This is a genomic window from Dactylosporangium maewongense (genome assembly GCF_039531485.1).
In the GTDB taxonomy this organism is placed as follows: Bacteria; Actinomycetota; Actinomycetes; order Mycobacteriales; family Micromonosporaceae; genus Dactylosporangium; species Dactylosporangium maewongense.
Window position 1 is genome coordinate 54,762 of sequence record NZ_BAAAQD010000009.1, and the last position, 115,343, is coordinate 170,104.

Below are 115,343 nucleotides of genomic sequence, written 5' to 3' on the forward strand. Positions count from 1 at the left end.
GGCAGGCCGATCTCGACGAGCGCGTCGAGCCGTGGGTCGTCCTTGCGCAGGTCGGTCAGGATGACGCCGTCGACGTGCCGGCCCGCCCACCACTTGCGGTACACCTCGATGGTGTCCTCGATCCGGTCGACGAGGTGCAGCACCAGCGCGATGTCGTTGCGGTTGAGCTCGGCCTCGACGCCGCTGAGCATCTGCGTGAACCAGGAGTCGACGATCATCACCCGCGGCGGCCGGACGAGGACCAGCCCGACCGCGTTGGCGCGGGCGGTGCCCAGCGAGCGGGCGGCGATGTTGGGCGCCCAGCCGAGGTCCCGGGCGGCGGCGAGCACCCGCGCCCGGGTCTGCTCCGAGACGCCGGGCCGGTTGTTGAGCGCGTAGGACACGGCCGCCTCGGACACCCCGGCGTGGACGGCGACCTGGCGGATCGTGACCCGCGCCTGCCCGGCCGCCTCGCCGCCGGTGTCCTTCGCTGCTGCGGCCACCTGTGCTCCCGCCTGCTCGCCCTGCACTGTCCGTGAGGGTACATCCCCGCAGGGCGGTCACACCGGCGGCGGCACCGCAAGCCGTCATGCCGGCGGCAGCCCCAGGTGGGAACGCAGCGTGGTGCCCTCGTACGCGGTGCGGTACACGCCGCGCTCCTGCAGCTGCGGCACGAGCCGGTCGACGATGTCCTCGACGGTGCCCGGCAGGAGCTGCGGCAGCAGGTTGAACCCGTCGACGACCCGGTCCCGCACGTAGCGGGCCCACTCGTCGGCGACCTGCCCGGGCGTGCCGACGAACGTGTTGTGCCGCGGCGTCACCTCGATCACCAGGTCCCGGATCGACAGCCCGCGCTCCGCCGCGAGGGCCCGCCACCCGGTGACCCGTTGCAACTTGCCGGTGCGCAGCTCGATCGGGATCGTGCCGCGCGACGGGTCCAGCTCGCCGTCGGCCGGGTCGATGTCCGGCAGCGGACCGTCGGGGTCGTAGCCGGAGAGGTCCTTGCCCCAGTACTGCTCCAGGAACGCGATCGCGCGCGGCCCGGTGGTCTGTTCCCGGGTGATCCAGTGGGCCCGCTCCCGCGCCTCGCCGGCGGTGTCGCCGAGCACGACCGACGCGCCGGGCAGGATCCGCAGGGAGTCCGCGGACCGGCCGTGCCGGGCGAGCCGCGCCCGCAGGTCCGCGGCGTAGGCGGCGGCCTTGTCGTAGTCGGTGTTGGCGGAGAAGACCACGTCGGCGTGGCGGGCGGCGAGCTCGCGGCCGCCGTCGGAGTCGCCGGCCTGGAAGAGCACCGGCCGCCCCTGCGGGCTCGGCGGGACCGCGCCGGTCGCGTCGAGCGTGACGAGGTCGGTGTCACGGACGACGTGCTCGTTGCGCCACAACGCCTTCGCGGTCTCGACGAACTCGGTCGCCCGCTCGTAGCGGCGCTCGTGCGGCAGCCAGCCGCCGCGCCGGAAGTTCGCGCCGGTCCACGCGTTGTCGGTGGTGACGATGTTCCAGCCGGCCCGGCCGCCGGACACGGCGTCGAGCGAGGCCAGGCGCCGGGCCAGGTCCGCCGGGTAGTTGTAGGTGGTGTTCTGCGTGGCGACGAGCCCGATGTGGGTCGTCTCCGCGGCCAGCGCGGCCAGCTGGGTGATCGCGTCGGGCCGTCCGGCGACGTCGAGGTCGTACACGGTGCCGCGGTTCTCCCGCACCCGCAGGCCCTCGCCGAGGAAGAACGCGTCGAACAGGCCGCGCTCCAGGGTCCGAACGACGTCGACGAACGTGTCGATGTGGGTGTGCTCGGCGAAGTCCGGCTCGGTCCACAGCAGGTTGGGGCCGACGCCGGTGAAGAACACGCCGAGATGCAACTGGGTCATGCGACGCTCCTCGCGACGGCGTAGCGGTTCGTGGGGCGGGGGAGGCCGAGCGTCTCCCGCAGGGTCGCGCCGTGCGCGCCTGCGGCGATGGCGGGTGGTGTACCGCCGTGGAAGTGCACCCCGTCGACCACACCTTCCAACGCGGCGGCGTCGAAGCCGGCGGGCACGTCGGCGAAGACCAGCGGCACCCCGGTCGCGCGGGCCGCGGCGGCGCGCTCGGCGATGCCGGCCACGCCGGAGCCCCGCACCAGCGCGACGTCGAGCTCCGCCGCGATCAAGGCGGAGCCGATGACGACGACCTGCCCCTGCGGCGGGCGGGGAGTGATGAGCGGGCCGACGACGGAGAACCCGGGGCCCTCGAAGTCGACGTGGTGGACCTTGCGGGAGTCGAGGAACCGGCCGGTCTGCACGTCCCGGATGACCGCGTCGTCCTCCCACGAGTCCCACAGCCGGCGGGCGACCTCGACCACGTCGGCGACCTCGCCGGCGTCGACCTGACAGCGGCCGACGGTGGCGAGGTCCCCGGCGGCCGTGGTGGCGCCGACGACCCAGCCGGCCCGCCCCAGCGACGCGTGGTCGAGGCCGGCGAGCTGGGTGGCGAGGTGGAACGGCTCGGTGGTGGTGACGTGCAGCGTCGGCGCGAGCCCGATCCGGGTGGTGCGCCGCGCCAGGTAGGCGGCCAGGACCCCGGCCTCGACCCCGGCCCGCAGCGGCGCGTCGGGGAACGTCACGAACGCGTAGCCGGCCCGCTCGGCGTCGAGCACGGCCCGCTCCAGGGCCGCGAGCGAAGGCGCCTGGATCTCGGTGGCGTAGAGCATCAGGCCGGCCCTCCCACGAGCGACGGGACCCGCACCGCCCGGAACGTGGTGCGGCGGCGCAGCCGGAAGCCGATCGACTCGTACAGGCGGATCGCGTCGGTGTTCGTCGCCGCGGCATGCAGGAACGGCTGCTCGCCGCGGGCGCGGATGCCGTGCGCGACGGCCCGCACGAGCCTGGTCGCGAGGCCCTGCCCGCGGTGCGCCGGGTCGGTGCAGACGGCGGAGATCTCGGTCCAGCCGGGCGGGTGCAGGCGCTCCCCGGCGAGCGCGACCAGCTTCCCGTCGCGGTGGATGCCGAGGTACGTGCCGAGCTCGATCGTGCGCTGCCGGAACGGCCCCGGCTGGGTCCGTTCGACGAGGTCGAGGATCTCGGGCACGTCGGCGGCGGTCAGGACGGCGGACTCGGGGTCGGGCCGCGCCTCGAGGGCGACGTCGATCAGCTGCACGCCGCCGGCCTCGAGGACGACCTCCCAGTGCGCCGGCGGGGGCGGCGCCGTGCCGGTGATCGTGACGACCTCGCCGGCGCCGGCGAGCGCGGCCACGTCGTCCCAGACGTCCGGGCCGGAGCCGGGCGCGACGGTGATGAAGGGGGTGACGTCGGTCTGGTAGCGGATGGCGTCGCCGCTGCGCTCGGCGAAGCGGGCGTGCGGGCCGGTGAGCGCGGCCCAGGCTGGGTTGTCCAGAATATGCATGATTGTCCCTGGTGGAGAGCGGTCAGCTGGCCAGTGCCGGCAGCGCGGCGAGCAGGGTCCGGGTGTAGGCATGGTCGGGCCGGGTGAAGACGTCCTCGACCGGGCCGTGCTCGACGACGCGGCCGTCGTGCATGACGAGCACGCGGTCGGCCAGGTGGTGGATGACGCCGAGGTCGTGGGAGATGAACAGCAGCGCCGTGCCGTCGGCGGCGCGCAGGTCCGCGAGCAGGTCGAGGACCTGCGCCTGGACCGACACGTCGAGCGCCGACACGGGCTCGTCGCAGACGAGGACGTCGGGGCGGGGGCCGACGGCGCGGGCGATCGCGACCCGCTGCCGCTGCCCGCCGGACAGGGCCCTCGGGTGGCGGCCCAGGTGCGCGGCGCTCAGGCCGACCCGCTCCAGGAGCTCCACGACCCGGTCCCGGCGGGCCGCGCCACGCAGCCCGAGGGGCTCCGCGATGAGTTTCTCCACGGTGTACCGCGGGTCGAACGAGCTGAGCGGGTCCTGCGACACGACCTGCAGCCGGCGGCGGTCGGGCCGGCGCCGCCGCTCGGGCACCCCCGTCCAGGGCCGGTCGCCCAGGTGCACGGTGCCGCCGTCGGGCTCCAGGAGCCCGAGCGCGATCCGCGCCACGGTGGTCTTGCCGGAGCCGGACTCGCCGACGACGCCGAGGATCTCGCCGCGGGCGAGCGTGAAGCTGACGTCGTCGACGGCGCGCCGGGCGCCGTAGTGCTTGTGCAGCCCCTCGGCGCGCAGCACGACCCGGTCCGGCTCGACCGCCGCCGGCGGCAGCGGCTCGCGGGCGGCCGAGGACAGCCGGTGCCCGCGCGAGGCGGCGGTCGGCACTGCGGCGAGGAGCATGCGGGTGTAGTCGTGCTCGGGTGCGGTCAGGATCCGCCCGGTCGGGCCCTGCTCGACGATGACGCCGTCGTGCATGACGAGGACCCGGTCGGCGATGCCGGCGACGACGGCGAGGTCGTGGCTGACGAGCAGCAGCGTCGAGCCGGCCGCGCGGCGCTCCGCGAGCAGCCGCAGCAGCTGCGCCTGCACGGTGACGTCCAGCGCCGTGGTCGGCTCGTCGGCGATGAGCAGCGGCGGGTCGGCGGCGATCGCCGAGGCGATCAGCGCGCGCTGGCGCAGCCCGCCGGACAGCTGGTGCGGGTACTGCTTCGCGCGGACCGCGGGCTCCGGCACGTGCACCGCGTCGAGCAGCGCGGTGATCCGCGCGTCACGGGTGGCGGCGGTGCCGACGCCGTGGGTGCGCAGCACCTCGCCGATCTCCTGGCCGACGGTGTTGAGCGGGTCGAGCGAGACGAGCGCGTCCTGCAGCACGAGCCCGGCGACCCGGCCGCGCAGCCGGCGCCAGTCCCGGTCGGTGAACCGGGTCGTGTCGCTCCCTCCGACGTCCAATGTGGACGCCCGCACCTCGGCGCCGGGCCCGGCGAGCCCGACGAGGCTGCGCGCGGTGACACTCTTGCCGGAGCCGCTCTCACCGACGATCGCGACACACTCGCCACGCTCGACGGTGAAGCTGACGCCGCGCACGGCGGGCACGGGCCCCGTGCCGTGCCCGGGAAACGTGACCCGCAGATCGGCGACGGTGACCAGCGGCGCCATGTCAGCGCCTCCCTTCGAAGCGGCGCTGGAGCCGGCGGCCCACGGCGGTGAGCGAGATGACGGTGATCGTGAGGGTCGCGCCGGGCAGGATCGCCGCCCACCACGCGACGCGCAGGTAGTTGCGGCTCTCGGCGAGCATCGCGCCCCACTCCGGGGACGGTGGTTGCGGGCCCATGCCGAGGAACGACAGCGCGGACGCGTTGACGATCGCGGTGCCCAGCCCGATGGTGGCGATGACCGGCAGCGGCCCGAGGGCGTTGGGCAGCACGTGCCGCCACACGAGACGGGCCCGGGACAGGCCGAACGTGACGGCCTGCTCCACGTAGCCCGACCGCCGGACCAGCAGCGTCTGGGCGCGGACGATACGGCCGTACCGTGGCGCGAACGCCAGGGCGATGGCCATGACCAGGCTCGGGGTGCCCGGCTCGGTGAACGCGATGAACAGCAGCGCGAGCAGCACCTCCGGAAACGCGGACAGCACGTCCAGCGCGCGGCTGAGCACCTCGTCGACGGCGCGCGGCGCCAGCCCGGCGAGCAGCCCGGCGATCCCGCCGGCGAGCACCGACAGCAGCGTCGACACGAGGCCGATGCTCAGCGAGTAGCGGGCGCCGTGCACGACCCGGGTGAAGACGTCGCGCCCGAGCTGGTCGGTGCCGAACCAGTGCGCCCCGCCCGGCGGCTCCAGCGCGTGGAACGGGTCCGCCGCCAGTGGGTCGGCGCCGGTGATGAGCCTCGGCGCGACGGCCGCGACGGCGACGAGCAGCAGCACGACGCCGGCGGCCACCGCGCCGGGCGCCCACCGCAGGGACCGGCCGCGCGGCCTCTCGACGGCGGGGACGGCGGGCAGGGCGATCGACATGACGGTCAGCCTTTCCGCAGGCGCGGGTCGATGAGCAGGTACGCCAGATCAGCGAGGGTGCTGAGCACCACGTAGATGGCGGCGGCGAGCATGACGACGGCGAGGACCACGGGGATGTCCTTGTTGCCGACGGCCTCGGTGGCGACCTCGCCGAGGCCGGGCCGGCCGAAGACCCGCTCGACGACGACGGCGGCGCTGAGCAGGAAGCCGATCAGCGTCCCGGCGAGCGTCACCGCGGGCAGCAGCGCGTGCCGCAGGGCGTGCCGCCACAGCAGGGCGAGCCGGGTCAGGCCGCGGGCGCGGGCGGTCACCGCGAAGGGCTCCTCCAGCGCGCGTTCGAGGCCTTCGCGGATGACCTGGCTGAGCAGCCCGCCGATCGGCAGCGCGAGCGACACGGCCGGCAGGACGAGCGCGGACGCGTCCCGGTCGCCGGAGACGGGGAACCAGCCGAGCTGGAAGGAGAACACGCTCAGCAGCAGGATGCCGATGAGGAAGCCGGGCGCGGACACGATGGACAGCTCGAGGCCGGAGACGAGGCCGCGCAGCCACCGGGCCCGGCCGGTCGTGACGATCGCGAGGCCGACCGCGATGACGGCGCTGAACGCGGTGGCGAGCAGCGTGAGCTTCACCGTGGGCCAGACCTGGCTGCCGATGACGTCGGCGACCGGCCGTTGCAGCACGTACGAGCGGCCGAGGTCGCCGTGCAGGAGCCGCCACAGGTAGCCGAGGTACTGCACCACCGCCGGCCGGTCGAGGCCGAGGTCGCGGGCGATCTGGGCGCGGATCTGCGGCGTGTCTGGGCCGTCGCCGACGAGGGTGTCGACGGTGTCGCCCGGGGCGAGGCGCAGCGCGAGGTAGGCCGCGGAGGCGGCGGCCCAGAGGACCACCGCCCCGCTGCCGAGCCGCCGCAGGACCGGCTTCAGCATCGGCGGCATCGCTACCTGCCGATCCACACGTTGTAGGCGCTGCCGGGCACGCCGGCCGTCGGCTCGAAGCCCACGCCACCGACCTTCCGCTGCGCGGCGACCTGGTCCGCCGGCGCGTACAGGGGCAGCAGCACGGCCTTGTCGTTGAGGGTCTTCTGGACGGTGGAGTAGGCCGCCTTGCGCCTGGCCGTGTCGCTGGTCGCCGCCGCCTCGCTGATCAGCTTCTCCAGCTCCGGGTCGACGTAGCCGTGCCGGTTGATCGGGGCGCCCTTCGGCACGATCAGGCCGATCGCGGCGCCGGCGTCGGTGTCGGCGCGGGAGTTGTCGAAGACCTCGAACTCGCCCTTGGCGATCGCGTCGGCGGCGGTGCCCTGGTCGACGACCTTGACCTGCAGGTCGATGCCCGCGCTCTGCTTCACCGCGGCCTGCACGGCCTGGGCGAGGATGTCGCGCTTGTCCCGCACGAACGGCGCCGACAGCACGATCCGCGCGGTGAGCCGCTTGCCGTCCCTGGTGCGGAAGCCGTCGCCGTCCCTGGTGCCCCAGCCGGCCTCGTCGAGCAGGCTGTTGGCCTTCGCGGGGTTGTTGCCGTACGTCTTCTCCACCGAGGGCTCGTAGAACGGGCTGGACGGGCTCAGCAGGCTCCAGGCCCGGGTCGCGGTGCCGCGGTAGACGCCCTGCAGGACGGCGTCGACGTCGACCGCGTCGCGGAACGCCTGCCGGACCCGGATGTCGTCGAACGGCGCGTGGGTCAGGTTGAAGTAGAGGTTGTACGCCGTGCCGCTGTTGAGCTGCTTGGCGAAGCGCAGGTTCGGGTCGCTCTTGACCAGTTCCTGCTCCGTGGCGGGCACGCCCTCGATCACGTCGACCTGGCCGGAGGTCAGGGCGCCGACGCGGACGCTGGACTCCTTGAGGAACCGGTAGGTGACCTCGTCGAGGTAGGCGGGCCCCTGATGGCCGGCGTTGGAGGGCGCCCACGCGTAGGCCGGGTTCTTCGTGTAGTGGACCTCCTGGCCCTTGGTGTAACGATCGAGGATGAACGGCCCGGTGCCGACGACGGACGGGCCGCCGGCCTTCAGGTCGGGGCTCTTCAGCGACTTCGGCGACACCTGCGCGCCCTGCGGGGAGGCGAAGAAGTCGAGGATGAGCACGTCGGGCTGCTTGAGGTGGACGGCGAGCGTCCTGCCGTCGACGACCTCGGCGTCCTTGAAGTACTTCAGCTGGGTCGCGGCGACGCTCGGGGCGTAGCCGGGCGCGAGGAGCTGGTCGAGGTTCGCCTTGACCGCGGCCGCGTCGAACTTCTCGCCGTCGTGGAAGGTGACGCCGTCGCGCAGCTTGAACGTGTAGGTGAGCCCGTCGGCGGACGCCTCCCACGAGGTCGCCAGCCACGGCAGGTAGCCGCCCTTGTCGTCGTGGGTGAGCAGCGCCTCGAAGCTGTTCCACACCAGCAGTCGGGCCTTGGCCTGGGCGTACTGGTGCGGGTTGAAGGTGACGGGCTCGGTCTCGATCGCCCAGGTGAGTTTGCCGCCCTGGACGGGCGCGCCGGTGGCCTCGGCGGCGGGGTCCCCGGCGGCGCCGTTGCAGCCACCGAGCAGTAGGGCCGCGACGGCAAGGGACGCAAGGAATCTACGCATGGGACATCCTCAATGGGGGGTTCGCGACGGGTTCGAGGTGCGCGACGAAGCGACGGGCCGGCACCGCGGGTGGGTCAGCGGCCTCTCGTCGGGTCAGTGCAGCAGTGGCTGTGCGTGACTGTCAACGGTCGATGGGCGGTCCTGTCGGCCATGTCACGTACCCCTGGATTAATTCCTAGTATCCACGTAGGATTGGTTGGCTATGCTGCTCCGGATCAACGGAGGACCACCATGTCGAAACTGCCCCGCTCAAGCCGTCTGGCCAGCCCGGTCGACACGACGGCCCACGGCGTGTACCGCATTCCCCAGGACCCGGACGACCCCCGTCCGCTGTACCGGTTCGCCGGTCGCGTGGACCCCGAAGCCCCGCCGGGCCGCTACCACCTCTACGCGGGCTGGTTCTGCCCGTGGTCGCAGCGCGTGACGATCGCGCACGCGCTCGCCGGCCTGCGGGACGTCGTCAGCGTGTCCTATGTGGACAACGCCCGCGACGGCCGCGGCTGGGCCTTCCGGGAGCGCTACGGCCCCGATCCGGTCAACGGGTTCACGCTGCTGCGGCAGGCGTACGACGCGACCGAGCCGGACTTCGACGGGCACGTCTCCGTCCCGACGCTGTGGGACCGCACGGACGGCGTGGTGCTCAGCAACGACTGCAAGGGGATCGGCATCGACCTCGCGACCCGGTTCCGGCATCTGGCGACGCCGGTGATCGACACCTACCCGGCGGCGCACCGCGAGGAGATCGAGCAGCTCGACGAGTGGCTCAACCCGGCCGTGAACCGCGGGGCCCGGGACAGCACCGAGCTGCTGGACGCCTTCGGCACCCTCGACGAGCGGCTCGCCACCCGGCGCTACCTGCTCGGCCCTGAGATCACCGAGGCCGACATCCGGCTGTACGTGACGCTCGCGCGCCACGGCGCCGGGCTCGCCGACTTCCCGCACCTGTGGGCCTACGCCCGCGACCTCTACACGGTGCCCGCCTTCCGTGACACCACCGACTTCACCACGTACGCCGAACCCGTCGTCCTGGACTGGGACGAGCCGGTGCACCGCGCGGAAGGGATCCCCGCGTGACCTCGCAGCTCCATCTGGCAGTCGCGCTGGACGGTGCCGGCTGGCACCCCGCCGCCTGGCGCGACCCGTCCACGCACCCGGATTCGTTGTTCGCGCCGGAGTACTGGCTGGACCTGGTCCGCATCGCCGAGCGCGGGAAGCTCGACTTCGTCACCATCGAGGACTCCCTCGGCCTGCAGTCCGGCCGGCACGACGGCCTCGACGGGCGGGCCGACCACGTCAAGGGCCGCCTCGACGCGCTGCTCATCGCGGCCAGGCTCGCGCCGGTCACCACCCACATCGGGCTGGTGCCGACCGTGACCACGACCCACACCGAGCCGTTCCACGTCTCCACCCAGCTCGCCACCCTCGACCACCTGAGCACCGGCCGGGCCGGCTGGCGGGTGCAGGTGTCCGGGCGGGCCGGCGAGGCCGCGCACTTCGGCCGCCGGAAGTTCCCCGAGATCGACCCGGCCGCGTACGCCGAGCCGGCCGGGCAGGCGTTCATCGCGGAGCTGTTCGCCGAGGCCGCCGACCACATCGAGGTGGTCCGCCGGCTGTGGGACAGCTGGGAGGACGACGCCGAGATCCGCGACGTCGCCACCGGCCGGTTCGTCGACCGGGACAAGCTGCACCACATCGACTTCAGCGGCCGGCACTTCAGCGTCAAGGGCCCCTCGATCACGCCGCGGCCGCCGCAGGGCCAGCCGGTCGTCACCGCCCTCACCCACACGCCGCTCGGCTACGGGCTCGGCGCCGACATCCTCTACGTGACCCCGAAATCCGTCGAGGACGCCGCCGCGCTGGCCGCCGCCGCCCGCCCGGCGCGGGTCTTCGCCGACGTCGTCGTGTTCCTCGACCCGGACCGCAAGGACCGCCTCGACGAGCTCGACGGCGGCCCGTACACCAGCGACGCCCACATCCACGTCGGTGACGCCGCCGGGCTGGCCGCGCTGCTGCTGTCGTGGCGGGACGCCGGCATCGACGGCTTCCGGCTGCGCCCCGGGGTGCTGCCCGCCGACCTGACGGCCATCGTCGACGAGGTGTTGCCGCTGCTGCGGGCCGAGGGCGCGTTCCGCACCGGCTACACGAGCACCACCCTGCGCGGGCACCTCGGCCTGCCCGCCGCGCGGAACCGGTACGCCCGCACGGAGGTCACCGCATGAAACAGGTCATTCTCGCGGCGCACTTCCCGGGCGTGAACAACACGACCGTGTGGAGCGACCCGGCCGCCGGCAGCCAGATCGCGTTCGAGTCGTTCCGCCGCTTCGCACAGACCGCGGAGCGCGGCAGGTTCGACTTCTTCTTCCTCGCCGAGGGCCTGCGACTGCGCGAGCAGCGCGGCCGCATCCACGACCTCGACGTCGTCGGCCGACCCGACGCGCTCACCGTCCTCGCCGGGCTCGCCGCCGTCACCACCCACCTCGGGCTGACCGGCACCGTCAACGCCACCTTCAACGAGCCCTACGAACTGGCCCGCAAGCTCGCGTCCCTGGACCACCTGTCCGGCGGCCGGGCCGGGTGGAACGTCGTCACCTCCTCCGACGCGTTCACCGGCGAGAACTTCCGCCGCGGCGGCTACCTCGACCGCGCCGACCGCTACACCCGCGCCGCCGAGGTCCTGCACACCGCGCGAGAGCTGTGGGACACCTGGCCCGCCGGCGAGGTCGTCGCCGACCGCGTGTCGGGTGCCTTCACCCGTACCGGCGACCCGGGCACATTCGTCCACAGTGGACAGCACGTCGACATCCGCGGCCACTTCACGGTGCCGCGCACGCCGCAGGGGCGGCCGCTCATCATCCAGGCCGGCGACTCGGACCCCGGTCGCGAGTTCGCCGCCCGCGACGCCGACGCCATCTTCTCCCGGCACAGCACCCTCGAGGCCGGCAAGGCGTTCTACGCCGACGTGAAGGGCCGCATGGCGAAGTTCGGCCGGCGCCCCGACGAGCTGAAGATCCTGCCGGCCAGCACGTTCGTGCTGGGTGCCACCGAGTCGGAGGCCGCGGAGAAGGCGCACCACATCCGGCGGCAGCAGGTCAGCCCGCAGACCGCGATCCTGCTGCTGGAACAGCTGTGGAACAAGGACCTCAGCGACCACGACCCCGACGGCCCGCTGCCCGTCTTCGACCCGGTCCCGGACGACGACTCCATCATCAAGGGCCGCGCCCGCCTCTTCGACGACCCCCTCGCCACCGCCCGGCAGTGGCGTTCCCTGGCGGAGGAGAAGGGGCTCGGCATCCGTGACCTCATCATCGAGGTGACCGGCCGGCAGACCTTCATCGGCACCCCGTCCACGGTCGCGGCCACCATCGACGAGTTCGTGCAGAGCGACGCGGCCGACGGGTTCATCCTCGTGCCGCACATCGTGCCGGGCGGCCTGGACGAGTTCGTCGACGGCGTCGTGCCGCTGCTGCAGGAGCGCGGCGTGTTCCGCACCGACTACACCACCACGACGCTGCGCGGGCACCTCGGACTGCGGCATGAGTGACCCCGTGACCGGCCCCGTGACCGACCCGGTGTTCCACTGGTTCCTGCCGACGGGCGGCGACGACCACGCCGTCGGCGCCGGCACCCACGGCGGCATCATCGGCGCGCAGGACACCGCCCCGCTGCCGCGCTCCGCGACGTTCCGCGCCCCGACCCTGGACTATCTGACCCAGATCGCCCGCGCCGCCGACCAGCTCGGCTACGCCGGCGTGCTCACCCCGACCGGGGCGCACTGCGAGGACGCGTGGCTCACCACGGCCGCGCTGATCGCGCAGACCCGGCGGCTCAAGTTCCTCGTCGCGTTCCGCCCCGGGCTCATCACCCCGGTCCTCGCCGCGCAGATGGCCGCCACGTTCCAGCGGCTGTCCGAGGGGCGGCTGCTGCTCAACGTCGTCATCGGCGGCAGCGCCGCCGAGCAGCGCGGCTACGGCGACCCGCTCGACCACGACGCCCGCTACGAGCGCGCCGGCGAGTTCCTCGACGTGGTCCGCGCCGCCTGGTCCGGGTCCCGCTTCGACCATCACGGCGTGCACTACGACATCGACGGCGGGCTGCTGCGCGAGCCGCCGCCGGTCACGCCGACGGTGTATCTCGGCGGGTCGTCGTCGGCCGCGGTCAAACTCGCCGCCCGGCACGCCGACGTGTACCTCACCTGGGGCGAACCCGTCGCGCTCGTGGCGGAGAAGATCGCCGCGGTCCGCGCCGCGGCCGAACGGCCGGTGCGCTTCGGGATCCGGCTGCACGTCATCACCCGGGCCACCGCCGGCGAGGCCTGGTCCGCGGCGGAGCGGCTCATCGCCGGCCTGTCCGACGAGACGATCCGCGAGCGGCAGGAGAGCCTGCGCGGCCTCGACTCCGTCGGCCAGCGCCGGATGCTCGACCTGCACGGCGGCGACCGCGACCGGCTCGTCGTCGCCCCCAACCTGTGGGCCGGGATCGGCCTGGTCCGCGGCGGCGCCGGCACCGCCCTCGTCGGCAGCCACGCGGAGGTCGCCGCCCGCATCGCCGAATACCGGGCGGCCGGGATCGACGAGTTCATCCTCTCCGGCTACCCGCATCTGGAAGAGGCGTACACGTTCGCCGAAGGAGTGCTGCGGTGAAGTTCCTCGCCATCACGCTCATCGTCACCGACGGCAGGAAGCCGGCCCGCGAGCGGCTGCGCGAGGTCGTCGACAACGCGGTCCTCGCCGAGCAGCTCGGCTTCGACGGCTTCGGCGTCGGCGAACGCCACGAGCGGCCCTTCATCTCATCCTCGCCGCCGGTCGTGCTCAGCCACATCGCCGCCCGCACCAGCGTCATCCGGCTCTTCACCGCCGTGACGACGCTGAGCCTCCTCGACCCGGTCCGCGCGTTCGAGGACTACTCCACCCTGGACAACCTCTCCGGCGGCCGCCTGGAGCTCATCGTCGGCAAGGGCAACGGCGCCGCGCAGGCCCGCCTGTTCCACGTCACGGCGGACGACCAGTGGGACCGCAACCGCGAAGGGTACGAGCTCTTCACCCGGCTGTGGCGGGAGGACAAGGTCACCTGGTCCGGCCGCTTCCGGCCACCGCTGTCGGAGGCCGAGGCCTGGCCGCGGCCCCTGCAGCAGCCGATCCGCATCTGGCACGGCAGCGCCACCAGCAAGGCGTCCGTCGAGCTGGCCGCCCTGCACGGCGACCCGCTCTTCTCCGCCAACGTCACCAACCCCGTCGAGCCCTACGCCGACCTGGTCGCCCACTACCGTTCACGGCTGGCATTCCACGGGCACGACCCGTCGAAGGCGCTCGTCGGCGCCGGGTCCGCCGGGTTGTACGTGGCCGAACGGTCCCAGGACGCCGTCGACACCTACCGGCCGATCTTCAATGCCCGCCTGGAGACCTTCCGGCGCGTCGGCGTCGAGCCGGTGTTCCACACCATCGAGGACGCGATCGAACGCAGCTCGCTCCTCGTCGGCAGCCCGCAGCAGATCATCGACAAGGTCCACCGGTACCACGTCCACCTCGGCCACGAGGTCATGCACGTCCAGGCCGACGCCGACGGGCTCACCGACAAGCAACACCGCGGCTCCCTGGAGCTCTTCCAGGCCGAGGTCGCTCCTGTACTGCGACGCGAGATCCCGAGTCGCCCGTTCCCCACCCCGGCGGTGCCGTCATGACCGTGCCCCTGTCCATCCTCGACCTGTCCCCGATCAGCTCCGGCAGCGACGCGGGCGCCGCGCTGCGCAACACCATCGACCTCGCCCGGCGCGCCGAGTCCTTCGGCTACCACCGGTTCTGGGTCGCCGAGCACCACTTCGCGCCCGGCGTCGCCAGCGCCGCGCCAGCAGTGCTCATCGGCCTCATCGCCGCCGCCACCGACCGGATCCGGGTCGGCTCGGGCGCCGTGCAGGTCGGCCACCAGACCGCGCTGTCCGTGGTGGAGCAGTTCGGCCTCCTCGACGCCGTGCACCCCGGCCGGCTCGACCTCGGCCTGGGCCGCTCCGGTCAGCGCGGCTCCTTCGCACCCACGCCGGTCGCCGCCCAGCCCGCACGTGTCGTGGACGGGCTGCTCATCCCGCCGGCGTTCGACTTCTCCCGGCTGGTCACCCAGCCGCGGTTCGCGCTCTTCGCGCAGCTGCTGCAGCAGCCGGGTGCGCAGTCGCCGGACTTCGCCGAGGTGGTCGACGACATCCGGGCCCTCATCGCCGGCACGTACACCCGCGACGGCCTCGACGTGCACGCCACCCCCGGCGAGGGTGCGAAGGTCGAGCTGTGGATCCTCGGCTCCAGCGGCGGCCAGAGCGCCACGGTGGCGGGGGAGCGGGGGCTGCCGTTCGCCGCCAACTACCACGTCGCCCCGGCGGCCGTCCTCGAGGCGGTGGCGGCCTACCGCGCCGCCTTCCGTCCCGGGGTCCTCGACCGGCCCTACGTCGTGGTCTCCGCGGACGTGGTCGTCGCCCCCTCTGCGGCGGTGGCGAAGCAGCTGGCGTCGCCGTACCGGCACTGGGTCCGTAGCATCCGCACCGGCGCCGGCGCGATCCCGTTCCCGACCCCGGCGGAGGCGGCCGCGACCCCCTGGACCGACGAGGACCAGGCGCTGGTCCAGGACCGCCTGGACACGCAGTTCGTGGGGGACCCTGCCTCGGTCGCGGCCCAGCTGCGCACGTTGCGGCGGGCCACCGGCGCCGACGAGCTCCTCGTCACCACGATCACCCACGACCACGCGGACCGGGTCCGCTCCTTCGAGCTCCTCGCCCGCGAGTGGCACGGCGAGGGCTCCGAGGGCTGACCCGCCGCGTGGCGTCCCGCCGTCCGGCGCCCGGTCGGCGTGCCGCCCGCAGGGCCGCCATGCGGGCGGACTTCGTGAGGGCGTCGCCGGGCGCGTCGCCCGCGGGGCTGTCACGCGGGCGGACTTCGTGAGGGCATCGACCCGCAGGGCCGTCATGCGGGCGGACCTCATGGGGTCCCGTCAGCGTGCCGCCCGCAGGGCCAGCCACGCGGCGAGGGCGAACCCCATGAGGGCCGCGGCGGCGCGCAGGACCCTCGGGTCGAGGCGGCGGGTGACGGCCGGGCCGATCGCCCCGCCGATCGTCGTGCCGGCCGCCAGGGGCACCACCGTCCACCAGGCGACGTCGGCAGCGAGCACGAACACCACGGCGGGCAGCACGCCGGCGCAGGCGGTCAGCGCGTTCTTCACCGCGTTGGCGCGGACCAGGTCGGCGTCGACCAGGTGCAGCACGGCGGCGAGCGTGAGGATGCCCGCGCCGGCGCCGAAGTATCCGCTGTAGACGCCGACCGCGAAGACCGCCACCGGCCACGTCCTGTCGCCGGGCCGTGCCGGCCGCCCGCCGTGGGGCGACGACCCGGCGACGGGGCGGACGAGGATCAGCACGGCGGCGAACGCGACCAGCACCGGCACGATCCACGCGAACACGTCCGCCGGCGTCACCAGCAGCAGCACCGCCCCGGCGGTGCCACCGGCCGCCGCGAGCGCGGCCCACCCGGGCAGCCCGCGCCGGTGCGCCCGCAGCTCCTGCCGTGACGCCGCCGACGCCGCGACCGCCCCGCTGATCAGCGCCACCGTGTTAGCGACGTTGGCCTGCACCGGCGCCAGCCCGGCGGCGAGCAGCGCGGGGAACGCGACCAGCGACGCGATCCCGCCCGCGGTGCCGATCACCCCGCCGATCACCCCGGCGAGGAGGAGGAACACCGTTGACATCCACCGATCTTATACCTAGCCTCTCTAGGTATGGATGTGCGGGGGCACCTCGACCTTTTGCTGCTGACCGTGCTGGCCGACGCCGGCCCAGTGCACGGCTATGCGCTGATCGCCACCCTCCGGGAGCGGTCGGGCGGCGCGTTCGACCTGCCGGAGGGCACCGTCTACCCGGCTCTGCACCGCTTGGAACGTGACGGTCTCGTCGTCAGCCACTGGGAGCACGCCGTCCCCCGCCGCCGCCGCGTCTACTCCCTCACCCCCGACGGCCACCGCGCCCGGGTGACGAAGCAGGCCGAGTGGCACACCTTCCTCACCGGCGTCGAGTCCGTCCTCGCTGGCACCGCAGCACCGTAGGCCGGCGGCGTGGGCTTCGACGTCGGCGTCGGGCTGTTCCTCTGCGCCGAGACCGTCCGGCCGCTGGAGGAGCGGCGGCGGTTCCTGGACGCCGTCAACGCCACGCTGGAGCGGCACGGGCTGCCCCCGCACCGGGAGCCGCGGTCCGTCGCCGAGATCGATCCGCCGCTGCCGCCGGGGACGGACCCGTGCCTGCTCGGCGCATCGATGGGCGCGTACTCGTCGCACGCCCGGCGGTCCGACCGGCTCGACTGGCTCGCCCGGCACGTCGCGGTCCGCGGCACCGCGCCGGCCGCCGGCCCGCCGTACGGGCCGGAGCTGTACCAGGCGTATGACCGCCTGCCGGACCGCGCGGCGACGTTCGACCACCTGCTCGCCGCGTGCGGCGATGGGGTCGTCGTGCTCCCGCGGCCGCTGGACCGGGTCCTTGCCGGCGATCACTGCTGGCTGATCTCGGCGGACCGGCTGCGCGCCGAGGCCGTGGCGCTCGGGTACGTCCTGCGCACCGCCGACCCGGCCGTCAGCGACTCGCCCGTCGTGGACTGGATCACCGGGACGGCCGTGCCGGACCGCTCGTTCGAACACCTCCGCGCCCGGATCCCCGACGATGCCGACGTCTGGCAGGGCTGGGCCGAGGAGTCCGACCTGTGCCACCGCCTGCTGCAGAGCGCGGACGACGTGCTGCGGACGGGCGCGCTGGGCATCACCAGCTGACGCCGCCCCGGCTCCTGGCCCGAGCCGGGGCGGGCAGCACTGTCAGTCGAGCATGGCGCCGCAGGTGACGTTGACGGCGGTGCCGGTCATCGTGCGGGCCAGGTCCGAGGCGGCGAACACCGCGACGTCGCCGACGTCCGCCAGGGTCGCGGCGCGGCCGAGGAGGGTCTGGCCGGTGATGGACTTCTCGATGGCCTCGAGGGCCGGGGCGTCGGCGGGGATCGAGTCGGGCAGGCCGCCGGTGCGCAGCGTCAGGACCCGGACGCCGTGCGGGCCGAGCTCCGTGGCGAGCTGGCGGCGCATGTGCTCGACGGCCTGGAAGCCCGCCTGCAGGCCGCCGAGGTGGAAGTCGCGCGGGGGGTCGCCGGCGCCGCCGAAGAACAGCAGGACGCCGCCGCGGCCGTCGCGGACCATGTGACGGGCGGTGGCGCGGGACGTGATGAACTTCGAGCGGACCGACTGCACGACCGGGGCCAGGTAGTCCTCGACGGTCATGTCGATCATCGGGGTGCCCTGGACGTCGGCGTCGGCGATGACGTTCACGGAGATGTCGATCCGGCCCGCCGCGGCCACGACCGCCGCCGCGTGGGCGTCGACGGCGTGCTCGTCGAGCGCGTCGACGGCGGCGGTGTCCGCCGCCCCGCCCGAGGCGCGGACGTCGGCGGCGACCGCGTCCAGGGTGGCGAGGGTGCGGCCGGTGAGGAACACCCGGGCGCCCGCCCGGCCGAACGCCCGCGCGATGGCGCCGCCGACCGAGCCTCCGCCGCCGTAGATGATCGCGTTCCTGCCTGCGAGGAGCATGCTGGTTCCTTCCCGTGGGTGTACCTGTCACCGGTACAACCCCGCGGGCCGGCCAAACTCATCGGCCGGCGCCGCTCATCGGCCGGCGAGTGTGGCCGGCAGCTCGAAGGCGGGGAACAGCGTCGGGTCGAGGAACGACACCACGTCGGTCAGTTGTCCGCCGCGCACCGTGACCACGTCGATGCTCGCCGCGACGAAGGCGTCGTCGCGCAGCAGGTACGTCCCGAAGGCCGGCCGCCCGTTGGCCCGGGCCGGCAGGAACCGCCACCGGTGGTGCGCCGGACCGGCGAGGAGGAACGTGCGGATGGCCGCGGCGCCGCGGTACACCTCGGGCAACGGCGGCATCGAATACTTCGCGTCGCCGGCGAGCATGCTCACGATCGCGTCCACGTCGCCGCGCTCCCAGGCCGTGCGGTACGCCCCGGCGACCGCCGCCACGTCCCCGGCGGCCACCGGCTCAGGCGCGGGCAGGGCCGCCCGCGCCCGCTGGACGGCGCTGTTGACGGCGGCGACCGTGGTGCCGAGCAGGCCGGCGGTCTCCGCGGCGGAGAAGCCGAGCACGTCGCGCAGCAGGACCGCGGCCCGCGGGCGCGGCGGCAGGTGCTGCAGGGCGGCCACGAACGCCAGCTCCACCGAGATCCCGGTCAGCGCGTCCGGCAGCGGCTGCAACCACAGCGGCTCACCCTCGGCGCCGGCGGGCAGCTCGCGGCGGCCGCGCCGCTGCAGCGCGGTGAGGCAGCGGTTGGTGGCGATGCGGAACAGCCAGGGCCGCACCCCGTCGTGGTCGGCGAGCCGCTCGAACGCCTTCCACGCCCGCAGGTACGTCTCCTGCACCGCGTCCTCGGCGTCGTGCAGCGAGCCCAGCATGCGGTAGCAGTGCGCGAGCACCTCACCACGCAGCGGGCCGGTCAGCGCCTCGAACGTCACCCGCCCATCGCTCACCGTGGCTGGAGACGCTGCCGCACCGTGGCGGGGGACGGGTTCACCTGCGCGTAGCCGTTGATGACGACGGTCGGCACGGTCTCGTTGCCGTCGGCGACCGCCCGCACCGCAGCGGCGCCGTCCGGGTCCCGCCAGATGTTGACCCACGCCGCGTGCCGCGCCCGGCCCAGCAGGCTCAGCCGCAGGCGCAGGCAGTACTGGCAGCCGGGCCGCCAGTAGACGACCGGCCTCCCCGACGCCTGCGCCTCGGCCGCGGGCGTGTGCCGCGGGAACGCGAGCGGCGAGAACGCGAGGCCGATCGCGGCGAAGAGCAGCCCGAAGACCACCGCGCCGGTCGGGGAGCCGCTCCGGAGCTGGTTGGCGACGACCACGGCGCCGATGGCCACGAACGCGAGGGGCACCAGCCATACACGGGTCACGGCACACACCCTAACCCGTCACGACACGATGGCCCCGTGCTCGTCGACGACCTTGTCGCGCCAGTAGCGGTCCCACTCGTCGTCGACGTACTTGGGGACCTTGCCTGCGGGGTAGTCGACGTATCCGGCCGGTGGGCCGGTGCCGTCGCGGACGCAGGTGCGGCCGGTGGCGTTGCCGACGGCCTTCACCGGGTGCTCGCCGGAGCCGCAGACGCGCTCCTTGAACGAGCACCCGCCTCCGGCGAGCAGGACCGCGGCCAGCAGGGGGACGAGTGCGCGCTGGGGCATGCTCTCAGTGTGGCCCCACCGGGGCGTCGCCGCGCAGCGTGATGCGGTGCATGACGCGGTGGGCGGTGCCGTAGTCGCGGTTGGCGTAGTGGGCGGTGCTGCGGTTGTCCCACATGGCGACGTCGCCGGGCCGCCAGCGGTGCCGCACGATGTGCTCCGGCTTCGTCAGGTGCGCGTAGAGCAGGTCGAGGATGCCGCGGCTCTCCGCCTCCGAGACGCCGACGATGTGCGACGTGAACCCGGGATTGACGAACAGGCCCTTCCGGCCGGTCTCCGGGTGGACCCGCACCACCGGGTGCTCGACCGGGTCGAGGCGGGTGACGACCTCGCCGTCCCACACGCTGCCCTTGCCGCCGCGGCGCTGCGCCAGGTAGTACCCGAACTCCCGGTTGCCGTCGTGCACGGCGGTCAGCTGGTCGGCGAGGGCTCGTACAGGAGCGGACAACGACGCATAGGCCAGCTGGCTGTCCGCCCAGTTGGTGTCGCCACCCGACGGCGGCAGCACGACCGCCCGCAGGATAGAGCCGAGCGGCGGGCGGGGCATGAACGTGACGTCGGTGTGCCACACGTCGGCGAAGCCGTTGTCGGCGCTGTCGAGCGCGTACACCTCGGGGTGGGCCTCGTCGACGCCACCCACGACGGGGTGCGACGCGGTCAGCTCGCCGAGCCGCCGGCCGAGCCGAACCTGGCCGTCGTCGTCGAGTTGCTGCCCTTCGAAGAACAGCACCTTGTGCTCGACGAGCGCGGCCCGCACCTCGGCGAGCTCGTCGTCGGTGGCCCGGTCCAGGTCGATGTCGTGCACGTCGGCGCCGAAGTGCGGGCCGAGGTGGTCGAGCTTCACAGGGTGCTCCTCTCGATTGCCTTGCCCTGGGCCGCTTCGCGTTCATGGGCCGTTTCGCGTTCATGGGCCGCTTCGCGTACGGCGTGGCCGATGGTGGTCCGTAGCGCCGCGTACTCCGGCAGGCCTCGCAGCTCGTCCGGCTCGACGCCGGTGCGGGGCAGGTCGATGTCCAGGTCCAGGGCGACCCGGCCGGGGCGGCTCGTCAGCACCACCACGCGGCTGCCGAGGAACACCGCCTCGTCGACGCTGTGGGTCACGAAGACGCAGGTCCGTCCGGTCTCCGCGGTGACCCGCCGCAGGTCCTCCTGCAGCCGCTCCCTGGTCAGCGCGTCGAGCGCCGCGAAGGGCTCGTCCAGAAGGAGCAGCGGATTCGGTACGGCCAGGGCCCGTGCGATCGCGACGCGCTGCTGCTGCCCACCTGAGATCTGCCAGACCCGCCGCCCGGCGACGTCGTGCAACCCGACCCGCTCCAGCAGCTCCAGCACCCGCTGCTGGCGGTGTTTTTGGGGTACGCCGGCATACCGCAACGCGAGCTCGACGTTACCGCCGACGGTCTTCCACGGCAGCAGGCGCGGCTGCTGGAACACCAGGCCGGCGCCGCGCCCCGGCTCCGGGACCTCGCCGTCGGCGCGCACCGTGCCGGCGGTCGGCTGCTCGAAGCCCGCGATCAGCCGCAGCAGCGTGCTCTTGCCGCAGCCGGACGCGCCGACCAGCACCAGGAAGGCGCCGGTCGGCACGTGCAGGTCGATCGGGCCGACGGCCGTGACCGCGCTGTAGCGGTGCTCGACGTTCGCGATGGTGATCGCGTCAGGCGAGGACACCTGGGAGACCCTTGGTGTAGATGGCCTTCTCCACCGTGGCGAGGTCCGGCACGGCGTCGATCTTCTTCTGGCCCTTGAGGAACTCGGCCGCGGCGAGCAGGTTCTTCGCCAGGTCACCGACCTTCTCGGGGGTGCCGAGCCAGGTGCCGCTGGCGATGTCGGCGGGCTTGAGGAACACGCCCTGGCTCAGCTGGTGCTTGGCGTCCTCGGCGCTGATGTTGAGCTCCTTGCCGACGGCCGTGGCCGCCGCGGCCGGGTCGTTGGCGATGATGTCGAGCGCCTTCGCCTCGGCCTTGCGCCACGCGTCGACGGCGTCGGGGTGCGCGGTCGCGAACGCGGTCGACACAACGCCGAGGTCTAGGGTCGGCTTGCCGCCGGCGGCCAGCTCGCGGCTGGTGATGAGGACCTTGCCGGTCTTCTTCAGCTCGTCGAGGGACGGCAGCCAGGTGTACGCGGCGTCGAGGTCACCACGGGTCCACGCGGCCTGGATGTCCTGCGGCTCCAGGTCGACGATGGTCAGCTCGGACTCCTTGATGCCGGCCTTGTCCAGCGCGGCGAGCAGGCTGTAGTGCGCGGTCGACGCGAACGGCGTGCCGACCTTCTTGCCCTTGAGATCCGCGATCGCGTTGACGTTGGATCCGTTGCGGGCGACGAGTGCCTCGTTGTCGCCGGCCACGTCGAGGACGAACGCGACCTGGTACGGGATGTTCAGCGGCGCCGACAGCCCACGGGCGACGGGGCTGGACCCGATGGCGGCGATGTCGACGCTCTTGGCGACGAACGCGGTGTTGATGCTCGCCCCGGAGTCGAACTTCGTCCAGGTGATCTTGTAGTCGGGCAGCGCCTTCTCCAGCAGCCCCTGGTTCTTGACGATGAGGTCGCCGCTGGGGAACGCCTGGTACGCGATCCGGATGGTCTTCTGCTCAGCGCTGGTGTTGCCGCCGGCGGCACCGTCGCCGCAGGCGGCCAGGGACAGCGCGACGGCAGCGGTGGCGATCAGGCTTCGGATTCTCAAGGGGTTGGTCCTATCGTTTGTTCGGCTTGTTCGGCTTGTTGTTCGGCTTGCTTTCAGGCGCGTCCGCGCCAGGGGATGAGGCGGTTCTCGGCCTGACGCAGCACCGCGTCGATAGCCAGTCCGGACAGTCCGATGGCGAAGAGGCCGAGCACGACGACGTCGGTCTGGGAGTACCGCTGCGCGTCGCGGACCATGCCGCCGATGCCGGGCACGCCGTTGATGGTCTCGGCGGCCACGACGGATGAGTACGCGATGCCGACCGCGAGCCGGATCCCCGTGAAGATCTCGGGCAGCGCGCTGGGCAGCACCACGTCACGGGTCACCTGCCAGCGCTTCGCCCCCAGCGCCCGGGTCGCCTCGACCAGCGCGGCCGGCGCACCATGCACGGCCGCGGCGGTCGCCACCGCGACGGGCGGCATGGCGGCGATCGACAGCAGCCACAGCTTGGGCGTCTCGTCGATCCCGAACCAGATGATGAAGAGGCTGAAGTACGCCAGCGGCGGCAGCGCCCGCACGAACGTCACGACCGGCTCGGCGACGACCCGGACCCAGCCGACGGTCCCCATCACCACACCGGCGACAAGCCCCCCGGCCACCCCGATCACCGACCCGATGAGGATGCGTCGCAGGCTCACCCCGAGGTGCTCGATGAGCAGGTGCCCGCTGTACCCCCGGCTCCCGTCATGCGTGCCCGACGTCTGCACCAGCCGGTCCCACACCGCACCGGGCGAGGGAATGAACGTCGGGTTGTCCATGACCACCGCAGTCACCTGCCACAACACCCCGAGCACAACCACGGCGAGCACCCGCAACCCCACCCGCCGCCCATACCCGCCTGCCACGGCACTCCCCACTCAACCCTCGCTCCAGCAAAGTATGCAATTCCTATCGTATAAGTAGAGAAGAATCAAGCACCCTCCTTCCGCCCAACAGCAATCACAACCCCCACCACCGCTCAGGAAGCCCACGACGCCGCCAGCCCTCCCCACACCAGCCGCGACAGTGATCGCAACGCCCCCACCACCGCTCAGGAAGCCCACGACGCCGCCAGCCCTCCCCACACCAGCCGCGACAGTGATCGCAACGCCCCCGCCGCCGCTCAGGAAGCCCACGACGCCGCCAGCCCTCCCCACACCAGCCGCGACAGTGATCGCAACGCCCCCGCCGCCGGTCGGGAGGCCCACGCCGACGCCTGGCGGCCCTCCCCACGCCAGCCCACCCGCCACCGGACCCACCGCGGCACCCTCACGCCCGCCACCCAGCCCACCGCTGACGGAGCGCCCCACCTCGACCGACCACGCCCTCGGACTTTCTGCCCCCACACCCTCACACCCCACGACCACCAGCCGCCTCAGCCCGCAACGACCCCCGCCCCAACCGACTTCGCCCCGACCAGCCCTGCTCCAATCGGCTCCGCGCAATCGGCTCCGCGCAACCCCTGCCCAACCGGCCCCGCCTCGACCGACCACGCCCCAATCGACTCCGCACAACCGACGGCGCCCAGCCGACCTCGCCTCAATCGGCTCCGTGAAGCCGGCCTTGCGTAACCGGCCTTGCGTAACCGGCCTTGCGTAACCGGCCTTGCGTAACCGGCCTTGCGTAACCGATCCCGCGCCCGGCCGACTCCGCACCCAGCCTGCGCAGCCCCTCGTCCCCGGCGATCACGGTCGGCCCAGCCGGCGCCGAGCCGACGACGGCGACGCGCTTGGAGCGGACGACGTGCCCAGCGAAACCACAACGACGGCGCCCGGCTCAATCGCGCGGTGATCGACGAGCGCCAGTCCATCGCCGACGAACGAACACCAACGCAGGCCGGCAATCCATGCGGAGGTGGACGGCCCACCTGGTCGGCCCGACGGACTGCTGCCGCCAGCCCCCGATGTGGCGGAGGCCCTTCCGGTGGTGGCCGGCACCAATGCCGCCGGTCCGAGCCGAAGATGTGACGTCGGCAGCCCGCGGCGCCGAGCGGAAACCGGCAAGCGGAAGTGTCGTGGTCGTAGCTCCTTTGTCGATGGTGGCTGCCGGTCGCAGCTGTCTGGGCGCGATCGCGCCGCGGTGGTGATGGTGGTGGCGGGCGTGACGACGGTGGGGCGCCGACATGGTTCGCCGCTGCGCAAGACCATCGCGGCGGTGGCTCGCCCGGCCGGAGGCGCCAGACCGCCGAGGGCAACCCGACGAGACCACGCCGAGCGAACGACGCCGCCCGATGAGGTGGCGGTGAGTCAGCGGACTCCGGCGGATGAGGTGATGGTGAACCAGCAGCGATGCCCGGACCAGCAACAGCGACGGCCGACCCGAGCAACCGTGGACTGCCGGTTGCGGCAGGCGCAGGTGAACGCTGGCGGTCGTCGACGACCAGTCGGGCCGAGGTCGAACCCGCGGCTGTCACTGGTGGACATGTTTCGGCCGCCGGGCTGGGCGGATGTGGACGGATGCTGGCACCGGGTCGAGCCGGTGGCGGTCCGATGGTCGGTGCCACCGTGGGTGGCGATGACGGCGGCGATGACAGCGGCGATGGTGCGGTAGTTGGTCTGAGAGCCTGCGCGCCAGCCTTGGTCCGTGGCCGCGACGCCGAACGCGCGCCCGCGGCCGTAGCGGCTGGCGGTTGGCCTGTTGCGGTGACTGGTGCAGGTGCCTGCGGATCAGTGGTGGCTGGTGCAGGTGCCTGCGAACTGGTGGTCGTTGGTGGTCGGGGTGGTGAGTCGACCACTGAGGCCCGGCTGGGTGGTGACAGGCGCGTTCCAGCCGGTGGGTTGGGTGATGAGCCAACTGCTGACGTCCGATGGGGTGGTGATGGGCGCGTTGTCGCCGGTGGTCTGGGTGCCTGTGGGCCGGCGGTCGCGACCGGTCCGGGCCTTGGTGTGCCGGCGGCCGGCCCGGGTGGAGGTGGTGTGGTGGTTGGTCTTGGTGGTGGTGTGTCAGCGGCTGGTCTGGGTGGCAGTGGGGCGGTAGTTGGTCTGGGTGGCAGTGGGGCGGTAGTTGGTCTGGGTGGTGTGCTTGCGGCTGGTCTGGGCCGGGGTGGATATGCAGCGAGGCCGCCCGGAGCTCGTCCTCCTGCTCCCGTACCTTCTCCGCCTCGGGCGGCGGGTGGTCCAGATGGGCGTGGCTGTGGTGGGGCGGGATGGTCGAGCTCGCGCAGGATCTGGGCGTTGCGGAGGCGGGTCAGCTTGGTCGCGTGGCGGGCGGCGAGGCCGTGCGTGCGGGCTTCCGCGAACTCCGCCCTGGCTCGCTGCTTCGCATCGCGGCGGCGTTGCCACTCGGCGGCGGACGCGGCGCGGCGGGCTTCCCCGCTGACAGGGTCCAGCGTCGCCAGTGGGCTGGAATCTGGTGCTGACAAAGAAAAGTACGGTCGTGGCATGCGCCGCCTCCCCCGATAGGCGCTGCCCCAGCATTCTCCCAACCCCCACACCCCACCGTCCAGTCCGATGACGCACAGCGAGCGTCATCGCACCGTGAGTCAGGCTGTGATTTCGAGGGTGGCTTTTGTGGGACGCTTGGAGCGGGAGCCGGTCAGTTCGACGGTGGTCTTGCCCTCGGTGAGGGCTGCCGTCGGCATGGTCCATTCGACGGTGCCTGTGGAGGTGGCGGTCTTGACGGTCTTCTGGGTGCCGTTGACCTTGATGGTGACCTGTTCGCCCTTGTCGAAGCCGGTGCCGGTGACCTTGACCGAGGCGGTGCCGACCTTGACGGAGCCGGGGGTGAGCTTGGCGGTCGGGCCGGGGGCGGCGGCAGTGGTGGAGGGGGCAGCGGAAGCGGCGGCCTTCGTCGGGGTGGTCGAGGCGGGCGCGCTCGCCTGCGGATTACCGGTCCACTGCTCGATCTTGTCGCGGCCGGCGCTGAGCAGGCCGCGGCCCCACGGGGTCAGGGCGAGGACGATGATGAGCGGCACGGCCATGAGACGGAGGCGCCAGAAGAAGCGGGAGACAGAGAAGCCTGAGCCGCTCCGGCGGGGACGGGCGGGCGGCGGTGCCGGCGGTGGGTCCGCGGGACGCTCCGGCGGGTCTTCGCGGGCGTACTGCGGCATCAGGTCCTCGTCGCCGTAGATCGCGACGTTGCCCTGCATGGTGACGCCCGGGCCGATGATGACCGAGGGGCGCTGTGGGCGTTGTTGCTGCGGTACGACCGGAGCCTGCTGGACCACCGGAGCCTGCAGGGCGGCCGGAGCCTGCGGGGGTGCGCCGTGCGTGGGCGGGTAGGTCGGCGCGGGGGATGCGTACGCCCCGGGGCCGGAGGTCTGATACGTCGCAGGCGGTGCGGATGCAGGGAAGCTCGCCGAGGGGGGATAGCCGGCCGGTTGCCCAGCACCCGGATGGGCCCCGGACGTACCGGAGGCCGGGTAGCCCGCAGGCGGCGTAGAAGTCTGGTAACCCGCAGGCGGTGAGGAAGCCGGGTAACCAGAAGACGGTGAAGAAGCTGGGAAACCAGAAGACGGTGAGGAAGCCGGGTAGCCGGCAGGCGACGCGGAAGTCTGGTAACCCGTGGGCGGCCCGGAAGCTGGGTAACCAGACGACGGGGTGGAACCCGCGTAGCCGGCAGGCGGGGCGGAAGCCGCGTAGCCAGACGACGGTGAGGAAGCCGCGTAGTCAGAAGGCGGGGCAGAAGCCGGGTAGCCAGGCGACGGTGACGAGGCTGGGTAGGCAGAAGCCGGGTAGCCAGAAGATGGGGCAGAAGCCGCGTAACCAGCAGGCGGGGCGGAAGTCTGGTAACCCGTGGGCGGCCCGGAAGCTGGGTAACCAGAAGACGGGGTGGAAGCCGGGTAGCCCGCGGCGGGTGTGGAAGTCGTGTACCCGGGCGGCGAAGAGAGGGGATAGCCCGGCGGCGGGTCGGTGGGTGGTGGGGCGGAAGGGTATGCCGCAGGGGCGCCCTGAGTGACGATGTTGCCGAGGAGGAGGGCGCCGAAGGCGACCGGCAGCTCAGGCTGCTCCGGCACGATGGGGGCCATGCCGAAGCGGGCGTGCAGGCGGCTCGCCACCAGGGGCAGCCGGCTGGAGCCGCCGACCAGGAGGATCGCGTCCAGCTGGGAGGCGGGGACGCCGGAGCGTTGCAGGACGCGGCGGGTCTCGTCGACGGCGCGGTCGACCAAGGGGCCCGCGACCCGGTCCAGCTCCTCCCGCGTCAGGTGGGTGGCCTGGTCGACGCCCGGCACGTGCACCGGCGCGGAGGCGGCTCTGGAGAGCATCTCCTTCGCTGCGCGTACCTCCGACCAGAACGCCATCCTGTCGCGGAAGTCGGCACCTGTACGCGGCTGCTGCAGGCGGCGCCACAGGTCGGGGTCGTGGGCGGCGATCTGCTGGCCGAGGTGGCCGACCAGGGCGGCGTCGATGTCGGTGCCGCCCAGGTCGTCGAGGCCGCCGGTGGCCAGGACGCGCAGGGCGTCGGGCGAACCCGCAGGAGCCGCGGCGGCCACGGTGACGTCCAGCGTGCCGCCGCCGAAGTCGAACACGGCGACCACGCGGCCGGGAGCGACACGGGCGCCGAGGACCCGCATGCAGTACGTGGCCGCGGCCACCGGCTCGTCCAGCAGCGTCACCCGGCCCAGCCCGGCGATGTCGGCCGCCGAGGACAGCACGGCGCGGCGGCGCGGGCCCCAGTCGGCGGGGCAGGTGAGCACCGTGGTGCCGCCGGCCAGGACGCCGGTCTGCGCGGCCTCGCCCGCGACGCGGCGCAGGATCGCGGCGAGCAGCTCGACGACGGGCACCTCGCGGTCGCCCAGCAGGATGAGGCCCTCGTCGATGTGACCCTTGGGGTTCGGCTCGTAGCGCGCCGCGTCGGTGGCCATGTGCCGCTCGGCGTCGCGCCCCACGAACACGGTGCCGGAGGCGTCGGCGAACACGGCCGACGGCAGCAGCGGGTTGCCGTCGAAGAGCAGCGGGCGCGGCGTGCCGTCGCCCCGGTCGACGACCGCGACCGTGTTGGAGGTGCCGAGGTCGACGGCGAAGCGGACCTGACCCTGCACGAAGCACCCCCACACGCGGACCGGACGCCGAATGGTACGCCACCACGGAAGGTACGCAGCCCGCAACTGAGACGAACGGAGGTTAGGGTTGGCGGATGCCGGTGCTGTACGTCGTTGCCTGCGGCGGGCGCCCCGCTGCCGACCTGCCCGACTTCGTCGCCTCCGCCCAGCGCGACGGGTGGACCGTCTGCGTGGTCGCGACCCCCGACGGACTCAAGTTCATCGACGCCGCCGCCCTGCGGGAGCAGACCGGATATCCGGTGCGCTCGCAGTACAAGAACCCCGACGAGCCTGACGTCCTGCCGCCCGCCGACGCGTTCGTGGTCGCCCCGGCCACCTTCAACACGGTCAACAAGCTCGCCGCCGGGATCAGCGACACCCTCGCCCTCGGCCTGCTCAACGAGGGCATCGGCCTGGGCCGCCCCGTCATCGCCGTCCCCACCCCCAACGCGGGCCTGTCCCGCCACCCCGCGTTCCTGGCGAGCGTGCGCACCCTGCGCGACTGGGGCGTCACGGTCCTGTTCGACCCGGCCGCCGTCCCACCCCTGGACAGCGACCCGACCACCCCGGTGCCCCCGTTCCCGTGGCCCGCCGCCACCGCCGCGCTCCACGCCCTGCCCCGATGAGACGCCTCGCCGTCATCGGCGTCCCCGGCACGGACCCGTGGGCCATCGCGGACATGATCGCGGCGCGCCTCGGCGTCGCTGCCGTCAGCATCGGCGATGCCATGCAGGCGGAGTTCCGTGCCGGCACCGCCCTCGCGGCCGAGGCTGGCCGGTTCATGAACGCCGGTGAGATCGTGCCGGACGAGCTGTATCTGTCGATCCTGCTGCCGCACCTGCACCGCGACGGCTTCGTCCTGGCCAACTTCCCGAGGGACCCCGCCCATGCCGCCGGGCTCGCCGAGCGGGGCGTCGCCCTCGACCGCGTCGTCGATCTGGTGCTGCCGGACGCGGAGGTCGTCCGCAGGCTCGACGGCCAGCGGATCTGCCGCGGCTGTGGCCGGGTGTGGCAGGTCGACGATGCCCTGCCGGACCGTTGCGACCGCTGCGCCGGAGAGCTGTTCCGGCCCGGTGCCGACGTCCCCGGACTCGCCGTGATGAGAGTGCGGAACTACCGGTCCATGGTCGCGCCGGCGCTGGAGCACTACCGGGCGCTGGGGATCCTGCACCCGGTCGACGCGACCCTGCCGCCGGAGCGGATCGTCGAGGCGGCGCTGTGCTGACCCGGGACGGGTGTCGACTGTGGACGGAGGTCGGCGGGGACGGGCCGCCGCTCGTGTTCTGTCACGGCGGGCCGGGGCTGTGGGACATGGCCGGCGACCTTGCCACGATGTTCGCCGGGCACCACCGGACCGTCCGCTGGGACCAGCGTGGCTGCGGGCGGTCGGAGCGGCGCGGGCCGTACACCCTGGACCAGAGCCTCCAGGATCTGGACGACGTCATCGGAGAGCACGCGGGCGGCGGGGCCACGCTGCTCGGGCACTCGTGGGGTGCGCACCTCGCCCTCGAATACGCGCTGGGGCATCCGGATCGTGTGCGGCGGCTGGTGTACGTCGCCGGCACGGGCATCGGCGACGAGGACACGTGGAAGCCGGCGTTCCGGCGCAACCTCGGCGGCGTGCTGAGCGGCTGGGACCGGGCGTCGGTGGTGCGGCTGTGGACCGCCGAGTTCCCCGACCGGGAGCGGGCCGCCGAGCACGCCGAGGCGATGGCGACGCCGTGGTTCGACATCAACCGGGAGTGCAGCGCCACCATCAACGCCGAGATCGCGCGGCGGCTGCGGGAGACGGACCTGGCCGCGCGGTGCCGGGAGCTGCGCGTGCCGGTGCTGGTCGTCGACGGCAGCGCGGACCTGCGGCCGCGGTCGGCGGTCGACTCCCTGGTGGCGGCGCTGCCCGACGTGCGCAGGGTGGTGCTGGACGGGGCGAGCCACCTGCCGTGGGTGGAGGACCCTGACGGATTCTCGGGGGCGGTTCTCGGGGACCCGCGGAGGTAAACCCCGGATGCCCGTGCGGCGGCTGCGGCGAAAGGGTGGGAGGGACAGATTTCCACCTATCGTTGGAGGTGACCGCAAATGCGCGCACTCGGTGCCGCACTCGTCGCGGCGGCGCTCGTCGTCGGGACGGCCGTGCCCGCCCAGGCACACGGCACGCACGGGGAGCGGTGCACGCCCGTGGCCGCCGGGACCCCGCTGAGGGAGGCCATCGCGGGGCTGCCGGACGCGGAGGCGTCCGGGGCGATCCTGCTGCTGCACGACGCCGGCGGCTGCCGGCAGGGCACCGCCGGGATCGCCGACGTCCGCACCGGACGGACGGTGCCGGTGGACGGCAGGTTCCGGATCGGCAGCATGACGAAGACGTTCACGGCGGTCGTCACGCTGCAGCTGGTCGCCGAGGGGCGGCTCGACCTGGACGAGACCGTGCAGCACTACCTGCCGGACCTCCTGCCCGCCGGCACGGCACCCGTGACGGTGCGGCAGGTCCTCACGTACACCAGCGGCATCAACCACGTCGAGGTCCCCAACAAGCAGTCGGCGTGGTTCCTGGAGCACCGCTACGACCGGTGGGCCAAGGGCAGCCAGATCGACACGGCGAAGCCCTTGGCGTTCACGCCCGGCACGAAGCAGCGGTACGGCAACGTCGACTACATCGTGGCCGGGCTGCTGATCGAGAAGGTGACCGGCCGCACCTGGGAGTCGCAGATCCAGCGCCGGATCGTCGAGCCGCTCGGCCTGCGCGGCACCACCGCGCCCGGCCGGGACGTCGAGATCCGCGGCCCGCACGCCCACGGCTACGAGGCGACCGACGCCGGCTGGGTCGACGTGACCCGCGCCGACACGTCGCTGCAGTGGTCCGCCGCGTCGATCGTCTCGACCGCGCCGGACCTGGACAGGTTCATGGTGGCCCTGTTCAGCGGCCGGCTCGTGCCGGAGCCCCAGCTGTCGGAGATGTTCACCGTGCCCGCGGGGATCAAGCTGTACGACGGCAACGACGACCCGTCCGACGACAAGGACGCGGTGTACAGCGCCGGCCTGACGAAGCTGCCCGTCGGCCCGCTGACGCTGTGGGGCAAGAGCGGCGACCGCCCCGGCTACAACAATGGGATGGCCGCGACCCGGGACCTGTCCTCGCGCCTGGTCTTCTCCGTCAATACCCTGCACATGGGCGGCAGCGACCAGCCGGTCCGCTCCCAGCGCATCATCGCCGCCGCGCTCCTGGGACTCTGACCGCTTGCTCTTGGTCTCCGCGAAGACAAGCTGCGCGGAGACTAAGGGGAGCCATCTGGGGCCGCGGCTCGGGCCGGCGATCACCGGCGACTTCCCGGACGTCGTCGCGGCCCTCATCGCGCAGGCGCGGGTAGGGGCGTAGAGGATGGCGTTGCGGCCGGACGAGAGCCCGGGGTTCCTGCTGTGGCACGTCACGCTGCGCTGGCAGCGGGGCATCGCGGCGGCGCTCGGGCCGCTCGAGCTGACGCACGTGCAGTTCGTGCTGCTGGCCAGCGCCTGGTGGCTCAACCGGGCCGCCGAGGCGCCCAACCAGCCGGCGCTCGCCAGGCACGCCGGCACCGACGTGAAGGGCTCAGGGCTTCGTGCCGGTGGTGAGGACCGAGTGCTTGCCCACGTGGAATGCACCCTCCGTGTCGATGCGGGCCTGCACGTAAGCGGCCGCGGCGGCGCGTTCGGACGGGGTCAGCGGGGTGTCGGCGAGGCTCTCCAGATAGGCCAGGACCGGCTCGACCCTGGTTATGCGCAGGTCACAGTGGTACCGCTCGACGCGCACCCCGGTACACCAGCGCTCGATCAGGGCCGGAGCTGACTCCGCGCTGAAGTCGCCGAGCCGGCCCGCCAGCTGCAGGTCGGGCCGGCCGATCGCGGGGCCGATGGCGTCGAGCTCGGCCAGATGGGCGCGGCCGTTCGTCGTCGTGATCAGGCGACCGCCCGGGCGTAGGACTCGGACCAGCTCGCGGACGCCGGCGGGCGGCTCGTCGAGGTGGTACAGCATGTGGTTGGCCAGCACCGTGTCGAAGGCCCCATCGGCGAACGGCAGCCGGGTCACGTCGCCGCGCAGGACGCGGGCGGACGGGACCGCCGTCAGCCGCGCGCACATCGCGGCGGAGAAGTCGGCCAGGGTCAGGGTGCGCACCGCCTCGGTGCGGGCATACGACCACAGCGCGCCGGTGCCGGCCCCGGCCTCCAGCACGTCGCCAGCGAGGCCGAGGCGCTCGGCCAGCCAGTCGAACCAGCTCTGCGGGTTGGTGCCGTGGTTCTGGTGCAGCGCGATCCGGGCGGCCAGGCGCCCGTCGTTTTCCGCGTACTGAATGACGGCGTGCGCGGCGGCGGCGGTCATGCGCCTCAACCTACCGTGTCGCGCAGCCCCCGGTAGGCCGCGAGCGCGCCGGGCAGCGTCACCGCGCCGCCGGCCCCGTTTACCGGAGACCTCGCCTTCTATCGATCACCGACACGCAGCCAACCAGCTCGACGACGTACCAAACACGGCTTAGAGCAGCGTCTCCTGGTGCGGGAACGTGAGCCGGGCGGTGGTGATCCCCTCGATCACCTGGTCGTCGTTCAGCTCGCGTTCCTGCACCTGGGCGTAGTTGCGGCCGCGGTGGTGGGTGTTGCGCATCCGGACCACGTTGGGGAAGCGGCCGACGGCGCGCATGTCGCCGAGGCCGGACAGGAAGACGAGCTGGATGCCGTTCGCCGCGGCGACCCGGCGCTGCAGGTCCAGGAACGCGACGTAGTTCGCCGTGCCGAGCGGGTTGTCCATCGGCAGCACGCCCAGGCCGGGCACGTCGCCGCCGCGGTTGGCGGCGCGCAGGCGGGCGAGCATGCAGAACAGCAGCAGGCTGATCGTGACCTTCTCCCCGCCGGACCACTTGCTCATCAGCTCGACCGGCTGGCGGTCCTCACCGAGCTCGGTCGACGGCTTCAGCACGCGGGCGGTGAAGTTGCCGCGGCCGACGACGGCGGTGGTCGCCTCCCACACCAGCGTCAGCCCGTCGGGGATGTTCTCCTGGCGGGCGACGAGCCGCTCCACGAGGCGCTCGACCCGGCTGCGCAGCGTCGCGTCGGTGGTGTCCACAGTGGATCGCGGGCCGACGTCGAGGAAGCGGCGGTTGCGCAGGTGGTCGGCGAGGCCGGGCGGCAGCTGCGCGTGGTGCTGGGCGCGCTGCAGCGTCTTGAGCCCCTCGCGGACCTCGGCGCACAGCGCGGTCACCACGAGGTGCTTGTCCTTGTCGACGGCCTCGAGCTCGCCGGCGAGCGCGTGCCGGTAGGTGCGCAGCTCCCCCGCCAGCTCCGGCGGCAGGTCGGCGGTGCGCTCGCCGCGGAACCGGTCCCGCACCTCGGCGGTGACGGCGGCGAAGCGCTCCTCACCGGCCCAGCGGTCGACGCGGTGCACCTCGGCGGCGAGCTGGTTGCGGACGGCGGTGACCGCCTTCTCGGCCGCCTGCAGCGCCCGCCGCGCGGCGCGTCCCGCCTCCCGCGCCGCGTCGACGTCGCCGTCGAACGGTGGCGCGGCGACGGGGTCGTGCTCGCCGAGGTCGGCCTCCAGGTCCCCGGCGAGGCCCTGGAAGTCGGCGGCACGGCGGTGCTGCGCCTCGGCCGCCCGCACGGCCGCCGCCTGCCGTTCGCGGGCCACCCGCACGGTCTCACCGGCGGCGTCGAGGTGCTCCTGCAGGTTCTGCGGCGTCGGTACGGCCGGCGACAGCTCCTCCGGCGCCGGGCGGCTCGCGCCGCGGTCGGCGAGGTCCCGGCGGGCGGCGTCGCGCTCGGCCTCGGCCCGGGTCGCGGCCGCCCGCGCCGCGAAGTGCTCCTGCTCCGCGAGCTCGGTGTCGCGGGCGACGAGCGCCGGGTCGGCGGCCTCGGGCGTGGCGGCGAGCCGGGCGGCGGTCTCGTGCTCCTCGGCGCTGAACTGCCGCGCCTGCCGGTCGAGCGCGTCGAGCCGCCGGCCGATCTCGCTGATCGTGGCCTCGAGGGCGTCGCCGGACGAGCGGCGCGTGTACGCCTCGTCGGCCGCCTGGTACGCGCTCATCGCCGCCGCGAGGCTCACCGGCTTTCCGATGCCTGCCGCCGCGCCGGCGCCTTCGCGGGCCGGCCCGGCGCCGGGCGCCGGTTCGGCGACCCGGCGGAGCTCGTCCATCCTGGCGCGGTGGCCCCTGGCGGTGCTCCGGTGCTGTTCGGCGTCCGAGGTGCAGCGGGCGGCGACGGTGGCGTGCCCGCGCTCCTGCTCCTCCGCCTGCTCCAGCTGCCCCTCCAGGTCGGTCCGGGCGGCGGGCAGCCCGCGCAGCTCGGCGCGCTGCCGGTCGGCCTCGGGCGCCCGGCGGGCCAGGTCCTGCAGCACGCCGAGGCGGGTGGCCAGGATCCGGCGCCGCTCGGCGAGCAGCTGCTGGGCCTGGCGCAGCCGGCCGGCGCGGGCGTCCAGCTCCCCGCGGGCGCCGTCCAGCTCGACCGCCCGGCTCCGGGCGCCGCGCAGCAGCTCGCCGATCCGCTGGTGCTCGGCGTCGAGGTGCTCGCGATGCCCCGGCGGGCACCGGTCGGCGAGCTGGCGCAGCTGGTCCTTGAGCCGCAGGTCGTGGTCGCGGGCGTCGAGCAGCTCCTGGACCCGCTCGCCCCGGTCCCGGCGGCTCTCGGCCCGGCGGTCCGCCTCCCGTGCCGCCGCGGTCCGGTCGTACATGGCGGGCGCCGGCTCCAGGACGAACCCCGGCCCCGGCTCCCCTGACTCCCCTATGGCGGCGTCGAGGTGCGCGGTGGTGGAGACCTGGACGGCGCTGGTGGGGAAGAGCCGGGCGGCGTGCAGGGCCGCGCGGGCGCGGCCGAGGTCGGCCTCGTCGTGCAGGAGGAGGCCGCCGACGAGGTGCGGGACCCGGTCGACGAGCGCGGCCCAGCGGTCCTGCGGGACCCGGTCGGCGAGGTGGTGCCAGCCGGTGCTGGCGGGGATGCGCTCGGCGGCCAGGACGTCGGCGGCGCGGGCCAGGTCGAGGGCGGCGGGCAGCAGCCCGCGCGGCGAGGCGAGCGCCTGCACGGCCCGGTCGTCCTCGGCGTCGGCGACGGCGAGCTGGATGCGCTGCCGGTCGGCGCCGACGATCGCCTCCGACAGCTGGTCGACGAGGAGCCGCTGCTCGCCGACGGGGTCGACGGTGTCGCGTTCGGTGAGCGCGGTGAGCCGCGGGTCCGTGGCCAGGGCGTCGATCTCGGCGAGCAGCGGCGTGCGGACGCTGTCGAGCGTGGCCAGCTGCCGGGTCAGCTCGGTGACGGCGGCGTGCACCGAGGCGCGTTCCCGCTCGTGTGTGGCCCGGTCCGCGTCGAGCCGCTCCGCCTCCGCCGGCAGCTCCTCCGCCAGCCGCCGCGCCGCCTCCTCGTCGGTGGCGCGGGCCGCGGCCAGCGCCGCCCCCAGCCGCTCGACGGTGCCCACCGCTTCCGCGTCCTCCGCGGCGGCACCGACGTGACCGGCAACGCCGAGGTGGCCGGCGGCGGCCGGGTCTGCGGCGGGGTCGGCGGTGATCGGGGCGTCGGCGGTCGGGTCGGTGGTCGTGGTGAGGTGGCCGGCGGTGGCGGCGGCGCGCACGTCGTGGTCGAAGGTGGCGAGGTACTGCTCGATCGCGCGTTGCCGGCCGGTGAGTCCGCCCAGGTCGGCGCGGAGGCCGTCGGCGAGGGCGCGGGACTTCGCCTGCTGCTCGGCGGCGTCGGCGGCCTGGGTGGTGAGCGTCGCGACGGTGTCGTCGAGCTCGGCGCACGCGTCGCGCAGGGCCGACAGGTACCCGGCGGCGGCCTCCGACCTGGCCTGCCGCAGCGGGGCGGCGCCCGCCTCCGCCTCCCGCTGCCGGCCCCGGGCGGCGGCGAGGCGGGAGGTGAGCTGGTCGCGGTCGACGAGGAGCGGGACGAGCTGCCAGGCGCGGTGCACGCGGCGCCGGGCGAGGACGGTGGCGGCGGCGTCCTCGACGGCGGTGCGGGCGTCGGCGTGCCTGCGGGAAGCGGCCTGCCACTGCTCCTCCCGCAGCAGCACGTCGAGGGTCGCCGCCCTGGTCTCCGCGTCGGTGGCGGCGAGCGCGGCGGCGCCGGCCACTGCCTCGTGCTCGCCGGCGGCGGCAGCGGCGAGGGCGGCGGCGCCGGTGAACGACGCGGCGAGGCGCACCGCCGCCTGCCGGTTGGCGGCGGCCTCGGTGGTGGCGGTGGTGACGGCGGCGCGGGACCGGTCGAGGACGTCGAGGAGGTCGACGGCCTCGTCGCAGAAGGCGACCTCGGCGCGCAGGCGCGGCTGGCGGGCGAGCCGTTCGCGGGTGCCGCGCAGGATCGTGGCGACCTTCGTCGCCGAGGTGGGCTCGGTGACGAGGCTCAGCAGGTACTGCACGAAGTCGTCGGACGTCCTGAACTTGAAGTGGTGCTCGATGCCGCCCTCGGAGGCGTTGATCCGCAGGATGGCGGTGAACAGGCCCGGGTCGAGGCCGCGGTCGTGCAGCGCCTGCGCCCACCGGTCCTGCTTGGTGGTGACGACGGCCTCGGCGGCGGCCGGCAGCGCCTCCACGGCCCGCACGAACTCCTTGAAGTCGGCGGTCGCGAACGGCAGGGACTCGATCTCGACCTCGGGCGTGAAGGCGTACCAGGTCTGCTTCAGCCGGTCGTGCCCGGCGTTGGGGTCGGCGGGCTGGACGCGGTCGGTCCACTCGTAGACGGCGCCGGTGACGAGCCGCCGACCGGTCGGGTCGGTCCACTCGACGACGACGTGGCCGGTGTCGGCGCCGAGGATGCAGTCCTCCAGGTGCCGGCCGGTCGTGGCGGTGGCGAGGAAGTCCCGCCGGTCGGGCCGGATCAGGGCGCAGATGAGGGCGATCAGCGTCGACTTGCCGCCGCCGTTGCGCATCCACAGGATGGTGTCCAGCGGCGTGCCGTCCTTGCCGGTCAGGTCGAGCCACACGTCGCGGAAGCGCGCCGCCGGTGAGCCCACCCGGTCGAGGTACACCCGCCGCATCTGCCACAGTCTCGCCGGCGCCGCCATCACACACCCTCCACAGTGGACCCGCCGGTAGCGCTGACCGCGTCCGAAGCGGCCGGGCCCGGCGCGGTCGCGGTGCGGCGCACCGAGCGGAGCGCCTCCAGGGCCTCGCCGCCGGCCACGTCCGCGACGAGCAGCCGGAAGCGGTCGGTCAGCTGAAACGAGCCGGCGCCCATCTGCGGCACCTGCCGCGCGGCGCCCCGCTCGACGAGCCAGCCCAGGACCTCGAGGACCGCGAACTGCGTGCACCCCCGCGCCGGCCCCGGCAGCCGGTCCTTCGGCTTGAACGCGGCGGTCCGCCGGTACACCTCGGCCGCCCTGCGGGCCTGCCCGTCGACGGTGTCGGGGTCGCCGGTCAGGGCGAGGACCCGGTCGGCGGCGTCGCGGACGAACCGGTCCAGCGCCGCGACCTCCACGATCTTCACGTCGGTGGTGTCGAGGTCGACGTCGTGCGGGAACGCGTACGCGGCGATGCCCAGCACGACGAGTCCGGCGATGAGCTTGTCGTCGGCGCTCATGCTGCCGCCGCGCAGGTCGGCCATGCGCAGCGCGAACACGCTGCCCGGCTGGGTGCTCAGGACCAGGCCGGTGCGGGCGGGCGCGCCGAGCACGACGAGGCCGAGGCCCCCGGCGACGGTGTCGACCGCGTCACGGAAGGCGGTGTTGGTGCGGTACCGCTCCAGCAGCTGACCGTAGGTGTTGCCGTCGGTGGGCCGGGCGCCGGTGCGCAGGCCGAACGCGACGAGCTCGGCCGCCGACCACACGTCCTCGATCGGGACCGTCACGAGTCCAGGCCTCCTTCGTAGCGCACCAGCAGGTCGTCGCCCCAGGCGAGGGGATGGTCGAGGCGGTCGCCGGAGCGCTCCGCGGACAGCGCCTCGGTGAGGGCCGTGAGGTCGGACTTGGCGTCGGGGTCCCCGACGTCGGGCGCGTAGGACCACAGCGCCGTCAGCAGCACCAGCTCCCGCAGGTCGTCGCCGCCGTCGGTGGCCTCGGTGGCCTCGGTGGCCTCGGTGGCCCAGTCCAGCAGCGCCGACAGCGGGACCGGCTCGTCCGCGGCGCGGCGCAGGATGCGGGTGGCCTCGGCGACGACCGCGGGCGGGTAGGCCTGCAGGTCGACGCCCTCGACGTCGCCGGGCGTCTCGGTCTCCTGGTCGGCGGGTTCGGCCGCGCGGGGCGGGGCGAGCAGCATGTCGACGAGCCCGTCGAGGTGCAGCAGCCGCGGCACGCGCAGGCCGAGCACCCGGTCCCCGAACGTCTCGGCCACGACCCGGGCCTGCTCCGCCGGCGCGTCGAGCACGGGGTGGAACAGCTCCGGCTCGATGTTGAGCAGCCGCAGGTGGACCCGGCGGGCGAAGACCTGGCTCAGCTGGGCCTGCAGGAACACGCCCCGCGCGCCGGCGACCCGCTCCGCGAGGTCCAGGTGCACCCGGCGGATGCGGCGCAGGGTCTCCACGAGGTCGCCGGACGCCTGCCGCACGGCGCTGTCGGTCTCGGTGTCGATGCCCGCCGCGACGTGGTTGAGGACCTCGGCGTCGGCGGCGATGCGGGCCTCGACGTGCTCGCGGGCCCGCGCGAGGCGGTGCGGCACGTCGGTGATCCAGTCGAACGCGCGCACGTCGCGGCGGGTCGCGTCGAGCACGTCGGCGAGGGACGCGGACATGGCCACCGACACGCGCTCGGCCTGCGTGGCGGTGCGGGCGGCGGCCTCGAAGCGCCGGTCCCGCAGCTGGCGCTGCAGCACGACGGAGAACGCGGCCTCGGCGTCGTCGACGTCCAGGTCGAGGCCGTTGAGGTACAGCATGACCGCCTGGTGGGAGGCGAGCACGACCGCGCCGTCGGGGCCGTCCTGCAGCTGCAGGAGCTTGAACGCGTACTCCTCGCGGCGCGGCGGGAACGCGTGCGCGTCGACGAACGAGTAGACGAACGCGCCCTGGTTGTCGGCGTCGTTGAGCAGGCCTTTCACGACCCAGCGGGCGGCGTCCTGGTGGTCGTCGGCCGCGCCGCCGGGGTGCATGACGGCGGCGAGCTCGGCGGTCGACTCGATCAGCTCGGCGAGGGTGATCTGCCTGGCGAACCCCATCGACGCGACCGCGATGTCGACGGCGGCGAGGGCGAGCTGGCGCAGGTCGTAGGCCTGGTGGACGCTGGCGTGGGCGGCGTTGCGGACGAGCCGGGCGACCGGGTCGGTGAGGATCAGCGCCCGCCAGCGGGCCCGCATCGACGCGTCGGCGGCCGGTGAACGGACCTCGGGCTGGTCGGAGCTGGTGACCGGGCCGCTGTCGAAGAGGTCCGGCTGCCACTCCTGCACCACGCGGTCCCGCTCCTCCCCTGTGCGCTGTCGCCGCTCTTTTGCTGCGGTCCGCAACACTATCGGCGGATTCGAGCGGCGGCCAATTCACCGGCCCCGCACGTCGGGGGGATACCCTGCTCGGTGTGCTCGTCGTGCTGTTCGTCGCCGTGGCGTACGCGGTACTGATCGCCCTCCACGCGTGGATGATCCGGCACCACCGTCTCGAGGGCGCGTACGAGCCGCGGGCGGCCAGGTGGCTCGCCGCCCGCTTCGGCCCGCTCCCCCCGCCCCGCCCGGCCGGCCCCGTCCTGGCCCGCCGCGAGGCGAAGGCGTTCGACCGGCTGCTGACCGGCGACCTGGACCCGGCCGCGTACCGCGACCTGATGGCGTTGCTGGCGGCCCAGGACGCCGTCGAGCGGCCGCTGCGGGTGCCCCGCTAGCCCGGCGGTCCGATGCTGATCGCGGTGCCCGGCTCGGCGCCGGGCACGTCGAGCGTGGCGGTGACGGTGCCGTCCGGGGTCACCACGAGCACCTTGCCGTCCCGCACGGCCAGCAGCACGTCGGCGGTCACCCACACCGCAGGCCCCGGGAAGGGCACGCTCTGCCCGGTGGTGGTGTCGAAGCGCCGCCAGCCCGCCGACGCCTCGGGCACCGGGGGGCCGGCCACGACGTACCGGCCACCCGGAGACCACGAGAACGGGCCGGACGGCATCGCCGGCACCTGCGCGAAGCTTCTGGCCTCGCCGGACGTGGCGTCGAAGTACTGGAGGTGGTCGACACGTTCCTCCGCCTCACCGCCGGAGCGGTCGGCGATGGGCAGCGTGACGCCGCCGCCGTCGCGCGTCCAGGTGAAGGTGCACTCGCTGCAGTCGTACCGGTCGTGGTCGATCCAGTGTCGGCGCACCTCACCGGTCCCGGCGTCGATGACGGCGAACCCGACCTGGAACGGCTCCTTCTGGCTGATCCCGCCGACGAGGCGGTCACCGATCGCGTTCCAGCTGTAGTCGCCGACGAAGCCGGCGGTGTCGACGGTGACCGGGTTCGTGCCGCGGACGTCGCTGATCCGTACCTTCTCGGGGGCGACGACGGTGAGGACCCGCTTGCCGGCCGGCGCCGGCCACACCACGCCGGACGTGGCGACGAGCTCGCCGGTCGCCCGGTCGAGCACCCGGTCGCCGATCTTGGTCACGACCCAGCCACCGGGGAGTCCCGACCCCCACGCGAGTGTCGCCGCGGGTGACGCCTGTCGGGACGCCGTCACCGACGCGGCCGGCACCACGGGCGCCGCGCCGTCCCGGTGCGGCAGGGCCAGCCACGGCACGGCGACGGCGGCGACCGCCACGGCCGCGGCGGCGCCGACGGCCAGGCGGCGGGTCCGGCGGATGCGCCGGCCCTTGGCCATGCTGCGGGCGGCGAGGCCGGCGCCGGGGGCGTGGACCTCGCCGGCCATCTCGTCGATCGTCTCGTGGAGCAGCCGCTCGAAGCGCATCAGTGCCGACCTCCCACTTCCACCCAGTCGAGCTGCGGCACGAGCTCGCGCAGTTTCGCCAGGCCGCGGGACGCCTGGCTGGCGACCGTGCCCACCCGGCAGGACAGGATCTCGGCGGTCTCCTCCACGCTCATGTCCTCGAAGTACCGCAGGATCAGCACCGCCCGCTGCCGGGGCGGCAGCGCCCGCAGGGCGTCGCGCAGCAGCAGCCGCAGCGCGGTGTCGGAGTCGAGGTGCCGGGTGCCGGCGCGGTCCGGCGGCTCGGCGACCGTCACCTCCGCCTGCCGGCGCCGGCTGCGCCACCCCGACGCGAACTCGTTGTAGATCATCCGCCGGAGGTACGGCTCAGGCTCGTCGATGCGCCGCCACCGGGCGAACGCCTTCGCCAGGGCGTTCTGCACGAGGTCCTCGGCGGCGTGCCGGTCCCCGGTCAGCGCGTACGCCGTCTTCAGCAGCGCGTGCGCGCGCTGCTCGACGAAGGCCGAGAACTCGGCCTCCTCGGGTGTCTCCACGACGTGGCACCTCCTTCACCGCCATTGACGCCGTCGGTGCCGGAAAGTTTGCATCGCGGCCTCAGGGTGCCGCGACCCAGCCCGGCAGCTGCTCGCGGTGGGTGAGCCAGTCCTTCGGGATGCCGTCGCGGCCGACCGCCGCGGCGACGACACCGCCGGTGATCGCGGCCGTCGTGTCGACGTCGCCGCCGGCCTCAACGCACGCGAGGATCGCCGCGCGGTAGTCGGCGAGGTGGGTCGCGGCGGCCCACAGCGCGAACGGCACCGTGTCCTGCGCGAGCACCTGCGAGCCGTTGCCCAGGACGTACGCGGCCTCCGCCACGCCCGCGCCCTCGTCGACGAGCCGGCGGGCCCGCTCCAGGCCGCTCTTGACCTGGCTGTCCACCTGGTACGCGAGCACCGCGTCGAACAGCTCGCCGGGCTCCAGCGGCGCGTCGACGAGCCGCCCCCAGCCCGCCTCGGCGGCCGCGACGGCGACGGCGACCGCGCCGAGGATGCCTTCGCTGTGCGCGTGGGTGACCTCGGCGCTGCGCATCGCGTCGAGCGCGGCGCTGCGCGAGTCCCCGGCGTGGAACGCCCCGAGCGGCGCGACCCGCATCGCGGCGCCGTTGCCCATCGAGCCGAGGCCGTCGAACGCGTCCCGGGCCGCCTCCCGCCACGGCACGCCGTCGCGGATCCGGTGCAGGACGACGACGGCGCCGCCGCCGTAGCCGCGGTACGGCTCGTACCGGCGGGAGAACGCCGACGCGAGCCTGTCCCGGTCGATGCGCCCGTGCACCGCGAGCTCGTCGACGATCGAGCAGGCCATCTCCGTGTCGTCGGTCCACGGCCAGGCGCCGGGCGGCTCGGCGGCCTCGGTGATGTGGGACAGCGTGGTGCCCGGCACGAAGAACTGGGCGCCGACCGCGTCGCCGACGGACAACCCGTCGAGGCTTTCGTAACAGAGGTCGAGTGAGGTCATGTCGCGGGCAATCATGCTGTCACCAGCTGCCCCACCGCAAGCGGCGGGTCCCGCGCGGGGGGTTCCCACCCCGCGGGCCCCCCATGCGCCGCAAGCGGCGCACGACAACCGTCTGCGCATGGCATGGTTGCCTGATGTCCGAGGTCACCGCCGACGGCCGCCCCGTCGGTCTCTACGCGGTGCTGCCCGACGGCGGCGAACCGGCCTTCGTCCACACCAAGGTCCCGCCGGGCGCGGCGATCCTGGACCTCAGCCACGCCGGCGGGCGCTTCGCGAACGGCCTCACCGGACTGGGTCACGAGGTGGTGGTCGTCGACGACTCGCCGGGCATGCTGGCCCAGGTCCGCGACGCCCGCACCGTGCAGGCGAACCTCGGCGGCCTGGACCTCGGCGAGCGCTTCCCCGTGGTGCTGGCGGCGACCACCCGCGTCAACGCCGCAGACGTCACGCTGCGCGACGAGCTGCTCGCCGCGTGCCGCCGGCACGTCACCCCCGATGGCCTGGTCGTGCTGCGCTGGCTGCCGCCGTCGTGGTTCGACACGGCGGTGCGGTTCACCGGCCGGCTCGGCCCGCTCGAGGTCACGTTCGAGATCGAGTCCTTCGACGGCACGGTCCTGGACGGTCACAACACCTACCGCCGCGGCGGCACCACCTGGGAGCTGCGTAACTCGCTCCGCCGCCTCAGCAACGCCGACATGCGCGCCGCCCTCCTCGCCACCGGGCTGCGCTTCGACCGGCACCTGCGCGGCGGCCGCCAGTTCTTCTCCGCCGTGCCGGTCCTCTCCGCCGTGCCCGTCAGCGGCCCGCCAGGGGCTTGAGCGTCCGGATGACGGCGGCTGCGTCCGTACCGGCGAAGAACGCGGCATCGGCGGCCTCGACGACCTCGATCGCGCGCTGGGCGACCTCGGCGCCCCGGTCCGTGACCCGCAGCCGCCTCGCCCGCGTGTCGGCGGGGTCGACGGCGCGCTCGATGAGGCCCTTCTCCTCCAGCTTGTAGCGCTCGGGGTCGAACCACTGCGCGCCGGTGAGATCGTGCCGCCTCGTCACCGCCAAGCTGGCCACGAGGTCTCCGGTATTCAGGTTTGCCTGGTCGCTGACCCACCTACCGGAGACCTCGTTTCCTATCTATCACCGACACGCAGCCAACCAGGTCGACGACTTACCAGACACGCCCTTGCCCTACGCGGGCTCGATCCAGATGTTGCGGTAGCGGACGTTGGCGCCGGGGTCGTTGTGGTCCTGCAGGCGGATCGGCAGCGCGGCCGCGGACTCGGCGGCCCCGTTGCCGGTCGGGCCGTCGACCGCCACGTCGTTGTGGACGACGACGCCGTTCCACACGACGGTGACGCGGGCGTTCTCCGTCTTCGTCGCGCCGTTCCAGCGGGCGGCGCGGAACGTGACGTCGTAGGTCTGCCACGTCTCCGGTGCCGTCGCCGGGTTGCTGTCCGGTGCCCGCTTCAGGTAGATCGCGCCGCACTCGTTGGTGGCGAGGGTGGCCTTGCCGTACGTGTCGAGCACCTGCAGCTCGTAGCGGTCCTGCAGGTAGATGCCGCTGTTGCCGCGCGCCTGGCCGGTCACCTCGGGCGGCAGGTTCGGCAGCCAGAACTCCACGTGCAGCTTGAAGTCGCCGTAGGTCTGCTTGGTGCGCAGGTCACCGCCGAGCACCTCCACCGATCCGCCGGACACGGGCCAGGTCGCCGCGCTGCCGTCGGACGCGGCGAACGCGTTGAGGTTGCCGCCGTCGAACAGCTGCACCCGGCTGACCCCGTTGTGCGTCCACACCTGCCGCGCGTCGCCGATCTGCAGGGCGGCGCCGCTGGCGTTGAGGAACCGGCCCGATTGCGGGTTGAGCAGTGCGCCGTCGGGCTGGGCCTGCCACACCTGGGCGCCGCTGCCGTTGCAGTTCCACAGCTGCACCGGGGTGCCGGCCGCGGTGTTGCCGCCGCTGACGTCCAGGCACCTGCCGAGGGCGCGCAGGGTGTCGCCGGTGCGGGTCCAGCTCTGCGCGGTCGTGCCGTTGCAGCCCCACAGCTGGACCTTGGTGCCGTTGGCGGTGTCGGCGTTGCTGACGTCGACGCACCGGCCGTCCGCGCCGGTGATGGTGCCGGTGCGGTCGCCGGGCGGCAGGCCGACGGTGAGGCTGTCGAGGTTCACGTGGCCGATGTCGCCGCTGTCCACCTTGTACGCGATCGTGTTGCCGCCGGCCCGCAGCGTCACCCGGTCCACCGCGTTGGCCCAGGTCTCCCAGTCGCCGGTGCTGGCGAGGCTGACCTGGCGGACCTTCGCGCCGTTGACGTAGAGGCTCACCGTCTTCGTCCCCGGCGACGGGTTGGGGCCGTTGCTGTAGCGCAGGTTGACGTCGTACGCGCCGGCCGTCTGCGTCGTGACGCTGAACGTGGTCGCCGCGCCGGCCGTACCGTAGCCGGCGACGAAACCCGACCCGGTGTATCCACTGTGGTCGGTCGCGACGTGCGCGCTGCCGCTCAGGCCGGCGTGCTCCGCCTCGAGCCGGCCCGGTTGCGCCAGGGTGCCGTCGACGAGGCTGTTCAGCGTGTACCACGCCTCCGTGCTCCACAGCGACGCCCCGGTGGTGGACGTGAAGGGGCGCGGGGAGCGCAGGTAGACGACCCGGCCGGGCTTGAGGCCGGCCAGCTGCAGCGTCACCTTGAGCCGGTCCGCGGACAGCGTGGCGGACGTGACCTGCAGCGTCTCCTCGTCGACCTTCGGGCCGCCGTACGCGAGGGTCGGGACGTAGCGCCACTGCTTGGCCACGTAGGAGGCCGCGGTCGCCGAGGACACCGGCTGGGTGTATTCGAGCTCGAAGCCGCCGGCGATCGCCCGCATCGCCTTGATCTCGAAGGCCGAGGCGCCGTTCGGGGTGAGCTTCTGCAGGCCGTAGGTGAGCTTGCCCTCCTGACCCCAGTTGCCGCCCGCGCCGAGCCCGCCGGCGTACAGCGCGCCGTCGGGGCCCTGGCTGAGCCGCAGCACGCCCATCTCCAGGCCCTGCGTGAGCCGGAAGACCGCGCCCTGGTACTCGCCGTTGACCTTCTCCAGGTACGCGCGCTGGATGCCGCCGTAGGTGACGTCGCCGAACAGCAGCTGGCCGGCGAACGGGCCGCTGGACAGCAGCAGCGGGGTGCTCGGGGAGTTGGCGATCTCGTTCTGCGGCAGCCACAGCACCGGGGCGGTCACCGGCTGGTTGTCGAACGGCCCGTCCGGGTTGGTGTAGTGGCCGAAGAACCGGTCCTGCTTGATGCGCACCAGCTTCGAGGCCGGCAGCCAGCCGCCCTGGTTGTCGGTGACGAAGATGTCGCCCTCCGGGCCCCAGCCGATGCCGTCGGGGGTGCGCAGGCCGCCGGCGACGTACTGCACCGCGCCCGTGCTGCGGTTGATCTTCAGGCTGGTGCCGCGGTTCGGCGATCCCTGCGGGTCGGTGGTCGCGCCGCCCTGGTTGATGGACACCGACAGGTTCAGGTAGAAGTAGCCGTCCTTGTACAGCAGCCCGAACGCGAACTCGTGGAAGTTGCCGTCGAACGGCCACGTCGCGACGGTGCGGTACTGGTCGATCTGGCCGTCGCCGTTGGTGTCGTTGAGCTCGGTCAGCTCGTGCTTCTGCGACACGTACAGCTTGCCGTCGACGTACTTGATGCCCATCGGCTCGCGCAGGCCGGTCGCGATCCTGGTGTAGGTCACCTGCGCGGGCGATGTGGCGCCGGTGACGCCGCTGAGCAGGTAGACCTCGCCGACGGTGGTGTTGCTGCCGCCCCAGGTCGTGATCGCCAGCCGCCCGTCGGGCAGCCAGTCCATGGCGCTCACCTGCGGCTGGAAGCCGTTCGGGCGGAGGTTGGTCAAGGTGTACCCGGGATGCACAGCGTTCAGCGGCAGCCCGTCGCCGGGGCTGTCGGCGGCCCCCTCGCACTCCTTGCGCCCGGGCGCGGTCACCCGCACGACCCCGGCGTCGGTGCTCAGCGCCGAGTTCGGCACGACCGTGAACCCAGACGCGCCCGGCGGCCGCCACTCGAGGGTCAGCTGCTGCCCGCCGGTCCGCTCGAAGTAGTCGATCCGGATCGCGTGGTAGCCGGTGCCGAGGGTGACGGTGCCGTCCATGGCGGTCGCCCCGTGCAGCCCGTCGTGGTTGATGACGGTCGCGCCGTCGACGAGCAGCCGGGAGCCGTCGTCGCTGGTGAGCCGGAAGATGTACGACCCGGCGGCGGTGACGTTGACGTTGCCCGTCACCTGCGCCTGGAACAGGTCCTCGAGACCGAAGTCGGCGGCCGTGCTCCAGTTGACCGTCGGCATGAGCTTGTCGATGTTCGGCGTCTGCCCGGTCTTGAGGGTGCAGATCGAGCTCAGCGGCGTCTGCACGTCGAAGACGCGCAGCGTGACGCCGGGTTCCTGCGGCGGGACGGCGGCGCGGGCCTGCGTCGCGGGCAGCAGGCCCGCGACCAGGACGGCGGCCGCCGCGCCGAGGACGGTTCTCCTCATCGAGCGCTCCAGAGGGTAGGAGTTGTCCGGCGGCACGGTGCGCCGCCCTGAGAACTCCCGCGCGCTCGCCGAAGGGCGACACGGGCACCGCGAGCCGCCACCTTGCGGTGACGGCCCTCGATGTGTCAGCCACGCTAGAAGACTTTTGCTCGAATGTCCATGACTTCTGTCGATCGGATCGAAAGTGCTGCCGGTCAGCGCCAGGTGTCGTTCAGGGCGATGCTGCCGCCCGACGGGGTGGCGACCGTGCGGTTCGGGTCGCTCTCCCAGGTGACGGTGCCGGCGGCGTCCTTGCGGATGTACTTGTACTCGACGACCGCCGAGCCCGGCAGGGTCACCTGGCCGGTCCACGTCGCGTCCGCCGCCTTCGTCAGCGGCACGGCGTTCGCCGGGTTCCACGAGCCGATGGAAGGCGCGGCGCCGACGAGGAACAGCTGCTGCCCCGGCTCCTCGGCGACGTGCAGCGTCACGTCACCCTGGACGGTGGCGCCGGCCTCCCAGCCGTCCGAGGTGGACAGCCAGCCGTCGGCGGGCACGGTCTCCGTGCGGTTGGGGCGGCTCTCCCAGGTGACCGTGCCGTCGGCGGCGAGCTTCACGTACTTGTACTCCAGCGCGGTGCCGGCCGGGACCTGGACCCGCGCGGTCCACTGTGGATAGCCGCTCGACGACAGCCGCACGCCGTTCGCGGGGTTCCAGGCGCCGAGGGCGGGGGCGTTGCCGACGAGGACGAGGCGTTCGCCCGGGGCGACCACCGCGTACGCGGAGAACGACACCGCCGCCGCGGGAGCCGCGACGGGCCGGGAGACGCGGTGCCGCACGTCGATCGCGAGGGTGCTCAGGCCGGGCACCGTCGTGGTCAGCGCGCCGCCCTTGCCGACGGTGACGGTCGGGCCCGTGCACCGGTCGCCGCGCACGGTGCCGCGGGTGACGTCGCAGTAGACGCCCGCCGGCAGGCCCGTGTCGAACGTGCGGGTGACGGCGGTGCTCTCCCGGTTGAGCACGATGTAGCCGCGGCCCTCGCGGGCGAAGGCGATCGCGTTGTCGCCGTCGCTCCACCAGTGGCTGACCGGCGCGGTGCCGGCGGCGTTGCGGAAGCCGACCAGGCCGGTGGTCGCGGTGTCCCGCTGCTGGCAGAGCCAGCCGCCGGGGCCGCTGGTGACCCCGCCGCAGCGCACGGCGCCCAGGTCGCCGGTGGCCGACGATCCCGGCGGCCCGGCGTCGGTGCTGGTGAACCCGTAGCTGGACAGCACGAGCGGGTGCCCGTAGGGCCACGCGAGGGAGAAGGCGTTGCCGAGCGCGAAGAGCGGCCCGTCCTTGTACGTGAGGGTCGCGCCGCTCTGGTCGCGCTCGGTGTCGTGGCTGTCGACGTAGACGACGGCGGTGGCGGAGGGGGAGAAGCCCCACGCCTCGCCGAACTGGTCGAGCCAGCTGAGCTTGCCGGATTTCACGACGCGGCTGATCTGCTGGCCGTACGCGTCCTCGATGACGTCGCCGACCGGCAGGTAGTCGGACTTCGGGATCGGGGCGTTGCCGAGGACCTCCTGGTAGAGGTACGCGGGCCGCTTCAGCTTGGCCTTGATGGCGGCGAGGTCGGCCGCCGGGACGTGCTTGGCGGCGTCGATGCGGAAGCCGTCGACGCCGAGGCGCAGCAGGCCGTTGAGGTAGCCGGCGATGTCGGTGCGCACGTCCTCCTGCTCGGTCGCGAGGTCGGACAGGCCGAGCAGCTCGCAGTGCTGGATCTCCCACGCGTCGTTCCAGTCGTGGATCCAGTCGTCGCCGTTGCGGCCGCAGTGGTGGAAGTCCGTGCTGTCGTACAGGCCGGGGTAGTCGTACTTGCCGAACCGGGTGCCGCCGCTGCCCACGCCGCCGGTGGTCTGGCCCGACATGTGGTTGATGACGGCGTCGACGTACACCTTGACCCCGGCGCGGTGGCAGGCCTCGACCATGCCGGCGAACTCGCGGGGGTTGCCGTAGCGGCTGTCGAGCTTGTAGCTGACCGGCTGGTACGCCTGCCACCACGGATACCCCTGCGCGGGTAACTCGACGTGCTCCTGGGGCGGGGTGACCTGCACGGCGGCGTAGCCGGCCGGGCCGAGGGTGGTGCGGCACTCGTGGGCGACGTCGCGCCACGGCCATTGGAAGAGGTGTGCGGTGACGTCGCCGCGGTCCGGGGACGCCGCCGCGGGCGGGGCACTGAGCCCGACGGCGGTCAGGGCGAGGACCGCCGCGAGCATGAGGGGACGCTTCACGAATACGCTCCACTGTAGGCGGCTTGCAGGAGTTGCAAGGTCTTGCAAGAGCGCCCTGATGCTAGCTTCCCGTAACGCGCCGGTAAAGACCTGTTGATCTTTGCAAGATGGCGTCGACGTTTCAGCAGCTCAGCCCGGATCTGTCCGGTGAGGAGTTGGTGATTTTTGCAAGAAGCTTGACATGTGTCAATCGGCCAGATCAGTCTTCCTCCACGCGCTGCCATGCCCCGCCAGGCTGTCACGTCGGTCGGTCCGCCGCCGCATCGATGCACGCAAGGAGCACCCCGTGTCCCGAAGAAGAGCCCTGCTGCTCGCCGTCCTGACGCTGCTGGCGTCCCTCCTCGTCGTCCCCGCCCTCGCCGCCGCGGGCACCACCGTCACCGTCTACTACAAGCCCGCCGCCGCCTGGACCACCATCAACATCCACTACGCGCCCAACGGCGGCGCGTGGACGGCCGTGCCGGGCGTGGCGATGACGCCGGCCTGCACCGGCTGGTACAGCAAGACCATCGACCTCGGGTCCGCCAACGGCCTGCAGGTCGTCTTCAACAACGGCGCCGGCACCTGGGACAACAACTCGGGCCGCAACTACGCCCTCGGCACCGGCGACGTCACGGTCGCCGGCGGCGTCGCGGGCACCGGCAACCCGTGCGGCGGCCAGCCGACGCCGACGACCCCGCCGCCGACCGGCAACACCGCCACCGTCTTCTACTCCACCGCCGGCAGGAACTGGCCGGTGGTGAACATCCACTACGCGCCGAACGGCGAGGCGTGGACCGCGGTGCCGGGCGTCGCGATGAACGAGGTCGCCTGCGCCGGCTGGGTGAAGAAGACCGTCGCGCTGGGCGCCGCCACCGGCATGCAGGCGGTGTTCAACAACGGATCCGGCACGTGGGACAACAACAACGGCGCCAACTACCGCATCGGCGCCGGCACGTCGAAGGTCGCCGGCGGGGTCGTCACCGGCGGCGCGACCGACCCGTGCGCGGCCGTCCCGCCCGACACGACCCCGCCGAGCGTCCCCGGCGGCGTCACCGCGACCGCCGACCACGTCACCGTCACGCTCGCCTGGACCGCCTCGACCGACGACCGCGGTGTCACCGGCTACCAGGTGACCCGCAACCCCGGCGCGACCGTGCTCACCACCGCCACCAACGGGTACATCGACGGCGGGCTCGCGCCGAGGACCAGCTACTCGTACACCGTGAAGGCCGTCGACGCCGCCGGCAACCTCTCCGGCGCGTCCAGCACCGTCACCGTCACGACCGGCGACGCGCCGCCGCTGCCCGCCGGCGGCTCCATGCTCGGCGGCGACCCGCGCAAGGAGAGCATCTACTTCGTGCTCACCGCCCGCTTCTACGACGGGGACGCCTCCAACGACAGGGGCGGCAGCCAGCACGTGAAGTCGGGCAACGCGGCCAACAACGACCCGATGTTCCGCGGCGACTTCAAGGGCCTCGTCGACAAGCTCGACTACATCAAGGGCCTCGGCTTCTCCGCGATCTGGATCACGCCGGTCGTGCTCAACCGGTCCGACTACGACTACCACGGCTACCACGGCTGGGACTTCTTCCGCGTCGACCCACGCCTCGAGTCGCCCGGCGCCAGCTACCAGAACCTCATCGACGCCGCGCACGCCAAGGGCCTGAAGATCTACCAGGACGTGGTCTACAACCACAGCTCCCGCTGGGGCGCCAAGGGCCTGTACGTGCCGACCGTGTGGGGCGCCCGGGACGGGCAGTGGGACTGGATGTACAGCGAGAAGGTCCCCGGCAAGACGTACAACCCGCTGGAGGAGAACGCGCTCGGCCGCGCCTACAACGGCGACCTGTGGTCCACCACCGCACCGGCCGGCAACACCTGCCCGAACTACGGGCAGACCAACGGCACGTTCAGCCCCGAAGGCTACGCCAACCACCACTGCCAGTGGCCGAGCCCGACGGCGAAGATGTTCCCCGCCGACCTGTACCACCAGTGCTGGATCGGCAACTGGGAAGGCGAGGACGCCCGCTCCTGCTGGCTGCACGACGACCTCGCCGACTTCAACACCGAGAACCCGGTCGTGCAGCAGTACCTCATCGACGCGTACAACTCCTACATCGACATGGGCGTCGACGGGTTCCGCATCGACACGGCCGTGCACATCCCGCGGGTCACCTGGAACCGGCGCTTCCTGCCGGCCCTCCAGCAGCACCTGGTCCAGAAGTACGGTGCCGCGAAGGCGAACGACTTCTACGTCTTCGGCGAGGTCGCCGCGTTCGTCAACGACAAGTGGAACCGCGGCTCCGTCAACCACTCCGCGCAGTTCTACACGTGGAAGGAGCGGCGCACCTACAGCGCGGACGACGCGACCGCGGCCCTGGAGCAGTTCAACTACGAGAACCTGCAGGGCACCGGCAACCAGCCGACGTCGACGAACGCGTTCCTGAACGGCAACCTCTACCACGCGCCGGACCACAGCCAGTTCTCCGGCATGAACATCATCGACATGCGGATGCACATGAACTTCGGTGACGCCGCCAACGCCTTCAACAACGGCAAGGACTCCGACGACAGCGTCAACGACGCCACGTACAACGCCGTGTACGTGGACTCGCACGACTACGGCCCCAACAAGTCCAGCACCCGCTACGCCGGCGGGACGGACGCGTGGGCCGAGAACATGGATCTCATGTGGACGTTCCGCGGCGTCCCGGTCCTCTACTACGGCTCGGAGGTCGAGTTCCAGGCCGGCAAGCAGATCGACTGCGGCCCGACGTGCCCCCTGGCGAACACCGGCCGGGCCTACTTCGGGTCCTATGTGGAGGGCACGGTCGTCGCCTCCGGCTACGGCACCGTCGCCAGCGCCAGCGGCCCGGTCGCCACGACGCTGAGCAAGCCGCTCGTGCAGCACGTCCAGCGACTCAACCAGATCCGCCGCGCGGTGCCGGCACTGCAGATGGGGCAGTACTCCACCGCGGGCGTCTCCGGCGGCATCGCGTACAAGCGCCGCTACACCGCCGGCAGCGTGGACAGCTTCGTCCTCGTCGCCATCTCCAGCACCGCCACCTTCACCGGCATCCCCAACGGCACCTACACCGACGCCGTCACCGGTGACGTGCAGACCGTCACTGGCGGCACCCTCACCGCCACCGTGACCGCCAAGGGCGCCATGCGCGTCTACGTGCTGTCGCTGCCCGGCAACCCCGCGCCGGGCCGGGTCGGCACCGCCGGCCCCTACCTCCGCTGAGCATTGGAGACACCCCTGTGAAGAAACGTGTCCTGAGTATCGGCGCGGTCGCGCTCGCCATGACCGGCGCGCTCGCCTACCCGCTGCTGTCCGCCGACCGTCAGGCCGACGCGTCCGTCGCCTCCGACGACGTCATCGCCAACCTGTGGCTGTGGCCGTGGACGTCCATCGCCACCGAGTGCACCAACGTCCTCGGCCCCGCCGGCTACGGCGCCGTGCAGGTCGCGCCGCCGGAGGACTCGATCAGCGTCGCCGGCCACCCGTGGTGGGACATCTACCAGCCGGCCGCCTACGACCTCAACAGCCGCATGGGCACCCGGGCCCAGTTCACGGCGATGGTCAACGCCTGCCACGCCGCGGGTGTCAAGGTGTACGTGGACGCCGTCATCAACCACATGACCGGCGCCAACCAGTCCTCGACGACCGCGTACGGGCCGGCGTCCTTCACCAACAACTACAGCTACCCGAGCGCCGGCTACGGGTACAACGACTTCCACCACAACCCGGGCGCCTGCCCCCAGGCGGACAACCAGATCCACGACTGGAACAACCAGACGGAGGTCTGGAACTGCCAGCTCGTCGGCCTCTCCGACCTGACCACCGAGACCGACTACGTCCGCACGAAGATCGCCGGCTACCTCAACGACCTGATCAGCGTCGGCGTCGACGGGTTCCGCATCGACGCGGCCAAGCACATGGCGCAGGCCGACCTCGCCGCCATCAAGGGCAAGCTGACGAACCAGAACGTGTACTGGGCGCAGGAGGTCATGCCCGGCGGCAGCGGCAACCTGTCGATGGCCGCCTACGAGGGCATCGGCGGGGTCCTGGAGTTCAACTACGCCACCAACCTGAAGAACCAGTTCACCGGCAGCATCGCGAACCTGCAGACGTTCGGGACCAGCTGGGGCCTGCGCCCGTCGGACAAGGCGACCGCGTTCGTGTCCAACCACGACACCGAACGCAACGGCTCCACCCTCAGCTACAAGAACGGCAGCACCGACACCCTCGCCACGGTCTTCATGCTGGCGTGGAACTACGGCACCCCGAACGTGATGAGCTCGTTCAGCTTCACCAACAACGACGCGTCCCCGCCCGCCGACGCCAACGGCTACGTCACCGGCGTCACCTGCGGCAGCGGCTGGGAGTGCCAGCACCGGCAGCGTTCCGTCCGCAACATGGTCGGCTTCCACAACGCCACCAAGGCCAGCACGACCGTCGGCAACTGGTGGAGCGACGGCTCCAACGCGATCGCCTTCTCCCGCGGCGCGCTCGGTTGGACGCTCATCAACAACGGCGGCGGGTCGGTCGCGTCCCGCACGTTCAGCACCGGCCTGCCGGCGGGCGTCTACTGCGACGTCATCCACGGCGACTACACCGCCTCCGCCGGCACGTGCAGCGGCCCGACGGTGACCGTCAACGGCTCCGGCCAGGCCACGGTCGGCGCGAACGCGAAGGACGCCGTGGCGCTGCACGTCAACGCCCGCGTCACCGGCGGCACCCCGTCGCCGACGCCGTCCACCTCGTCGCCGGTGCCGGCGGGCGTCGCGTTCACGGTGACCGGCGCGCCCACGGGCAACCCCGTCTACCTGGTCGGCTCGGTCGCGGAGCTCGGCTCCTGGAACACCGCCAACGCCATCCCCATGACCGCCTCGGGCTCCGCCTGGACGAAGACCGTGACGCTCCCGGCGGGCGCCGCGGTCGAGTACAAGTTCATCACCAAGACCAGCGCCGGCGCCGTCACCTGGGAGCCGGGCAGCAACCACACGTACACCGTGCCCGCGAACGGCACGGGCACCGTCAACACCACCTGGAACGGCTCCACGACCACGAACCCGGCGGTCACCTTCAACGCGACCGTCACCACCGTCCTCGGCCAGAACGTGTACGTGGTCGGCTCGATCCCCGCGCTGGGCTCGTGGAACACGGCGAACGCGATCGCCCTGTCCTCCGCGAACTACCCGGTCTGGTCCGGCACCGTCACGCTGCCGTCGAACACGGCGGTGGAGTACAAGTTCATCAAGAAGGACGGCGCCGGCAACGTCACCTGGGAGAGCGGCGCCAACCGCACCCTGAACACGGGCACCGCCAACCAGACCGTCAACGCCACCTGGAAGTAGTTCACCCCGCCGCAGCCCGGGTCCGCTGTTCAGCGGGCCCGGGCTCCGGCCTGCGTCCCAGGTTGGCCGGCGCCCTCGGACCTGGTCTTCCGGGGGCGGGTGAGCAGGGCGACGACCACGCTGCCACCGCCGCCGAACACGCCGGCGAGCAGGAGGACGTAGCCGGTGTTACGCCAGAAGTCCGCCCGGCTCGCGGGCGTGCCATCGACGTCGAACACCAGTGACGCGCCCTCGACACGCACGGGCTCGCCGCGGTACATCGTCACCCGCACCGCCTTGCCGACGTGGGTCTCGGGTTTGCCCCTGATCACGGCATCCACCGTGTAGTGCCGCCCCCAGACGTCGAGACCGGCGCGGGAGCCGGTCGCGTCGGTGACCGTGCCGTCGAACGCGAACCGGCACCGCGCCGGCGTGAAGGCCTGCTCCGCGGTGCACAGCGGCGCCGTGCGGATCCGCTCGTCGGCCGCCGAGAAGTGCCCGGCGACGCCCAGCAGGACCCCGCCGGTCACGCAGGCCAGGACGGTGACCGCGCACGCCTCGCGGAGCGACAGGAACGGCGCTTCCCACATGGGCCGATTCTGCCAGATCCGGCGGCCCGGCCCGGGTGTCGTGCCTGGTCGCCGCCCCGGTCCGGCCCTCAGCGCCGGGAGCGGATGCGGCGGACCAGCGTCACGCCGGCGGAAGCGGGCCGGTCGCCGGCGAGAACCTGCCGGTCGCCGGCGGGAGCACCCCGTCGGGCGGGAGCATCGTGATGGTCCGCGGGATGACGCCGGTCGCCGGCGGGCGCCCGCCGGTGGGGGCCGGGAACGTGCCGGTGGACGGCGGGAACGTGCCGGTGGCGGGTGCCGGCGACGGGCGGGGGATGTCGTCCGGGCTGCGGGCCGGCATGGGCAGGATGATCGACGGGTCCACGGACCGGTCGATGCGGGCGGTGGTGTCCGCGGGCGCGGCGAACAGCGCCGGCTCGACCAGCACCGCGATCCCGTCCAGGCCGATCAGCTGCCGCGCGCCGTCCGGCCACGCGTGCACCACCGCGCAGGAGCGGTAGCGGACCGTCGCCCGGCACTCGCCCTCGACGATGCTGACCCCGTCGGCGCCGAGGACGAGCGAAGCGCCGGAGCCGTCGAGCGCCCGGTACGTGTGCCCGGGGACCGCGTCCGTGGACGTCGTCGGCGCCGCCGCGAACCCGGCCCAGTCGGCGCGGCTGCCCGGCGGCACCTGCAGCAGCCCCGAGCCGAGGACCTGCAGGGCGGCGTCGTGCACGTCGGCGAGGGTCACGGCGTACAGCTGGCCGCGCAGCTGGTCGAGGGTGCGCAGCCGCGCGCCGGTGAGCAGGTCGGCGGCCAGGCCCGGCAGCCGGCCGGCGTGCGCGTCGGGGTGGCGCAGCGCCTCGTCGCGTTTCGCGCGGACCGCGTCGAGGTCGGTCTGGGAGATCCGGCCGACCCGGAACCCGGCGAGGACGTCGACGAAACCGCCGACGACCGCGCCCTGCTTCTCCGGCAGCGCGTCGGCGAACGCGGTGACCACCGCCATGCCGTCGCCGCGCGGGTCGTAGGAGGCGCTCGCCGCGTACGACAGGCCGCTCTCCTGCCGCAGCGACCGGAACAGCTCCCGCTCCAGCATCAGGGCGAACATCGAACCGGCCACGTGCCGGCGCATGACGCCGTCGAAGACGACGCCGCCGCCGGCGCCGGTGAAGTACACCGGTGTCGCCGGCAGGATCGTCGTGGCGACCGGCACCGGGCGGAGCGTCCCGGCCGGCAGGCGCAGCCGCAGGCCCGGCGGGATCCGGTCGCCGGAGATCCACAGCACGGCGTTCGCCTGGGTGAACCAGGCGTTCGCCCAGGCCCGCACGTCGTCGGGGCCGAGCCGGTCGATGCCCCACTCGGGGTAGCTGACCAGGCCGTAGTGCTGGGCGCCGTACCGCCACATCGGCAGCATCCGGTTGACGCCGCCGCGCCCGGCCGCCTCGGTGCGCAGGATCGCCTTCTCGGTCTCCAGCCGCTGCACCGGCAGGTCGGCGAGGGAGTCGCAGACCATCTCCAGGTACGTGACGATGTCGCGCTCGCTGCCCTGCATGTGGAAGTGCGTGACGACGCTGCCGGTGGCGCCGTTGTAGTGGTAGTCGGCGACGCCGTGCCGGTGCAGCGCGAGATGCTCGACGAGGTGCGTGATGCCGATGCGGGCGGCGCCCTCGTCGGCCAGGCCGACCCGGAAGGTCAGCCCGGCGGTCATCGGGCCGGAGCTCGGCGCGAGCAGCGTCGGGACGCCGTCGACGTCGGTGCGGTGCAGCACGGGATCAGCCTCTCGCCAGCGCGCGGTCACGGAGGTCGGCGTACGCGGTCCCGGGGTTGTCGAAGTACGACGCCCAGAGCGGGGTGCGCCGCCCGGCCAGGGCCCGGAAGTGCGGCGCCGCGGCGGCGTGGTCGCCGATGAGGGAGAACAGCATCGCGAAGTAGTCGTGCGCGGTGTGGAACCGGTAGCCGCCCTGGAACGCGGGGTGCCGGACGGTCTGGTCGGCGACCTGGTGGATCTGCGCGACGACGGCCGGGGCGCGCAGGAGCGCGGTGCCCTCGGCGTCGGAGTCGGAGGCATGGAACCGCTCCATGTGCCCGGCGAGGACCGTCAGCAGCCCGAGCGACCCGGCCGGGGCGGTGCGCAGCAGCTCGGCGCCGAACTCGGACACCTTCTCCCACGAGCCGCCCCACTTCGGCTGCAGCTGCTGCACGAGGTGGTATCCGGCGATGTACGCGAATGGGTGGTGCGCGCTCAGCCGGTCGTAGCGCCGGCGGGCCTCGTCGTGGCCGAGCGAGATGCCCCGGCAGATGATCATCCGCTCGAGCCACGCGTAGCCCGCCCGCGGCTCGCGGGCGGTGACGTCGATGAGGATCTGCTCGGCCCGGTTGAGGTGCTCGTAGAAGCCCGCCCACTGCTGCCGCGTGACGCTGCGGGCCCAGCCGGTCCCGCGGATCTTCCACCCGCGCAGCACGGTGCGGACCCCGAGGATCGTGTGCGCCAGCGCCCAGGCCGGGTCGCCGTACGGCACCCGCTCGAGGACCTGGTCGTCGAGCTTGTCCTCGATCTGGCCGCACGCCACCGCGAGGTCGTCGAGCGACCGCAGCCCGCCGAGGAACGCCGCCACGGCGGGCCAGTCACCCCGGCCGGCGTCGGTGGCGAGACGGCGCAGCTCGGTGAAGAGGTCAACCGGCTGGCTCTCCGGCACCGGCATGTGAAACGGCACGGCGGGCAGCATATGCGACCCGCCGTGCCCCGGATGCCCCCTGACGGGACGGTTCTACCGCAGCCAGACCGCCGTGTCGGGCGGCAGCGTCCCGTCAGGCAGGTCGCCGCTGGCAAGGACGACGGAGCCCGCCGGGACCGCGACGGCGGCGCCGGACAGGTTGACCACGCAGCGGACGCCGCCGCGGCTGAAGTCCAGGACGTCGGCGGGGGAGTCGTGCCAGGTCAGCGGGCCGGTGAAGGTGCGGCGCAGGCGCAGGGCCGTGCGGTACAGCTCCAGGAACGACGACGGCACGCCATGCTGGGACGAGGCGGCCAGGGACGCCCAGTCGGGCTGCGGCAGCCACGAGCGGCCGGTCGTCGAGAAGCCGTACGCCGGCAGGGAAGCGTCCCACGGCAGCGGGACGCGGCAGCCGTCGCGGCCGGGGTCGGTGCCGCCGGAGCGGTGCCACACGGGGTCCTGGCGGGCGTCGTCGGGCAGGTCCAGGACCTCCGGCAGGCCGAGCTCCTCGCCCTGGTACAGGTAGGCCGCGCCCGGCAGGGCCAGCATGAGCAGCGCCGCGGCGCGGGCGATGCCGGGCGAGCCGAAGCGGGTCACGTGGCGGGCCTTGTCGTGGTTGGACAGGACCCACGTGGTGGGGGCGCCGACGCTGTCCGCGGCCTCGACGCAGGCGTCGATCGTGGCGCGCAGCTGCGCGGCGGACCACGGCGCGGCGAGGAAGTCGAAGTTGAAGGCCTGGTGCAGCTCGTCGGGGGCGACGTAGCGGGCCAGCCGCAGCGGGGTGGACGCCCACGCCTCGGCGACGGCCATCCGGTCGCCGGGGTAGGAGTCGAGGATCTTCCGCCAGGCGCGGTAGATCTCGTGCACGCCGTCCTGGTCGAAGTACGGCAGCGGCTCCCGGCCGAGCAGCCCGATCTGCTGCGGGTGCCCGACGGACGGCAGGCCGGCCGCCTTCACCATGCCGTGAGCGACGTCGATGCGGAAGCCGTCGACGCCGCGGTCCAGCCAGAACCGCAGTACCGACTCGAACTCCGCGCGGACGTCGGCGTTGTCCCAGTTGAGGTCGGGCTGGCCGGGGTCGAACAGGTGCAGGTACCACTCGCCGTCGGCGGTGCGGGTCCAGGCCCGGCCGCCGAAGATGGACTCCCAGTCGTTCGGGGGCTCCTCCGGCGACGAGGAGGAGGACGGCCGGAAGATGTACCGGTCGCGCTCCAGCGACCCGGGTCCGGCGGCGAGCGCCGAGGTGAACCACGGGTGCTGCGACGACGTGTGGTTGGGCACGATGTCGACGATGACGCGGATGTCCAGGGCGTGCGCCGCGGCGAGCATCGCGTCGAAGTCCGCCAGGGAGCCGAAGAGCGGGTCCACGTCGCGGTAGTCGGCGACGTCGTAGCCGCCGTCGACCATCGGCGAGCGGTAGAACGGCGTCAGCCAGATCGCGTCGACGCCGAGGTCGCGCAGGTACGGCAGGCGCTCCCGCAGCCCGATGAGGTCGCCCTCGCCGTCGCCGTTGCCGTCGGCGAAGCTGCGGACGTAGATCTCGTAGATGACGGCGGTGCGCCACCAGTTGGAAGGCACGTCGGAAGAAGGCACGGTGAAGGGTCCCTTGCGATGAAAGGCGAAAGAGGGGAGAGAAGGACCGTCAGCGGGCGACGATGCCCGTCGAGCCGCGGACCACGAGCTCCGGGTTGAAGAGGAACTCCGAGTGCGGGGTCGGCTGCCCGTTGATGGTGTCGACGAGGGCGCGCACGGCGGCGTTGGACATCGCCCGGACCGGCTGCCGCAGGGTCGTCAGCGGCGGGTCGGTGAAGGCGATGAGCAGCGAGTCGTCGTAGCCGACGACGGAGACGTCCTTCGGCACCGACAGGCCGCGGGCGCGGGCGGCGCGGATCGCGCCGAGCGCCATGAGGTCCGAGCCGCAGACGAGGCCGGTCGCGCCGCGCGCGATGAGCCGGTCGGCGGCCGCGGCGCCGCCCTCGACGCCGAAGAGGGACAGCTCGACCATCTCGTCGAGGCCGTGGCGCTGCATCGCCGTGCGGTATCCGGTGAGCTTGCGCTGCACCGGCGAGAACCGGTCGGGGCCCGAGATGAGGCCGATGCGGGTGTGGCCGAGCGATGCGAGGTGGTCGACCGCCGTCTGGCTGGCGAGCCGGTCGTCGCAGGAGATGCAGGGCGCGTCGAGGCCCGCGACGTGCCCGGTGATCATCACGATCGGCAGGGGCCGGTCGATCAGCTTGCGGTAGCGGTCGTGGTCCGCGGTGGTGTCGGCGTGCAGGCCGGAGATGAAGATGATCCCGGCGACGGACCGGTCCAGCAGCATCTCGACGTACTCGTCCTCGGTGACACCGCCCGGGGTCTGCGTGCACAGCACGGGTGTGAAGCCGTGCTGCGCGAGGGCCGACTCGATGATCTGGGCGAAGAGCGGGAAGATGGGGTTCTCCAGCTCCGGCGTGACCAGCCCGACGAGGCCCGCGCTGCGCTTGCGCAACCGCTCCGGGCGCTCGTAGCCGAGCACGTCGAGCGCGGTGAGGACGGCCTGCCGCGTGTCCGCGCTGACGCCGGCGCGGTTGTTGAGCACGCGGGACACCGTCGCCTCGCTGACCTCCGCCTGCCGGGCGATGTCAGCGAGCCGGGCACGGGGTGGCTCGGTGGACATAGGCCGACTGTAAAGCATCGAACCGGTGTTTGTGAAAGGTCGATGCAAGGTCTTTCATTCGACGCAAGGTCTTGCTAGCGTTCGGCCACGACGCGCGGGTGCTGTTGGAATCGCGACCCGGCACCCGCCCGTCACACCCCGCTCAGGCGCATTCCCCGTGGCTCCTTCCAGGAGACCGCGCACCACACCCTGCACACCCCGCTTTCCCTGTCCGAACAGGAGATTCCCCCATGCGCATCCGCATCACGGGTGTCGTCACCCTTGCGGCTCTGTCGTTGGCACTTACCGGCTGCGGCAAGAGCGACGGCGACAAGGCCAGCTCCGCAAACGCTTCCAAGGCGGCCGGCGGCACCCTCACCATCTGGGCCGACGACCAGCGGTCCGCGGCCCTGAAGCCGTTCGCCGAGAAGTTCGGCAAGGACAACGGCGTCACCGTCCAGGTCCAGGCGGTCTCCAAGGACCTGCAGACCAACTTCGTGACCGCGTCGCAGTCGGGCAAGGGCCCGGACATCGTCGTCGGCGCGCACGACTGGATCGGCAACCTGGTCCAGAACGGCGCGATCGACCCGGTGCAGCTGCCGGACGCGCAGAAGTCGGCGTTCGCCGAGGTCGCGATCAAGGCCGTCACGTTCAACGGCCAGCTGTACGGCGTCCCCTACGCGATCGAGAACCTCGCCCTGATCCGCAACACCGACCTGGCGCCGACCGCGCCCGCGTCGATCGAGGACCTCGTCAAGGCCGGCCAGACGCTGAAGACGGCCGGCAAGGTCACCAACATCATGTCGCTGCAGGTCGGCACCAACGGCGACGCGTACCACGCGTACCCGCTGTACGCGTCCGCCGGCGGCTACCTGTTCGGGCAGAAGGCGAACGGCGACTACGACCCCGCCGACCTGGGCGTGGACAAGCCGGCCTCGATCGAGGCGTTCAAGAAGATCGCCGCGCTCGGCGAGAAGGGCAGCGGCGCGCTGACCCGCTCCATCACCGGTGACAACGCCATCCCCACGTTCACCGGCGGCAAGACCGCGTTCCTCATCTCCGGCCCGTGGGCGGTCGCCGACATCAAGAAGGCCGGCGTCAAGTACGACATCACCCCGATCCCGGCATTCGCCGGCGGCAAGCCCGCCCAGCCGTTCGTCGGCGTGCAGGCGTTCTACGTCGCCAGCAAGGGCAAGAGCAAGGCTCTGGCGAACGAGTTCATCACCAACTACCTGACCAAGCCCGACCTGCAGGTCGCGCTGTACCAGGCCAACCCGCGCCCGCCGGCGCTCGTCGCCGCGCTCGACCAGGTCAAGGGCAGCGACCCCGACATCCAGAAGTGGCTCGACGCCGGCAAGGGCGGCGCCGTGCTCCCCGCGATCCCGGCCATGGCCGCGGTGTGGGACCCGTTCGGCAAGGCCGAGGCCGCGATCGTCGGCGGCGCCGACGTGCAGTCGACGCTGACCGCCGCGGGCAAGGCCATCGCCGAAGCGATCAACAAGTAACCATGACGACGACCCAGCGGGGAGGCGGCTCGCTCGCCGGCCCCACCATCAAGATCGCCCTGCTCGGCGCCGGGCTGGCGTTGGCGATCGCGGCCGCCCTCCCGCTGGTCGACGCCCACGCCTGGGGCTGGCTCGCGGTGCTCGCCGCGACCACCGCGCTGCTGTTCTACGTCTACCTGACCCCGCGGCACATCGCCGCCAAGTACCTGGTGCCCGGCACCGTCTTCCTGCTCGCGTTCCAGGCGCTGCCGGTGCTCTACACCGCGAGCACGGCGTTCACCAACTACGGCGACGGGCACCGCGGCAGCAAGGCCGACGCGATCGCCGCCGTGCAGGGCGCGTCGGTGAAGCAGGTCCCGGGCTCCATGGAGTACGACCTCGCCGTCGCCACCCGGGAGGGCGCCATCGTCTTCCTGCTGGTCGACAAGACCGGCGCGACGTTCGTCGGCGACGGCACCGGCCTGCACCCGGCGCGGTTCACCGTCGAGGGCGGCCGCATCGTCGAGGCCGACGGCTACACGCTGCTGACGCTCGGCGAGGCCAACCTCCGCAACGACGACATCCTCGCGTTCAGCGTGCCGACCGGCGAGGGCGCCGTCCGCGCGTCCGGCCTGACCCGCGCGTACAACGGCCAGGCGACCCAGTTCTACGACGGCGGCTGCGACTGCGTCACCGACCGCGGCAGCGGCAAGCAGTGGAAGGCCGACGGCGAGTCCGGCAGCTTCGTCGCCGCCGACGGCGAACGGCTCCCGCAGGGCTGGAAGGTGTCGGTCGGGTTCAGCAACTTCACCCGGGTCCTCACCGACTCCCGCATCTCCGGCCACTTCCTTGGCACCCTGCTGTGGAACTTCGCGTTCGCGATCGGGTCCGTGCTCGTCACGTTCGGGCTCGGCCTCGGCTGCGCCCTGGCGCTCAACGCCGACCGGCTGCGCGGCCGCAGCGTGTACCGCGTGCTGCTGGTGCTGCCGTACGCGATGCCCGGGTTCGCGATGCTGCTCGTCTGGCGGGACATGTTCAACCAGCAGTTCGGGCTCATCAACCGGTTCTTCGGCCTCGACGTCGACTGGTTCGGCCAGCCGTGGACGGCGCGGATGGCGGTCATCCTCGTGCAGCTGTGGATGGGGTACCCGTACATGTTCCTCGTCGCCACCGGCGCGCTGCAGGCCATCCCGAAGGAGATGACGGAGGCCGCCACCATCGACGGCGCCTCGGTGCTGCAACGCTTCCGCCAGGTGACCCTGCCGCTGCTGCTGGTCGCGCTGACGCCGCTGCTGATCGCCTCGTTCGCGTTCAACTTCAACAACTTCAACGCGATCTACCTGACCACCGAGGGCGGCCCGTTCCCGCCCGACGACTCCACCGTGGGCGCGACCGACCTGCTCATCACCTACACGTACCGGCTGGCGTTCGGCGGCTCCGGCGCGCAGTTCGGCTTCGCCGCGGCGATCTCGGTCTACATCTTCGCCATCGTGGCCGTCGTGTCGCTGATCGGCTTCCGGCGCAGCCGCAAGCAGGAAGAGGTCTACTCATGACCAAGTGGATGCGCAGGATCGGCTGGCGGCACGCCGTCGGGATCGCCGCCCTGGTGTTCTCGCTCTTCCCGATCGTGTTCGTGGTGTCCGCGGCGTTCAACCCGGTCGGGTCGCTGAGCTCCACCGAGCTGTACCCGACCGGGGCCAGCACAACGAACTTCACGGACCTGTTCGGCAAGACCGCCTTCGGCCGCTGGTACGTCAACTCCGTCGTCATCGCCAGCATCGCCGCCGCGACGGCCGTGTTTCTGTCGGTCCTCGCCGCCTACGCGTTCTCCCGCATGCGCTTCGCCGGCCGGCGGGTCGGGCTGATGGCGCTGCTGCTCATCCAGATGTTCCCGCAGTTCCTCGCGGTGGTCACCATCTACCTGATCTTCGCCGAGATCGGTGACTTCTACCCGGCGTTCGGCCTGGACACCCCGTGGGGGCTGATGCTGCTGTACCTCGGCGGCGCGCTCGGCGTGAACACCTGGCTGATGAAGGGGTTCCTCGACACCGTCCCGCGGGAGCTGGACGAGTCGGCGGTCATGGACGGCGCCACCCACGCGCAGACGTTCTTCCGCATCACGCTGCCGCTGATCGCGCCGATCCTCGCGGTCACCGCGCTGCTCGGCTTCATCGGCACCATCAACGAGGTCCTCCTCGCCAACACCTTCCTGCGCTCCGACGACTCCAAGACCCTCGCCGTCGGCCTGTACGGGCTGATCGCCGGGCAGCGCAACGCGAACTTCGGCATGTTCTGCGCCGGGTCGCTGCTGACCGCGATCCCGACGGTGCTCGTCTTCCAGTCGTTGCAGCGGTACATCGTGTCGGGCCTGACCGCGGGTGCGGTGAAAGGATGACGATGATCCACCACGACGGCTCCGAGCTGCACGTCCCGGACCAGTCCCCGGCGCCCGGCAGCGACGTCGAGGTCTTCCTGCGCACGTCGCCCGGCGTGCAGCAGGTGCACGTCCGGTCCGTCCTGGACGGCGAGCCACGCTTCAGCGACGCCGTCGCCGAGCGCCGCGGCGACGAGCTGTGGTGGCGGGCCACGATCCCCGTGCACAACCCCGTCACGCCCTACCGGTTCCTGGTCGACGGAAACTGGTTCACCGCGACCGGTCTTGCGGGCCACGAGGTCGCGGACACGACGGACTTCAGGCTGGTGGCGCACCCCGCGCCGCCGGCCTGGATCCGCGACGCCGTCATCTACCAGATCTTCCCGGACCGGTTCGCCCGCTCGGCCGCGTACGCCGAGCGCGCCCTGCCCCCGTGGGCGGTGCCGTGCGGCTGGGACGCCCCGGTCGTCGGCCGCGGCGAGCTCACCAGCCGGCAGATCTACGGCGGCGACCTCGACGGCATCGCCGGCCGCCTGGACCACATCCAGTCTCTCGGCGCCGACACCGTCTACCTGACCCCGTTCTTCCCAGCCGGCTCCAACCACCGCTACGACGCGTCGACGTTCGACACCGTCGACCCGCTGCTCGGCGGCGACGCGGCGCTCGCCCGGCTCGCCGACGCGCTGCACGCCCGCGGGATGCGGCTCGTCGGCGACATCACCACCAACCACACCGGCGACGCCCACGAATGGTTCCACGACCCGGCGGCCCGGGACCGCTACTACCACGCTGACGACGGCACCTACGCCGCGTGGTACGGGGTGCCGAGCCTGCCGAAGCTCAACTGGAACTCCACCGGGCTGCGCAAGGCGTTCGTCGACCCGTTGCAGCGCTGGCTGGAGCACCTCGACGGCTGGCGGGTGGACGTGGCCAACATGACCGGCCGGCACGGCACCGACGACCTCACCCACGAGGTGTCGCGGCTCGTCGCCCGCGCGGTGCGCGACGTGCGGCCCGACGCGATGCTCGTCGCGGAGCACGCCCACGGCGCGGGCGGCGACCTCGACCTCGGCGGCTGGCAGGGCACCATGAACTACGCCGGCTTCACCCGTCCACTGTGGACCTGGCTGCGCGGGCCGGACCTGGCGCTGCCGGACTTCCTCGGCGTCCCGGGCGGCGTGCCGACCCGAGGCGGCGACGCCGTCGTCACGGCGATGCGCGCCGTCTCGGCGAGCATGTCGTGGCGGTCGTGGACGCACTCCTGGACGGCGCTGAGCACCCATGACACGCCGCGCGTGCGGACCGTCGTCGGTGACGCCGGCCGGGTCGAGGTGGCCGCCGGTCTCCTCGCGACCCTGCCGGGCGTGCCGATGCTCTTCGCCGGCGACGAGATCGGCCTCACCGGCGCGTGGGGCGAGGAGTCCCGGCAGCCGATGCCGTGGCACGACGAGGCGGGCTGGGACCACACCACCCTGGCCCGCTACCGGGCGCTGCTCGGGCTGCGCCGCGCCCACCCCGCGCTGCGGCACGGCGGGATGCGGGTCGAGCACGCCGACGCCGACACCATCGCGTTCTGGCGGGAGACCGCGTCGGAGCGCCTGCTGGTCTTCGCCCGCCGGGCGTCCGGCCCGCCGGTGGACCTGCCCCTCGCCGGTGCGGTCAACGTCTACGGCGGCGCCGCCGAGGCCCCGGCCGACGGGCCGACCTTCCAGGTATGGCAATTCATGGCAACACCGATTGACCGAACGTGATGCCTTCCCTTCACTGACTGTCATGTCTCTGCGTCGTCTCGCGCTGCCCGCCGCCGCCCTGCTCGCGATCTGCCTGATCCAGTGCTCGTCCCCGGGCACCGCGGCGGCCTACACCACCGTCCACACCGGCTCGGGGCGGCCCGCGCTCGCCCTGGCCGGCGGCCGCCTCTACGCCTCGTGGGCCGGCTCCACCTCCGGCACCTACGGCAAGCAGCTCATCATCGGCACGTCGGTGGACGGCGGCCGCACGTTCACCAAGGACAACAGCGTCGTCGAGCGCACCCCGGAGGGGGAGGGGCCCGCCCTGAGCGCCGACGGTCCCGGCGTCCGGCTCGCCTGGTCCGCCGCCAACAACGGCAACACGCTGACGGTGGCGTACACCGGTGGCACCGGCCTGCAGTGCCGGACCGCGCTGACCGGGGTGCGTACCGACCGCTCGCCGGCCCTCGCCGCCGACGGCGCCGGCATCCGCTGGATCGCCTGGACCGGCACCGACAGCCGGATCAACATCGCCCGGCTGTCCGGTGGATGCCCCGGCGGCTTCTCCCTGCAGGACCGGGTGACCCTCGCCGAGACCACGCCCTACGGCCCGGCGCTCGTGTTCGACGACTCCGGCGCGGAGAACGGCCTGCTCCTCGGCTGGACCGGCGCGGACGGGAGCATCAACCTCGGCACCGTCACGACCGGCTCGGCCGTGCTGACCAACCGCTCGACCGTGATCCAGCCCGGGCAGCAGCTGGCCACGGGCGGGCTCGGGCTCACGTCGCACCCGGCGGACCTCTACGTCTGGTTCCGCGCGACCGACGGCTCCGTGCGCCGCGGCTACTCCCAGGGCTGCCGGCCGACCTGCTTCTACGTGTACAGCTCGGAGCTGCAGTCGGCGTCCGCAGTCGGCGTGGGCACCGACGGGTTCCACGACACCATCGGCTACTTCGACGCTCGCGGGAAGCTCAACGTGGCCACCTATTGACAGGTTGGCTGCCTATTGCGGAGAGTTCGGTCAGGACTTTTTTCAGGTCCTGAAGTTTCCGGCTCTTCCCGCCCCCCGCCAGGAGCACCCTTCATGGTCCCAACCCGACCGCTGCTCGCCCTGTCCGTCCTCGCCGCCTCGATGGTGGCCCTCAGCGCGCCCAGCGCCCAGGCCGCCGCCACCAGCGTCCAGGTCTACTGGAGCTCCGAGTCCCGCACCGCCGGCTACGAACCGAAGAACGGCAACTGGTACACCAGCCCCGCCACGGGCCTCGCCGGGACGCCCTACCAGCTGTCCCGCCAGGCCGACGTGCCCGTCGTGGCGGCCGCCGGTACACCCACCATCACCGCGGACACCAACAGCCGCTTCCAGACGATCCTCGGCGTCGGCTCCTCCCTCGAGGAGTCGACGGTCTACAACCTGTCCAGGATGAGCGCCGGCGCCCGCGACCGGGCCCTGCGTGCGCTCGTCGACCCGGCCACCGGCGCCGGCTTCAACGTCATCCGGATCACCTTCGGCACCAGCGACTTCACGTCGCACGACTTCTACACCTACGACGACGGCGCGGCCGACCCGTCGCTGTCGCGCTTCTCCATCCAGCGCGACATCGACTACGGCATCATCGCCACCGTCCGGCAGGCCCTCGCCATCAACCCCGACATCAAGGTGTTCGCGAGCGCGTGGTCGGCGCCGGGCTGGATGAAGACCAACAACGCCATCATCGGCGGCAGCCTCGTCACCGCCCAGATCCCGACCCTCGCGGCGTACTACCGGCGGGCGGTGCAGGCGTACACCGCGCAGGGCATCCCGATCCACGCGCTCACCCTGCAGAACGAGCCGCTGTTCTCCCCACCGGACTACCCCGGCATGCTCGTCTCCGCGGACCAGGAGCGGCAGCTCGCCAAGGCGCTGCGCACCGAGCTGTCCGCCAACGGGCTCAGCACCCGCATCTGGGCCTTCGACCACAACTTCTCCGAGTCGGTCTCCTACGCCGCCGGCGTCCTGGGCTCGTCCGGTGCCCACTCCGACGCCTACTCCTCCGTGGACGGCATCGCGTTCCACGACTACGCGGGCGACCCGTCCGCGATGAGCACCGTGAAGGCGTCCTACCCCGACAAGGACATGCTGATGACCGAGCGCTCCGTGTGGGGCACCTCGGGCGCGGACCGGATCGTGCAGTACTTCCGCAACAACGCCACCCTGTATGAGGGCTGGGTCAGCATGCTCGACCAGAACCGCGCACCCGAGCGCTGGTCCGGCTCGCCCGACCCGACGATGCTCGTGCAGAGCACCAGCAACCGCGACACGTTCTGGGCGCTGCCCGACTACAACATGGTCGCCCAGTTCTCGAAGTTCGTGAAGCCCGGCGCGCGGCGCGTCGCCACCGGCTACGGCAGCACCGGCACCGTCACGAACGTCGCGTTCCTCAACCCCGACGGCACCCTCGTCACCGTCGTGGTCAACCAGACCGGCGCCTCGCAGGCCTTCACGCTGAAGGTCGGCACCCAGCAGATCGCCAGCACCCTGCCGGCGAAGACCGTCGGCACGTACCTGTGGGCCGGCGCCGACAGCGGCACCCCGTCCACGCGGGTCGGGCCCATCACCGGCTACGGCGCCAAGTGCGTCGACGTCGCCGGCGCGGCCACCGCCAACGGCACGAAGATCCAGCTGTGGACCTGCAACGGCACCACCGCGCAGTCCTGGACCGTCGGCACGGACGGCACCCTGCGCGCCCTCGGCAAGTGCCTCGACGTGGCCGCCGCCAACTCCGCGAACGGCACCAAGGTCCAGCTGTACGACTGCAACGGCAGCGCGGCCCAGACCTGGTCCGCTCCCGGCGACGGCACGCTCCGGGCGCTCGGCAAGTGCCTGGACGCCACCGGGCCCAGCTCCGCGGACGGCACCCAGCTGCAGATCTGGGCGTGCGGGACGGGCCAGAACCAGCGCTGGACTCTGCCTTCCTGACAGCCGTCCTGACAGGTTTCCCGGGTCAGGCGCGGGCCACGGCCGGCGTGCGCCTGACCCACCATTCGAACAGCAGCGTCGTGAACGGCGGGATCGACGCCGCCGCACCGACCGCGAGCCGCGCGAAGCCCCACCGCTCCTTGACGGTCACCCACGCCAGCGCGGCCAGGTAGGCGACGAACATCGCGCCGTGGATCGGCCCGAACACCTTCACGCCGATCTCGTTCTCCACGACGACGTACTTGAAGAACATCCCGACCAGCAGGCCGAGCCAGGAGCAGGCCTCCCCGATCGCGGCGTACCGGAACACCCGCGCGGCATTGTTGTCCACCGCGACAGCCTGCACCCCGCCGCGGACCCGGGTCGCGGCCGGTCACCTCCGCGGTGACCGGCCTCACGCCGCCGCTGTCGCCGGTCTTGGCGTGCGCCCGGACGTCAGCGGGGCGTCGCGTTGTGCATCCGGATGGCGCTGAACCGCAGTGTGCTGGCCACGACCGCGTCCCAGAACGGCCACAGGACCGGCAGCACCCTGAGCTGGATTCCGGCGGCGGCGTGCAGGGCGAAGAGGTCACCGACCGGCTCGGGCGGGCCGAGCGGCACCACCGGCTCGACGGCGACGTGCGCATGCTCCCCCAGCGGCCGGAACGGCGCCGCCGGCAGCCGGTACGCGTACAGGCGCGCGGTCCGGATCGCCTCGAGCCAGCCGTACTCGACGGCGTGCACCCGCTCGCCGCAGCCCGGGCCGAGGATGCGGTCGCGGTCGTCGCCGGTCGTCTCCGGCCCGGCCCACGCCATCGCCCGCGGGCACTGCCGCGGGAACCAGTAGTCCGGCGACCGCCCGTCGTCGACGGCCCACACGTAGGGCTCGGACTCTTGCGCGGTCGCCGCCACGTGCGGCACGAACCGGGTGATCGTCGGGTCCTCGGAGAAGTGCAGCACCTGCCCGGGCTCGGGCCGCATCAGCCGTCCTCCTTCGATCCGCCGTGGTGGCGCTGGTAGTGCCGGGCGACGCGGGCGCGGTTGCCGCACCCGTCGGAGCACCACTCCCGGCGGGGATGGTTGCGGATGAAGTACAGCACGCAACCCGGCGCGTGGCAGGCCCGCAGCAGCGCCCGGTCCGGGCCGGCGAACAGCGCCACCGCCTCCTCCGCGATCGCGGCCACCGCAGCGAGCGCCGGGGCGTGCGCCGTCCGCACCGCCCGCTCCGGACCGCCGTCTTTGTCGTCGGGGTCGGGCCAGTGCAGCTCGGACCACGAGGGGGCGCGGGCGCAGGCGCGGTTGACGACGGTGACCGCGGTGGCGAGGTCCCCGGCGGACGGTCCGGCCGGCTCCCGGTCGTCGCCGGTGGCCGCGGCGGCCAGCACGCGCAGGGCGTCGCGGAGGTCGCGCAGCTCGGCGACGGCCTCCCAGCCGGCGATGCCGACCCCGACGCCCGGGATGCCGCTGCCGGCTCCCGCCCTCGCTGCGTCGGCGGCATTGGGGGGCGCCTCCCTCAGCCAGCGTGCGGCGGCGGCCGGGTCGGCGATCGTGTCGTGCACGCCGTCACGGTCCGCCCGGACGGTGTTCATCAGTTCGACCGGCAACGGCTCCACGTCCTAATGGTAAGGCATTGCGGAAACCATTTGGTCGTGTACTAATGGATGTAGGAGTGGTCAGCCGTTAGGAAGGCGGTCGACGATGTTCCATGAAGGGGAGCTCAGCGTCCAGGAGCGGGCCGGCGTGCGGTTCGAGGCGGCCCGGCTGAGCGGCATGCTCGCGCCCGGCGGGCTGAGCCGGGGTGCGGGCGGGTGGCTGGCGGAGCGGACCCTGGCCGCGCTCACCGGCCGCGACCGCGACGGCAGGCTCTGGGTCTCGGCGCTGACCGGCCCGCCCGGGTTCCTGGCCGGGCTCGGGCAGACGCTGCGGGTGGCGGCGGTGCCCGCGCCCGGCGACCCGCTCCACGACCTCCCCGCCGGCCAGCGGGTGGGCCTGATCGCGATCGACTTCGCGACCCGCCGCCGGATGCGGGTCAACGGCGTCCTGAGCGGCACCCTGAGCGGCACTCTGACCGGCGCTGGAGGCGGCCTGACCGTCGACGTCGCCGAGGCGTTCGGCAACTGCCCCCAGTACATCCACCCCCGACGCCTCGCGAGTGCGCCGACGCCGGGCGGGGCAGTGCCCGGGACGTTCACGGTGGCGGAGGCGCTCACGGCGGACGGTGAGGCCACGATCCGCGGCGCCGACACGTTCTTCCTCGGCACCACGCACCCCGACCGCGGCGCCGACGCCTCGCACCGGGGCGGGCCGCGCGGGTTCCTGCGGGCCGGCGACGGCGGGCTGTGGTGGCCGGACTATCCGGGCAACAACATGTTCAACAGCCTCGGCAACCTCGCCACCGACCCGTCCGCGGCGCTGCTGGTGCCCGACTTCGCGACCGGCCGCACGCTGCAACTGTCAGGCACCGCGGCCGTCGAGTGGACCGAGCCGGGCACCGGCGCACCCGACGAGGTGACCGGCCGCCGGGTCCGCTTCCACCCGGCGGCCGTCGTCACCGGCGAGCACCCCGCGCTCGTCGCCGCGGCGGACGTTCCCGACCCGCGCGGGGTCAGGCGCTGATCACGGGCCACGCGTAGGCGAGGAGCGCGAACGCGGCACCGAGGATCGCCAGGTTGAAGCCGCGGGACGGCACCGGCAGCGCCGCGACGGCGAGCAGGATGATGGCGATGAGATAGAGGACGGCCTGTGTCGACATGGGGAACCTCCGTGGGGGGAACGGTTGAGCAAGCGGGTTCCCGAGGCCGCCGGAGCCGAAACACCCGCTGGCACGTATCCGGGATTCGCGCCGCTCCCCGCGGACCTACCGTTTATCTCAACAACGCGGCACGCCAACACAGCAACCAGGGGAGATGGACATGAGCGACTACGAGACCGGCGACACGGGCTACGACGGCGGCGACTCCTACGGCAACTACGAGGCCGGGCAGGACCACCAGTCCCTCGACCAGCTGCACCAGGTCGACGCCAGCCAGAGCAACTACGACAACCAGTTCAACGTGTACGAGCAGGACCACGCGGCCGCCGAGTCGACCTCGTTCGACCAGGGCCACCAGGTGTCGTACACCGACGCGAGCGGCGCGCAGTACCAGGAGTCGGACTTCACGTCCTACGACCACTCCGCCGCCGAGACCGACCACGTCTTCGCCGCCGAGGGCTCCGAGTCGGCGTCCTCCAGCGAGTTCCACCAGCTCGACGCCATCCAGGCCCGCCTCGACTCCGCCTTCACCTCGATGACCGAGATCAACGGCGGCAACGGCGGCGGCACCGCCGAGCTCGGCGTCGCCTCGAACTGACAGCACCGCAACCCCCTGGCGTGCGGCCGGCCACCGACGGTGGCCGGCCGTAGCCATGTCAGAGGGCGGCGAGCAGGCGGTCGACCTCGTCGGCCGTCGTGTAGTGGTAGATCCCGGCGCGGACCGCCCCGCCGGTCTCGCGCAGGCCCATCGCGGTGAAGTACTCGGCGGCGTAGTAGTCGCCGGAGAAGACGCAGATGCCCTGGTCGCCCAGGCGGGCCGCGGTCGTCGCCGGGTCCTCGCCGGCGACCCGGAAGGACACCGTCGGGCAGCCGCCGGCGGGCGCGGGCAGCACCCGCACCGCGGGCATCGACCGCAGGCCGTCGAGGAGCCGTTCGAAGAGCCGCGTCTCGTACGAGTGGACCGCCGCCATCGAGCGCAGCACGCGCTCCCGGCGCGGCCGCGACGCGGCGCCGTCGAGCACCCCAGCGCCGTCGAGCGTCCCAGCGTCGTTGAGCGTCCCAGTGTCGTCGGGTGTCCCGGCGTCGTCGAGGGTTGCGAGGAAGTCGACCGCCGCCGTGAAGCCGGCGAGGAGCTCGAAGCTCGGCGTGCCCAGCTCGAACCGCTCCGGCACCGCGTCGGACGACGGCAGCAGCTTCAGCATCGCCGTCCGCTCCCACTGCGCCGGCGCCGCCACGCAGGCGGCCAGGTGCGGCCCGGACCACTTGTAGGCGCTGGTGACGTAGTAGTCGGCACCGAGCGCGGCCACGTCGACCGGCAGGTGCGCGGTGGCGTGCACCCCGTCGACGTGGACGACGGCGCCGAAGCCGTGCGCGAGCGCGGCGATCGCGGGCACGTCGGGGACGGTGCCGATGGCGTTGCTGGCCGCGGTCACCGCCACGACCCGGGTCCGCGCGTCGACGAGCGGCTCGAACGCGGCGACGGGCAGCGCGCCGGTGGCCGGGTCGAACGCCGCCCACCGCACCTCCACGCCCATCGCCGACGCCAGCTGCACCCACGGCCGCACGTTGGCGTCGTGGTCGAGGCGGGTCACGACGACGTTGTCGCCGGGCTCCCAGGTCCCGGCGAGCCCGCGGGCGACGGTGTAGACCAGCGCGGTGGCGCTCTGCCCGAACACGACCCCCGCGGGGTCTGCGCCGAGGAGGTCACCGGCGGCGGCGCGGGCCGCGTCGACGATCGCGAGGGCGCGCCGCCCCGGCGCGAACGCGGTCGTCCGGTTGCTCACCGCACCGCCGAGGACACCGGCGACGGCCCGCGCCACCGGCTCCGCGACCAGCGTGCCGGCGGCACCGTCGAAATGGGCGTACCCCTCGGCGAGCGCCGGGTGGGCCTGTCGGATCCGTGCTACGTCGAACGGCATACGGCGACGATAGCGGCCTCGCGGACGGTGTCCTCGATCGCCGCCTGCCCGTCCGCGTCGAGCGCCGCCACCGCCGCCGGGTACGCCTCCGACAGGTCGACGAGCACGTCCAGCACGATCTCGTCGACGAGCGGGCCGGCGCCGGCCTCCGACCGGCCGCCCGCCGCCCGCGGTGCCGGGCCGGCGCCGACCTTCGACCGGGCGCTCGCCACCCGCGGCGCGTTGACCAGCCCGGCGGCGACCCGCGCGAGGTCGGCGCCCGGGATCCGGGCGTGCGGGTCCCACGGCAGGCTCTCACCGAACCGTTGCTCGTCGAATTCGGCGATCTTCACCTTGACGACGGTCCGGTCCTGCGGGCCGAGTGCCGCGTCGGGCCGCAGGACGACCCCTTCGGCGAGGTTCCCTTCCAGCGGCGGCAGGTGGTGTACGAGCGGCAGCCGCGTCTGGAACCTGGTCGGCACGGCGTCGACGGACGCCCGGGTGCCGCGCCCGAGCAGCGGCACCACGTCGAGACCGGCCTCGGCGGCGACCCGGGCGGCCCCGGCGTACGTCCGGTAGACGCCGGCGTCGTCGGGACGCTCGTGGTCGAGGACGTCGAAGACGGCGAACCGCACGTCGGGGGCGTACCAGACGCCGGTCTGCACCGCGGCCGCGCCGGGCGCCGGCGGCACGTCCGGGTGCGGGTAGTGGCCGCCGTAGAGCTCGCCGTACACCCGTACCGTGGCCGCACCCTCGGCAAGAGCGGACCGGGCCGCCTGCTCGAACGCGGGGCGCAGCAGCTGCCAGCCGAAGAACGGCTCGTCGCCGTCCAGCCACGCCTTGCGCTTGCCGACCTTCGTCACGTGGCCGTCCGACACGATCACCAGCTGCGCGCCGTGGACCTTCTCGGTGGCGATCCACGGCCCGCCGGCAGACCGGCCGCTGCCGAGTTGTCTCGCCGTCGGGATCTTCGGGTACGCCACGTGCCGCATGCGCAGCAGTATCGCCACCGGCGCGCGGCGCGTCCCCGGATTTACGTGGCGCTGATGACGCCGCCCCACAGGAGGGCGACGATGATGCCGCCGACCGCGGCGCGGTAGTAGACGAACGTGGCGATGGAGTTGCTGGCGACGAACTTCAGCAGCCAGGCGATCGACGCGTACGCGACCACGAAGCTGACGACCGTGCCGACCGCGGCCGGCCCCCAGCCGACGGTCTCGCTGATCTCGCCGGCGCGCTGCACGCCCTCCAGGGTGCCGGCGGCGGCGAGGGCGGGGATGCCGAGGAAGAACGACATGCGGGTGGCGGTGACCCGGTCGAGGTGCCGCAGCAGGCCGACGCTGATCGTCGCGCCGGACCGGGACACGCCGGGGATCAGGGCGATGCACTGCGCCAGCCCGATGATCAGCGAGTCCTTCCAGGTGACGTCCGCCTCGCCGACCTTCTGCGTGGCGAGGTGCTCGGCGAGGACCATGACGAGGCTCCACACGACCAGCGCCCCGGCGACGAACCACAGGCTGCGCAGCTCGCCCTCGATGAGATCCTTGAACAGCAGGCCGACGACCGCGATCGGCAGCGACCCGATGATCACGTTGATCGCCATCTTCCAGCCGGTCTCCTTGCGCGCCTCGGCGCTGCGCAGACCCTTCACGAACCCGGTGATGAACCGGACGATGTCGGTGCGGAAGTAGATGATCGCGGCGATGATCGCGCCGACCTGGATGACCGCGGTGAACGCCGTGACGCCCTTGTCGTCGATCGGGATGCCCATCAGCTTCTCGGTGATGGTCAGGTGTCCCGTGGAGGAGACCGGGAGGAACTCGGTCACGCCCTCCACGACGCCGAGCACGACCGCTTGCCAGATCTCCACTGGGACCCTCCTTCGTGCCACCGACGTCCGCACGATCCTAGGCGGACCCGCTCGGCCGTCGCGCTCAGGTCCCGGACGTGGCGTCCTTGCGTGGCGTCTTTGCGCGGTGCGGCGTGGCGCGCCGCGTGGCGTTGCGCTCCGGTGGCGGGCGAGGTGCCGCGCTCAGGTGCCGGCGCGGCGTGCCGATCGTGGCGGTCATGACTGGCACAGCAGTGATCAGCGCCGACCGGGTCGCCGCCGTCGTGCTCGGCATGGAGGTCGACCGGCGCACCGCCGACCGGGAGCAGGCCGAGGCCGCCGAGCGCGCCGCGGTCGAGCTCGGCCGCGACGACCTCGCCGCCCGCGCCCGGCTCGTCATCGCCGACGCCCTCGCCCGCGGCGGGGAGCTGACCGCGTCCGCGCCGCTGCTGCACGAGGTCCACCGGTGGGCGGTCCTCGAGAACGACCAGTATGTCCTCGCGCGCACCCACTTCCTGCTGTCGATCCTGCACACCTGCCTCGGCGACAACGCGCAGGCGCGGCGGCACGCGCTGATGTCGGTGGACCACCTGCCGGACCACGTGCCGCCGCTGATCCGGGGCGCGCACCTGGTCATCCTCGCCCTGTCCGTCGACGTCGTGTCGCGGGCCGACGCCGCCCCCTACCACGCGGAGGCGCTCGACATCGCCGCCGCGGCCGGCGACCACGAGCTGAGCCGTTCGGTGCTCAACAACATGGCGTACGCGGCGTACCAGGCGGGCGACGCGGACGCCGCGGGCGAGCTGGTCGAGCGGATGCGCCGCCTGGTCGAACGGACCGGCGTGCAGCTGCGCCCGCCGGACCTGGACACGGTCGCCCGCGTACAGCTGCTGCAGGGCCGGTTCGAGGAGGCCGAACGCACCCTCCTGCCCCTGGTCGACCCCGCCTCCACCCGCCGCGACGCGGAAGGCAACATGCTGCCCGAGGTGCTGCTGACCCTCGCCGAGGCGCAGCGGCTCGGCGGCGCGCTCGACCGCGCCGGGGCCACGGTCGACCGGTGCCGGGCGCTGAGCGAGCAGCGCGGCATGGTCGACGTCGGCGCGAGGGCCCGCCGCGAGCTCGCCCGCCTGCACGCCGCGAGCGGGCGTTTCCGGGAGGCGTACGAGGAGCAGTGCCGCTACGACGAGGAGTCCCAGGCGCTCCGCTCCGCCGAACGCGAGGAGCAGGCCCGCCTCGCGCAGCTGGTGTTCGAGAGCCGCGAGGGCCAGCGCGAGACGGTCCGCTTCCGCGAGATGGCGCTGCGTGACGCGCTGACCGGCCTGTACAACCGGCGGTTCGTCGACGCGCAGCTGCCGGCCCTGCTCAGCCGTGCCGAGCAGCGCGGCGAGGCCGTGTCCGCGGCCCTGGTCGACATCGACTTCTTCAAGCGGATCAACGACACCCTGTCGCACGAGGTCGGCGACCTGGTCCTGCAGCGCGTCGCGTCCGTCATGGCCGGCGCCGTCGACGAGCCCGCCACGGTGGCCCGGCTCGGCGGCGAGGAGTTCGTGATCGTGCTGCCCGGCGCCGGCGCGGAGGAGGCGGTCGCCCGCTGCGAACGGGTCAGGTCCGCCATCCAGCGCCACCCGTGGCCCGAGCTGACCGGCGACCTGCCGGTGACGGTGAGCATCGGCGTGTCCAGCACCCCCGACGGCCGCATCACTTCGGCTGCCCTGCTCAGCCAGGCCGACCGCAACCTGTACGCGGCGAAACGTTCCGGCCGCAACCGCGTCCTCGCCGACCCCTCCTGACCCGGCACCGACCGGGCCCGCCGCCCCGCCGAGCGGCGAGGCGGGAGTCAGCCGCGCTTGGTGACGGCCTTGCGGTAGTCGGAGTTGAGGCGGCCGATGAGGGTGAGCGGGATGCCCTTGGGGCAGACGGTGGTGCACTCGCCGGCGTTGGTGCAGCCGCCGAAGCCCGCCTCGTCGTGGGCCGCCAGCATGCCGACGACGCGGGTGTCGCGCTCGGGCTGGCCCTGGGGGAGCAGGCCGAGGTGGCCGACCTTCGCGGCGGTGAAGAGCATCGCGGAGCCGTTGGGGCACGCGGCGACGCACGCGCCGCAGCCGATGCAGGTCGCGGCCTCGAAGGCGGCGTCCGCGTCGGCCTTCGGCACCGGGGTGGCGTGGGCGTCGGGGGCGGCGCCCGTGGGAGCGCTGATGTAGCCGCCGGCCTGGATGATGCTGTCGAAGGCGCCGCGGTCGACGACGAGGTCCTTCACGACGGGGAACGCGGCGGCACGCCACGGCTCGACGTCGATGGTCTCGCCGTCCTTGAAGTGGCGCATGTGCAGCTGGCACGTGGTGGTGGCGCGCGACGGGCCGTGCGCCACGCCGTTGATCATCATGCCGCACATGCCGCAGATGCCCTCGCGGCAGTCGTGGTCGAACGCGATGGGCTCCTCGCCTTCGAGGATGAGGCGCTCGTTCAGAACGTCCAACATCTCCAAGAATGAGGCGTCGGGCGAAATGTCCGTAACGTCGTAGGTGGCCATGCGGCCTCGGGAGGTGGGGCCGGTCTGGCGCCAGACGCGCAGCTTGAGGTTCATTACTTGTAGCTCCGCTGGCTCGGGTGGACGTATTCGAAGTCGAGCGTTTCCCGGCGTAGCACCGGCGGCTCCCCGGTCCCGGCGAACTGCCACGCCGCGACGTACGAGAACTCGTCGTCGTGCCGCAGCGCCTCGCCGTCGGGGGTCTGGCTCTCGGCGCGGAAGTGCCCGCCGCACGACTCCGCACGGTGCAGCGCGTCGACGCACATGAGCTCCGCGAGCTCGAAGAAGTCCGCGACCCGGCCGGCCCGCTCCAGGTTCTGGTTCAGCGTCTCGCCGGTCCCCGGCACCTTCACCCGCGTCCAGAACTCCTCGCGCAGCGACCGGATGAGGCTGATCGCCTTGGTGAGGCCCTCCTCGGTGCGCTCCATGCCGCAGTACTCCCACATGATGTGGCCGAGCTCGCGGTGGAAGGAGTCGACGGTACGGTCGCCATCGACGGCAAGCAGTGCAGAGATGCGCTCCGAAACGGCGGCACGGGCCGCGGCCACGTCCGGGTGGGATGCGGAGAGCGCGGGGAACGGGCCGGAGGCCAGGTAGTCGTTGATGGTGTTCGGCAGGACGAAGTAGCCGTCGGCGAGGCCCTGCATGAGCGCGGACGCGCCGAGCCGGTTCGCGCCGTGGTCGGAGAAGTTGGCCTCACCCACCACGAACAGGCCGGGGATCGTCGACTGCAGGTCGTAGTCGACCCACAGCCCGCCCATCGTGTAGTGCACAGCCGGATAGATGCGCATCGGGGTGATGTACGGGTCGTCGCCGGTGATCCGCTCGTACATCTCGAACAGGTTGCCGTACTTGGCCTCCACGGCGTCGCGGCCGAGCCGGGCGATCGCGTCGGCGAAGTCGAGGTAGACGCCGAGGCCGCCGGGGCCGACGCCACGCCCCTCGTCGCAGACGTTCTTCGCGGCGCGGGAGGCGATGTCGCGCGGGACGAGGTTGCCGAACGACGGGTAGATCCGCTCGAGGTAGTAGTCGCGCTCGTCCTCGGGGATGTCGGCGGGGACGCGGTCGTCGCCGGCGCGGACCGGCACCCACACCCGGCCGTCGTTGCGCAGCGACTCGCTCATCAGCGTGAGCTTGCTCTGGTGCGTGCCGGACTCGGGGATGCACGTCGGGTGGATCTGCGTGTAGCAGGGGTTGGCGAACAGCGCGCCCTTGCGGTGCGCCCGCCACGACGCGGTGACGTTGCAGCCCTTGGCGTTGGTGGAGAGGAAGAAGACGTTGCCGTAGCCGCCGGACGCGAGCACCACGGCGTCGGCGAACTCCGTCGAGATCTCGCCGGTGACCAGGTCGCGCACGACGATGCCGCGGGCCTTGCCGTCCACGACGATGAGCTCGAGCATCTCGTGGCGGGTGTGCATCTCGACGTTGCCGAGCGCGACCTGCCGCTCCAGGGCCTGGTAGGCGCCGAGCAGCAGCTGCTGGCCCGTCTGGCCGCGGGCGTAGAAGGTTCGTGACACCTGGGTGCCGCCGAAGGAGCGGTTGTCCAGCAGGCCGCCGTACTCGCGGGCGAAGGGCACGCCCTGCGCGACGCACTGGTCGATGATGTTCACCGAGACCTGCGCCAGCCTGTACACATTGGACTCGCGGGCGCGGAAGTCGCCGCCCTTCACCGTGTCGTAGAACAGCCGGTAGACGGAGTCGCCGTCGTTGCGGTAGTTCTTCGCGGCGTTGATGCCGCCCTGCGCGGCGATCGAGTGGGCGCGGCGCGGGCTGTCCTGGTAGCAGTACGACCGGACCTTGTAGCCGGCCTCGGCGAGCGTCGCGGCCGCGGAGCCGCCGGCGAGGCCGGTGCCCACGACGATGACGGTCAGCTTGCGGCGGTTGGCCGGGTTGACCAGCTTGGCCGCGAACTGGCGGCGCTCCCAGCGGGTCTCGATCGGCCCGTCGGGCGCCGCGGTGTCGGCGATCGGGTCGCCCTCGCTCCAGTAGTTCACTTGACCGCTCCGATCAGCACGGCGAACGGCACCGACAGGTAGCCGACGACGAGGACGACGGACAGGACGAGGGCGATCGCGCGGGCCCGGCGCTCACCGCGCGGCGTCTGCTGGCCGAGGGTGCGCAGCGCGCTGAAGATGCCGTGCCGCAGGTGGAAGCCGACGGCGACGATCGCCAGGGTGTAGAAGAGCGTCACGTACCAGCGCGCCGGCGCGAAGTCCGCGACCACGTTGCCGTAGGGGTGCTGGGCGTCGCCGACCGGGTTCACCGTGCCGGTGGTGAGGTCGAGGATGTGGAACACGACGAACAGCAGGATGATGACGCCGCCCCACCGCATCGTGCGGGCCGCGTAGCTGCCCTGCACCTTCGGGCGGTGCGCGTAGCGGACGGGGCGGGCGAGTCTGGCCCGCCGGGCGAGGACCACTGCCGCCGCGATGTGGCCCACGACGGCGAGGGTGAGCCCGCCGCGCTGGATCCACAGGTACCAGGTGTGCGGCAGCAGCGGGGTGCCGATGTCGCGCAGCCAGTGGGCGTAGTGGTCGAACGCGTCCGCGCCGACGAAGATCTTCAGGTTGCCGGCCATGTGCGCGAACAGGAACAGCACGAGCAGCAGGCCGGTGCCCGCCATGAGGAGCTTCAGGCCGACGGACGACCTGCGCTTCTTCGGTTTCATGGGCGCCGCGATGGGCTTGACCGCTGTATCTACCGCCACGGGTTCGACGGTAAGGACCGCCATTTTCATTCGTCCAATGCATGAAGCGCTCAGTCTCGATAGCCGTAGGCTATGAGAGTGCAGCTGCAACAGCTCCGATACTTCGTGTCAGTGGCCGAATCAGGACATTTCACGCGTTCGGCCGAAGCGCTGGGAGTGAGCCAGCCGACACTGAGTAAACAAATTCACACGCTTGAGGCGACGCTCGGCGCGCCCCTGTTCGACCGCTCCCGGGGCGGCGTCATGCTCACCACCGCCGGCGAGACCCTGCTGCCGCTCGCCCGCCGGATGGTCGCCGACGCCGACGCCGCCCGCGACGCCGTGCAGGAGGTCGTCGGGCTGCGCCGCGGCCGGGTCCGCCTCGGCGCCACGCCCAGCCTGTGCACGTCCCTCGTCCCGGCGGTGCTGCGCCGCTTCCACGCCGCCCACCCTGACATCGCCCTGCACGTCGACGAGGGCGGCTCCCAGGACCTCGTCGCCGGGCTCGTCGCGCACCAGCTCGACCTGGCCCTCATCGTCGCCTCCGCGCACGGCACCGACCCCGCCCTCGACGTCGTGCCGTTCCTGCGCGAGGACCTCGTGGTCGCCTCCGTCCACCCGCTGCCGGCGATGCTCACCCTCCGCGAGCTGCGCGACACCCCGATGGTGATGTTCCGCATCGGGTACGACCTGCGCGACGTCACCATCGAGGCCTGCCGGCGGGCCGGGTTCACCCCGCGGTACGCGGTCGAGGGCGGCGAGCTCGACGCGGTCCTCGCGTTCGTCGAGGCGGGCCTCGGCGTCGCGCTCGTGCCCAGCATGGCCCTGGTGAACCGGCCGCTGCTGCGCGCCACACCCCTCGCCGCGCCCGGCGTGCACCGCACCATCGCCCTCGCCAACCCGCGCGGCGCCGTGCTGTCCCACGCGGCGCGAGCACTGCGCGCGATGCTGCTGGAACAGACCGTGCAGACCCCCGGTGTGCGGCGCGTGCAAGCGCTAGAGTCCCCGTCAACCGAGGTCAGGGGGAGGCCGGGGTGAACGATTTCCACGTCGATCCGAGCGGGATGCGGGCACTGGGCGGGATGCTCGCGGGGGCGGGCGGCGACGCCCGGGACACGCTCGACTACACGCGACGGCACTGCTCGCTCAGCTGGGACCGCCGCGGGCTGCTGATGCTCGTCGCCGACCCGCACGGCAAGGCCTACGACCGGGTCACCACCGCCCTCGGCCGGCTGCGGGACCTCAGCGACGGCGCCGCCGACCAGGTCGCGCGGGCCGCGGGCGGCTATGCGGCGGCCGACCACACCGCCGCGGCCGCCCTCGACGCCACCTATGCCGGCGCCACCGACCCGCGAGGGCTGCGCGGCACACTGCACCAGTCACGGCCCGACCTGCTGCCGTCGCGGACCCCGTTCGCCCATGCCGCTCCTGTACTGGCAGCGCCGGTCTACGAGCCGCAGACCGACGCGTTCACGCTCAACCCGCTCACCGACCTGCTCAGCCCCGCCGCGTGGATCCGGCAGGTGGCGGTGTGGCTGTTCGGGGTCGACCCGTTCGAGCCGTGGCTCACCGCGTACAGCGGCGACTGGCGGGCCTATGAGCACTGCATGCACGCGTGGCCGCACATCGGCGCCGCCGCCGGCACGATCGGCGGCAACCTCGTCACCGGCGCCGCCGACGTCACCGCCGTGTGGCGCGGCAACGCCGCCGAGGCAGAGCAGGAGTTCCAACTGCTCCTCGGCGGCGCCGCGACCGCCCTCGGCCCGGCCTGCGCCGAGTATGCGCGGCTCTACCCGCTCGCCGTCGACGCGTGCCGGCAGCTGTACGAGGCGACCGGCGGCCTCGTCGAGCAGCTCATCGACGCGCTCATCATCGTCAGTGTCGCCGGCGTCGTCGGCACCGCCACGATCGAGACCGGCATCGGCGCCCTCACCGGCTACGCCACCGTCGGGTTCTACACGTGGCAGGCCATCCGCCTCTATCAGGAGATCTCCCGGCTGTATGGCGCTGCCGAGACCACGTTCCGCCTGATCGCGGCCCAGATCGAGGCGGTGCGGGCGGGCGCCGAGGTGACCCGTCTGCCGTCCCTGCCGCCGTACCACCACCCGGCGGTTCCCCGATGACCGCCGACCCGGTGGCCCGGGCGGTCCTGCGCCGCCTGGCCGAGCTGCGCCCGCCGGACGACCCGTTGCACGCCTTCGCCACGACCGTCCTGACGGGCGAGGCGACCCTGCGCGCCGCCGCCACCCACCCCGCCTTCACCGAAGCCTTGCAAGCGACGCTAGAGGCCACGCTGGAGGCCGCCCTTCACGAGGCCGCCCTTCACGAGGCCGCCCTTCACGACGACCGGCACCGGACCGTCGCCGGGCGAGGTGAGGCGCGAGGCTGAGCGGGCCGTGATCCGGCGGGCGCCCCACGGGTCAGGTGTGGTGGACGACGGCGTGGCCGGTGTCGACGTTGACGGTGATGGTGCGCGGCGACGACTCGTCGCGGACGACGTCCACATCGGACAGACCACGGTCGCTGCGGACCGCGTACGTGGCGCCGGACGGCACCCGCACGTCGACCTCGCCGGTGTCGACGGTGGCCACGACGTCGGTGGGGGAGGTGGCGTGGGCGAGCTCGATCCGGCCTGAGTCGACGACCACGCGGTACGTGGCGCCGCGCAGCCCCGACCCGGTGACCTCGCCGGTGTCGACCACCGCGGACGCGTCACCGGCCAGGTCACGCAGCGTCACCTCGCCGGCGTCGATACGGATCTCGGTGCGGGTCGCGGCCGGCACCGTCACCGTCAGCGTGACCTCACAGCGCCGGCAGCCCGTGGACGTCAGCTCCAGCCGGCCCGCCTCCATGCGATGCGCCGCCTGCGGCGCCGCGCCACCACTCGGCCACCGCCGCCGCTCGACCACGGTCACCGGCCCGTCACCGGTCTTGACGGTGACGTTCACCGCGTCACCGGTGACGACGAGCGCCGCGACGGGCTCCTCGACGCGGTACTGCCGCGACGCCGTCTCCCGAGGTCCGAACCCGCACCCGGCGACCGAGGCCAGCAGCAACACCGCGACCGCAGCGGTGGGAACAGCACGCATCGTCGTCCTCCAGGATCCCGGACACCAGGATGTCGAGGCTCACAGCCTCCCCCGGATCCCCCGGCAACACATGCGGGTTCCTCACTGAACCTGCCCCTAAGGGTCGACCGACCCCGCCCGGCACGGTCGGTCGTGAACCACGACGGCGACCGCGCCGCCGGCGTTCGGTGTGATGTGGGTGGGTTGTGAGGCCAGCGACGGCGTGGAAGCACCGGATGACGCCCTCGACGGCAAATCGCAACACCGATCTCCACGCCGCCCGGCTTGATCGAAGGACGACCGCGGCCGCCATCACGACCGCTACCGTCCTTCGATCATCGCGCCGCTGTCAGCGCATGGTGCGGGGGAGGCATCGCTCGGACAAATACGAAATGTCGGATAAATTCGGGCGCTTGCGCCTGGATTTATCCGGGGGAGCTCCGAAGAGAAGCTCTGGGAAGGTCCGGGGGCTGCCGTGGAAAGTGCTGTGCGGCGCCCGGAAAGACCGGGCGCCGCAGCAGGAGTAGAACCGGTCAGTTGGCCGGTGGGGGAGGCGGGACGGCGCCGCCGAGGACCGAGGGCGGGGCGTTCTCGTCGTCGCTCCACACCATGTCGTCCTCGGTGAGCCAGGTGTCGTATGTGTCTTCCTCGTCGCCGTCGCCGTCGCCGTTGCGGGCGGCGCCGCGCTGGCCGAACATGCCGTCGCGGCCGGGGACGCCCATGCGGTTGGTGCGGCCCGCGCCGGGGCCGCGCTCGCCGCCGGGGCGGGCGCCCGCGGTGCGGCCCGTCTCCCGCATGTTGCCGGGCGTGGTGCGCTGGCCGCTCGTCGGGCCGCCGTCGTTGCGGCCCGTGCCCGGCTGGCCGAGGAGGCCGCCGGCGGGGACGGTGCTGGCGAGGCTGGTGCCGATGCTGAGGCCGGGCACGCTGCCGGAGCCGCCGACCGAGACGATCTGGCCGGCGAGGGCGGTGCCACCGAGGAGAGCGCCGGCGCCGATGACGCCGGTCTCGACGCCGAGCAGCGACGTGCCGGTCTGCGTCTGCGACGGGTCGGCGCCGGGGCCGCCGCCGGGACCGGTCGACACGGGGACGACGGTGTCGGTGGTGTTGGTCTTGCCGCTGCCGGGCGCGTGCACGCCGGGGCCGCCGGACGGGGAGTGGACGCCTGGGCCGCCCTTCGGGTCGACCTCGGTGTGCGGGTCGCCGCCCGGCAGGCCGATCGGCGGCGGCAGCGGGTCCATGACCGCGTTGTTGTTGACGGCGTAGTCGGCGGCGAGGTTGGACATCAGCGTGACCATGCGCTGCTGCGCTTCCTTCTTCTGCTGCTCGTCGCGCTGGTGCCCCAGGTACCCGCCGATGAGCGCGCCGGGCAGGCCGGCGATGGCGCCACCGCCCGCGGCGCCGCCCCACATGCTGTCGTTGTCGTCGGTGTCCTCGGGGTTGTCCGCGTTCTTCTGCGCGACCCGCAGCGCGCCGCCGATCGAGCTCAGCGCGGTCTTCACGGTGCTGTGGTCGTCGGCGAGGCCGGTGGAGAAGGCGCTCACCACGCCGAGGCGCTGGCGGTACTCGGTGCCCGCTTCGCCGGCCCAGTCGAGCTTCAGCAGGTCCTTGTCGATCTCGCCGGCGATGTGCCGGGCCGTCGTCTCGGCGGAGTGCCAGTCGGCGGACACGCCCTCGACCTGCCCGGGGTCGCCCGCCATGAGCTGGTCGTAGAGCTCACGGTGGCTCTTGCCCGCATAGTGCGCCGTGTACTCATTGCTCATTGGTCGGGCCCTCCAGGGTGAGGGTCACGTCGCCCAGCGCCCGGCGGATCTCGGCCTGCGTGGCCGCGTTGCGCGACTCGGTGGTCTTGTAGTTGCGGATGATGCTGTCCGTGGCGCTCTGCGCCGCCTCGATGGCGGAGACCAGCCGGTTGGCCCGGGCCACGTGCTGACGGTGCACGCGGTTGTAGTCGCCCCCGGTGGCGTGCGCGTCCTGGAACGTCCCCAGCGCGGGCTTGCTCATGCCGTTGAGCTTCTGCACCAGCGCCTTGGCGTCGGTCAACCGGCTGTCGAGCCGGCTCCGGAACTCCTCAAGGGTGAGGAGGTCGACTCTGTTCGTGCCGTCGCCCATCAGATCCCCGTCTCGGTCCTCGTCCTTGTCTTCGGTGCCGTGAAGTCAGGCTACTGGGTCGATACCAGTGAAATCGACCCTATCCGATCGCCGTCGCCGCCGCGCGCCCCGCGTGGCCTGCGGCGCGCGCCTGCCCGACCGCGTGGTGGACGGGCTCGCCGGCGTCTTCGGCGTGGTCGCCGACGGGGACGACTGAGCCTTCGACGTGCTGCTCGGCGACGGTGTCCTCGTCGAGCTCGACGTCGGCGCCGGGCTCGCCGGCACGACGAACTTGCGGGCCACCTCCGGGTCGAGCACCGGGCCGCGCGGGATCAGCGACAGCAGGCTCGACGGCACCCCGACCGGTGTGACGCCCTCGTACCCGAGTGCCTTCATCGCCTGCACGTCGCCGCTGTTCTGCAGCGGGTAGCGGATGCCCTGGTCGGTGATGAGGTACACGGTGCCGGTCGCCGTCCCGTCCGCCCCGGGCAGCGCCTGCGCGAGCGTGCCGCGGCCCTCGGGCAGCGTGACCTGGTCGGCGATCGTGCCGGTGCGCTGCTTGGACAGGTCGGGGTCCAGGGCCAGCTGCTCGGAGCCGGGCCCGAACAGCGACAGCCCGAGGGTCTGCCGCCCGCTGCCCACGGCCGCGCCGAACTGCGCGCACACCGTGGTCTCCGACGTGTCGTCCTTGATCGTCGGCTTCGCCTGCGGGAAGCCCTCCGGCTCCACCGGCGAGCCGAGCGCCTGCGCCGCCTGCGCCGCGGTGATGTCCGTGGCGGGCTTGCCGCTGGCCAGCAGCAGCGCCGCGGACACCTCGCCGATCGTCGCCAGCCCGGTCTTGGTCAGGACGTAGTACTGCTGACCCTGCTTGTAGACGGTGCCGACGTCGGCGGCCGAGCCGGCGACCTTCTTCGCGCTCGGCTGGCCGTTGCCGGGCAGCTTCAGCGGCGCCAGGTCGGGGCCGGACGTGATCGCGTCCAGCAGCGCCCGGTCGATCTGCATCGGCCGCACCGACGCGAGCTCCAGCGCGGTCAGCGTCGTGCGCTCGGCGATGCGCAGCCGGTGGTCGTGCCACAGCAGGTACAGCGGCAGATCCCCGCTCGCGGACGTCGTCACCAGCAGCGCCTCGTCGCCGAGGGGGACGCCGCCGGACGGCGTGCGGCCGATCACGAGCTGGGTCCCGGCGGTGCCGGCGACGGAGACCTTCACGCCACACACGTTCCACGGCAGGCCGACGAGCGCGTTCTTCGGCGGCGGCGGGTCGGGGGCGTCGCGGATGCCCACCGGCGGGCCGACGGGCAGGCTCACCAGCGACTTGTGCGACATGGTCCGCACCTTGGGGCTGGGGTTGCCGACGATCAGCCGGGCCGAGGTGAAGTTGAGCACGGGGTGCAGGCGGCCCTCGATGAAGACGTACCGGGCGCCGCTCTCCCGTTCGATGACGATGTCGTTCTCCTCCGGCTTGCCGCCGGACGGGTTGATGAAGCCGTAGACGCCGACGACGGCGAGCACGATCATGCCCACGAGCAGGCTGCCGAACAGTGACATCCCGAGCCGCCGCACCGGCAGTTCGTTGCTCTCGGGCTCGCCGGACAGCATCGCCGAGACGATCCGGCGCGTGACGAACCGGTACGCCCGCACCTGTTCGTATCGCGCGACCATGCCTGGCGCCTCCCGCCTTGCCGCCGTGCCCCGTGCGCGGCCGCGCACCAGCGGCGCCCGGCTGCCCCATCACCGAGTGGCGATCGTAGCCGGTCCTGCTCCGCGCCGTTGACCGCGCCGGTGCCGCACGCCGGCGACCTGACCAAGGACCGCCCGGCCCGCGCCCGTGCGGCCTGGCCAAGGACCGCGCGGCGCGGCCTGACCGCACCCGGCCCGCGCCGGGATCCCGCGGAACCAAGGACCGTGGACCGCGCGGCTCGCGCCGTGCGGGCGCCAGGCGTGCGAGCTGACCGCGGACCGCGCGGCGGGGGCTCCGCCCGTACACTGTGGGCGCCTCGGCTCGGACCGGATCCTCGGCGGGCGCGTCGCAGCGGAGGGAGCACGGGAACAGGTGACATCGGCAACGGCTCAGGGCAGGCCACCCGCGGGCGGCCCCAGTCCGGCCCCCCAGCCCATCCCCGGCGGCCGTCCACCGGAGCGCAACGCCCCGGCGCAGCGGCTGCGTCCGGCCTCCGGCAGGCCCGGCGAGTTCGGCACCGTCCAGCTCGTCGCGATCGAGGTCTCGGCCGTCGCGGTCGGCGCGGCTGTGTTCTCCGGCAACCCCGTCGCGATCGGTGTGGGCGCCGCCGTCGCCGTCGGTGCGCTCGCGGTCGGGCTGAGCCGGTCCGGCGGGCGCTGGGTGTATCAGAGCCTCGGCCTGCGCGCGGCCATGCGCCGCCGCCGCAAGGCCGGTGCCGCGGCCCTGCCCGCCCCCGCGTTCGAGGTGTACGGCTACGACGACCGCGGCACCGAGCTCGGCATCGGGCAGGACCGCGACGGCTGGTTCATCGCCATCGCCGTCGGCGGCGCCGACGAGATCCTCGGCCGGCGGCGCCCGGCGCTGCGCCTCGACCGCCTGCTGCGGCTGCTCGACGAGGGCACCGCCCGCCCGTCCGCGCTGCAGCTGGCGAGCCTGCGCACGCTCGCGCCGGCCACCGGCCCCGCGCCCAACAGCGCCGCCGCCAACTCCTACCGCGAGCTGCTCGCGCTCACCACCGGCCGGCAGACCGGCCCCGCCGCGCACCTGACGTGGGTCGCGGCGCGGCTCGACGCGGCCGACGCGATCGAGGCGGCCGCCGACCGGGGCGGCGGCGTCGACGGCGTCCACCGGGCGCTCGCCGCGATGGCCGGCCGGCTCGGCAAGGCGCTCAACACCGCCGGCGTCCCGTACCAGATCCTCGACGCCGCCGCCCTCACCGCTGCCGTGCACGCCTCCTGCGGCCTCGACGGGCTGCCCGACGGCGCCCCCGTCACCGCCCGCGAGCGCTGGCAGGGCTGGCACGCCGCGGGCCGGGAGCACATCGCGTTCGAGGTCGAGCAGTGGCCGGCGCCGTTCGACCCGGCCGCCGTGCAGGCGCTGATGAACGTCCCGGCCGAGCACCTCGCCGTGTCCGTAGTCGCCGCCCGCCGCGGCGCCGCCGTCGGGCTGCGGACCGTGGTGCGGGTCATGGCCGCCCCGGACCGGCTCGCCGCTGCGGTGGGCACCGTCCGCGAGTACACCAAGACCCTCGGTATCAAGCTTCGCCCGATGCACGGCCAGCACCAGCCGGCCGTCTACGCGTCGGCACCGACCGGCGGAGGCACCCCGTGAGACGGCGACCCGGCAGCGGAGGGCTGGAGCTCACCGGCGACCAGAGCGTCGTCGGCGGCGTCTCCCTCGCCACCGACCCGGGCGGCATCGTCCTCGGCTTCGACCAGCACCAGAACCCGGTGACGCTGCAGCTCTTCCGGGCCGAGCCGACCCGGGTGCTGCTCATCGACCGCGGCTGGGTCGAGCGGCTGCTGATGCTGCGGGCGCTCGCCATCGGCGCGCGGGTCGTGGTCCACACGCCCGACGAGCCGCTGTGGGCCGGCTTCGGCGAGTCCGTCACCGGACGCACCGACCTGTTCCACGCCGCGCCGCCGTACCAGAAGGTCGAGCTGCCCGGGACCGTCGCCGCGCCGGTACTCTTCGTCGCCGAGCGGCACCCGCTGAGCGTGCCGGACCTCGGCCCGTGGCAGGCGCTGCTGACCGTCGCCGGCTGGTTCGGCGAGTACGTGGCGCAGTCCCTGTTCGAGGCCGACGTGGTGATCCTGCGCCGGCTCACGGAGCGGCAGCTGGCGGCCGCGGCGACCCTGATGCGCCTCGACGCGATGCAGGCCGCGACGCTGCAGGCCACCCCGCCGGACGGCCTCGTCGTCTACGAGGCGGGCTCGTGGCAGTACCTGCGGCTCGCGACCACCCAGATCGAGCAGCAGCTCTTCGGGGCGCCGCAGTGAGGGCGCGGGTGTTCGCGGCCCTGGCCGTCGTCGCCGCGGGTGTCGCTCCGGTACTGGTGCCGCCCACGCCGGCGTCCGCCGAGACGATGCGCGACCGGGAGTGGTACCTGAAGACCCTCGACGTCGCCGCCGCGCACCAGGTCACGGGGGGCGACGGGGTCGTCGTCGCGGTCCTGGACACCGGCGTCGGCAGCCATCCCGACCTCGACGGCCAGGTGCTGGACGGCACGTCGTTCATCGGTGAGGCGGGCTCCTTCCGCACCGACAACGACGGCCACGGCTCGGGCATGGCCGGCGTCATCGCGGCCAAGGGCGGCAGCGCCGACCACCTGCTCGGCATCGCGCCGAAGTCGAAGATCCTGCCGGTCCGCATCGCGTCGCGGTCCTCCGCGATGGGCCCGACGAACATCCCCGAAGGCATCCGCTGGGCGGTCGACCACGGCGCGAAGGTGATCAATCTCTCAACCGGCGGCACCGTGATCGACCGCACCGCCGAGGACGCCGTCCGCTACGCCCTCGACCATGACGTCGTCGTGGTCGCGGCCACCGGCAACGTCGCGGAGTTCCCGTCCGGCAGCGGCGTGATCGCCCCCGCCCGCTTCCCGGGTGTCGTGGCCGTCTCCGCCGTCGACCAGAGCGGCAACGCCTGGTCCGGCGCCATCCGCGGCCCCGAGGTCGTCCTGACCGCCCCGGGCGTGGCGATCCCGCTGGTCTCCGCGTCCGGCGGCGGCCGCGTCGTCGGCTACTACCCGGCCGCCGACGGCACCAGCGCCGCCACCGCGATCGTCTCGGGCGCCGCCGCGCTGATCCGCGCCAAGTACCCGCAGCTGCCGGCGAAGGACGTGATCCAGCGCCTGATCGCCACCGCCGACGACGCGGGCCCGCCCGGGCGCGACCCCGACTACGGGTACGGCCGCCTCAACCTGGTGAAGGCCCTCACCGCCGACGTCCCGGCCGTCCCGGCGAACCCCCTGGCCGCGCAGTCCGCCGCCGCCGGCGATGCCGGCAAGGAGACGGGCAGCGGTCCCAGCCTGCTCCTCGTGGCCGGCGGCGCGGGCGTCCTCGTCCTGCTCGTGGCCGGCATCGGCGGCTGGCTCCTCCTGCGCCGCAGGGCCTGACGCAGCATCCGAGGCCGATGTACTGACGGGCGGCGCCGCACGGGGCGGTGCGGCCCGGCGGCGGTCAGCCCTCGCGGATGGTGCGGATCCAGCCGTACAGGCCGCTGACCCAGAAGGCGAGCGGGATGATGCCCAGGATCAGGATCGTCTCGAAGATGTCCAGGGTGCGGCCCCACATCGGGGACCGGCGCTTCTCGGCGCCGACCACCGCGTAGGCGATGACCGCCGCCGCCACCGCGAGCGTCGCCGTCACCCCCACGGCGAGGCGGAGCACCTGGTCGGCGGCGGCGTAGGCGCCGACGGCGACGACCGCGAGGGCGACCAGGCCGGAGACGAGCAGCGGGATGCGCTGGCGGCGGCTGATGAACCAGCGGGCCCGGGCGACCATGACCAGGCCGAACACGGCGGCGAGGGACGCGCCGGGCACGCCGCCGTCCCAGGCGAGGGTCAGCGACGCCAGGCCGCCGATGACGGCGAGGGCGCCGAGCATCCCGGCGAGGATCTCGTCGGCGCGCTCGCTGAGGGCGAGGACCTGCCGGCTGGAGACCATCTCGGTGTCGGTGCGGATGTCCGCGGCGTCGGTCGGCACGGACGGGATGGGCAGGCCGGCCAGCCGGTAGGAGAGCATCGGCATCAGCGGCAGCGTCGAGAAGGTCAGGGCGGCGACGACGGCGGCCGCCGCGGCCGGGGACGCGTCCCAGATCATGCAGACGAGGGCGGCGGCGCAGAGGGCGACGGCCGCCATGCTGGTGCCGAGGAAGACGGCGACGGCGGAGGCCACGCCGACGGTGGCGACGGCGGAGGCGAGCAGGATCGCGGTGCCCGCGACGAGGACGTTGGCGGCGCTGAGGTCGGTGAGGCTGTGGTCGCCGGCGAGCAGGAGCAGGCCGCCGACGCCGGCGTACGCGAGCGCGACGATCCCGAAGACGACGCCGGTCCGGCTGTTGCGCAGGGCCCGGGACAGCACCGCGGCGGTGGCCAGGAGCAGGGCCGCGACGCCGACGCCGACGATGCCGGCGGGCAGCTGCGGCGGGCCGGAGAACAGGACCATGACGGCGCCGACGACGAGGGTGGCGACGCCGACGGTGAGGCCGAAGCGGCGGGTCGATGCGGGCCGCCAGCGCCCGGCGCGGTCCTGTGTGGAGGTCGCGACGGCGTCGACGACGTCGTCGAAGATGGGTTCGGTGAACTCGTCGCCGCGGGGTCGCAGGTACAGCATCTCGCCGTCCTCGACGTCCAGCTGGATCGGCGTGCGGTCGATGGGCATCGGCGCGCCGCCGAGCCGCGACAGCACCCAGCCGTCCCGTCCTGCGGGGTCGTCGGCGAGGCCGTCACCGGCGTACCGCAGCACGGTCGGCAACAGATCGGCGAGCGGCACGTCCGAGGGCAGCGCGAGGTCGACCCGGGTCTTCGGTGCGACGATCGTCACCCGGCTCATCCCGCCGCCGGTCGTAGTGGCCACGTCACAGATCCCTTCGATCGGAGCCGCCCCGACGCCCGCAATGCAACTGCGGGTCATCGCGTCCTGGGCAGACTACATACGATGGCCGCATCACGCGGTGCCCCGCCCTGCCCCTCCGGGTGCGATCACGGCGCCGCGCCGTACAGGAGGAGACACGTGAGCACCGTCGTCTTCCGCAGGCCACCCCGCCGTCCAGGGCCTCAGCTGCCCCGCGGCGAGCTGCTGCTGGAGTCGCCGCCGGAGCTTCCGGAGCGGCTGCCGAAGGGCTTCGGGCAACTGCTGATGATCCTGCCGATGGTCTGCGGCGTGGGCGCGATGGCCTTCCTGTACACCGGCGGCGGTCGCGGCTCGGGCCCCATGATGTGGATCGTCGGCGGGCTCTTCGGCGTGTCGATGATCGGCATGGCGATCGGGTCGATGAACTCCGGCGGCGGCGACTCGAAGGCCGAGCTGGACGCGGAGCGCCGCGACTATATGCGCTACCTCGCCCAGGTGCGGCGGCAGGCCCGGCGGGCCGCGGCGCAGCAGCGGGCGGCGCTGCTGTGGCAGCACCCGGCGCCGGACGTGCTGTGGTCGGTGGCGGCGTCGAAGCGCCGGTGGGAGCGGCGCGCGACCGACGACGACTTCGGGCAGGTGCGGATCGCGCTTGGCGCGCAGCGGCTCGCGGTCTCGATCATCCCGCCGGAGACGAAGCCGGTCGAGGACCTCGAGCCGATGACGGCGATCGCGCTGCGGCGGTTCATCCGCGCCCGGCAGACGGTGCCGGACCTGCCGATCGCGGTGTCGGCGCGCTCGTTCAGCCGGGTCGTGCCCCGCGGCGACCGGCAGGTCGTGACGGATCTGGTCCGGTCGATGCTGTGCCAGCTCGCGACGCTGCACTCGCCCGACGACGTGAAGATCGCGGTCGTCGCGGCGCCGGAGCGGCGCGGGGAGTGGGAGTGGGTCAAGTGGCTGCCGCACGCCCAGCACGATCGGCAGACCGACGCGGCCGGCGCGGTGCGGCTCATGTTCGACTCGATGACGGACCTCGAGGAGGTGCTCGAGGACGAGCTGCACAGCCGGTCGAGGTTCGCGCCCGAGCTGCGCCCGCTGACCACCGCGCCGCACCTGATCGTGGTCGTCGACGGCGGCGAGGTCGCACCCACCTGCCAGCTGCTCGGCATCGGCCTGCAGGGCACCACGGTCGTCGACCTGTCCGGCACGGTGCCGCGTGACTCTGGCCGCTGGCTGCTGTCACTGCAGGTGACCGCCGAGCAGATCGCCGCCGACCAGGGCAAGAAGGTCACGCCGCTGGGTCGGCCGGACCGGCTCAGCGTGGTCGCCGCCGAGGGCCTCGCCCGGCAGCTGGCACCGTTCCGGCTGTCGCAGCAGACGACGTCGGAGGAGCCGCTGGCGCGCAGCATCGAGCTGCCGGACCTGCTCGGCATCGGCGACGCCGCCGCCGTCGACCCGCTGCTCACCTGGCGCCCCCGGCCCAACCGCGAGAAGCTGCGGGTGCCGATCGGCGTCGGCCCCGACGGGCAGCCCGTCGACCTGGACTTCAAGGAGTCCGCGCAGGACGGCATGGGGCCGCACGGCCTGATCATCGGCGCGACCGGCTCCGGCAAGAGCGAGCTGCTGCGCACCATCGTCGTGTCCCTGGCGATCACGCACTCGTCGGAGGAGCTCAACTTCGTCCTCGTCGACTTCAAGGGTGGCGCGACGTTCGCGTCGCTGGACGTGCTGCCGCACACCAGCGCCGTCATCACGAACCTGTCCGACGAGCTGCCGCTGGTCGACCGCATGCAGGCCGCGCTCAACGGCGAGATGGTCCGCCGGCAGGAACTGCTGCGCGCCGCCGGCAACTACGTGTCACGGTTCGAGTACGAGAAGGCGCGCCTCGCCGGCGAGCAGCTGGCGCCGCTGCCGAGCCTGCTCATCATCTGCGACGAGTTCAGCGAGCTGCTCGCGGCGAAGTCGGAGTTCATCGACCTGTTCGTGATGATCGGCCGCCTCGGCCGGTCCCTCGGCGTGCATCTGCTGCTGGCCAGCCAGCGCCTCGAGGAGGGCCGCCTGCGCGGCCTGGACACCCACCTCTCCTACCGCGTCGGCCTGCGTACGTTCTCGGCCGTGGAGAGCCGCGTCGTCCTCGGCGTCCCCGACGCGTACGAGCTGCCGAGCGCCCCCGGCCACGGCTACCTGAAGACCGACACGACGACGATGACCCGCTTCCGGGCCGCGTACGTGTCCGGCACCTACCGCCAGGCGGGCCTGGTCCCCAGGTCGCAGGCGACGGTGCGGATGCAGATCGTGCCGTACGGCACCCAGCACATCCCCGTGCCGGTGCTGCCCGCGGACGAGCCGGAGGAGGAGCCGGAGGTCGAGTCCGGCCGCGGCGAGAGCATGCTCGACGTCATCGTCGGCAAGCTGCGCGGCCGCGGCGCCCCAGCGCACCAGGTGTGGCTGCCGCCGCTCGGCGAGCCGGCGACCCTCGGCGAGCTGCTCGGCGCGCTGACCGTCGACGAGCGCCGCGGCCTCGTCGCGACCGGCTGGCCCGGCACCGGCCGGCTGTCCGCCCCGGTCGGCCTGGTCGACCGGCCGTTCGAGCAGCGCCGGGACCCGCTCGTCGTGGAGCTGGACGGCGCCGCCGGCAACGTCGTGTTCGTCGGTGGCCCCCAGTCGGGCAAGAGCACCGCGCTGCGCACGCTGATCAGCTCGCTCGCGCTCACCCACAGCCCGTGGCAGGTCCAGTTCTTCTGCCTCGACTTCGGTGGCGGCGCCCTGCGGTCCCTGGCCGGCCTGCCGCACGTCAGCGGCGTCGCCGGCCGGCGGGAAGGCGAGGCGGTGCGGCGCACCGTCGCCGAGGTGACCGCGCTGCTCGACGAGCGGGAGGCCCGCTTCACCGAGCTCGCCGTCGACTCGATCGCCTCGTACCGGCGGGCCCGCAACGCCGGCGAGGTCACCGACGACCCGTTCGGCGACGTGTTCCTGGTCGTCGACGGCTGGAGCGCGATCCGCGAGCACTACGAGGAGCTCGAGGCCCGCATCACCTCGGTCGCGGCCCGCGGCCTCGGCTTCGGCATCCACGTCGTCCTCGCCGCGAACCGCTGGGGCGAGGTCCGCACCAACCTCCGCGACCTGCTCGGCACCCGCATCGAGCTGCGGCTCGGTGACCCGACCGAGTCCGAGATCGACCGGCGCTCCGCGGTCAACGTGCCGGAGCGCACCCCCGGCCGCGGCCTCACCCACGACAAGCTGCACTTCCTCGCCGCGCTGCCCCGCATCGAGGGCGGCGAGGGCGTCGACGACCTGGCCGCGGGCGCCGCGGAGCTGGTCCGGCGGGTCCGTGAGGGCTGGCCGTTCCAGCCCGCGCCGCCGGTGCGGCTGCTGCCCAAGATGCTGCCGCGGGTGGAGCTCGCGAAGCTGGTCGAGCAGCGACCCGCGGTGCCCGGCGTGGCGATCGGCATCAACGAGACGCATCTCGCGCCGGTGCACCTCGACTTCGCCGCCGAGCCGCACCTGCTGATCCTCGGCGACGCCGAGTCCGGCAAGACCTCGCTGATGCGGCTCATCGCCCGCAGCATCATCGAGACGAAGACACCGCACGAGGCGCGGCTGTTCGTCGCCGACTTCCGCCGTGGCCTGCTCGGCGTCGTCGACCGCGAGTACCTGCTGGACTACGCGCCGTCGCACTCGGCGCTCAACGAGATGATGCCCAACATCCGGGGCGCCATCAACGACCGCCTCCCGGGGCCGGACGTCACCGCCGAGCAGCTGCGCAACCGCAGCTGGTGGCGGGGGCCCGACCTGTACGTCCTGGTCGACGACTACGACCTGGTGGCGCTGCCCGGCAACAACCCGCTCACCCAGCTCATGGAGCTGCTGCCGCAGGCGCGGGACGTGGGCCTGCACGTGATCCTCACCAGGCGCGTCGGCGGTGCGTCACGCGCCCTGTACGAGCCGGTCATCCAGCGCCTGCGCGAGCTGGACGCGCCCGGTTTCCTGATGTCCGGCAGCCGCGAGGAAGGGCCGCTGTTCGGTGATCTGCGGCCCAGCCCGCAGCCGCCGGGGCGCGGTACCCTCGTGCGCAGAAGCGACGGCAGGCAGCTCGTCCAGACCGCGTGGGTCGATCCTGTGCCATGATGTTGGCGGTTCAGGGCTGCGCAATCTTGCGGGTCTCCGATACCGTCGCAGTGGAAACACCATCGTCGATGACCGCGGTGCCACCGTACGGGGGCTTTCCAAGTGCCTTGTCCCGCGGGACGGACTGAGAAGGGGTGAATTGGCGTGACGCAGCCGACGAGAGTCGATGCAGCGACCATGCACGCTGCCGCGAAGGACGTTCGTGCCACGCACGACACCGTCAACGGCAAGCTGAACGACCTGCGGGGCGCGATCGATGATCTCGTCGCCGCGTGGAAGGGTGAGGCCTCGTCCGGCTTCGCGCAGGTGATGACCCGCTGGGACCAGGACTCGGTGAAGCTGCTCACCGCCCTCAGCGACATCGCCGACCTCCTCGACAAGGGTGCCAACACGCACCAGGCAAACGAGGAGCAGCAGGCGGCGATGATGAACAAGTACGGCAACTCACTCAACTACTGACGGCCTGAGAGGCAGGGACTAGGGATGTCGTACTTCCAGACGAACTACGCCCAGATGGAGACTGCTTCGCAGACCATCCAGGGCATCTCCAAGACGATCGACACCGAGCTGGACACGCTGCGCCAGCGGCTGCAGAACATGACCTGGGACGGTAAGGACCGCGAGGCCTACAACGCCCACCAGGCGAAGTGGGACTCGGCCGTCCAGGACATGAACAACCTGCTCAACGAGATCGGTGGCGCCGTGGGGATCGCCCGCGCCAACTACATCACGACCGAGATGAACAACGCTCAGGTCTGGTAAGTAGCCACGACCGCGCATGTGGGGGGAGGGGCGTGGCACCAGGGGTCCCACCCCGATCCTGTCTCACGGCCTGTTTCATGACCAAGCGCGGTCCGCACTTCGAGAGGAAGGCGCCATGGGGGAACCGTCGTTGCCCAAGGACTCCGATGTCAATGTCGAACAGATCGACAAGCTGCCCGCACTCCTGAAGGAGCTGCAGGGCTATGTCGAGACGTACTGCATCGGGCAGATGACCAACATCCGCGAGCACCTGGACATGTCCGGCCTCAACATGGAGGACGTCGACATGAAGCTCAACGGGCAGGCGACACCCTTCGGCGGCTTCTACAGCGCGTTCGGCATCCAGGCCAAGGCCGACGGGGCGTACAAGTCGGTGAACAAGTCGCTGCACGAGCTCGCGAAGCACCTCGGCAAGATGATCGGCCCGACGGAGCAGATCGCGAAGAACTACCGCACCACCGAGGACCGCAACCACGCCAACATGGCGGACATCAAGAAGCTCCTCGACGCCGGCACATACACGCCGATCGACCAGACCGCGGTGGACAACCGCAACGAGACGGCCCCGGCCGCGCAGGACCCGCGCACAATTACGTCCCACACGACGACCCTGGCGCCCGGCTCGTTCGACGGGCAGCAGCACGGCGGCTCCGGCACCGGGACCACGGAGGTCTAGGGCACATGGGCGATGAGACCAACGTCGACGTCACCAGCTCGACGTACTCGAAACCCGCGGCGGCCAACGACGGCGGCTGGTTCGGCGACTCGTACGCCAACGAGGGCGACCCCTCCTGGGAGGACGTCATCGCGATGGTCGTCATCCCCGGCAGCCCCGCGCGTGTCAGGCAGGCGGCCGACGAGTGGACCGCGCTGCTGACCCGCCTCGGCGAGGTCGAGCGCGTGCTGAAGGCGGTTCAGGCGGACCTGGAGACCTGGAAGGGCCCGGGTGGCGAGGAATACCGCAACCACCTGACCACGATGATCACCAGCGTCCAGACCGTCCGCGACGACCACAGCAACCTGCCGCACTACCTGCACCTCGCCGCCGGCGACCTGGAAGGCGCCATCGCGAAGATCCCGATTCCCGACGACATGATCCACGAGGTCATGGCGGCGAAGCAGGGCTACATCGACAGCGGCATGATCTCCGACGCGTTCGGCCCCAACTCGATCTATCAGCATCTGCTGCCGGTGTACGGCAACAAGTGGTTCGACGAGGCGCGCGAGTTCTTCACCTGGGACTGGGCGTCCAACAAGCTGCGCGACTGGATCTCCTCCCAGGACGACAAGGCCAAGCAGGCCTACCACGAGTTGGCGGGCAAGCACGTTCGCACGATGGACTCGATCCCGGGCACCAACCCGGTGGACTACACCGACCCGCGCGAGCCCTTCAACCCGGACACGTTCGGCGGTGGCGGCGGAGGCGGCGGCGCGGGCGGCATGCCGAACGCCAAGATGCCCGGCGGCGGCAGCGGCATCCCGGGCGGCAGCGTCCCCGGCGTCGACGACATGACCGGCCCCGGCGGCATCGGCGACCCCAACCTGACCAACCCCGGCGGCGGCACCGGCTACGACCCCGACGACCTGCCCGGCAGCGGCCTGGCCGGCGTCGGCGGCGGCGGCATCACGGGCGCCGGCCCCGGCGCGGGCGGTCTCGGCCCCGGCATCGGCGGCATCGGCCCCGGCGGCGGCGGGCTCGGCGCCGGTGGTCTCGGCGCGGGCGGCCTCGGCCGTGGCCCGGGCGCGGGCGGCGGCATCGGCGGCATGGGCATGATGCCGGGTATGGCCGGCGCGGGTGCCGGCCGTGGCGCGGGGCGTAACGTCACCGGAGCGGGCGCGGGCAAGGGCGGCGTCCGTGGCGCCGGTGCCGGCGCGGGCCGTGGCGGCGCTGGAGGCTTCCGCGGAGGAATGATGCCCGGTGCCGCAGGCGGTGCCGGCCATGGAGAGGGCGAGGACCACACGACGTGGCTCCAAGAGGACGACGACCCGTGGGGCTCCGACAGCGAAGCGCCACCCTCGGTGCTGGGCTGACCCCTGTGCCGACGTTTTCCCGGACCGCCCCGGTGCGGCGGGTCGTGCAGCGGATGGCGGCCGTGGTCGCCGCCGGGGTCCTGCTCGGCGTGTCCGGCGGCGTCGGCGCGGGGATCGTCGCGCCGCAGGCGGCCCACGCCGACTCGGTGCGGGAGCGGGAGTGGTGGATCAGCTCGCTGAAGCTGACCCAGGCGCAGAAGGTCTCGCAGGGCGACGGGGTCGTCGTCGCCGTCATCGACTCCGGGGTCGAGGCCGGCCACCCCGACCTCAACGGCGCCGTCCTGCCCGGGACCGGCATGCTCGGCAGCACCAGCGAGAAGGGCTGGGACGACCCGAACGGTCACGGCACGCTCATCGCGGGCATCATCGCGGCGCGGGGCGGCAACAGCAACATGCAGATGCTCGGCATCGCGCCCAAGGCGAAGATCCTTCCGGTCGCGCTGCCGGTGCCCTTCACGGGCAGCATCAACGAGCCCATCCGGTATGCGGTCGACCACGGCGCGAAAATCATCAACATGTCCTTCGGCGGCAAGGGCGCGCAGCTGAAGGCGGACGAGGACGCCATCGCCTACGCCCGCTCCAAGGGCGCCATCCTCGTCGCCGCCGGCGGCAACACCACCCAGGGCGACGACCACGTGCCGCACCCAGGCAGCTACCCGGGCGTCATCACGGTCAACGGCACCGACCGCGACGGCAACCTGTGGAGCGGCGCGCTGCAGGACGACACCATGGAGATCGCGGCGCCGGCCCAGGACATCATCAGCACCCTCCCGAAGAAGGTCGCCCCGTCCGGCTACGGCACCGGCTCCGGCACGAGCAGCGCCACCGCCATGGTCTCCGGCGCGCTCGCCCTGATCTGGTCGAAGTACCCGAAGCTCGACGCGGCCAACGTCGTCAACCGCCTCTTCAAGACCGCCGTCGACAAGGGCCCCGCAGGCCGCGACGACCGGTTCGGCTTCGGTCTCATCGACCCTCTTGCCGCGCTTTCGGCCGATGTACCGGCAGTGACCGCCGACCCCCTCGGCCCCATCTCCGCCGGCACGGCGAGCGCGGCCCCGGGCGCCACCGGCGGCTCCGGCGACATCGACGACGGCCCCGGCACCCCGGCGACCCGAGCGGCCATCGTGGCCGGCGTGGCCCTCGTCGGCCTCACCATCCTCGTCCTCGCCATCGTCCTGCCCCTCCGCGCCATGAACCGCCGCCGCGAACGCACCGCCGCCGCAGCCCGCGGCTACCCCCCACCCGGCGCCACGGGCCCCTTCGGCCCACCCGGTCCACCTGGCGCTCCGGGGCAGTTCGGTGCGCGGGGCCCGTCCGGTCCCCCCGGCGCCCCTGGGCAGTTCGGCCGGCCCGGTCACCCGCCGCAGACGTATCCACCGACCGGATCCATCACCGGCCAGTACCCAGGCGGACCCGCGACAGGCCAGCACCCGCCCGCCGGCTACCAGACCGGCCCCGTGACCCCGGCCGGCTACCAAACCGAGGCGATCACAGGTCACCAGCCACCAGCCGGTCAAACCCACGACCCGAACCGCCCGCCCACCGCACAGTTCCCCGCCCCCGGCGACCAGTCGAACGGCACCACCGAGTTCCCGACAACCGGCCAGCCCCCACAGCCACCCCGCCCACCCCGCTGGGAACCACCGCAAGACCAACGCTGACCGCCAACCCAACCCCCGGCGGGTGAGATCCCACCGGATCCACCCGCCGCCCACGTTCGGGCGTGACACCTATGCTCCGCTCGTGAGCACCCACCACTCGATCGTCGTCGCCAGGTCCACGACCCCGTTGCCGTTGCTGCCGGAGGTTTGTAGCGCGTTCGGCACGGGCTGCTTCAATCTCGTGCTGTTCGGGGACGGCTGGCAGATGGCCGAGATGACCGTCTGGCCCCACCAGTGGCCCACCGTCGGGGCCGGTCCAGGGCCGATCGCCGCCGCGACCGGTGCGCCGGTCCTGGCCGCCTGGATCTCCGACACCGCCTGTGCGCAGATGGCGGCCGATGTCCCCGGCGGCCCTTCGTGGACCGCGCATCTGGTCGACGAAGGGCGGCAGGACTGCGGCTTCGACCACGAGATCTTCAACACCCTGCGGTCGCCCGGCCCCGAGCAGCCGCCGGCCGATCACCACCGGCTCGCCGTCGATCTGGCCGCGTGGTCCGCGGCGGCCGGCCGCACCACCACGGCGGAACGTATCGAGGCGGTGCTCCGTAACGAGAACATGCTGCTGGAGCACCGGTACCGCGCGATGGTCGGTGAGTTGGGTCTCGGCGCCGGTGTCGCGTTCGAACGCTCGTCCTGGACCGATGACCGCATTCGCACGGCGTGGTCGGAAGGGTTCGCCGCCAGTTACGAGATCCCGACGCCGTGGAACCGGCGGTCGAAGGCGTCACCGCGCTCCACCGCACTGGTCGCGTTCCTGGAACTGCACGACGCGGCCAAGTTCGATCCGGCCATCACCGAGGCCGACCTCGTCACGCATGCCGAGAAGGCGCTCGCTTCGGGCTAGCGACGTGGTGGTACGGCCTCCACACCACCAACGACCACACGCGTGGCCGATACCCGGCTGACCGCAGACCCTGCGCAGGCCGACAAGACAACGGTGCACCGGGCGGCCGACAACGCCAAGTTTGCAGGTGGGTGGGGCGGCGATCGTGGCCTGGGCGGCAGCGGCCGGGTCTCGTGCCGATGTCTGAAGACCAACGCGGGCACGGGAATGCTGCTTGAGTGGGTGGCACGTCGATCGCGGCCGGACGTAGCTCATGCCCTCACGCGGGGTCGGGCGACCCGGACCTGTACCAGCGGACATGAACCGACGGGCGTGTGGGTGGCGACGGGTCGTACGGGCGCCGCACGAACGGTGGCGAGGGGGTTGTGGGTGTCCGGTGGGGGAGGGTCAGCGGCCGCCGCTGGAGGAGGTTGGCATGCTCAGGGAGCGGGAGGCGTTGGCCAGGCCGCGGGAGGATTGGGTGCGGTGGACGGTCGGGGGGCGGACGTTCATCGGGCCGATCGTCGGCTCGAACCGGTCCTGTCCGGCGCGGCGGGGCTCCTGATGACCGGCCGCTGCCGCGGGGGCGCCGTGGAGCCTGCGGCGGGCGCGTTGCACGAGCAGGCCGGACCAGATCAGCGCGGTCGTGACCACCGCGGCGAACGCGACCCAGATCGCCGGCAGCGACGACTCCGCGGCCGACCGGGCGCTCTCGGGGCCGAGGCCGGCGCCGCCCTGACGGGTGGTCTCGGGTGGGGCGGCGCCGTCGAGGAGGGCGGCGACGGCACGGTACGGGTTCACGGTGCCGAACCCGACCTGCGGGTCGCGGCCGCCGGGCGGCTGGTCGGCGGTGGCGGTGATCCGGTCCGCGATCTGCTGCGGAGTCATCTCGGGGTAGTAGGCGCGCAGGAGGGCCGCGGTGCCGGCGACATACGGTGCGGCGAAGCTCGTCCCGCCGCCGGTCCGCATGCCGAACCCGCCGCCCTGCGGTGCCGGGCCTTCGATGTTCACGCCGGGCGCGGCGACGTCGACGTAGTCACCGGACGTGGACGTGGACACGTGCTTGTCCTGCTCGTCGACGCCGGCGACCGCGATCACGCCGTCATATGCCGCCGGATACGCCGGCTGGTTGGCGTTGGTGTTGGCGCCGTCGTTGCCGGCGGCGGCGACCACGATGACGTTGCGGCTCAGGGCGCGGGCGACGGACGCGGCGAGCTTCGGCGTCGGCTGCGTCACCAGCGACAGGTTGATCACGCCGGCGCCGTGGTCGACGGCATAGTCGATGGCGTCGGCGATGGTGTTGGGCAGCTCCTGGTCGAAGCTCTTCCGGTCGTCCTCCAGGACGCGGATCGGCAGGATCTTCGAGGCGGGCGCGACACCGTAGAACCCGTTGCCGGGCAAGCGGAGCCCGGCGATGATCCCCGCCACGAACGTGCCGTGCGCGGCCTGGTCGCAGTCGCCGACCCCGCCGGGCTGCACGTAGTCCTTGCCGGGCAGGACCTGGTCCTTCAGCGACGGGTGCGTGGTCGACACGCCGGAGTCGATGACGGCGACGATGACCCCCTCACCCTTCGTCATCGGCCAGGCCAGCTCGGGGTGCAGGCGCTTGAGGGGCCACGGGGTCTCGGTGAGCTTGTTGGGGAACGTCGCCCCGCACGCAGACGGCGCCGCGACGGCCATCTGGGGCGCCGCGAACGGGACCGGGGTCACGACCAGCGCACAGGTCGCGAGCAGCCCGGCGACCGCCCGAACGCCGATCCGTCGAAGTTGCCGCACGTGCCACAGGTTAGCGGTTCCCCGCCGCCCGATGCTGCCCTGGCCGGTGTGCCCTGTGGACAACGGGGTGCTTGTGGACGACGCGTCACAGGGAAGGGTCGATGTGGACCTTCGGGGCGGCGCCCCACGCGGCCGGCCGGGCGGGGGACAGGGCGGCCGCCGCCTCCGACAGGCCGATCGTCGCCGCGACCAGGGGGCGCGGGTCGACGGCCCCGGAGGCGTACAGCTCGACGGTGCCGGCCAGCCCGCCGGACGCGCTGAGCACGCCGACCGCGGTCACGTCCTTCAACGCGAGGGTCCGCGAGTCGAGCAGGCTCGGTGTGCCGGACAGCCCGATGTACACGACCCGGCCGCCCGGCTCCACGAGGTCGAGCGCGGCCGCCGGCGACGTCGCCGCGTTGGAGGCGTCGACGACCGCGTCCCAGCGCAGCGCCGGCAGCGTGGCGGCGGTCCACACCGCGCCGCAGCCGAGCCCGCGGGCGAACTCGACCGACGCGGCCGTCACGCCCAGCAGGTGCACCTCGACGCCCTGCGCGGCGGCGATCTGCGCGACGAGCAGCCCGATGGTGCCGGGCCCGAGGACGAGCAGCCGCTCGCCGGCCCGGACGCCGGCGCCGCGGACCGCGCGCAGGGCGTTGCCGCCGGGCTCGACGAGCGCGCCGAGCGTCGGCCCGACCTGCGGCGGCAGCGCCTGCAGCGCCCGGGCCGGGACGAGGAGCCGCTCGGCGAGAGCACCGGGCCACCCGTGGCGGATGCCGATCTCGTGCCTGTGCGCGCAGAGATGCTGGCGCCCGCTCGTACACCTGAAGCAGCCGCCACAACCGAGCATGGTGTCTCCCGTGACGCGCCGGCCGACCCAGGCCGCGTCGACGCCGGGGCCGGCCTCGCGGACCACGCCGGACCACTCGTGCCCGATCCGGATGGGGTATTCGGCCTGGCCGTCGTGCAGGTACGACATCTCGCCGGTGAAGAACTCGACGTCGGTGCCGCACACGCCGGCGCGCTCCACGTCGACGACGACCTGTCCCGCCCCGGCGACCGGCTCCGGGACGTCCTGGACCTCGGCCCGGCCGGGACCGATGATGACGAATGCGCGCACGTTCCCCATCTTCCGCCGAAGCAGGTGCCATGACACGACTGCGCAGCGCCGACTGGTACGCCGGCGACGACCGCAACGCGTACATCCACCGCGCCTGGATGCGGCGCGGCCTGCCAGCCGACGCGCTCGACGGCAGCCGGCCCCAGATCGCGATCGCCAACACCGCCTCCGACCTGACGCCGTGCAACCGCCACCTCGACGAGGTCGCCGAGCACGTCGCCCGCGGCGTCTGGGAGGCCGGCGGCGTCCCGCACAACCTGCCCGTCGTCTCCCTCGGCGAGACCCAGGTCCGCCCGACCGCGATGCTGTGGCGCAACATGGCGGCGATGGCGATCGAGGAGATGCTGCGCGCCAACCCCATCGACGGCGTGGTCCTCCTCGGCGGCTGCGACAAGACGATCCCGGCGCTGCTCATGGCGGCCGCGTCGGTCGACCTGCCGGCCCTGGTCGTCCCCGGCGGCCCGATGCTCACCGGCACCTTCCGGGGCACGCCGCTCGGCTGCGGCACCGATGTCTGGCGGTTGTCGGAGGAGGTACGGGCGGGGACACTCACCTCGCAAGGCTTCCTGGACTCCGAGTCGTCGATGATCCGCAGCCGCGGGCACTGCAACACGATGGGCACAGCGTCGACCATGGGCCTGCTCGCCGAGGCGCTCGGCATGACACTGCCCGGCACCGCCGGCATCCCCGCCGCCGACAGCCGGCTGCTCGCCCACGCGCACGCGTCGGGGCGGCTCGCCGTCGACCTCGTGCACGCCGAGCGCCGCCCGTCGACCGTCATGACCGCCGAGTCCTTCCACAACGCGATCGTCACGCTCGCGGCGACGGGCGGGTCCACCAACGCCGTGGTGCATCTGCTCGCGATCGCCGGTCGTCTGGGTGTACCGCTGTGCCTCGACGACTTCGACCGCATCGGCGCCGGCGTGCCGCTGCTGGTGGACCTGCAGCCGGCGGGGCGGTTCCTCATGGAGGACCTCCATCGGGCCGGCGGCCTCGCCGCGGTCCTGTCCGAGGTGCCGGACCTGCTGTCGCCCGCTGCGCTCTCCGTCACCGGCGCGCCGTTCGTGTCGTCGCTGGAGGGCGCGTCCATCTGGGACAACTCGGTCATCCGGCCGCGAGCGGATCCTGTACTGCCTGCCGCCGGGATCGCTGTGCTGCGCGGCAACCTGGCCCCCGCCGGCGCGATCATCAAGCCCGCCGCCGCGACGCCCGCCCTGCTCCAGCACCGCGGCCCGGCGCTCGTCTTCGACTCCATCGAGGACTTCCACGCCCGCATCGACGACCCGCTGCTGGACGTGGATGCGTCGACTGTTCTTGTACTGCGTGGCTGCGGCCCGAAGGGCTACCCGGGCATGCCGGAGGTGTCCAACATGCCGCTGCCCGAGAAGCTCCTGCGCGCCGGCGTCCGCGACATGGTCCGCATCTGCGACGGCCGGATGAGCGGCACCGCGTACGGCACCGTCGTCCTCCACGTCGCCCCCGAGGCCGCGGCCGGCGGCCCCCTCAACCGCATCCGCACCGGCGACATGATCGTCCTGGACGTCCCCGGCCGCACACTCACCGTCGACGTGCCCCAGGCCGAGCTCGACGCCCGCCCGCCGTCCCAGGCGCTCCTCGACGCCCTGGCTCGCCCCACTCGCGGCTGGGAACGCCTCTACGTCGACACCGTCCTCGGCGCGGACACGGGCGCCGACTGCTCGTTCCTGCTCGGCTCTTCCGGCCCCCAGGTCAGCCGCGAATCCCACTGACCCGGGCCCGGCGGCGCTGGCACGTTTCCGTGATTCGGCGAGGTCAGCGGCTCCGTAATGTTTGGTGCATCGCAAGGAACACTTCGCGAACCACCGACATACATAAAGGGATTTGAGATGAGCGAGTACGGCGAGATCGAGACGGGCGAGCAGCACGAGGCGTTGGACCAGCTGCACCAGGTCGACGCGAGTGAGAGCAGCTATGACTCGCAGTTCGGGGTGTACGAGCAGGACCACGCGGCGGCTGAGTCGACGTCGTTCGATCAGGGTCACCAGGTGTCGTACACGGACCCGAGCGGTGCGCGGTACGAGGAGTCGGACTTCACCTCCTACGACCACTCGTCGGTCGAGACGGACCACGTGTTCGCCGCCGAGGGTTCGGAGTCGGCGTCCTCGAGCGAGTTCCACCAGCTCGAAGCGCTGCGTGCCCAGCTGGACTCGGCGTTCGCCCAGGCGACCGTGGTCCAGGACGGCCCGGCCGGGATCGCCGCCTCCTGAACAACAGCAACGGCAGCAACAGCAACGACAACAACTGCAGATGCGTGAACCCCCAGCAGCGGTGCCGGTCAGCCTGAGACATGGCGGGCCGGCACTGACTCGTTTCTGGCCAGCCACGCAGCCGAACTCACCTCAGGACGAACTCACCCGGTGTACGGATCCACAGCGTCGACTGGCTGCTGTTTGGCGGCGGGCACGTCGATCCGGACCGTGGTCGCAGCGTTGCCGATCGCGTTCCAGACCTCCATGCGGACACAGCCGTTGCTCATCAACCCGAGGCTGCCGGAGGAGAACGCCCTGCAGCTCGTTGGGGGTGGAACACCTGCACGAGGAGTCCACCGCCTGCGTGTACATCTCCGTCCCCGCCACCGGTCGGTGACGAAGCACTGGTACATCTCCACGGATCCCCTGTACATCTCCACGAGTCCCCGGCCTGCCGCGAGACGCATGCTGCCCAGCACCGCGCGAGCGTTCCCCGGCGTGACGATCGACTCGGTCAGTGCGCTCGGCTGGCTCGTCGTGAGGTGCATGTTGGCCCGGCACCGTGTGAGCATGCCCGGCGTGACGACCGGCTTCGGTCGTCGCGCTCGGATGCGGTGAGGCGCCGGGGCGGATCGTCGGTTGTCACGTGGTGGTGCTGGAGTGGCGGTGGAGCGGGAGCTTGAAGCCCGCGGTCGTGAGGTGCATGTTGGCCCGGCACCGCGTGAGTGCTCCCCGGGGGTGACGATCGGCTTCGGTCAGTGCGCTTGGATGGCTCGTCGCGAGGCGCATGCCGGCCGGTGCCGCGCGAGCATGCCCCGGTGTGACGATCGGCTTCGGTCGGCGCGCTTGGACGCGGTGAGGCGCCGGGGTGGACCGTCGGTTGTCACGTGGTGGTGCCGGAGCGGCGGTGGAGCGGGAGCTTGAAGCCCGCGGTGATCAGCCAGGCGAGGGCGGTGAACCTTGCGACCGGCAGCAGGTACGTGGCGGGCTCGAGTAAGAGGCCCAGTGTGGCGAGCTCGGCGACGGCGGCGATGGTCAGGCCGGCCCAGGCGAGCCAGCGGGGCAGCAGGCCCGCGAGGAGGCCCGGGACCGCGATCCCGGCGAGCAGCAGGCCCAGCGGCACCACGTGGCCGGGGCCGCCGGTGGCGAAGGCGAGCAGCTGCAGGAGGCGGATGACCTCGGGGTCGGTGGTCGCGGCCGGCTGGGAGAGGGTCCAGCTGACGAGGCCGGAGAAGGCCATGAAGGCGGCGGCGAGCAGGCCGCCGGCGAGCGCGATGGTGGCGCCCGGGGCGCGGATGCCGAGGCGGTGCAGGCGGGCCGAGGCGGTCGCCGCGTAGATGGCGAGGGGGATGGCGGCGGCGAACTGGAGCGTGCCGCCGACACGCACAGCGAGCTCGTGGTCCTGGAAATACGCGACGATCTGCGCCGCGTCGCCGAACGGTGACGGGAACGGGGTCCCGTCGGCCAGCACGGTGCCGAGCACCAGGCCGGCGATGAACAGGGCGGTGACGACGACGCCGAGAACGCCGAGCGGTGGGCCGCCTTGGTCAGGCCGGGAAACCGGCCCGGCGGCAGCCTGGACAGCAGGCGTGGCCATGATGTGATCCCTTCACGAGATGAATGGTTCAGTTGAGTGAATTATTCAGTACACTAGCGCTGTGACTAGTCCTGGGCAACCCCCGCAGGGTGCGGCGTTTCTCGTCGCGCAGGTCGGTGCGCACGCCGCCGGCAGGTTCGCCGAGCGTGTCGAAGCGCTGGGGCTGACGCCGCCCGAGGTCGGGCTGTTGCGCATGATCGCCGGGGAGCCGGGGCGGAGTCAGCAGTCGGTGGCGGCCGACATGGGTGTGGTGCCGAGCCGCGTGGTGGCGATCCTCGACACGCTCGACCACAAGGGGCTCGTCGAGCGGCGGCCCGGCGTGAGCGACCGGCGGCATCACGCGCTGCACCTCACCGACGACGGCCGGCAGGTGCTCATGGAGATGCGACAGCTCGCCCGCGCGCACGACGAGGATCTCTGTGCCGCACTCGACCCTGACGAGCGGGCGCAGCTCGCCGGGTTACTGCAGCGCATCGCCGACCAGCAGGGTCTCACTCCCGGTGTACATCCCGGCTACCGTCAGCTGAGCGCGAAGCGCAGGCGCTGACGTGAGCCAGTGCATCCACTACGGTCTACGACCATGACGGCACCACAGCGCGCTGAGTTCACGGCGGCAGGCATGGGGGCCCGGGTCATGGCGCTCGTCGGCGCCCTGGCCGCGGTGCTCGCCATGAGCATGCCGTGGGCCAGCGAGGACAACACGGGCGTCGCTGAGACCGGCGAGGTCCTGTTGATGCGCGGCGGTGTCGAGTGGACCGGCTGGGGCATCTACGGCGCGAGCCGCCTGGACGGGCACCGCCCCGTGTCGCTGACCGTGGCGATGATTCTCATCGCGGGCACGGTGGTGCTCGCGCTCGCGGCGTGGGTGGCGTTCGAACGGACTCGCCGACGGTGGTTACCCCCGGCGACGGCCGCCGCTGCCGTGATCATGCTGGTCGTCAGCTTCCCCGGCCTGGAGGGCGTCAACGGGCGGTTCGGCACCGGCCACATCACGACGACCGAGTTCGGCATCGTCGTCTGGCGCCTCGCCGTGGCCGCGGTAGCCCTCGGCTCGACCCGCCTCGCGCTGTTACAGGAGGAGGCCGCGCAGCCGCTGCGCCACGACGCCGCCTGATACCTCGGCACCGATACCTGTCCTGCGACGGCTCCATCGCTGACGGGTGCCGCACCCCGAGCGGTGGACGACGGGCTGTGTTGGCCAGCAGGCGGGGCCGCGGCAGTGTCCGTGTTGGGGTCGGATGGCGGTGGCACCGCGGTGTCAGGATGCCGGCGGCGCTGAAGGTCCTCCCCGACGCCGCGGTCGGCGACGAACCCGAACTCGTCGCGAAGGTCGTGCTGCCGGTGGATCGGGTTTGGTGGTGCGGGTTCTTCGTGGGTGGTGCGAGCTGTGGTGGTGGTCGGCGGTAGTGGTGGTGGTCGGGGTGGAGGCGGGTGTGGTGGTGTTGGCCCGCGGCGATGTAGGCCTGCGGTGATGTAGGCCTGCGGTGGTGTGGGCCTGCGGTGGTGTGGGCCTGCGATGGTGTCGCCTCGCGGTGGTGTGGGCTCGCGGTGGTGTGGGCCTGCGGTGGTGAATTGGTGCGGTGGTGTGGGGAACGGCAGGCGTGTGAACGGGCTGGAATTGTGTTGCGCTGCGGTGGCGTTGCGGTCTTGCGGGGCGGGGGCGGCGGCCGGGGTGCTGGCAATCCCGTGGTTCGGTGCTTCTGGGGTGGCGAACGCTGAAGGGTCTGGTGCCGAGCTCCGCGCCGTCGTCCTGCGCGCCGTCGTCCTGCGCCCCCGACCTGACCGGGTGAGGCCGGCTGGGGCTGAGGTATCTGAGGTGGGCGAACGCTGTCGTGTCTGGCGCTCGTGGGTTGTCGGAGCGGGGTCGGGCGGTGTGGTGATCGAAGGATGGGGTTGGTCGTGGTGGCGGCCAGGACTGTCCTGCGATCGAGGCGGTGGTGGGAAGGGCGGTGTCGGTGCTGGGCGGCTCTTGTCGTTGTGCGCCGGTGCGGGTGAAGTTGCTGTGCGGCAGGGGCGGTGTTCGAGGCGGGTGGTGGTGGGGGTTGTCGGTGGCGTCGGTATTGAGGGCGTGGTGGGGGTTGTCGGTGGCGTCGGTATTGAGGGCGTGGTGGGGGTTGTCGGTGGCGTTGGTATTGAGGGCGTGGTGAGGGCCGATGTTGCTGGTGGTGGTTGACGAAGCCGCGCCGGGCTGGATGTCGTCGCGGCGGTCGGTGCGGGATGTGCTGCGGTGCTGTGGTGGCGGTGAGTGTTGGGTGGGGGGTGCTGTGGGCCGTTTTGTGAAGGTTTGGCTGGGTGGTGTCACTCTCTGTGGTTGGGTTTGCGCGGTGGGGGAGGGGTTGTCATCTGACTGGGGTGGTGGGGTGCCACTCGGTTGCTGACAACCTCGTCGCACCCGGGCGGCTACCTTAAGTGGACCAGCCGCACAGGCTGGCGGGAAGCAGTGATCCGCCGGGCGTCTTTGGTCGCCAGTTTGGTCCGGTGGGGAGCGAGTGGCGAAACCGGGCCCGTGTTCAGGTGAGTATTCGCGGGGGAACCGGTGTGCGTATTTTTGCGCCCTCATGAGCAGCAGTGAATCGCTGACGTAAAACGCGTTCCACATTCTTGCCCTCGGTGATTCGAGGGTTTCTCAAGCGTGCCGTGCTGCGGCGGGAGCGGGGGTTTTCCGTGCTGAAGAAAGCTGTGATGGGCTTCGGGGCCGCTGTTGCCGCGGTGGCGCTGGGGGCCGTGATCTACCTGGCGGCGGCGCATCAGACGCCGGCGGCGGATGCCGGTGTTGTTTCCCGGCCCGCTAGTCGGAGCGAGTTGCAGCCGCCGCCGAAACCGGAACTGCTGAAGCCGTCCGAGCGCGTCGTCGTCACCAGTAAATAGCGAAGCAAGTCGTCACCGATAAACGTACCGCCCCCAGATTAGGAGAACTGCGTGTTCCGCTCGAAGAAGCAGAAGATCGCCGCCATCGGTGCGACCGCCGCGGCTGTGCTCGTCGGTGTCGGCGCTGCCGCTTACGGTGCTGTGCCGGCCAGCAACACCGGTGTCATCACCGGGTGCCGGGACAAGAACACCAGCGCGCTGCGTGTCATCGACTACCAGGCCGGCTCGCGGTGCCGGAGCAGCGAGCAGATGGTGCAGTGGAACCAGACCGGGCCCAAGGGTGCTACCGGCGCGACGGGTGCCACCGGCGCCGTCGGCGCGACCGGCGCCACCGGCCCGAAGGGTGCTACCGGCGCGACCGGTGCCACCGGCGCGAAGGGTGCGACGGGCGCGACGGGCGCCACCGGCGCGAAGGGTGCCACAGGTGCGACGGGTGCCACTGGCGCGACTGGCGCCCAGGGGGCGGCCGGCGCGACTGGCGCACAGGGTGCCAAGGGCGAGACGGGTGCGGCCGGCGCGACCGGCGCTCAGGGCGCCAAGGGCGAGAACGGTGCCACTGGCGCCACCGGTGCCCAGGGTGCGCAGGGCGCTCAGGGTGCTCAGGGCGAGAAGGGCGAGGCGGGCGCTCAGGGCGCTCAGGGCGCCCAGGGTGCTCAGGGTGCTCAGGGCGAGAAGGGTGAGACCGGCGCGCAGGGTGCTCAGGGCGAGACTGGCGCCCAGGGAGCACAGGGAGCCCAGGGTGAGAAGGGCGAGACCGGTGCCACCGGTGCCCAGGGTGCTCAGGGTGCTCAGGGTGCTCAGGGTGCTCAGGGCGAGAAGGGTGAAACCGGTGCGACCGGTGCCCAGGGTGCTCAGGGCGAGACCGGTGCGACCGGTGCCCAGGGCGCGCAGGGTGAGAAGGGCGAGACTGGCGCAACCGGTGCTCAGGGTGAGAAGGGCGAAACCGGTGCGACCGGCGCCCAGGGTGCTCAGGGTGCTCAGGGTGCTCAGGGGGAGAAGGGCGAGACCGGTGCGACCGGTGCGACCGGTGCCCAGGGCGAGAAGGGCGAGACCGGCGCCCAGGGTCTCCAGGGCATCCCCGGCATCAACGGCAAGGACGGCGACCCGGGTCCCAAGGGCGAGCAGGGTGAGAAGGGCGAGACCGGCGCCGCCGGTGCGGCCGGCGCGCAGGGTGAGAAGGGCGAGCAGGGCATCCAGGGTCTTCAGGGCATCCAGGGCATGCCCGGCCTGAGCGCGTACGACCTGGCCCTCGCCAACGACCCCACCATCGGCACGGTGCAGGAGTGGCTCGCCTCGCTGGTGGGTGTGAACGGTGTCGACGGCAAGGACGCGTACCAGCTCGCGGTCGACATGAACGCGTTCACCGGCACGCCGGAGGAGTGGCTGGCCTCCCTCAAGGGCAAGGACGGCGCCGCCGGTGCCGCGGGTGCGACCGGCGCCCAGGGCGCCGCGGGTGCGGCCGGCGCGACCGGTGCCACGGGTGCCACCGGTGCACAGGGGCCTGCGGGTGCGGCCGGCGCGAACGGCTCGGTCTGGCTGACCGGCACGGGTGCCCCGGCGGGTGCGAACGGCGCGGTCGGCGACATGTACCTCGACACCGCGACGTACAACCTCTACAAGAAGACCGCCGCGACCACCTGGACGCCGAGCGGCAACATCAAGGGCGCGGCGCCCACGGCGACGTCCTCGACGAAGCCCGGCACGCTCAACATCGGCAGCGGCACGTCGACGAACAACGTCCTGAACGTCACGTGCGACAACGCGGGCATCGCGATGGTCGGCACGTGGAGCGAGACCGGCTCGGGCAACGTGACGCAGTCCAGCAGCAAGCAGTCGACGGACGGCAAGACCTGGCAGTTCACCTTCACGCACAGCGGCAGCTCCAACTCCGTGAGCGCGCTGGTCACCTGCGTCAGCTTCGGCTGAATCGCCAAGGCTTAACCGCCAAGGCTTAACCGCCAAGGCTTAACCGCCAAGAGCAAAGAGCACGGACCACGGTGTGGGCCCCGGTGAAGACGCTGGGGCCCACACGCACAAAGCCCAAGCCGTACACACGAAACCCAAGCGAAAGCGAGCACCTGTGCGCACTGTGGTGAAGCTGGTGGCGTCGACGATCGTCGGCTCCATCGCCGCCGGTGGCCTGAGCACGGCGGCCCACGCCGCGGGGCCGGCGGTCAGCGGGGTCACGCCGAAGAACGGGACGACCGGCGTCGCCGTCGGCGTCCGCCCGACGATCAGCTACGGCGACGCGGTCGACCCGACGGCGATGCGGTACTCGTTCGTCAAGACCAGCGGCGGCGCATCGGTCGCGAGCTACTACGCGTACGACGCGCCGACGCACACGTTCACGTTCACCCCGCGCGCCGCGCTCGCCGAGCAGACGAAGTACACGATGACGGTGAAGGTCAGCACGTCGACCTACACGTGGTCGTTCACCACCGGGGTCACGGACAGGACGGCGCCGAGCGTGCCGGGCGCGCCGAGCGTCGCGGACGTCACCACGACGGGCGCGACCGTCAGCTGGGGCGCCTCCACGGACGCCGTCGGCGTGACCGGCTACCAGGTGTTCGACAACGGCACCCTGAAGGCGACCGTCACCGGCACCTCCACGGCGCTCGCCGGCCTGGAGCCGGGCACCGCGCACAGCGTGACCGTCAAGGCGCTCGACGCCGCCGGGAACGTGTCAGCGGCGTCGGCACCGGTGGCGTTCACGACCCTGACGCCGCCGCCGACGCCGGACACGGCCGCGCCGACCGCCCCGGGCGCCCCGGTCGCGAGCGCGCTCACGTCGACCGGCGTGACGCTGACATGGCCCGCGTCGACCGACAACGTGGGCGTCACCAAGTACACGGTCACCGGCGGCCCGGAGGTCGTGACCAGCACCGTCAACAGCGCCACGCTGACCGGCCTGTCGCCGATGACCGCGTACTCATTGAAAATCACCGCTGAAGACGCGGCGGGCAACACGTCCCCGGCGTCGCCGAGCACGGTCGTGACGACCCCGGCCACGCCGGTCGCGAACGGCGTCAACGGCGCCGGCATCCCCGGCTCGACCGGCAAGACGCTGGTGCTGTACGACACCACCGGCCCGTACGGCTTCCTCGGCGAGCTGTACGCGACCGCCGCCGCGAACCTCAGCTCCCACTTCGGCGACTGGACCGCGCAGCCGGTGACCAGCTACGCCGCCGGTGAGCTGGAGCAGTTCCAGGCCGTGGTGTACCTGGGCAGCACGTACGACGAGCCGCTGCCGCTCGCGTTCCTCGACGACGTGACCGCGACCACCAAGCCGGTCGTGTGGATCTACGACAACATCTGGCAGCTGACGGCCCGCGACCCGAACTTCGTGGCCAACCGTGGCTTCACGTGGACCGGCTTCGACGTGTCTTCGGTGTCGACGGTGAACTACAAGGCGAAGACGTTCACCCGGGACCCGCAGAACGGCGCCGGCATCATGAACACCACGATCAGCGACGCCACCAAGGCGACGCCGGTCGCGACCGCGGTCCGCGCCGACGGCACGACGCTGCCGTGGGGCGTGCGGTCCGGCAACTTCACCTACCTCGGCGAGATCCCGTTCTCGTACATCAGCGCCGACGACCGGTACGTCGCCTTCTCCGACTTCCTGTTCGACGTGCTCGCGCCGTCGACCGCGGAGCGGCACCGCGCCCTGGTGCGCATCGAGGACGTCGGCCCGGACGCGGAGCCGAGCGAGCTGCGGGCGATCACCAACTACCTGTACGGCAAGAACATCCCGTTCTCGGTGGCCGTCTACTCCCGCTACCGTGACCCGCTGGGCTCCGGCACGGGCGGCACGGCCGAGGACTACACCCTCGCCGACCGGCCCCAGGTCGTCGCCGAGCTCAAGTACATGCAGTCGCACGGCGGCACGCTGCTGATGCACGGCTATACGCACCAGTACGAGAGCATGATCAACCCGTACAACGGCGCCAGCGCGGACGACTTCGAGTTCTACACCGCGCACGTCGACCCGGTCACCAACTACGT

Annotated in this window: 99 protein-coding genes (2 of these 99 cut by a window edge); 47 read left to right on the forward strand and 52 right to left on the reverse strand. The window is 72.8% G+C overall.

The genetic code is table 11. From position 1 onward, the window contains the following. The 8 genes from ABD332_RS22945 to ABD332_RS22980 form a co-directional block, all read right to left on the reverse strand. A protein-coding gene (locus ABD332_RS22945) for a LacI family DNA-binding transcriptional regulator (RefSeq protein WP_344504098.1) crosses the window boundary here: on the reverse strand, positions 1 to 482 show its 5' portion. Its footprint begins 595 nt before the window's first position; only the first 482 of its 1,077 coding nucleotides appear in the window; it begins with the start codon at positions 480 to 482; its stop codon lies beyond the left edge, outside the window. An 84-nt stretch (positions 483 to 566) separates the two neighbouring features. Then, on the reverse strand, positions 567 to 1,838 hold the full coding sequence (locus ABD332_RS22950) for an LLM class flavin-dependent oxidoreductase (protein WP_344504099.1): 1,272 nt from the start codon (positions 1,836 to 1,838) through the stop codon (positions 567 to 569). Continuing rightward, entirely contained in the window at positions 1,835 to 2,656 is an 822-nt protein-coding gene (locus ABD332_RS22955) for an LLM class flavin-dependent oxidoreductase (protein ID WP_344504100.1), read from the reverse strand. The genes ABD332_RS22950 and ABD332_RS22955 overlap by 4 nt, the downstream gene beginning before the upstream one ends. Continuing rightward, positions 2,656 to 3,348 carry a GNAT family N-acetyltransferase gene (locus ABD332_RS22960; RefSeq protein ID WP_344504101.1) on the reverse strand — a complete coding sequence of 231 codons (693 nt, stop codon included), beginning with the start codon at positions 3,346 to 3,348 and terminating at the stop codon, positions 2,656 to 2,658. Before ABD332_RS22960 ends, ABD332_RS22955 begins: the two co-directional genes overlap by 1 nt. Before the next feature lie 22 nt (positions 3,349 to 3,370). Then, the gene (locus tag ABD332_RS22965; RefSeq protein WP_344504102.1) at positions 3,371 to 4,966 is read right to left on the reverse strand and encodes a dipeptide ABC transporter ATP-binding protein; all 1,596 of its coding nucleotides are present in this window, start codon (positions 4,964 to 4,966) and stop codon (positions 3,371 to 3,373) included. Position 4,967: 1 nt separating this feature from the next. Then, positions 4,968 to 5,825 carry an ABC transporter permease gene (locus ABD332_RS22970; RefSeq protein ID WP_344504103.1) on the reverse strand — a complete coding sequence of 286 codons (858 nt, stop codon included), beginning with the start codon at positions 5,823 to 5,825 and terminating at the stop codon, positions 4,968 to 4,970. Positions 5,826 to 5,830: 5 nt separating this feature from the next. After that, entirely contained in the window at positions 5,831 to 6,751 is a 921-nt protein-coding gene (locus tag ABD332_RS22975; RefSeq protein WP_344504104.1) for an ABC transporter permease, read from the reverse strand. 11 nt (positions 6,752 to 6,762) lie between these two features. Beyond that, the gene (locus ABD332_RS22980; RefSeq protein WP_344504105.1) at positions 6,763 to 8,385 is read right to left on the reverse strand and encodes an ABC transporter substrate-binding protein; all 1,623 of its coding nucleotides are present in this window, start codon (positions 8,383 to 8,385) and stop codon (positions 6,763 to 6,765) included. A 231-nt stretch (positions 8,386 to 8,616) separates the two neighbouring features. Between ABD332_RS22980 and ABD332_RS22985 the strand changes: the two genes are divergently transcribed. The 6 genes from ABD332_RS22985 to ABD332_RS23010 are packed head-to-tail and all read left to right on the forward strand — an operon-like array spanning position 8,617 to position 15,174. Continuing rightward, entirely contained in the window at positions 8,617 to 9,459 is an 843-nt protein-coding gene (locus ABD332_RS22985) for a glutathione S-transferase C-terminal domain-containing protein (RefSeq protein WP_344504106.1), read from the forward strand. Then, the gene (locus ABD332_RS22990) at positions 9,456 to 10,604 is read left to right on the forward strand and encodes an LLM class flavin-dependent oxidoreductase (RefSeq protein WP_344504107.1); all 1,149 of its coding nucleotides are present in this window, start codon (positions 9,456 to 9,458) and stop codon (positions 10,602 to 10,604) included. The genes ABD332_RS22985 and ABD332_RS22990 overlap by 4 nt, the downstream gene beginning before the upstream one ends. Continuing rightward, entirely contained in the window at positions 10,601 to 11,926 is a 1,326-nt protein-coding gene (locus tag ABD332_RS22995) for an NtaA/DmoA family FMN-dependent monooxygenase (protein WP_344504108.1), read from the forward strand. The genes ABD332_RS22990 and ABD332_RS22995 overlap by 4 nt, the downstream gene beginning before the upstream one ends. Then, entirely contained in the window at positions 11,919 to 13,025 is a 1,107-nt protein-coding gene (locus ABD332_RS23000) for an LLM class flavin-dependent oxidoreductase (RefSeq protein ID WP_344504110.1), read from the forward strand. The genes ABD332_RS22995 and ABD332_RS23000 overlap by 8 nt, the downstream gene beginning before the upstream one ends. Then, entirely contained in the window at positions 13,022 to 14,062 is a 1,041-nt protein-coding gene (locus tag ABD332_RS23005) for an LLM class flavin-dependent oxidoreductase (RefSeq protein ID WP_344504111.1), read from the forward strand. The genes ABD332_RS23000 and ABD332_RS23005 overlap by 4 nt, the downstream gene beginning before the upstream one ends. Then, entirely contained in the window at positions 14,059 to 15,174 is a 1,116-nt protein-coding gene (locus ABD332_RS23010) for an LLM class flavin-dependent oxidoreductase (RefSeq protein ID WP_344504112.1), read from the forward strand. Before ABD332_RS23005 ends, ABD332_RS23010 begins: the two co-directional genes overlap by 4 nt. A gap of 180 nt (positions 15,175 to 15,354) precedes the next feature. Here the strand turns inward: ABD332_RS23010 and ABD332_RS23015 are convergent, their stop codons facing one another. Next, positions 15,355 to 16,104: a sulfite exporter TauE/SafE family protein gene (locus ABD332_RS23015; RefSeq protein WP_344504113.1), complete on the reverse strand. Its 750-nt coding sequence runs from the start codon at positions 16,102 to 16,104 to the stop codon at positions 15,355 to 15,357. A gap of 30 nt (positions 16,105 to 16,134) precedes the next feature. Between ABD332_RS23015 and ABD332_RS23020 the strand changes: the two genes are divergently transcribed. Then, positions 16,135 to 16,458, forward strand: coding sequence for a PadR family transcriptional regulator (locus tag ABD332_RS23020; protein WP_344504114.1), 324 nt, complete (start codon positions 16,135 to 16,137; stop codon positions 16,456 to 16,458). A 9-nt stretch (positions 16,459 to 16,467) separates the two neighbouring features. Then, positions 16,468 to 17,172, forward strand: coding sequence for a hypothetical protein (locus ABD332_RS23025; RefSeq protein ID WP_344504115.1), 705 nt, complete (start codon positions 16,468 to 16,470; stop codon positions 17,170 to 17,172). Positions 17,173 to 17,214: 42 nt separating this feature from the next. Here ABD332_RS23025 and ABD332_RS23030 read toward each other — a convergent pair whose 3' ends face one another. From ABD332_RS23030 to ABD332_RS23065, 8 genes are all read right to left on the reverse strand, one after another. Next, positions 17,215 to 17,973: an SDR family NAD(P)-dependent oxidoreductase gene (locus tag ABD332_RS23030; RefSeq protein WP_344504116.1), complete on the reverse strand. Its 759-nt coding sequence runs from the start codon at positions 17,971 to 17,973 to the stop codon at positions 17,215 to 17,217. A gap of 75 nt (positions 17,974 to 18,048) precedes the next feature. Then, positions 18,049 to 18,900, reverse strand: coding sequence for an RNA polymerase subunit sigma-70 (locus ABD332_RS23035; RefSeq protein ID WP_344504117.1), 852 nt, complete (start codon positions 18,898 to 18,900; stop codon positions 18,049 to 18,051). Positions 18,901 to 18,911: 11 nt separating this feature from the next. After that, positions 18,912 to 19,334, reverse strand: a complete 423-nt coding sequence (locus tag ABD332_RS23040) for a glutaredoxin domain-containing protein (protein WP_344504118.1) — start codon at positions 19,332 to 19,334, stop codon at positions 18,912 to 18,914. 18 nt (positions 19,335 to 19,352) lie between these two features. Beyond that, positions 19,353 to 19,622 (reverse strand): SCO0607 family lipoprotein, encoded by a 270-nt coding sequence (locus ABD332_RS23045; protein ID WP_344504119.1) that lies wholly within the window; start codon positions 19,620 to 19,622, stop codon positions 19,353 to 19,355. A 4-nt stretch (positions 19,623 to 19,626) separates the two neighbouring features. Beyond that, positions 19,627 to 20,463 (reverse strand): TauD/TfdA dioxygenase family protein, encoded by an 837-nt coding sequence (locus ABD332_RS23050; RefSeq protein WP_344504120.1) that lies wholly within the window; start codon positions 20,461 to 20,463, stop codon positions 19,627 to 19,629. After that, positions 20,460 to 21,284: an ABC transporter ATP-binding protein gene (locus tag ABD332_RS23055; protein WP_344504121.1), complete on the reverse strand. Its 825-nt coding sequence runs from the start codon at positions 21,282 to 21,284 to the stop codon at positions 20,460 to 20,462. The genes ABD332_RS23050 and ABD332_RS23055 overlap by 4 nt, the downstream gene beginning before the upstream one ends. After that, on the reverse strand, positions 21,271 to 22,299 hold the full coding sequence (locus ABD332_RS23060; protein ID WP_344504122.1) for a taurine ABC transporter substrate-binding protein: 1,029 nt from the start codon (positions 22,297 to 22,299) through the stop codon (positions 21,271 to 21,273). Before ABD332_RS23060 ends, ABD332_RS23055 begins: the two co-directional genes overlap by 14 nt. A 53-nt stretch (positions 22,300 to 22,352) precedes the next feature. Beyond that, positions 22,353 to 23,117 carry an ABC transporter permease gene (locus tag ABD332_RS23065; protein ID WP_344504123.1) on the reverse strand — a complete coding sequence of 255 codons (765 nt, stop codon included), beginning with the start codon at positions 23,115 to 23,117 and terminating at the stop codon, positions 22,353 to 22,355. Positions 23,118 to 25,420: 2,303 nt separating this feature from the next. Between ABD332_RS23065 and ABD332_RS23070 the strand changes: the two genes are divergently transcribed. Then, positions 25,421 to 25,633 carry a hypothetical protein gene (locus tag ABD332_RS23070; protein ID WP_344504124.1) on the forward strand — a complete coding sequence of 71 codons (213 nt, stop codon included), beginning with the start codon at positions 25,421 to 25,423 and terminating at the stop codon, positions 25,631 to 25,633. Between the two features lie 123 nt (positions 25,634 to 25,756). On the opposite strand, the gene ABD332_RS23075 is transcribed toward ABD332_RS23070, so the two are convergent. After that, entirely contained in the window at positions 25,757 to 28,255 is a 2,499-nt protein-coding gene (locus ABD332_RS23075) for an Hsp70 family protein (protein ID WP_344504125.1), read from the reverse strand. Between the two features lie 95 nt (positions 28,256 to 28,350). On the opposite strand from ABD332_RS23075, the gene ABD332_RS23080 reads away from it, so the two are divergent. The 4 genes from ABD332_RS23080 to ABD332_RS23095 all read left to right on the forward strand — a co-directional run bounded on the left by ABD332_RS23080 (position 28,351) and on the right by ABD332_RS23095 (position 31,483). Then, positions 28,351 to 28,881: a flavoprotein gene (locus ABD332_RS23080; RefSeq protein WP_344504126.1), complete on the forward strand. Its 531-nt coding sequence runs from the start codon at positions 28,351 to 28,353 to the stop codon at positions 28,879 to 28,881. Continuing rightward, entirely contained in the window at positions 28,878 to 29,480 is a 603-nt protein-coding gene (locus tag ABD332_RS23085; RefSeq protein WP_344504127.1) for an adenylate kinase family protein, read from the forward strand. The genes ABD332_RS23080 and ABD332_RS23085 overlap by 4 nt, the downstream gene beginning before the upstream one ends. After that, complete coding sequence (locus tag ABD332_RS23090; RefSeq protein WP_344504128.1) at positions 29,474 to 30,253, forward strand: alpha/beta fold hydrolase; 780 nt, start codon at positions 29,474 to 29,476, stop codon at positions 30,251 to 30,253. Before ABD332_RS23085 ends, ABD332_RS23090 begins: the two co-directional genes overlap by 7 nt. Before the next feature lie 78 nt (positions 30,254 to 30,331). Beyond that, a complete protein-coding gene (locus ABD332_RS23095; protein WP_344504129.1) occupies positions 30,332 to 31,483 on the forward strand; it encodes a serine hydrolase domain-containing protein in 1,152 nt (383 codons plus the stop codon). Positions 31,484 to 31,835: 352 nt separating this feature from the next. On the opposite strand, the gene ABD332_RS23100 is transcribed toward ABD332_RS23095, so the two are convergent. The 4 genes from ABD332_RS23100 to ABD332_RS23115 form a co-directional block, all read right to left on the reverse strand. Further along, a complete protein-coding gene (locus tag ABD332_RS23100) occupies positions 31,836 to 32,603 on the reverse strand; it encodes a class I SAM-dependent methyltransferase (protein WP_344504130.1) in 768 nt (255 codons plus the stop codon). Between the two features lie 150 nt (positions 32,604 to 32,753). Beyond that, entirely contained in the window at positions 32,754 to 37,226 is a 4,473-nt protein-coding gene (locus ABD332_RS23105) for a hypothetical protein (RefSeq protein WP_344504131.1), read from the reverse strand. A 26-nt stretch (positions 37,227 to 37,252) separates the two neighbouring features. Continuing rightward, positions 37,253 to 38,035: a hypothetical protein gene (locus ABD332_RS23110; RefSeq protein ID WP_344504132.1), complete on the reverse strand. Its 783-nt coding sequence runs from the start codon at positions 38,033 to 38,035 to the stop codon at positions 37,253 to 37,255. Further along, positions 38,032 to 39,564, reverse strand: coding sequence for a hypothetical protein (locus ABD332_RS23115; RefSeq protein WP_344504133.1), 1,533 nt, complete (start codon positions 39,562 to 39,564; stop codon positions 38,032 to 38,034). Before ABD332_RS23115 ends, ABD332_RS23110 begins: the two co-directional genes overlap by 4 nt. 122 nt (positions 39,565 to 39,686) lie before the next feature. Between ABD332_RS23115 and ABD332_RS23120 the strand changes: the two genes are divergently transcribed. Further along, complete coding sequence (locus ABD332_RS23120) at positions 39,687 to 39,983, forward strand: hypothetical protein (RefSeq protein ID WP_344504134.1); 297 nt, start codon at positions 39,687 to 39,689, stop codon at positions 39,981 to 39,983. Here ABD332_RS23120 and ABD332_RS23125 read toward each other — a convergent pair. The 3 genes from ABD332_RS23125 to ABD332_RS23135 form a co-directional block, all read right to left on the reverse strand. Next, a complete protein-coding gene (locus ABD332_RS23125; RefSeq protein ID WP_344504135.1) occupies positions 39,980 to 41,032 on the reverse strand; it encodes a hypothetical protein in 1,053 nt (350 codons plus the stop codon). The genes ABD332_RS23120 and ABD332_RS23125 overlap by 4 nt on opposite strands. Then, positions 41,032 to 41,544, reverse strand: coding sequence for a SigE family RNA polymerase sigma factor (locus tag ABD332_RS23130; RefSeq protein ID WP_344504137.1), 513 nt, complete (start codon positions 41,542 to 41,544; stop codon positions 41,032 to 41,034). The genes ABD332_RS23125 and ABD332_RS23130 overlap by 1 nt, the downstream gene beginning before the upstream one ends. Positions 41,545 to 41,605: 61 nt before the next feature. Next, the gene (locus ABD332_RS23135) at positions 41,606 to 42,505 is read right to left on the reverse strand and encodes an ADP-ribosylglycohydrolase family protein (RefSeq protein WP_344504138.1); all 900 of its coding nucleotides are present in this window, start codon (positions 42,503 to 42,505) and stop codon (positions 41,606 to 41,608) included. Between the two features lie 134 nt (positions 42,506 to 42,639). On the opposite strand from ABD332_RS23135, the gene ABD332_RS23140 reads away from it, so the two are divergent. After that, a complete protein-coding gene (locus ABD332_RS23140) occupies positions 42,640 to 43,323 on the forward strand; it encodes a class I SAM-dependent methyltransferase (protein ID WP_344504139.1) in 684 nt (227 codons plus the stop codon). Here the strand turns inward: ABD332_RS23140 and ABD332_RS23145 are convergent. From ABD332_RS23145 to ABD332_RS23155, 3 genes are all read right to left on the reverse strand, one after another. Then, a complete protein-coding gene (locus ABD332_RS23145; RefSeq protein WP_344504140.1) occupies positions 43,301 to 43,567 on the reverse strand; it encodes a hypothetical protein in 267 nt (88 codons plus the stop codon). The genes ABD332_RS23140 and ABD332_RS23145 overlap by 23 nt on opposite strands. A gap of 117 nt (positions 43,568 to 43,684) precedes the next feature. Beyond that, positions 43,685 to 46,990 carry a 3-keto-alpha-glucoside-1,2-lyase-like domain-containing protein gene (locus ABD332_RS23150; RefSeq protein WP_344504141.1) on the reverse strand — a complete coding sequence of 1,102 codons (3,306 nt, stop codon included), beginning with the start codon at positions 46,988 to 46,990 and terminating at the stop codon, positions 43,685 to 43,687. Positions 46,991 to 47,184: 194 nt separating this feature from the next. After that, entirely contained in the window at positions 47,185 to 49,239 is a 2,055-nt protein-coding gene (locus tag ABD332_RS23155) for a carbohydrate-binding module family 20 domain-containing protein (RefSeq protein ID WP_344504142.1), read from the reverse strand. 286 nt (positions 49,240 to 49,525) lie between these two features. On the opposite strand from ABD332_RS23155, the gene ABD332_RS23160 reads away from it, so the two are divergent. Together ABD332_RS23160 and ABD332_RS23165 are read left to right on the forward strand one after the other, a co-directional pair. Further along, positions 49,526 to 52,468 (forward strand): carbohydrate binding domain-containing protein, encoded by a 2,943-nt coding sequence (locus ABD332_RS23160; RefSeq protein ID WP_344504143.1) that lies wholly within the window; start codon positions 49,526 to 49,528, stop codon positions 52,466 to 52,468. A 17-nt stretch (positions 52,469 to 52,485) separates the two neighbouring features. After that, the gene (locus ABD332_RS23165; RefSeq protein WP_344504144.1) at positions 52,486 to 54,585 is read left to right on the forward strand and encodes a carbohydrate-binding module family 20 domain-containing protein; all 2,100 of its coding nucleotides are present in this window, start codon (positions 52,486 to 52,488) and stop codon (positions 54,583 to 54,585) included. 29 nt (positions 54,586 to 54,614) lie between these two features. Here ABD332_RS23165 and ABD332_RS23170 read toward each other — a convergent pair whose 3' ends face one another. From ABD332_RS23170 to ABD332_RS23190, 5 genes are all read right to left on the reverse strand, one after another. After that, the gene (locus tag ABD332_RS23170) at positions 54,615 to 55,154 is read right to left on the reverse strand and encodes a hypothetical protein (protein WP_344504145.1); all 540 of its coding nucleotides are present in this window, start codon (positions 55,152 to 55,154) and stop codon (positions 54,615 to 54,617) included. Positions 55,155 to 55,254: 100 nt separating this feature from the next. Continuing rightward, on the reverse strand, positions 55,255 to 56,880 hold the full coding sequence (locus tag ABD332_RS23175; RefSeq protein WP_344504146.1) for an insulinase family protein: 1,626 nt from the start codon (positions 56,878 to 56,880) through the stop codon (positions 55,255 to 55,257). Between the two features lie 4 nt (positions 56,881 to 56,884). Next, the gene (locus ABD332_RS23180; protein ID WP_344504147.1) at positions 56,885 to 57,826 is read right to left on the reverse strand and encodes a hypothetical protein; all 942 of its coding nucleotides are present in this window, start codon (positions 57,824 to 57,826) and stop codon (positions 56,885 to 56,887) included. Between the two features lie 54 nt (positions 57,827 to 57,880). Beyond that, positions 57,881 to 59,419, reverse strand: a complete 1,539-nt coding sequence (locus ABD332_RS23185; RefSeq protein WP_344504148.1) for a glycoside hydrolase family 13 protein — start codon at positions 59,417 to 59,419, stop codon at positions 57,881 to 57,883. A gap of 49 nt (positions 59,420 to 59,468) precedes the next feature. Then, positions 59,469 to 60,500 carry a LacI family DNA-binding transcriptional regulator gene (locus tag ABD332_RS23190; protein WP_425552276.1) on the reverse strand — a complete coding sequence of 344 codons (1,032 nt, stop codon included), beginning with the start codon at positions 60,498 to 60,500 and terminating at the stop codon, positions 59,469 to 59,471. A gap of 212 nt (positions 60,501 to 60,712) precedes the next feature. Between ABD332_RS23190 and ABD332_RS23195 the strand changes: the two genes are divergently transcribed. From ABD332_RS23195 to ABD332_RS23220, 6 genes are all read left to right on the forward strand, one after another. Further along, entirely contained in the window at positions 60,713 to 61,966 is a 1,254-nt protein-coding gene (locus tag ABD332_RS23195) for a sugar ABC transporter substrate-binding protein (RefSeq protein WP_344504150.1), read from the forward strand. Between the two features lie 2 nt (positions 61,967 to 61,968). Further along, positions 61,969 to 63,498 carry an ABC transporter permease subunit gene (locus ABD332_RS23200; RefSeq protein ID WP_344504151.1) on the forward strand — a complete coding sequence of 510 codons (1,530 nt, stop codon included), beginning with the start codon at positions 61,969 to 61,971 and terminating at the stop codon, positions 63,496 to 63,498. After that, complete coding sequence (locus ABD332_RS23205) at positions 63,495 to 64,340, forward strand: sugar ABC transporter permease (protein ID WP_344504152.1); 846 nt, start codon at positions 63,495 to 63,497, stop codon at positions 64,338 to 64,340. The genes ABD332_RS23200 and ABD332_RS23205 overlap by 4 nt, the downstream gene beginning before the upstream one ends. Beyond that, positions 64,337 to 66,070, forward strand: a complete 1,734-nt coding sequence (locus ABD332_RS23210) for a glycoside hydrolase family 13 protein (RefSeq protein WP_344504153.1) — start codon at positions 64,337 to 64,339, stop codon at positions 66,068 to 66,070. The genes ABD332_RS23205 and ABD332_RS23210 overlap by 4 nt, the downstream gene beginning before the upstream one ends. A gap of 22 nt (positions 66,071 to 66,092) precedes the next feature. Next, positions 66,093 to 67,040: a hypothetical protein gene (locus ABD332_RS23215; protein ID WP_344504154.1), complete on the forward strand. Its 948-nt coding sequence runs from the start codon at positions 66,093 to 66,095 to the stop codon at positions 67,038 to 67,040. 93 nt (positions 67,041 to 67,133) lie between these two features. Beyond that, on the forward strand, positions 67,134 to 69,005 hold the full coding sequence (locus ABD332_RS23220) for a ricin-type beta-trefoil lectin domain protein (protein WP_344504155.1): 1,872 nt from the start codon (positions 67,134 to 67,136) through the stop codon (positions 69,003 to 69,005). A 25-nt stretch (positions 69,006 to 69,030) separates the two neighbouring features. Here the strand turns inward: ABD332_RS23220 and ABD332_RS23225 are convergent, their stop codons facing one another. The 3 genes from ABD332_RS23225 to ABD332_RS23235 form a co-directional block, all read right to left on the reverse strand. Beyond that, the gene (locus ABD332_RS23225; protein ID WP_344504156.1) at positions 69,031 to 69,336 is read right to left on the reverse strand and encodes a DUF3817 domain-containing protein; all 306 of its coding nucleotides are present in this window, start codon (positions 69,334 to 69,336) and stop codon (positions 69,031 to 69,033) included. A 104-nt stretch (positions 69,337 to 69,440) separates the two neighbouring features. Then, entirely contained in the window at positions 69,441 to 69,965 is a 525-nt protein-coding gene (locus ABD332_RS23230) for a DUF6886 family protein (RefSeq protein ID WP_344504157.1), read from the reverse strand. Beyond that, a complete protein-coding gene (locus tag ABD332_RS23235; RefSeq protein ID WP_344504158.1) occupies positions 69,965 to 70,597 on the reverse strand; it encodes a CGNR zinc finger domain-containing protein in 633 nt (210 codons plus the stop codon). The genes ABD332_RS23230 and ABD332_RS23235 overlap by 1 nt, the downstream gene beginning before the upstream one ends. Positions 70,598 to 70,682: 85 nt before the next feature. Here ABD332_RS23235 and ABD332_RS23240 point away from each other — a divergent pair, with 85 nt between their 5' ends. Further along, positions 70,683 to 71,600 (forward strand): pyridoxamine 5'-phosphate oxidase family protein, encoded by a 918-nt coding sequence (locus ABD332_RS23240; RefSeq protein ID WP_344504160.1) that lies wholly within the window; start codon positions 70,683 to 70,685, stop codon positions 71,598 to 71,600. Here ABD332_RS23240 and ABD332_RS23245 read toward each other — a convergent pair. Beyond that, the gene (locus ABD332_RS23245; RefSeq protein ID WP_344504161.1) at positions 71,590 to 71,736 is read right to left on the reverse strand and encodes a hypothetical protein; all 147 of its coding nucleotides are present in this window, start codon (positions 71,734 to 71,736) and stop codon (positions 71,590 to 71,592) included. The two genes, ABD332_RS23240 and ABD332_RS23245, sit on opposite strands and share 11 nt — an antisense overlap. Positions 71,737 to 71,896: 160 nt before the next feature. Here ABD332_RS23245 and ABD332_RS23250 point away from each other — a divergent pair, with 160 nt between their 5' ends. Then, entirely contained in the window at positions 71,897 to 72,334 is a 438-nt protein-coding gene (locus ABD332_RS23250) for a hypothetical protein (RefSeq protein WP_344504162.1), read from the forward strand. A gap of 58 nt (positions 72,335 to 72,392) precedes the next feature. Here ABD332_RS23250 and ABD332_RS23255 read toward each other — a convergent pair whose 3' ends face one another. From ABD332_RS23255 to ABD332_RS23265, 3 genes are read right to left on the reverse strand one after another with little or no spacing between them, the layout of a single operon-like run. Beyond that, positions 72,393 to 73,655, reverse strand: coding sequence for a cysteine desulfurase-like protein (locus ABD332_RS23255; RefSeq protein ID WP_344504163.1), 1,263 nt, complete (start codon positions 73,653 to 73,655; stop codon positions 72,393 to 72,395). Then, a complete protein-coding gene (locus tag ABD332_RS23260; protein WP_344504164.1) occupies positions 73,640 to 74,626 on the reverse strand; it encodes an RNA ligase family protein in 987 nt (328 codons plus the stop codon). Before ABD332_RS23260 ends, ABD332_RS23255 begins: the two co-directional genes overlap by 16 nt. A gap of 41 nt (positions 74,627 to 74,667) precedes the next feature. Continuing rightward, on the reverse strand, positions 74,668 to 75,504 hold the full coding sequence (locus ABD332_RS23265; RefSeq protein WP_344504165.1) for an undecaprenyl-diphosphate phosphatase: 837 nt from the start codon (positions 75,502 to 75,504) through the stop codon (positions 74,668 to 74,670). 197 nt (positions 75,505 to 75,701) lie between these two features. Between ABD332_RS23265 and ABD332_RS23270 the strand changes: the two genes are divergently transcribed. Next, positions 75,702 to 77,252: a GGDEF domain-containing protein gene (locus tag ABD332_RS23270; protein ID WP_344504166.1), complete on the forward strand. Its 1,551-nt coding sequence runs from the start codon at positions 75,702 to 75,704 to the stop codon at positions 77,250 to 77,252. 47 nt (positions 77,253 to 77,299) lie between these two features. On the opposite strand, the gene ABD332_RS23275 is transcribed toward ABD332_RS23270, so the two are convergent. From ABD332_RS23275 to ABD332_RS23285, 3 genes are read right to left on the reverse strand one after another with little or no spacing between them, the layout of a single operon-like run. Further along, positions 77,300 to 78,046, reverse strand: coding sequence for a succinate dehydrogenase/fumarate reductase iron-sulfur subunit (locus tag ABD332_RS23275; protein ID WP_344504167.1), 747 nt, complete (start codon positions 78,044 to 78,046; stop codon positions 77,300 to 77,302). Continuing rightward, positions 78,046 to 79,983: a fumarate reductase/succinate dehydrogenase flavoprotein subunit gene (locus tag ABD332_RS23280; protein WP_344504168.1), complete on the reverse strand. Its 1,938-nt coding sequence runs from the start codon at positions 79,981 to 79,983 to the stop codon at positions 78,046 to 78,048. Before ABD332_RS23280 ends, ABD332_RS23275 begins: the two co-directional genes overlap by 1 nt. Continuing rightward, positions 79,980 to 80,657, reverse strand: a complete 678-nt coding sequence (locus ABD332_RS23285; protein WP_344504441.1) for a succinate dehydrogenase cytochrome b subunit — start codon at positions 80,655 to 80,657, stop codon at positions 79,980 to 79,982. The genes ABD332_RS23280 and ABD332_RS23285 overlap by 4 nt, the downstream gene beginning before the upstream one ends. 111 nt (positions 80,658 to 80,768) lie before the next feature. On the opposite strand from ABD332_RS23285, the gene ABD332_RS23290 reads away from it, so the two are divergent. The 3 genes from ABD332_RS23290 to ABD332_RS23300 are packed head-to-tail and all read left to right on the forward strand — an operon-like array spanning position 80,769 to position 83,064. After that, positions 80,769 to 81,713 (forward strand): LysR substrate-binding domain-containing protein, encoded by a 945-nt coding sequence (locus ABD332_RS23290; RefSeq protein WP_344504169.1) that lies wholly within the window; start codon positions 80,769 to 80,771, stop codon positions 81,711 to 81,713. Next, on the forward strand, positions 81,710 to 82,798 hold the full coding sequence (locus ABD332_RS23295) for a type VII secretion target (RefSeq protein WP_344504170.1): 1,089 nt from the start codon (positions 81,710 to 81,712) through the stop codon (positions 82,796 to 82,798). Before ABD332_RS23290 ends, ABD332_RS23295 begins: the two co-directional genes overlap by 4 nt. Further along, positions 82,795 to 83,064, forward strand: a complete 270-nt coding sequence (locus ABD332_RS23300; protein WP_344504171.1) for a hypothetical protein — start codon at positions 82,795 to 82,797, stop codon at positions 83,062 to 83,064. The genes ABD332_RS23295 and ABD332_RS23300 overlap by 4 nt, the downstream gene beginning before the upstream one ends. Positions 83,065 to 83,095: 31 nt before the next feature. Here ABD332_RS23300 and ABD332_RS23305 read toward each other — a convergent pair whose 3' ends face one another. From ABD332_RS23305 to eccB, 4 genes are all read right to left on the reverse strand, one after another. Continuing rightward, positions 83,096 to 83,764 (reverse strand): DUF4097 family beta strand repeat-containing protein, encoded by a 669-nt coding sequence (locus ABD332_RS23305; protein ID WP_344504172.1) that lies wholly within the window; start codon positions 83,762 to 83,764, stop codon positions 83,096 to 83,098. 512 nt (positions 83,765 to 84,276) lie between these two features. Next, positions 84,277 to 85,503, reverse strand: coding sequence for a hypothetical protein (locus tag ABD332_RS23310; RefSeq protein ID WP_344504173.1), 1,227 nt, complete (start codon positions 85,501 to 85,503; stop codon positions 84,277 to 84,279). Beyond that, positions 85,493 to 85,852, reverse strand: coding sequence for a hypothetical protein (locus ABD332_RS23315; RefSeq protein ID WP_344504174.1), 360 nt, complete (start codon positions 85,850 to 85,852; stop codon positions 85,493 to 85,495). The genes ABD332_RS23310 and ABD332_RS23315 overlap by 11 nt, the downstream gene beginning before the upstream one ends. Positions 85,853 to 85,897: 45 nt before the next feature. After that, positions 85,898 to 87,493, reverse strand: coding sequence for a type VII secretion protein EccB (gene eccB, locus ABD332_RS23320; RefSeq protein ID WP_344504176.1), 1,596 nt, complete (start codon positions 87,491 to 87,493; stop codon positions 85,898 to 85,900). A 391-nt stretch (positions 87,494 to 87,884) separates the two neighbouring features. On the opposite strand from eccB, the gene ABD332_RS23325 reads away from it, so the two are divergent. The 3 genes from ABD332_RS23325 to ABD332_RS23335 are packed head-to-tail and all read left to right on the forward strand — an operon-like array spanning position 87,885 to position 90,909. Then, positions 87,885 to 89,123 carry a type VII secretion protein EccE gene (locus ABD332_RS23325; RefSeq protein ID WP_344504177.1) on the forward strand — a complete coding sequence of 413 codons (1,239 nt, stop codon included), beginning with the start codon at positions 87,885 to 87,887 and terminating at the stop codon, positions 89,121 to 89,123. After that, complete coding sequence (locus ABD332_RS23330) at positions 89,120 to 89,791, forward strand: hypothetical protein (RefSeq protein WP_344504178.1); 672 nt, start codon at positions 89,120 to 89,122, stop codon at positions 89,789 to 89,791. The genes ABD332_RS23325 and ABD332_RS23330 overlap by 4 nt, the downstream gene beginning before the upstream one ends. Beyond that, positions 89,788 to 90,909 carry a S8 family serine peptidase gene (locus ABD332_RS23335; protein WP_344504179.1) on the forward strand — a complete coding sequence of 374 codons (1,122 nt, stop codon included), beginning with the start codon at positions 89,788 to 89,790 and terminating at the stop codon, positions 90,907 to 90,909. Before ABD332_RS23330 ends, ABD332_RS23335 begins: the two co-directional genes overlap by 4 nt. A 64-nt stretch (positions 90,910 to 90,973) precedes the next feature. Here ABD332_RS23335 and eccD read toward each other — a convergent pair whose 3' ends face one another. Further along, positions 90,974 to 92,371 (reverse strand): type VII secretion integral membrane protein EccD, encoded by a 1,398-nt coding sequence (eccD, locus tag ABD332_RS23340; protein WP_344504180.1) that lies wholly within the window; start codon positions 92,369 to 92,371, stop codon positions 90,974 to 90,976. 156 nt (positions 92,372 to 92,527) lie between these two features. Between eccD and eccCa the strand changes: the two genes are divergently transcribed. From eccCa to ABD332_RS23375, 7 genes are all read left to right on the forward strand, one after another. After that, a complete protein-coding gene (gene eccCa, locus ABD332_RS23345; protein WP_344504181.1) occupies positions 92,528 to 96,493 on the forward strand; it encodes a type VII secretion protein EccCa in 3,966 nt (1,321 codons plus the stop codon). A gap of 144 nt (positions 96,494 to 96,637) precedes the next feature. After that, positions 96,638 to 96,952: a WXG100 family type VII secretion target gene (locus ABD332_RS23350; protein ID WP_344504182.1), complete on the forward strand. Its 315-nt coding sequence runs from the start codon at positions 96,638 to 96,640 to the stop codon at positions 96,950 to 96,952. Positions 96,953 to 96,976: 24 nt separating this feature from the next. Continuing rightward, the gene (locus ABD332_RS23355) at positions 96,977 to 97,255 is read left to right on the forward strand and encodes a WXG100 family type VII secretion target (protein ID WP_344504183.1); all 279 of its coding nucleotides are present in this window, start codon (positions 96,977 to 96,979) and stop codon (positions 97,253 to 97,255) included. Between the two features lie 115 nt (positions 97,256 to 97,370). Next, a complete protein-coding gene (locus tag ABD332_RS23360) occupies positions 97,371 to 97,931 on the forward strand; it encodes a hypothetical protein (RefSeq protein WP_344504184.1) in 561 nt (186 codons plus the stop codon). A gap of 5 nt (positions 97,932 to 97,936) precedes the next feature. Then, a complete protein-coding gene (locus ABD332_RS23365) occupies positions 97,937 to 99,286 on the forward strand; it encodes a hypothetical protein (protein WP_344504185.1) in 1,350 nt (449 codons plus the stop codon). Between the two features lie 5 nt (positions 99,287 to 99,291). Beyond that, the gene (locus tag ABD332_RS23370; RefSeq protein WP_344504186.1) at positions 99,292 to 100,947 is read left to right on the forward strand and encodes a S8 family serine peptidase; all 1,656 of its coding nucleotides are present in this window, start codon (positions 99,292 to 99,294) and stop codon (positions 100,945 to 100,947) included. Between the two features lie 82 nt (positions 100,948 to 101,029). Beyond that, the gene (locus tag ABD332_RS23375) at positions 101,030 to 101,791 is read left to right on the forward strand and encodes a hypothetical protein (protein ID WP_344504187.1); all 762 of its coding nucleotides are present in this window, start codon (positions 101,030 to 101,032) and stop codon (positions 101,789 to 101,791) included. A 387-nt stretch (positions 101,792 to 102,178) separates the two neighbouring features. On the opposite strand, the gene mycP is transcribed toward ABD332_RS23375, so the two are convergent. Together mycP and ABD332_RS23385 are read right to left on the reverse strand one after the other, a co-directional pair. Then, complete coding sequence (gene mycP / locus ABD332_RS23380) at positions 102,179 to 103,546, reverse strand: type VII secretion-associated serine protease mycosin (protein ID WP_344504188.1); 1,368 nt, start codon at positions 103,544 to 103,546, stop codon at positions 102,179 to 102,181. A gap of 85 nt (positions 103,547 to 103,631) precedes the next feature. Next, positions 103,632 to 104,645 (reverse strand): zinc-dependent alcohol dehydrogenase, encoded by a 1,014-nt coding sequence (locus tag ABD332_RS23385; RefSeq protein ID WP_344504189.1) that lies wholly within the window; start codon positions 104,643 to 104,645, stop codon positions 103,632 to 103,634. Between the two features lie 29 nt (positions 104,646 to 104,674). Here ABD332_RS23385 and ABD332_RS23390 point away from each other — a divergent pair, with 29 nt between their 5' ends. Continuing rightward, on the forward strand, positions 104,675 to 106,393 hold the full coding sequence (locus tag ABD332_RS23390) for a dihydroxy-acid dehydratase (protein ID WP_344504190.1): 1,719 nt from the start codon (positions 104,675 to 104,677) through the stop codon (positions 106,391 to 106,393). Positions 106,394 to 106,510: 117 nt separating this feature from the next. Continuing rightward, a complete protein-coding gene (locus tag ABD332_RS23395; RefSeq protein ID WP_344504191.1) occupies positions 106,511 to 106,891 on the forward strand; it encodes a hypothetical protein in 381 nt (126 codons plus the stop codon). A 143-nt stretch (positions 106,892 to 107,034) separates the two neighbouring features. Here ABD332_RS23395 and ABD332_RS23400 read toward each other — a convergent pair whose 3' ends face one another. After that, positions 107,035 to 107,160, reverse strand: a complete 126-nt coding sequence (locus ABD332_RS23400; protein ID WP_344504192.1) for a hypothetical protein — start codon at positions 107,158 to 107,160, stop codon at positions 107,035 to 107,037. A gap of 596 nt (positions 107,161 to 107,756) precedes the next feature. Then, positions 107,757 to 108,470 (reverse strand): DUF4386 domain-containing protein, encoded by a 714-nt coding sequence (locus ABD332_RS23405; protein ID WP_344504193.1) that lies wholly within the window; start codon positions 108,468 to 108,470, stop codon positions 107,757 to 107,759. A 61-nt stretch (positions 108,471 to 108,531) separates the two neighbouring features. Here ABD332_RS23405 and ABD332_RS23410 point away from each other — a divergent pair, with 61 nt between their 5' ends. The 6 genes from ABD332_RS23410 to ABD332_RS23435 all read left to right on the forward strand — a co-directional run. After that, positions 108,532 to 109,017 (forward strand): MarR family winged helix-turn-helix transcriptional regulator, encoded by a 486-nt coding sequence (locus tag ABD332_RS23410; RefSeq protein WP_344504194.1) that lies wholly within the window; start codon positions 108,532 to 108,534, stop codon positions 109,015 to 109,017. Between the two features lie 33 nt (positions 109,018 to 109,050). After that, the gene (locus tag ABD332_RS23415) at positions 109,051 to 109,584 is read left to right on the forward strand and encodes a hypothetical protein (protein ID WP_344504195.1); all 534 of its coding nucleotides are present in this window, start codon (positions 109,051 to 109,053) and stop codon (positions 109,582 to 109,584) included. Positions 109,585 to 109,733: 149 nt separating this feature from the next. Next, on the forward strand, positions 109,734 to 109,877 hold the full coding sequence (locus ABD332_RS23420) for a hypothetical protein (RefSeq protein ID WP_344504196.1): 144 nt from the start codon (positions 109,734 to 109,736) through the stop codon (positions 109,875 to 109,877). A 1,203-nt stretch (positions 109,878 to 111,080) separates the two neighbouring features. Then, a complete protein-coding gene (locus ABD332_RS23425) occupies positions 111,081 to 111,338 on the forward strand; it encodes a hypothetical protein (protein WP_344504197.1) in 258 nt (85 codons plus the stop codon). Positions 111,339 to 111,389: 51 nt separating this feature from the next. Further along, on the forward strand, positions 111,390 to 113,264 hold the full coding sequence (locus tag ABD332_RS23430) for a collagen-like domain-containing protein (protein ID WP_344504198.1): 1,875 nt from the start codon (positions 111,390 to 111,392) through the stop codon (positions 113,262 to 113,264). Between the two features lie 154 nt (positions 113,265 to 113,418). Next, positions 113,419 to 115,343, forward strand: the 5' portion of a protein-coding gene (locus ABD332_RS23435) for a DUF2334 domain-containing protein (RefSeq protein ID WP_344504199.1). 508 nt of this gene lie beyond the right edge of the window; the window shows 1,925 of its 2,433 coding nt (coding positions 1-1,925); the start codon lies at positions 113,419 to 113,421; the stop codon falls past the right edge of the window.

What these genes read in the sequence shown, in the direction of transcription:
- ABD332_RS22950 (WP_344504099.1), bottom strand. Translation starts at nt 1,838, where the DNA reads ATGACCCAGTTGCATCTCGGCGTGTTCTTCACCGGCGTCGGCCCCAAC.
- ABD332_RS22955 (WP_344504100.1), bottom strand. Translation starts at nt 2,656, where the DNA reads ATGCTCTACGCCACCGAGATCCAGGCGCCTTCGCTCGCGGCCCTGGAG.
- ABD332_RS22960 (WP_344504101.1), bottom strand. Translation starts at nt 3,348, where the DNA reads ATGCATATTCTGGACAACCCAGCCTGGGCCGCGCTCACCGGCCCGCAC.
- ABD332_RS22965 (WP_344504102.1), bottom strand. Translation starts at nt 4,966, where the DNA reads ATGGCGCCGCTGGTCACCGTCGCCGATCTGCGGGTCACGTTTCCCGGG.
- ABD332_RS22970 (WP_344504103.1), bottom strand. Translation starts at nt 5,825, where the DNA reads ATGTCGATCGCCCTGCCCGCCGTCCCCGCCGTCGAGAGGCCGCGCGGC.
- ABD332_RS22975 (WP_344504104.1), bottom strand. Translation starts at nt 6,751, where the DNA reads ATGCTGAAGCCGGTCCTGCGGCGGCTCGGCAGCGGGGCGGTGGTCCTC.
- ABD332_RS22980 (WP_344504105.1), bottom strand. Translation starts at nt 8,385, where the DNA reads ATGCGTAGATTCCTTGCGTCCCTTGCCGTCGCGGCCCTACTGCTCGGT.
- ABD332_RS22985 (WP_344504106.1), top strand. Translation starts at nt 8,617, where the DNA reads ATGTCGAAACTGCCCCGCTCAAGCCGTCTGGCCAGCCCGGTCGACACG.
- ABD332_RS22995 (WP_344504108.1), top strand. Translation starts at nt 10,601, where the DNA reads ATGAAACAGGTCATTCTCGCGGCGCACTTCCCGGGCGTGAACAACACG.
- ABD332_RS23000 (WP_344504110.1), top strand. Translation starts at nt 11,919, where the DNA reads ATGAGTGACCCCGTGACCGGCCCCGTGACCGACCCGGTGTTCCACTGG.
- ABD332_RS23010 (WP_344504112.1), top strand. Translation starts at nt 14,059, where the DNA reads ATGACCGTGCCCCTGTCCATCCTCGACCTGTCCCCGATCAGCTCCGGC.
- ABD332_RS23015 (WP_344504113.1), bottom strand. Translation starts at nt 16,104, where the DNA reads ATGTCAACGGTGTTCCTCCTCCTCGCCGGGGTGATCGGCGGGGTGATC.
- ABD332_RS23020 (WP_344504114.1), top strand. Translation starts at nt 16,135, where the DNA reads ATGGATGTGCGGGGGCACCTCGACCTTTTGCTGCTGACCGTGCTGGCC.
- ABD332_RS23030 (WP_344504116.1), bottom strand. Translation starts at nt 17,973, where the DNA reads ATGCTCCTCGCAGGCAGGAACGCGATCATCTACGGCGGCGGAGGCTCG.
- ABD332_RS23045 (WP_344504119.1), bottom strand. Translation starts at nt 19,622, where the DNA reads ATGCCCCAGCGCGCACTCGTCCCCCTGCTGGCCGCGGTCCTGCTCGCC.
- ABD332_RS23070 (WP_344504124.1), top strand. Translation starts at nt 25,421, where the DNA reads ATGGTCGAGCTCGCGCAGGATCTGGGCGTTGCGGAGGCGGGTCAGCTT.
- ABD332_RS23080 (WP_344504126.1), top strand. Translation starts at nt 28,351, where the DNA reads ATGCCGGTGCTGTACGTCGTTGCCTGCGGCGGGCGCCCCGCTGCCGAC.
- ABD332_RS23085 (WP_344504127.1), top strand. Translation starts at nt 28,878, where the DNA reads ATGAGACGCCTCGCCGTCATCGGCGTCCCCGGCACGGACCCGTGGGCC.
- ABD332_RS23095 (WP_344504129.1), top strand. Translation starts at nt 30,332, where the DNA reads ATGCGCGCACTCGGTGCCGCACTCGTCGCGGCGGCGCTCGTCGTCGGG.
- ABD332_RS23100 (WP_344504130.1), bottom strand. Translation starts at nt 32,603, where the DNA reads ATGACCGCCGCCGCCGCGCACGCCGTCATTCAGTACGCGGAAAACGAC.
- ABD332_RS23105 (WP_344504131.1), bottom strand. Translation starts at nt 37,226, where the DNA reads ATGCGGCGGGTGTACCTCGACCGGGTGGGCTCACCGGCGGCGCGCTTC.
- ABD332_RS23125 (WP_344504135.1), bottom strand. Translation starts at nt 41,032, where the DNA reads ATGCGCTTCGAGCGGCTGCTCCACGAGACGATCGACGAGATGGCCGGC.
- ABD332_RS23135 (WP_344504138.1), bottom strand. Translation starts at nt 42,505, where the DNA reads ATGACCTCACTCGACCTCTGTTACGAAAGCCTCGACGGGTTGTCCGTC.
- ABD332_RS23140 (WP_344504139.1), top strand. Translation starts at nt 42,640, where the DNA reads ATGTCCGAGGTCACCGCCGACGGCCGCCCCGTCGGTCTCTACGCGGTG.
- ABD332_RS23150 (WP_344504141.1), bottom strand. Translation starts at nt 46,990, where the DNA reads ATGAGGAGAACCGTCCTCGGCGCGGCGGCCGCCGTCCTGGTCGCGGGC.
- ABD332_RS23170 (WP_344504145.1), bottom strand. Translation starts at nt 55,154, where the DNA reads ATGTGGGAAGCGCCGTTCCTGTCGCTCCGCGAGGCGTGCGCGGTCACC.
- ABD332_RS23190 (WP_425552276.1), bottom strand. Translation starts at nt 60,500, where the DNA reads ATGCTTTACAGTCGGCCTATGTCCACCGAGCCACCCCGTGCCCGGCTC.
- ABD332_RS23195 (WP_344504150.1), top strand. Translation starts at nt 60,713, where the DNA reads ATGCGCATCCGCATCACGGGTGTCGTCACCCTTGCGGCTCTGTCGTTG.
- ABD332_RS23200 (WP_344504151.1), top strand. Translation starts at nt 61,969, where the DNA reads ATGACGACGACCCAGCGGGGAGGCGGCTCGCTCGCCGGCCCCACCATC.
- ABD332_RS23205 (WP_344504152.1), top strand. Translation starts at nt 63,495, where the DNA reads ATGACCAAGTGGATGCGCAGGATCGGCTGGCGGCACGCCGTCGGGATC.
- ABD332_RS23210 (WP_344504153.1), top strand. Translation starts at nt 64,337, where the DNA reads ATGACGATGATCCACCACGACGGCTCCGAGCTGCACGTCCCGGACCAG.
- ABD332_RS23215 (WP_344504154.1), top strand. Translation starts at nt 66,093, where the DNA reads ATGTCTCTGCGTCGTCTCGCGCTGCCCGCCGCCGCCCTGCTCGCGATC.
- ABD332_RS23220 (WP_344504155.1), top strand. Translation starts at nt 67,134, where the DNA reads ATGGTCCCAACCCGACCGCTGCTCGCCCTGTCCGTCCTCGCCGCCTCG.
- ABD332_RS23230 (WP_344504157.1), bottom strand. Translation starts at nt 69,965, where the DNA reads ATGCGGCCCGAGCCCGGGCAGGTGCTGCACTTCTCCGAGGACCCGACG.
- ABD332_RS23240 (WP_344504160.1), top strand. Translation starts at nt 70,683, where the DNA reads ATGTTCCATGAAGGGGAGCTCAGCGTCCAGGAGCGGGCCGGCGTGCGG.
- ABD332_RS23245 (WP_344504161.1), bottom strand. Translation starts at nt 71,736, where the DNA reads ATGTCGACACAGGCCGTCCTCTATCTCATCGCCATCATCCTGCTCGCC.
- ABD332_RS23250 (WP_344504162.1), top strand. Translation starts at nt 71,897, where the DNA reads ATGAGCGACTACGAGACCGGCGACACGGGCTACGACGGCGGCGACTCC.
- ABD332_RS23255 (WP_344504163.1), bottom strand. Translation starts at nt 73,655, where the DNA reads ATGCCGTTCGACGTAGCACGGATCCGACAGGCCCACCCGGCGCTCGCC.
- ABD332_RS23260 (WP_344504164.1), bottom strand. Translation starts at nt 74,626, where the DNA reads ATGCGGCACGTGGCGTACCCGAAGATCCCGACGGCGAGACAACTCGGC.
- ABD332_RS23270 (WP_344504166.1), top strand. Translation starts at nt 75,702, where the DNA reads ATGACTGGCACAGCAGTGATCAGCGCCGACCGGGTCGCCGCCGTCGTG.
- ABD332_RS23275 (WP_344504167.1), bottom strand. Translation starts at nt 78,046, where the DNA reads ATGAACCTCAAGCTGCGCGTCTGGCGCCAGACCGGCCCCACCTCCCGA.
- ABD332_RS23285 (WP_344504441.1), bottom strand. Translation starts at nt 80,657, where the DNA reads ATGAAACCGAAGAAGCGCAGGTCGTCCGTCGGCCTGAAGCTCCTCATG.
- ABD332_RS23290 (WP_344504169.1), top strand. Translation starts at nt 80,769, where the DNA reads ATGAGAGTGCAGCTGCAACAGCTCCGATACTTCGTGTCAGTGGCCGAA.
- ABD332_RS23300 (WP_344504171.1), top strand. Translation starts at nt 82,795, where the DNA reads ATGACCGCCGACCCGGTGGCCCGGGCGGTCCTGCGCCGCCTGGCCGAG.
- ABD332_RS23305 (WP_344504172.1), bottom strand. Translation starts at nt 83,764, where the DNA reads ATGCGTGCTGTTCCCACCGCTGCGGTCGCGGTGTTGCTGCTGGCCTCG.
- ABD332_RS23310 (WP_344504173.1), bottom strand. Translation starts at nt 85,503, where the DNA reads ATGAGCAATGAGTACACGGCGCACTATGCGGGCAAGAGCCACCGTGAG.
- ABD332_RS23315 (WP_344504174.1), bottom strand. Translation starts at nt 85,852, where the DNA reads ATGGGCGACGGCACGAACAGAGTCGACCTCCTCACCCTTGAGGAGTTC.
- eccB (WP_344504176.1), bottom strand. Translation starts at nt 87,493, where the DNA reads ATGGTCGCGCGATACGAACAGGTGCGGGCGTACCGGTTCGTCACGCGC.
- ABD332_RS23355 (WP_344504183.1), top strand. Translation starts at nt 96,977, where the DNA reads ATGTCGTACTTCCAGACGAACTACGCCCAGATGGAGACTGCTTCGCAG.
- ABD332_RS23360 (WP_344504184.1), top strand. Translation starts at nt 97,371, where the DNA reads ATGGGGGAACCGTCGTTGCCCAAGGACTCCGATGTCAATGTCGAACAG.
- ABD332_RS23365 (WP_344504185.1), top strand. Translation starts at nt 97,937, where the DNA reads ATGGGCGATGAGACCAACGTCGACGTCACCAGCTCGACGTACTCGAAA.
- ABD332_RS23390 (WP_344504190.1), top strand. Translation starts at nt 104,675, where the DNA reads ATGACACGACTGCGCAGCGCCGACTGGTACGCCGGCGACGACCGCAAC.
- ABD332_RS23395 (WP_344504191.1), top strand. Translation starts at nt 106,511, where the DNA reads ATGAGCGAGTACGGCGAGATCGAGACGGGCGAGCAGCACGAGGCGTTG.
- ABD332_RS23400 (WP_344504192.1), bottom strand. Translation starts at nt 107,160, where the DNA reads ATGAGCAACGGCTGTGTCCGCATGGAGGTCTGGAACGCGATCGGCAAC.
- ABD332_RS23405 (WP_344504193.1), bottom strand. Translation starts at nt 108,470, where the DNA reads ATGGCCACGCCTGCTGTCCAGGCTGCCGCCGGGCCGGTTTCCCGGCCT.
- ABD332_RS23415 (WP_344504195.1), top strand. Translation starts at nt 109,051, where the DNA reads ATGACGGCACCACAGCGCGCTGAGTTCACGGCGGCAGGCATGGGGGCC.
- ABD332_RS23420 (WP_344504196.1), top strand. Translation starts at nt 109,734, where the DNA reads ATGCCGGCGGCGCTGAAGGTCCTCCCCGACGCCGCGGTCGGCGACGAA.